Annotated in this window: 113 protein-coding genes and 2 pseudogenes (1 of these 115 running past the window's edge); 54 read left to right on the top strand and 61 right to left on the bottom strand. The window is 63.0% G+C overall.

Translation table 11 applies throughout. The features are described 5' to 3' along the window. The 10 genes and pseudogenes from EN869_RS10135 to EN869_RS10090 all read left to right on the top strand — a co-directional run. A pseudogene (locus EN869_RS10135) lies at positions 1-190 on the top strand (FMN reductase); the annotation flags it as partial. A 97-nt stretch (positions 191-287) separates the two neighbouring features. Then, complete coding sequence (ssuD, locus tag EN869_RS10130; protein ID WP_127225497.1) at positions 288-1,460, top strand: FMNH2-dependent alkanesulfonate monooxygenase; 1,173 nt, start codon at positions 288-290, stop codon at positions 1,458-1,460. Then, entirely contained in the window at positions 1,457-2,875 is a 1,419-nt protein-coding gene (locus tag EN869_RS10125; RefSeq protein WP_127225498.1) for an FAD/NAD(P)-binding protein, read from the top strand. The genes ssuD and EN869_RS10125 overlap by 4 nt, the downstream gene beginning before the upstream one ends. A gap of 166 nt (positions 2,876-3,041) precedes the next feature. Continuing rightward, a complete protein-coding gene (sfnG, locus tag EN869_RS10120; protein ID WP_127225499.1) occupies positions 3,042-4,145 on the top strand; it encodes a dimethylsulfone monooxygenase SfnG in 1,104 nt (367 codons plus the stop codon). A gap of 113 nt (positions 4,146-4,258) precedes the next feature. Then, positions 4,259-5,182 (top strand): ABC transporter ATP-binding protein, encoded by a 924-nt coding sequence (locus EN869_RS10115; protein WP_127225500.1) that lies wholly within the window; start codon positions 4,259-4,261, stop codon positions 5,180-5,182. Further along, complete coding sequence (locus EN869_RS10110; RefSeq protein ID WP_167498488.1) at positions 5,182-6,078, top strand: branched-chain amino acid ABC transporter permease; 897 nt, start codon at positions 5,182-5,184, stop codon at positions 6,076-6,078. The genes EN869_RS10115 and EN869_RS10110 overlap by 1 nt, the downstream gene beginning before the upstream one ends. A gap of 2 nt (positions 6,079-6,080) precedes the next feature. After that, the gene (locus EN869_RS10105) at positions 6,081-7,136 is read left to right on the top strand and encodes a branched-chain amino acid ABC transporter permease (protein ID WP_127225502.1); all 1,056 of its coding nucleotides are present in this window, start codon (positions 6,081-6,083) and stop codon (positions 7,134-7,136) included. Positions 7,137-7,227: 91 nt separating this feature from the next. Next, complete coding sequence (locus tag EN869_RS10100) at positions 7,228-8,568, top strand: ABC transporter substrate-binding protein (protein ID WP_127225503.1); 1,341 nt, start codon at positions 7,228-7,230, stop codon at positions 8,566-8,568. Positions 8,569-8,640: 72 nt separating this feature from the next. Further along, entirely contained in the window at positions 8,641-9,432 is a 792-nt protein-coding gene (locus EN869_RS10095) for an ABC transporter ATP-binding protein (RefSeq protein ID WP_127225504.1), read from the top strand. 24 nt (positions 9,433-9,456) lie between these two features. Next, on the top strand, positions 9,457-10,704 hold the full coding sequence (locus tag EN869_RS10090; RefSeq protein ID WP_127225505.1) for an SfnB family sulfur acquisition oxidoreductase: 1,248 nt from the start codon (positions 9,457-9,459) through the stop codon (positions 10,702-10,704). 550 nt (positions 10,705-11,254) lie between these two features. On the opposite strand, the gene EN869_RS10080 is transcribed toward EN869_RS10090, so the two are convergent. Continuing rightward, positions 11,255-12,358 carry a glycine cleavage T C-terminal barrel domain-containing protein gene (locus EN869_RS10080; protein WP_127225506.1) on the bottom strand — a complete coding sequence of 368 codons (1,104 nt, stop codon included), beginning with the start codon at positions 12,356-12,358 and terminating at the stop codon, positions 11,255-11,257. 199 nt (positions 12,359-12,557) lie between these two features. Here EN869_RS10080 and EN869_RS10075 point away from each other — a divergent pair, with 199 nt between their 5' ends. From EN869_RS10075 to EN869_RS10065, 3 genes are all read left to right on the top strand, one after another. Beyond that, the gene (locus tag EN869_RS10075; RefSeq protein WP_127225507.1) at positions 12,558-13,454 is read left to right on the top strand and encodes a LysR substrate-binding domain-containing protein; all 897 of its coding nucleotides are present in this window, start codon (positions 12,558-12,560) and stop codon (positions 13,452-13,454) included. A gap of 504 nt (positions 13,455-13,958) precedes the next feature. Continuing rightward, a complete protein-coding gene (locus tag EN869_RS10070; protein WP_127225508.1) occupies positions 13,959-15,878 on the top strand; it encodes an APC family permease in 1,920 nt (639 codons plus the stop codon). Between the two features lie 28 nt (positions 15,879-15,906). Beyond that, positions 15,907-16,593: a sigma-70 family RNA polymerase sigma factor gene (locus EN869_RS10065; RefSeq protein ID WP_348630814.1), complete on the top strand. Its 687-nt coding sequence runs from the start codon at positions 15,907-15,909 to the stop codon at positions 16,591-16,593. Positions 16,594-16,688: 95 nt separating this feature from the next. Here EN869_RS10065 and EN869_RS34360 read toward each other — a convergent pair whose 3' ends face one another. The 12 genes from EN869_RS34360 to EN869_RS10010 form a co-directional block, all read right to left on the bottom strand. Beyond that, positions 16,689-16,856, bottom strand: coding sequence for a hypothetical protein (locus EN869_RS34360; protein ID WP_167498467.1), 168 nt, complete (start codon positions 16,854-16,856; stop codon positions 16,689-16,691). Between the two features lie 126 nt (positions 16,857-16,982). Continuing rightward, the gene (locus tag EN869_RS10060; protein ID WP_127225509.1) at positions 16,983-17,162 is read right to left on the bottom strand and encodes a hypothetical protein; all 180 of its coding nucleotides are present in this window, start codon (positions 17,160-17,162) and stop codon (positions 16,983-16,985) included. 142 nt (positions 17,163-17,304) lie between these two features. Further along, complete coding sequence (locus tag EN869_RS10055; RefSeq protein ID WP_127225510.1) at positions 17,305-17,523, bottom strand: hypothetical protein; 219 nt, start codon at positions 17,521-17,523, stop codon at positions 17,305-17,307. 60 nt (positions 17,524-17,583) lie between these two features. Continuing rightward, positions 17,584-18,405: a class I SAM-dependent methyltransferase gene (locus EN869_RS10050; protein WP_245519971.1), complete on the bottom strand. Its 822-nt coding sequence runs from the start codon at positions 18,403-18,405 to the stop codon at positions 17,584-17,586. Between the two features lie 89 nt (positions 18,406-18,494). After that, on the bottom strand, positions 18,495-19,487 hold the full coding sequence (locus tag EN869_RS10045; RefSeq protein WP_127225512.1) for a GNAT family N-acetyltransferase: 993 nt from the start codon (positions 19,485-19,487) through the stop codon (positions 18,495-18,497). Next, entirely contained in the window at positions 19,487-20,548 is a 1,062-nt protein-coding gene (locus EN869_RS10040) for a glycosyltransferase (RefSeq protein WP_127225513.1), read from the bottom strand. Before EN869_RS10040 ends, EN869_RS10045 begins: the two co-directional genes overlap by 1 nt. Before the next feature lie 18 nt (positions 20,549-20,566). After that, entirely contained in the window at positions 20,567-21,502 is a 936-nt protein-coding gene (locus tag EN869_RS10035) for a beta-xylosidase (RefSeq protein ID WP_127225514.1), read from the bottom strand. Continuing rightward, a complete protein-coding gene (locus EN869_RS10030; protein ID WP_127225515.1) occupies positions 21,495-22,256 on the bottom strand; it encodes a TIGR04290 family methyltransferase in 762 nt (253 codons plus the stop codon). The genes EN869_RS10035 and EN869_RS10030 overlap by 8 nt, the downstream gene beginning before the upstream one ends. Before the next feature lie 2 nt (positions 22,257-22,258). Further along, positions 22,259-23,062 (bottom strand): sugar phosphate nucleotidyltransferase, encoded by an 804-nt coding sequence (locus tag EN869_RS10025; protein ID WP_127225516.1) that lies wholly within the window; start codon positions 23,060-23,062, stop codon positions 22,259-22,261. Beyond that, positions 23,062-24,162, bottom strand: coding sequence for a glycosyltransferase (locus EN869_RS10020; RefSeq protein ID WP_127225517.1), 1,101 nt, complete (start codon positions 24,160-24,162; stop codon positions 23,062-23,064). Before EN869_RS10020 ends, EN869_RS10025 begins: the two co-directional genes overlap by 1 nt. Before the next feature lie 15 nt (positions 24,163-24,177). Continuing rightward, positions 24,178-24,774 carry a histidine phosphatase family protein gene (locus EN869_RS10015; protein ID WP_127225518.1) on the bottom strand — a complete coding sequence of 199 codons (597 nt, stop codon included), beginning with the start codon at positions 24,772-24,774 and terminating at the stop codon, positions 24,178-24,180. Beyond that, positions 24,771-25,874: an inositol-3-phosphate synthase gene (locus EN869_RS10010; RefSeq protein WP_127225519.1), complete on the bottom strand. Its 1,104-nt coding sequence runs from the start codon at positions 25,872-25,874 to the stop codon at positions 24,771-24,773. Before EN869_RS10010 ends, EN869_RS10015 begins: the two co-directional genes overlap by 4 nt. 157 nt (positions 25,875-26,031) lie before the next feature. On the opposite strand from EN869_RS10010, the gene EN869_RS10005 reads away from it, so the two are divergent. After that, positions 26,032-27,765 carry a hypothetical protein gene (locus tag EN869_RS10005; RefSeq protein WP_127225520.1) on the top strand — a complete coding sequence of 578 codons (1,734 nt, stop codon included), beginning with the start codon at positions 26,032-26,034 and terminating at the stop codon, positions 27,763-27,765. 18 nt (positions 27,766-27,783) lie between these two features. Here EN869_RS10005 and EN869_RS10000 read toward each other — a convergent pair whose 3' ends face one another. From EN869_RS10000 to EN869_RS09960, 9 genes are all read right to left on the bottom strand, one after another. Further along, complete coding sequence (locus EN869_RS10000; RefSeq protein WP_126079198.1) at positions 27,784-27,969, bottom strand: hypothetical protein; 186 nt, start codon at positions 27,967-27,969, stop codon at positions 27,784-27,786. Between the two features lie 80 nt (positions 27,970-28,049). Beyond that, the gene (locus EN869_RS09995; protein ID WP_127225521.1) at positions 28,050-29,084 is read right to left on the bottom strand and encodes a UDP-glucuronic acid decarboxylase family protein; all 1,035 of its coding nucleotides are present in this window, start codon (positions 29,082-29,084) and stop codon (positions 28,050-28,052) included. 23 nt (positions 29,085-29,107) lie between these two features. Continuing rightward, positions 29,108-30,217, bottom strand: coding sequence for a glycosyltransferase (locus EN869_RS09990; RefSeq protein WP_127225522.1), 1,110 nt, complete (start codon positions 30,215-30,217; stop codon positions 29,108-29,110). Next, positions 30,214-31,308 (bottom strand): glycosyltransferase, encoded by a 1,095-nt coding sequence (locus EN869_RS09985; protein ID WP_127225523.1) that lies wholly within the window; start codon positions 31,306-31,308, stop codon positions 30,214-30,216. Before EN869_RS09985 ends, EN869_RS09990 begins: the two co-directional genes overlap by 4 nt. Then, complete coding sequence (locus tag EN869_RS09980) at positions 31,305-32,432, bottom strand: glycosyltransferase (RefSeq protein WP_127225524.1); 1,128 nt, start codon at positions 32,430-32,432, stop codon at positions 31,305-31,307. Before EN869_RS09980 ends, EN869_RS09985 begins: the two co-directional genes overlap by 4 nt. A gap of 2 nt (positions 32,433-32,434) precedes the next feature. Beyond that, positions 32,435-33,535 carry a glycosyltransferase family 4 protein gene (locus EN869_RS09975; RefSeq protein WP_127225525.1) on the bottom strand — a complete coding sequence of 367 codons (1,101 nt, stop codon included), beginning with the start codon at positions 33,533-33,535 and terminating at the stop codon, positions 32,435-32,437. After that, positions 33,520-34,812, bottom strand: coding sequence for a TIGR04295 family B12-binding domain-containing radical SAM protein (locus tag EN869_RS09970; RefSeq protein ID WP_127225526.1), 1,293 nt, complete (start codon positions 34,810-34,812; stop codon positions 33,520-33,522). Before EN869_RS09970 ends, EN869_RS09975 begins: the two co-directional genes overlap by 16 nt. After that, on the bottom strand, positions 34,809-35,882 hold the full coding sequence (locus EN869_RS09965; protein WP_127225527.1) for an NAD-dependent epimerase/dehydratase family protein: 1,074 nt from the start codon (positions 35,880-35,882) through the stop codon (positions 34,809-34,811). Before EN869_RS09965 ends, EN869_RS09970 begins: the two co-directional genes overlap by 4 nt. Further along, positions 35,879-36,985 carry an SDR family NAD(P)-dependent oxidoreductase gene (locus EN869_RS09960; protein WP_127225528.1) on the bottom strand — a complete coding sequence of 369 codons (1,107 nt, stop codon included), beginning with the start codon at positions 36,983-36,985 and terminating at the stop codon, positions 35,879-35,881. Before EN869_RS09960 ends, EN869_RS09965 begins: the two co-directional genes overlap by 4 nt. A gap of 192 nt (positions 36,986-37,177) precedes the next feature. Between EN869_RS09960 and EN869_RS09955 the strand changes: the two genes are divergently transcribed. Further along, on the top strand, positions 37,178-37,450 hold the full coding sequence (locus EN869_RS09955) for a hypothetical protein (RefSeq protein ID WP_127225529.1): 273 nt from the start codon (positions 37,178-37,180) through the stop codon (positions 37,448-37,450). A gap of 167 nt (positions 37,451-37,617) precedes the next feature. Beyond that, entirely contained in the window at positions 37,618-37,824 is a 207-nt protein-coding gene (locus EN869_RS09950) for a hypothetical protein (protein ID WP_127225530.1), read from the top strand. Between the two features lie 263 nt (positions 37,825-38,087). On the opposite strand, the gene EN869_RS09945 is transcribed toward EN869_RS09950, so the two are convergent. Continuing rightward, complete coding sequence (locus tag EN869_RS09945; RefSeq protein ID WP_127225531.1) at positions 38,088-38,405, bottom strand: hypothetical protein; 318 nt, start codon at positions 38,403-38,405, stop codon at positions 38,088-38,090. A 206-nt stretch (positions 38,406-38,611) separates the two neighbouring features. Between EN869_RS09945 and EN869_RS09940 the strand changes: the two genes are divergently transcribed. Both EN869_RS09940 and EN869_RS09935 read left to right on the top strand, forming a co-directional pair. Next, positions 38,612-39,106, top strand: a complete 495-nt coding sequence (locus EN869_RS09940) for a hypothetical protein (RefSeq protein ID WP_127225532.1) — start codon at positions 38,612-38,614, stop codon at positions 39,104-39,106. A 299-nt stretch (positions 39,107-39,405) separates the two neighbouring features. Further along, positions 39,406-39,768 carry a response regulator gene (locus EN869_RS09935; RefSeq protein WP_127225533.1) on the top strand — a complete coding sequence of 121 codons (363 nt, stop codon included), beginning with the start codon at positions 39,406-39,408 and terminating at the stop codon, positions 39,766-39,768. A 25-nt stretch (positions 39,769-39,793) separates the two neighbouring features. Here the strand turns inward: EN869_RS09935 and EN869_RS09930 are convergent, their stop codons facing one another. The 4 genes from EN869_RS09930 to EN869_RS09910 form a co-directional block, all read right to left on the bottom strand. Further along, positions 39,794-39,940 (bottom strand): HWE histidine kinase domain-containing protein, encoded by a 147-nt coding sequence (locus EN869_RS09930; RefSeq protein ID WP_245489413.1) that lies wholly within the window; start codon positions 39,938-39,940, stop codon positions 39,794-39,796. 325 nt (positions 39,941-40,265) lie between these two features. Next, positions 40,266-40,460: a hypothetical protein gene (locus EN869_RS09920; RefSeq protein WP_127225536.1), complete on the bottom strand. Its 195-nt coding sequence runs from the start codon at positions 40,458-40,460 to the stop codon at positions 40,266-40,268. A gap of 72 nt (positions 40,461-40,532) precedes the next feature. Next, entirely contained in the window at positions 40,533-40,937 is a 405-nt protein-coding gene (locus EN869_RS09915; RefSeq protein ID WP_127225979.1) for a chemotaxis protein CheB, read from the bottom strand. 54 nt (positions 40,938-40,991) lie between these two features. Further along, entirely contained in the window at positions 40,992-42,047 is a 1,056-nt protein-coding gene (locus tag EN869_RS09910) for a chemotaxis protein CheB (RefSeq protein WP_127225537.1), read from the bottom strand. A 337-nt stretch (positions 42,048-42,384) separates the two neighbouring features. Here EN869_RS09910 and EN869_RS09905 point away from each other — a divergent pair, with 337 nt between their 5' ends. Then, positions 42,385-42,816 (top strand): hypothetical protein, encoded by a 432-nt coding sequence (locus EN869_RS09905; protein WP_127225538.1) that lies wholly within the window; start codon positions 42,385-42,387, stop codon positions 42,814-42,816. Between the two features lie 53 nt (positions 42,817-42,869). Here the strand turns inward: EN869_RS09905 and EN869_RS09900 are convergent, their stop codons facing one another. Further along, positions 42,870-43,439 (bottom strand): response regulator, encoded by a 570-nt coding sequence (locus EN869_RS09900; protein ID WP_245489412.1) that lies wholly within the window; start codon positions 43,437-43,439, stop codon positions 42,870-42,872. Between the two features lie 242 nt (positions 43,440-43,681). Here EN869_RS09900 and EN869_RS09895 point away from each other — a divergent pair, with 242 nt between their 5' ends. Together EN869_RS09895 and EN869_RS09890 are read left to right on the top strand one after the other, a co-directional pair. Then, positions 43,682-43,882 carry a hypothetical protein gene (locus EN869_RS09895; RefSeq protein ID WP_127225540.1) on the top strand — a complete coding sequence of 67 codons (201 nt, stop codon included), beginning with the start codon at positions 43,682-43,684 and terminating at the stop codon, positions 43,880-43,882. Between the two features lie 9 nt (positions 43,883-43,891). Then, positions 43,892-44,494, top strand: a complete 603-nt coding sequence (locus EN869_RS09890) for a diguanylate cyclase (RefSeq protein ID WP_127225541.1) — start codon at positions 43,892-43,894, stop codon at positions 44,492-44,494. Between the two features lie 14 nt (positions 44,495-44,508). Here EN869_RS09890 and EN869_RS34355 read toward each other — a convergent pair whose 3' ends face one another. Continuing rightward, complete coding sequence (locus EN869_RS34355; protein ID WP_167498469.1) at positions 44,509-44,646, bottom strand: hypothetical protein; 138 nt, start codon at positions 44,644-44,646, stop codon at positions 44,509-44,511. Between the two features lie 8 nt (positions 44,647-44,654). Then, the gene (locus EN869_RS09885) at positions 44,655-44,858 is read right to left on the bottom strand and encodes a DUF2934 domain-containing protein (protein WP_127225542.1); all 204 of its coding nucleotides are present in this window, start codon (positions 44,856-44,858) and stop codon (positions 44,655-44,657) included. Between the two features lie 155 nt (positions 44,859-45,013). On the opposite strand from EN869_RS09885, the gene EN869_RS09880 reads away from it, so the two are divergent. Both EN869_RS09880 and EN869_RS34750 read left to right on the top strand, forming a co-directional pair. Beyond that, positions 45,014-45,325: a hypothetical protein gene (locus tag EN869_RS09880; protein WP_127225543.1), complete on the top strand. Its 312-nt coding sequence runs from the start codon at positions 45,014-45,016 to the stop codon at positions 45,323-45,325. A gap of 331 nt (positions 45,326-45,656) precedes the next feature. After that, positions 45,657-45,824 (top strand): hypothetical protein, encoded by a 168-nt coding sequence (locus EN869_RS34750; RefSeq protein ID WP_189384626.1) that lies wholly within the window; start codon positions 45,657-45,659, stop codon positions 45,822-45,824. A gap of 87 nt (positions 45,825-45,911) precedes the next feature. Here the strand turns inward: EN869_RS34750 and EN869_RS09875 are convergent, their stop codons facing one another. From EN869_RS09875 to EN869_RS09860, 4 genes are all read right to left on the bottom strand, one after another. Further along, positions 45,912-46,220, bottom strand: coding sequence for a hypothetical protein (locus EN869_RS09875; RefSeq protein WP_127225545.1), 309 nt, complete (start codon positions 46,218-46,220; stop codon positions 45,912-45,914). A gap of 167 nt (positions 46,221-46,387) precedes the next feature. Further along, the gene (locus EN869_RS09870) at positions 46,388-46,591 is read right to left on the bottom strand and encodes a hypothetical protein (RefSeq protein ID WP_127225546.1); all 204 of its coding nucleotides are present in this window, start codon (positions 46,589-46,591) and stop codon (positions 46,388-46,390) included. A gap of 53 nt (positions 46,592-46,644) precedes the next feature. Next, positions 46,645-48,636 carry a protein-L-isoaspartate(D-aspartate) O-methyltransferase gene (locus tag EN869_RS09865; RefSeq protein ID WP_127225547.1) on the bottom strand — a complete coding sequence of 664 codons (1,992 nt, stop codon included), beginning with the start codon at positions 48,634-48,636 and terminating at the stop codon, positions 46,645-46,647. A 16-nt stretch (positions 48,637-48,652) separates the two neighbouring features. Continuing rightward, positions 48,653-50,413, bottom strand: a complete 1,761-nt coding sequence (locus tag EN869_RS09860; protein WP_127225548.1) for a thiamine pyrophosphate-dependent enzyme — start codon at positions 50,411-50,413, stop codon at positions 48,653-48,655. A 231-nt stretch (positions 50,414-50,644) separates the two neighbouring features. Here EN869_RS09860 and EN869_RS09855 point away from each other — a divergent pair, with 231 nt between their 5' ends. The 3 genes from EN869_RS09855 (at position 50,645) to EN869_RS09845 (ending at position 53,820) form a co-directional block, all read left to right on the top strand. Next, entirely contained in the window at positions 50,645-50,833 is a 189-nt protein-coding gene (locus tag EN869_RS09855) for a hypothetical protein (RefSeq protein ID WP_127225549.1), read from the top strand. A 348-nt stretch (positions 50,834-51,181) separates the two neighbouring features. After that, positions 51,182-53,296 carry a catalase gene (locus tag EN869_RS09850; RefSeq protein ID WP_127225550.1) on the top strand — a complete coding sequence of 705 codons (2,115 nt, stop codon included), beginning with the start codon at positions 51,182-51,184 and terminating at the stop codon, positions 53,294-53,296. A 260-nt stretch (positions 53,297-53,556) separates the two neighbouring features. Continuing rightward, complete coding sequence (locus EN869_RS09845) at positions 53,557-53,820, top strand: hypothetical protein (RefSeq protein ID WP_127225551.1); 264 nt, start codon at positions 53,557-53,559, stop codon at positions 53,818-53,820. A gap of 27 nt (positions 53,821-53,847) precedes the next feature. Here the strand turns inward: EN869_RS09845 and EN869_RS09840 are convergent, their stop codons facing one another. From EN869_RS09840 to EN869_RS09830, 3 genes are read right to left on the bottom strand one after another with little or no spacing between them, the layout of a single operon-like run. Beyond that, positions 53,848-54,060, bottom strand: a complete 213-nt coding sequence (locus EN869_RS09840) for a hypothetical protein (protein WP_127225552.1) — start codon at positions 54,058-54,060, stop codon at positions 53,848-53,850. A 49-nt stretch (positions 54,061-54,109) separates the two neighbouring features. Further along, entirely contained in the window at positions 54,110-54,709 is a 600-nt protein-coding gene (locus EN869_RS09835) for a hypothetical protein (RefSeq protein ID WP_127225553.1), read from the bottom strand. Positions 54,710-54,723: 14 nt separating this feature from the next. Beyond that, positions 54,724-55,452: a DUF4142 domain-containing protein gene (locus tag EN869_RS09830; protein WP_127225554.1), complete on the bottom strand. Its 729-nt coding sequence runs from the start codon at positions 55,450-55,452 to the stop codon at positions 54,724-54,726. Positions 55,453-55,706: 254 nt separating this feature from the next. Here EN869_RS09830 and EN869_RS09825 point away from each other — a divergent pair, with 254 nt between their 5' ends. The 3 genes from EN869_RS09825 to EN869_RS09815 all read left to right on the top strand — a co-directional run bounded on the left by EN869_RS09825 (position 55,707) and on the right by EN869_RS09815 (position 58,038). After that, entirely contained in the window at positions 55,707-56,126 is a 420-nt protein-coding gene (locus EN869_RS09825; RefSeq protein ID WP_127225555.1) for a hypothetical protein, read from the top strand. Next, positions 56,126-56,728 (top strand): isochorismatase family cysteine hydrolase, encoded by a 603-nt coding sequence (locus tag EN869_RS09820; RefSeq protein ID WP_127225556.1) that lies wholly within the window; start codon positions 56,126-56,128, stop codon positions 56,726-56,728. Before EN869_RS09825 ends, EN869_RS09820 begins: the two co-directional genes overlap by 1 nt. A 398-nt stretch (positions 56,729-57,126) precedes the next feature. Continuing rightward, the gene (locus EN869_RS09815; protein WP_127225557.1) at positions 57,127-58,038 is read left to right on the top strand and encodes a hypothetical protein; all 912 of its coding nucleotides are present in this window, start codon (positions 57,127-57,129) and stop codon (positions 58,036-58,038) included. Between the two features lie 48 nt (positions 58,039-58,086). On the opposite strand, the gene EN869_RS09810 is transcribed toward EN869_RS09815, so the two are convergent. Both EN869_RS09810 and EN869_RS09805 read right to left on the bottom strand, forming a co-directional pair. Further along, positions 58,087-59,169, bottom strand: a complete 1,083-nt coding sequence (locus EN869_RS09810) for an HWE histidine kinase domain-containing protein (protein ID WP_127225558.1) — start codon at positions 59,167-59,169, stop codon at positions 58,087-58,089. Further along, on the bottom strand, positions 59,169-59,912 hold the full coding sequence (locus EN869_RS09805; RefSeq protein ID WP_127225559.1) for a Crp/Fnr family transcriptional regulator: 744 nt from the start codon (positions 59,910-59,912) through the stop codon (positions 59,169-59,171). The genes EN869_RS09810 and EN869_RS09805 overlap by 1 nt, the downstream gene beginning before the upstream one ends. 109 nt (positions 59,913-60,021) lie before the next feature. Here EN869_RS09805 and EN869_RS09800 point away from each other — a divergent pair, with 109 nt between their 5' ends. Further along, on the top strand, positions 60,022-60,408 hold the full coding sequence (locus EN869_RS09800; RefSeq protein WP_245489410.1) for a response regulator: 387 nt from the start codon (positions 60,022-60,024) through the stop codon (positions 60,406-60,408). A gap of 7 nt (positions 60,409-60,415) precedes the next feature. Here EN869_RS09800 and EN869_RS09795 read toward each other — a convergent pair whose 3' ends face one another. After that, positions 60,416-60,634, bottom strand: coding sequence for a hypothetical protein (locus EN869_RS09795; RefSeq protein WP_127225560.1), 219 nt, complete (start codon positions 60,632-60,634; stop codon positions 60,416-60,418). Between the two features lie 774 nt (positions 60,635-61,408). Continuing rightward, the gene (locus EN869_RS09790) at positions 61,409-61,855 is read right to left on the bottom strand and encodes a gamma-glutamylcyclotransferase family protein (protein ID WP_245489409.1); all 447 of its coding nucleotides are present in this window, start codon (positions 61,853-61,855) and stop codon (positions 61,409-61,411) included. Between the two features lie 276 nt (positions 61,856-62,131). Here EN869_RS09790 and EN869_RS34350 point away from each other — a divergent pair, with 276 nt between their 5' ends. The 3 genes from EN869_RS34350 to EN869_RS09780 all read left to right on the top strand — a co-directional run bounded on the left by EN869_RS34350 (position 62,132) and on the right by EN869_RS09780 (position 63,959). Next, a complete protein-coding gene (locus tag EN869_RS34350; RefSeq protein WP_167498470.1) occupies positions 62,132-62,293 on the top strand; it encodes a hypothetical protein in 162 nt (53 codons plus the stop codon). A gap of 117 nt (positions 62,294-62,410) precedes the next feature. After that, complete coding sequence (locus EN869_RS09785) at positions 62,411-63,217, top strand: nucleotidyltransferase (protein WP_127225562.1); 807 nt, start codon at positions 62,411-62,413, stop codon at positions 63,215-63,217. After that, positions 63,210-63,959 (top strand): metallophosphoesterase, encoded by a 750-nt coding sequence (locus EN869_RS09780; RefSeq protein ID WP_127225563.1) that lies wholly within the window; start codon positions 63,210-63,212, stop codon positions 63,957-63,959. Before EN869_RS09785 ends, EN869_RS09780 begins: the two co-directional genes overlap by 8 nt. A gap of 12 nt (positions 63,960-63,971) precedes the next feature. Here the strand turns inward: EN869_RS09780 and EN869_RS09775 are convergent, their stop codons facing one another. Next, entirely contained in the window at positions 63,972-64,253 is a 282-nt protein-coding gene (locus tag EN869_RS09775; protein ID WP_127225564.1) for a hypothetical protein, read from the bottom strand. A 143-nt stretch (positions 64,254-64,396) separates the two neighbouring features. Here EN869_RS09775 and EN869_RS09770 point away from each other — a divergent pair, with 143 nt between their 5' ends. Next, positions 64,397-65,608: an FAD-binding oxidoreductase gene (locus EN869_RS09770; RefSeq protein WP_127225565.1), complete on the top strand. Its 1,212-nt coding sequence runs from the start codon at positions 64,397-64,399 to the stop codon at positions 65,606-65,608. Between the two features lie 43 nt (positions 65,609-65,651). On the opposite strand, the pseudogene EN869_RS09765 reads toward EN869_RS09770, so the two are convergent. From EN869_RS09765 to EN869_RS09755, 3 genes and pseudogenes are all read right to left on the bottom strand, one after another. Then, positions 65,652-66,313, bottom strand: a pseudogene (locus EN869_RS09765) (hypothetical protein). Next, positions 66,307-66,738: a GFA family protein gene (locus EN869_RS09760; RefSeq protein ID WP_127225566.1), complete on the bottom strand. Its 432-nt coding sequence runs from the start codon at positions 66,736-66,738 to the stop codon at positions 66,307-66,309. The pseudogene EN869_RS09765 and the gene EN869_RS09760 overlap by 7 nt, the downstream one beginning before the upstream one ends. Positions 66,739-66,784: 46 nt before the next feature. Beyond that, the gene (locus tag EN869_RS09755) at positions 66,785-67,228 is read right to left on the bottom strand and encodes a PPC domain-containing DNA-binding protein (RefSeq protein WP_127225567.1); all 444 of its coding nucleotides are present in this window, start codon (positions 67,226-67,228) and stop codon (positions 66,785-66,787) included. A 204-nt stretch (positions 67,229-67,432) separates the two neighbouring features. Between EN869_RS09755 and EN869_RS09750 the strand changes: the two genes are divergently transcribed. The 5 genes from EN869_RS09750 to EN869_RS34345 are packed head-to-tail and all read left to right on the top strand — an operon-like array spanning position 67,433 to position 71,786. Then, complete coding sequence (locus EN869_RS09750) at positions 67,433-68,059, top strand: (2Fe-2S)-binding protein (protein WP_127225568.1); 627 nt, start codon at positions 67,433-67,435, stop codon at positions 68,057-68,059. Between the two features lies 1 nt (position 68,060). Continuing rightward, positions 68,061-69,083 carry a xanthine dehydrogenase family protein subunit M gene (locus EN869_RS09745; protein WP_127225569.1) on the top strand — a complete coding sequence of 341 codons (1,023 nt, stop codon included), beginning with the start codon at positions 68,061-68,063 and terminating at the stop codon, positions 69,081-69,083. A 2-nt stretch (positions 69,084-69,085) separates the two neighbouring features. Then, the gene (locus tag EN869_RS09740) at positions 69,086-71,365 is read left to right on the top strand and encodes a xanthine dehydrogenase family protein molybdopterin-binding subunit (protein WP_127225570.1); all 2,280 of its coding nucleotides are present in this window, start codon (positions 69,086-69,088) and stop codon (positions 71,363-71,365) included. A 48-nt stretch (positions 71,366-71,413) separates the two neighbouring features. Beyond that, positions 71,414-71,638 carry a hypothetical protein gene (locus EN869_RS09735; protein ID WP_127225571.1) on the top strand — a complete coding sequence of 75 codons (225 nt, stop codon included), beginning with the start codon at positions 71,414-71,416 and terminating at the stop codon, positions 71,636-71,638. A gap of 7 nt (positions 71,639-71,645) precedes the next feature. Beyond that, the gene (locus EN869_RS34345; protein WP_167498471.1) at positions 71,646-71,786 is read left to right on the top strand and encodes a hypothetical protein; all 141 of its coding nucleotides are present in this window, start codon (positions 71,646-71,648) and stop codon (positions 71,784-71,786) included. A gap of 117 nt (positions 71,787-71,903) precedes the next feature. Here EN869_RS34345 and EN869_RS09725 read toward each other — a convergent pair whose 3' ends face one another. Together EN869_RS09725 and EN869_RS09720 are read right to left on the bottom strand one after the other, a co-directional pair. Then, positions 71,904-72,527: an NAD(P)H-dependent oxidoreductase gene (locus tag EN869_RS09725; RefSeq protein ID WP_127225982.1), complete on the bottom strand. Its 624-nt coding sequence runs from the start codon at positions 72,525-72,527 to the stop codon at positions 71,904-71,906. Between the two features lie 479 nt (positions 72,528-73,006). After that, positions 73,007-73,570 carry a DUF1003 domain-containing protein gene (locus EN869_RS09720; protein ID WP_127225572.1) on the bottom strand — a complete coding sequence of 188 codons (564 nt, stop codon included), beginning with the start codon at positions 73,568-73,570 and terminating at the stop codon, positions 73,007-73,009. A 222-nt stretch (positions 73,571-73,792) separates the two neighbouring features. Between EN869_RS09720 and EN869_RS09715 the strand changes: the two genes are divergently transcribed. Continuing rightward, a complete protein-coding gene (locus tag EN869_RS09715; RefSeq protein ID WP_245489408.1) occupies positions 73,793-74,383 on the top strand; it encodes a hypothetical protein in 591 nt (196 codons plus the stop codon). Positions 74,384-74,398: 15 nt separating this feature from the next. Here EN869_RS09715 and EN869_RS09710 read toward each other — a convergent pair whose 3' ends face one another. From EN869_RS09710 to EN869_RS09675, 8 genes are all read right to left on the bottom strand, one after another. Then, the gene (locus tag EN869_RS09710; RefSeq protein WP_127225574.1) at positions 74,399-75,916 is read right to left on the bottom strand and encodes a PAS domain S-box protein; all 1,518 of its coding nucleotides are present in this window, start codon (positions 75,914-75,916) and stop codon (positions 74,399-74,401) included. Between the two features lie 419 nt (positions 75,917-76,335). Then, positions 76,336-77,436, bottom strand: coding sequence for a pyrroloquinoline quinone biosynthesis protein PqqE (pqqE, locus tag EN869_RS09705; RefSeq protein ID WP_127225575.1), 1,101 nt, complete (start codon positions 77,434-77,436; stop codon positions 76,336-76,338). Continuing rightward, entirely contained in the window at positions 77,433-77,729 is a 297-nt protein-coding gene (gene pqqD / locus EN869_RS09700) for a pyrroloquinoline quinone biosynthesis peptide chaperone PqqD (protein ID WP_127225576.1), read from the bottom strand. The genes pqqE and pqqD overlap by 4 nt, the downstream gene beginning before the upstream one ends. Continuing rightward, on the bottom strand, positions 77,726-78,484 hold the full coding sequence (gene pqqC, locus EN869_RS09695; protein WP_127225577.1) for a pyrroloquinoline-quinone synthase PqqC: 759 nt from the start codon (positions 78,482-78,484) through the stop codon (positions 77,726-77,728). Before pqqC ends, pqqD begins: the two co-directional genes overlap by 4 nt. Beyond that, positions 78,481-79,419 (bottom strand): pyrroloquinoline quinone biosynthesis protein PqqB, encoded by a 939-nt coding sequence (pqqB, locus tag EN869_RS09690; RefSeq protein WP_127225983.1) that lies wholly within the window; start codon positions 79,417-79,419, stop codon positions 78,481-78,483. The genes pqqC and pqqB overlap by 4 nt, the downstream gene beginning before the upstream one ends. 123 nt (positions 79,420-79,542) lie before the next feature. Then, a complete protein-coding gene (locus EN869_RS09685; RefSeq protein WP_108702850.1) occupies positions 79,543-79,638 on the bottom strand; it encodes a pyrroloquinoline quinone precursor peptide PqqA in 96 nt (31 codons plus the stop codon). A 60-nt stretch (positions 79,639-79,698) separates the two neighbouring features. After that, positions 79,699-80,217, bottom strand: coding sequence for a ferritin-like domain-containing protein (locus tag EN869_RS09680; protein ID WP_095820222.1), 519 nt, complete (start codon positions 80,215-80,217; stop codon positions 79,699-79,701). Between the two features lie 202 nt (positions 80,218-80,419). Continuing rightward, positions 80,420-80,749 carry a low affinity iron permease family protein gene (locus EN869_RS09675; RefSeq protein WP_127225578.1) on the bottom strand — a complete coding sequence of 110 codons (330 nt, stop codon included), beginning with the start codon at positions 80,747-80,749 and terminating at the stop codon, positions 80,420-80,422. A 237-nt stretch (positions 80,750-80,986) separates the two neighbouring features. On the opposite strand from EN869_RS09675, the gene EN869_RS09670 reads away from it, so the two are divergent. Next, a complete protein-coding gene (locus tag EN869_RS09670) occupies positions 80,987-81,313 on the top strand; it encodes a DUF768 domain-containing protein (RefSeq protein ID WP_127225579.1) in 327 nt (108 codons plus the stop codon). Between the two features lies 1 nt (position 81,314). Here the strand turns inward: EN869_RS09670 and EN869_RS09665 are convergent, their stop codons facing one another. Both EN869_RS09665 and EN869_RS09660 read right to left on the bottom strand, forming a co-directional pair. Continuing rightward, positions 81,315-81,509, bottom strand: coding sequence for a hypothetical protein (locus tag EN869_RS09665; protein WP_127225580.1), 195 nt, complete (start codon positions 81,507-81,509; stop codon positions 81,315-81,317). Positions 81,510-81,588: 79 nt separating this feature from the next. Continuing rightward, entirely contained in the window at positions 81,589-82,074 is a 486-nt protein-coding gene (locus EN869_RS09660) for an alpha/beta hydrolase (protein WP_245489407.1), read from the bottom strand. 340 nt (positions 82,075-82,414) lie between these two features. Between EN869_RS09660 and EN869_RS09655 the strand changes: the two genes are divergently transcribed. From EN869_RS09655 to EN869_RS09595, 13 genes are all read left to right on the top strand, one after another. Next, positions 82,415-83,299 (top strand): alpha/beta hydrolase, encoded by an 885-nt coding sequence (locus EN869_RS09655; RefSeq protein WP_245489406.1) that lies wholly within the window; start codon positions 82,415-82,417, stop codon positions 83,297-83,299. Between the two features lie 244 nt (positions 83,300-83,543). Next, complete coding sequence (locus tag EN869_RS09650) at positions 83,544-83,978, top strand: hypothetical protein (RefSeq protein ID WP_127225582.1); 435 nt, start codon at positions 83,544-83,546, stop codon at positions 83,976-83,978. Beyond that, entirely contained in the window at positions 83,975-85,195 is a 1,221-nt protein-coding gene (locus EN869_RS09645; RefSeq protein WP_127225583.1) for a divalent metal cation transporter, read from the top strand. Before EN869_RS09650 ends, EN869_RS09645 begins: the two co-directional genes overlap by 4 nt. Next, entirely contained in the window at positions 85,195-85,554 is a 360-nt protein-coding gene (locus EN869_RS09640) for a hypothetical protein (RefSeq protein WP_127225584.1), read from the top strand. The genes EN869_RS09645 and EN869_RS09640 overlap by 1 nt, the downstream gene beginning before the upstream one ends. A 2-nt stretch (positions 85,555-85,556) precedes the next feature. Continuing rightward, positions 85,557-85,886 carry a hypothetical protein gene (locus EN869_RS09635; RefSeq protein ID WP_127225585.1) on the top strand — a complete coding sequence of 110 codons (330 nt, stop codon included), beginning with the start codon at positions 85,557-85,559 and terminating at the stop codon, positions 85,884-85,886. Positions 85,887-86,048: 162 nt separating this feature from the next. Then, positions 86,049-86,654 (top strand): hypothetical protein, encoded by a 606-nt coding sequence (locus tag EN869_RS09630; RefSeq protein ID WP_189341228.1) that lies wholly within the window; start codon positions 86,049-86,051, stop codon positions 86,652-86,654. Beyond that, on the top strand, positions 86,651-87,043 hold the full coding sequence (locus tag EN869_RS09625; RefSeq protein WP_127225586.1) for a phage holin family protein: 393 nt from the start codon (positions 86,651-86,653) through the stop codon (positions 87,041-87,043). The genes EN869_RS09630 and EN869_RS09625 overlap by 4 nt, the downstream gene beginning before the upstream one ends. 56 nt (positions 87,044-87,099) lie before the next feature. Beyond that, positions 87,100-87,906: a hypothetical protein gene (locus EN869_RS09620; protein WP_245489404.1), complete on the top strand. Its 807-nt coding sequence runs from the start codon at positions 87,100-87,102 to the stop codon at positions 87,904-87,906. 72 nt (positions 87,907-87,978) lie between these two features. After that, positions 87,979-88,488 carry a DUF892 family protein gene (locus tag EN869_RS09615; protein WP_127225588.1) on the top strand — a complete coding sequence of 170 codons (510 nt, stop codon included), beginning with the start codon at positions 87,979-87,981 and terminating at the stop codon, positions 88,486-88,488. 202 nt (positions 88,489-88,690) lie between these two features. Beyond that, a complete protein-coding gene (locus EN869_RS09610; RefSeq protein ID WP_245489403.1) occupies positions 88,691-89,797 on the top strand; it encodes a branched-chain amino acid ABC transporter substrate-binding protein in 1,107 nt (368 codons plus the stop codon). After that, positions 89,785-90,744, top strand: coding sequence for a PQQ-dependent catabolism-associated beta-propeller protein (locus tag EN869_RS09605; protein WP_127225589.1), 960 nt, complete (start codon positions 89,785-89,787; stop codon positions 90,742-90,744). Before EN869_RS09610 ends, EN869_RS09605 begins: the two co-directional genes overlap by 13 nt. Beyond that, positions 90,741-91,466 (top strand): ATP-binding cassette domain-containing protein, encoded by a 726-nt coding sequence (locus tag EN869_RS09600; protein WP_127225590.1) that lies wholly within the window; start codon positions 90,741-90,743, stop codon positions 91,464-91,466. The genes EN869_RS09605 and EN869_RS09600 overlap by 4 nt, the downstream gene beginning before the upstream one ends. Continuing rightward, entirely contained in the window at positions 91,463-92,269 is an 807-nt protein-coding gene (locus EN869_RS09595; protein ID WP_127225591.1) for an ABC transporter permease, read from the top strand. The genes EN869_RS09600 and EN869_RS09595 overlap by 4 nt, the downstream gene beginning before the upstream one ends. Here EN869_RS09595 and EN869_RS09590 read toward each other — a convergent pair whose 3' ends face one another. The 4 genes in view from EN869_RS09590 to EN869_RS09575 are tightly spaced (at most 1 nt apart) and all read right to left on the bottom strand, a layout consistent with a single transcriptional unit that may run on beyond the window. Further along, on the bottom strand, positions 92,270-92,686 hold the full coding sequence (locus EN869_RS09590; protein WP_127225592.1) for a c-type cytochrome: 417 nt from the start codon (positions 92,684-92,686) through the stop codon (positions 92,270-92,272). It lies immediately after the preceding gene. Next, the gene (locus EN869_RS09585; protein WP_127225593.1) at positions 92,667-93,545 is read right to left on the bottom strand and encodes a cytochrome c oxidase assembly protein; all 879 of its coding nucleotides are present in this window, start codon (positions 93,543-93,545) and stop codon (positions 92,667-92,669) included. The genes EN869_RS09590 and EN869_RS09585 overlap by 20 nt, the downstream gene beginning before the upstream one ends. Continuing rightward, positions 93,542-93,883: a hypothetical protein gene (locus EN869_RS09580; RefSeq protein ID WP_127225594.1), complete on the bottom strand. Its 342-nt coding sequence runs from the start codon at positions 93,881-93,883 to the stop codon at positions 93,542-93,544. The genes EN869_RS09585 and EN869_RS09580 overlap by 4 nt, the downstream gene beginning before the upstream one ends. Before the next feature lies 1 nt (position 93,884). Then, positions 93,885-93,949: the 3' end of a cytochrome c oxidase subunit 3 gene (locus EN869_RS09575; protein ID WP_127225595.1), read on the bottom strand. 541 nt of this gene lie beyond the right edge of the window; the window shows 65 of its 606 coding nt (coding positions 542-606); its start codon lies beyond the right edge, outside the window; the stop codon is at positions 93,885-93,887.

Genomic DNA, 93,949 nt, shown 5'->3' with positions numbered 1-93,949 from the left:
TCAGTTGCGGCCGCTGTTCGGCTTCTTCGAGGCCCTTGCCTTGCCGACGGCCGTCTATGCGACGGACAAGGATTTCGCCGACGGCGTGCTGGTGTCCGAGGCGATCCGCAAACGCGCCGCGCAGGCGATCGAGGAGGCGGGTTACGCGCTTCTGCGCCGCGCGGCCAGTCGACAGGTCGCGGCCGAATAGCCCAATTCCTCAGGAGAAATCGATAGACGCGGGAGATGGCTTTGGTCACCATGCCCTTTGGTCAGATTTCAATTTGGTCTCATTGAGAAGAACGGACATGGCTGCCGAAATCCCCGATCGCATCAAGGTGCTGTGGTTCCTGCCGACGCATGGCGACAGCCGCTATCTCGGCACGTCGGAAGGCGGCAGGGCGGTCGATCTCGACTATCTCACCCAGGTGGCGCAGGCGGCCGATACGCTCGGCTATTACGGCGTGCTGTTGCCGACCGGCCGCTCCTGCGAGGATTCCTGGGTTATCGCCTCGGCGCTGGCGCCGCTGACGAAGCGGCTACGCTTCCTCGTCGCGGTGCGGCCGGGCCTGCAGTCGCCGACGCTTGCCGCGCGCATGACCGCGACGCTCGATCGCATCTCGAACGGTCGGCTGCTGATCAACGTGGTCACCGGCGGCGACCCGCTGGAGAACAAGGGCGACGGCATCTTCCTGTCGCACGCCGAGCGCTATGAGGTGACGCAGGAATTCCTGCAGGTCTACAAGCGATTGCTGAGCGGCGAGACGGTCGAGCATCATGGCAAGCATTTCCGCATCGAGGATGGCCGCCTGCTGTTCCCGCCGGTGCAGACGCCCTATCCGCCACTCTATTTCGGCGGCTCGTCGGATGCCGGTTCGACGGTTGCGGCGCAGGAGATCGACAAGTACCTGACCTGGGGCGAGCCGCCGGCCGATGTCGAGCGCAAGCTCGACGGCGTGCGCGAGCTTGCCGAAAAAGCCGGCCGCAAGCTCTCCTTCGGCATCCGCCTGCACGTCATCGCCCGCGAAACCACCAAGGAAGCCTGGGCGGCGGCTGACAGGCTGATCAGCCGCCTCGACGACGCGACCATCGCCTCGGCGCAGAAAGTCTTTGCGCGCATGGACTCGGTCGGCCAGGCGCGCATGAGCGCGCTGCATGGCGGCGACCGCTCGAAGCTCGAGATCGCGCCGAACCTGTGGGCCGGCGTCGGCCTTGTGCGCGGGGGCGCCGGCACGGCGCTGGTCGGCGATCCCGACACCATTGCCGAGCGCATCGACGAATACCGGCGTCTTGGCATCGATACCTTCATCCTCTCGGGCTACCCGCATCTCGAGGAAGCCTACCGCTTCGGCGAGCTGGTCCTGCCGCATTTGCCGACCGAGCATCCGGTCAAGGCCGCCGGGTCGTCCGTCAACACGGGTCCGTTCGGCGAGACCATCGCCGGCGACCATCGTCCGAAATCGCTCGCCAGCGCCTCGTGAAGGCGCTGCCGCCCCGGCCACAAAGCCATGTCGTCATCCTCGGCGGCGGCTTCAGCGGCGCGGCCTTGGCCTGGCATCTGGCGCGTCAGTCCACGCGGCCATTGATCACCGTCATCGAGCCGCGCCCGTTCCTCGGCGGCGGGCTCGCCTATTCCAGCGAGGAGCCGTCGCACCGCGTCAATGTGCCGGCGTCCCGGATGAGCCTGCCGCCGGACGAGCCGGAGCATTTTTCGCGCTGGCTGGCGCATGACGGCGAGGCCGAGCGCGATCCGGTTGCGGTGTGGCGCAACGGCGATATCTTTCCGAGGCGCCGTGTCTTTGGCCGCTATATTGCCGAGCATCTGGCGCCCTATGTCGAGACCGGAGCGATCTGCCATGTTCGAGACCACGCCAGTGCCGTGAAGTGCGACGGCGATGGTTGGATCGTGACCACTTCCAATCAACAGATCGCCGCCGACATGGTGGTCCTCGCCATGACGCACCCGTCGCCCGGTGTTCCGGCCGCGCTTGCGCCGATCGCCGATGCGGAGGGCTTTGTCGCGGATGTCTATTCCGGGAACGCGCTCGGCTCCATCGCTCCGGAAGCGTCGGTGCTGATCGTGGGCTCCGGCCTGACCTCGGCCGACACTGTCGCCGAGCTCGACCGCCGCGGCCATCGCGGGCGCATCCTTGCCGTGTCGCGTCATGGATTGCGCCCGCGCGGGCATCCTCTGGTGCGCGGCGAGCCGTTCGGCGATTTTACGTCGGGGCCCGCCACGACCTCCCTTGCTTTGCTTGAGCGGGTTCGTTCGACGCTGGCGGCGGCGGAGACCGGCGGCGTCAACTGGCAGTCGGTCTTCGATCAGTTGCGGCTGCAAGGCCCGCTGCTGTGGTCCGCCCTCAGTCCGGATGAGCGCACCCGGCTGGTGCGCCGGCTGCGCGCGTTCTGGGACGTGCACCGGTTCAGAATCGCGCCGCAGGTCGAGGCGGTGCTGGATCGCCGCCGCGCCGAGGGCACGTTCGACAATATCGCCGCGAGCCTTGTGGCCTCAAACGACGATGGAGACGGCCTGGCCGTCACTTTGCGCCGCCGCGGCCAAAGGCAATTCGAGACTATGCATTTCGACGCGGTGATCAACACCACAGGACCGGCGCATGGCAAGGCGCTGCACGCCAATCCGGCGCTAGGCTCACTTGCCGATGCCGGCCTGATCCGGATCGACCGCCACGGACTCGGGATAGAGACCGCTCCGGACAGCCGTGCCGTCGGTCCGAAGGGTGAGCCCCTCGGCCGCCTGTTTGTCGCTGGCCCGCTGGCGCGCGGCACCTTCGGCGAATTGATGGGCCTGCCGGAAGTGGCCCGTCACGCGCAGACGGTCGCCTCGCAGATAGAAGCCCAGCTCTGCGTCCAGTCGGCGATCGAGGTCGCCCGGTGAAAATCAGCGACGAATGCGGGCGCGCAAAATTGGTATTTCCGTTCGGACAGCATCGCGAAAACGGAAAATCCTACTTTGTATATATAATCAGTAGACTAATAAATTAGCGACAGCTTCCGGCCACGGCCGGATCGATCGTTGGGACAGGCCAAACCGGGAGATCTCCATGCCGCAGAATGATCGCGACGCAGTCAAATTCGCCTATTGGGTGCCCAACGTCTCGGGCGGGCTGGTCATCTCGAACATCGAGCAGAGGACCAATCATTCGCCCGAGTACAACCGCAAGCTGGCGCAGATCGCCGAGCAGGCCGGCTTCGACTACGCGCTGAGCCAGATCCGCTTCACCGCCGGCTATGGCGCCGACGAGCAGCATGAGTCGGTATCGTTCAGCCACGACCTGCTCGCCGCCACCAAGACGCTGAAGGTCATCGCCGCGATCCTGCCCGGACCGTGGAACCCGGCGCTGGCGGCAAAGCAGCTCGCCACCATCAGCTACCTCACCGATGGTCGCGTCGCCATCAACCTCGTCTCCGGCTGGTTCCGCGGCGAGTTCCACGCCATCGGCGAGCATTGGCTCGACCATGACGAGCGATATCGCCGCTCGGAAGAGTTCATCCGCGCGCTGCGCGGCATCTGGACCGAGGACAGCTTTACCTTCCGCGGCGATTTCTACCGCTTCAACCAGTATTCGCTGAAGCCGAAGCCGCTGAAGCCGCTGCCCGAGATCTTCCAGGGCGGCTCGTCGCGGGCCGCGCGCGACATGGCTTCGCGTGTGTCCGACTGGTACTTCACCAATGGCAACACGCCGACCGAAATCGCCAAGCAGGTCGACGACATCCAGGCAAAGGCCAAGGCCAACAACCACTCGGTCAAGGTCGGCGTCAACGCCTTCGCCATAGTGCGCGAGACGGAGGAAGAGGCAAAGGCCGTGCTTGCCGAGATCATCGCCAAGGCCAATCCGGAAGCCGTCAATGCCTTCGGCCATGAGGTCAAAAATGCCGGCAAGGCCTCGCCGGAAGGCGAGGGCAACTGGGCGAAGTCGTCCTTCGATGATCTCGTGCAGTACAATGACGGCTTCCGCTCCAACCTGATCGGCACGCCGCGCCAGGTCGCGGAACGCATCGTCGACCTCAAGCGGGCAGGCGCCGATCTCATCCTGCTCGGCTTCCTGCATTTCCAGGAAGAGGTCGAGTATTTCGGCAAGCATGTCATCCCGCTCGTGCGCGAGCTGGAAAACGCGGAAGCTGCGGCGGCGCTGGCCGCCGAATAACAAAGCAAGCCGCTGGCCGGAGATCGTCCGGCCAGCCGACGATCATGACCGCACGCTCAATTGAGCGCGCGGCCGGGACCGTGCGCGCCTTCGCTGCAGTTGGGGACGATGGAATGCCGATATCCAGCCATGCCTTCGGGGCGATCGAGGCTTCGGCCTATGCGCCGGAAATCCATGCGCAGGGGCTGCCCGCAAGCAAGCCGCAGGCGCTTGAGGGCAAGCCTGAACAACCTGTCGCCGAAGGCGCCGCGCCGCTTCTTTCGCTCGAAGGCATAGGCCTGGCCTTCGGCGGCGTGGTGGCGTTGGCGGACGTCGACCTGTCCGTCGCCCCCGGCGAGATACGGGCGATCATCGGCCCGAACGGCGCCGGCAAAAGCTCGCTGATCAACGTCATCAGCGGTGTCTATCGGGCCGATCGCGGCCGTGTCCACCTCAATGGCGCGCGCTACGCCCAGGTTCCGACACAGCAGCTGGCGCGCCTTGGAGTCGCCCGTACCTTCCAGAACCTCGCTTTGTTCAAAGGCCTCAACGTCCTCGACAATGTGGCATCCGGCATTGCCTACAGGACCAGATCGAATTTCGCCGGCCAGATTCTGGGGATTGGCCGATCGCGTCGCGAGCAGGCCGACCAGCGCGGCCGCGCCGACCAGATCCTCGAATTCCTGCAGCTGACCGGCGTGCGCGACCGGTTGGCCGGCACGCTGCCTTACGGCCTGCAGAAGCGGGTCGAGCTTGCCCGCGCGCTGGTCGCCGAACCGCGCCTGTTGCTGCTCGACGAGCCGATGGCCGGCATGACCGCGACCGAGAAGAACGAGATGGCGGCCTATATACGCGCCGCGCGCGACCGTTTCGCCACCACGGTGGTGCTGATCGAGCACGATGTCGGCGTCGTCATGGGGCTCTCCGACCGCATCGCCGTGCTCGACTACGGCCGCAAGATCGCCGACGGCGCGCCCGACGAGATCAGAAACGACCAGCGCGTCATCGATGCCTATCTCGGTGTCGCCTCCGACAATGAGGACGGAGCGGGCATATGATCGGCGATTTCGACTACCAGTTCTTCCTCGAGGTCCTGACCGGCGGTCTGCTGTCGGGCGTCATGTACTCGCTGGTCGCGATCGGCTTCGTGCTGATCTACAAGACATCCGGCGTGCTCAACTTCGCCCAAGGGGCGCTGCTGCTGTTCGCGGCTCTGACCTTCGTCAGCCTGGTCGAGCGCGGCGTTCCCTTCGCGCTGGCTTTGGCCGTCACCTTCGCCATCATGGTGGCGCTCGGCATCGGCATCGAGCGCGCGGTGCTGAGGCCGCTCACCAACAAGCCGCCGATCACGCTGTTCATGGCGACGCTCGGTCTCTCCTATATCATCGAGGGCGCCGCCCAGCTCATCTGGGGCACGCAAGTGCACGGCCTCGAGCTCGGCATCGAGGACGTGCCGCTGGACGTCGGCGGTGTGCTGATCAGTCAGTTCGATATCTTCGCCGCCGCGGTGGCCGCGGCCATGGTGCTCTTGTTGTCGCTGTTCTTCCGCTACACCCGCATCGGCTTAAGCTTCCGCGCTGTCGCCGACGACCAGTTCGCCGCCCTTGCCGTTGGGCTTAAGCTGCCCTTGATCTGGGCCAGCGTGTGGGCCGCGGCCGGCCTCGTTGCGCTGGTGGCAGGGCTGCTGTGGGGCGCGCGGCTCGGCGTCCAGTTCTCGCTCTCGCTGGTGGTGCTCAAGGCGCTTCCGGTGCTGGTGCTGGGCGGCTTCGATTCCATCCTCGGCGCCATTGTCGGCGGGCTCCTGATCGGCGCCAGCGAAAAGCTCGCCGAGGTCTATATCGGCGACTATTTCGGCGGCGGCATCGAAAGCTGGTTCGCCTATGTCGTGGCGCTCGTTTTCCTCCTGATCCGTCCGTCCGGCCTGTTCGGCCAGAAGCTTGTCGAAAGGGTCTGAGCATGAGCGCGATTGCAACCGAATTGTCGGCGGCCGAATTGACCAAGGGCGCGGGCCTGCCGAAATGGCTGGCGCCGCTCCTCATCATCGCGATCGCCTATATCGTCGTGCCGCTGACCGGCGGCTCCTATCTGTTCGAGGCGATCCTGCTGCCCTTCCTGGTGCTCAGCCTGGCGGGCGTGGGGCTCAACATCCTCACCGGCTATGCCGGCCAGGTATCGCTCGGCAGTGCCGCGTTCATGGCGGCGGGCGCCTTCGCCGCCTATAATTTCAACCTGCGCGTCGAAGGCCTGCCGCTTGTCGCCAGTATCATTATCTCCGGCCTTGTCGCCGCCGCCATCGGTATCGTCTTCGGCCTGCCGAGCCTGCGCCTGCGCGGCTTCTACCTGGCGGTCTCGACGCTTGCCGCGCAGTTCTTCGTGCAATGGGCGCTGACCAAGTTCAGCTGGTTTTCCAACGACTCGGCCTCGGGCGTAATCGACGCGCCGAAGCTATCCATAGCGGGCCTCGAGTTCGACGGCGCGGTCGGCCGATACCTCTTCGCGCTTACCGTCGTTGTCGTCCTCACCTTTCTCGCTCACCGGCTGGTTTCGTCGCAGACCGGGCGCAACTTCATCGCCATCCGCGACAATGAGACGGCGGCGCGCATCATCGGCATTCCGGTGCTGAGGACGAAGCTTTTGGCGTTCGCCATCTCGTCCTTCATCATCGGCGTCGCCGGCGTCATCTGGGCGTTCGCCTATCTCAGGACCGTCGAGCCGGCCGGCTTCGATCTCGACCGCTCGTTCCAGATCCTGTTCATCATCATCATTGGCGGGCTCGCTTCGATCCGAGGCGCTTTCCTGGGTGCCGCGCTCATCGTCGTCTTTCCCCTGGCGCTGTCGCGCCTCGGCAATTTCCTGCTCGGGGACGTGTTCGATTCCGGCGTGCTCGACATGAGCCAGCGCATCGTCCTCGGCGCCCTCATCATCCTCTTTCTGATCCTGGAACCGGACGGGCTGGTCGCCCTGTGGGACAGGGTCCGGAGACGGCTGCTGCTCGCCTGGCAATCGAGCTGAGCCGGTCTGGGAGCAACGCTCTCCAACCAACGCAGACAATCGGAAAATGAACCAGGGCAATTCAAAGGCCCCTACAGGAGTACCTCGAACCATGACCTTCCTCAGCACAGTCAAGGCGCTCGCGCTGTCGGCGGCGCTTGCCGTGTCGGTGGCCTTGCCGGCCGCCCACGCCGACGAGCAGTATTTCCCGCTGCAGAGCTATCGCGTCGGGCCCTACGCGGCCGGCGGCACCGGCTTCTTCGGCGGCTTCATCGACTATCTCAATCTGATCAACACACGCGACGGCGGCGTCAACGGCGTCAAGCTGACCTGGGACGAGTGCGAGACCCAGTATGAGGTCGAACGCGGCGTCGAATGCTACGAGCGCCAGAAGAGCCACGCCGGCGCGGCTGCCTGGAACCCGCTCTCGGTCGGTATTGCCTATGCCATGATCGATCGCATCACCGCCGACAAGGTGCCGCTGATCACGGTCAATCACGGCCGCACCGATTCCACCGACGGGCGCGTGTTCCCTTACGTGTTCCCGCTATTGCTCAACCCCTACAGCGAAACCTCCGGCATCGTGAACTACATCGCGGCCAAGGAAGGCGGCATCGACAAGCTGAAGGGCAAGAAGATCGTCGTGCTCTATCACGGCTCGCCCTACGGCAAGGAGACGATCCCGATCTATGAATTGCTGGCGCAGAAATACGGCTTCACCGTGCAGCAGATCGAGGTGCCGCATCCCGGCAACGAGCAGCAGTCGCAGTGGCTGACGATCCGCCGCGCCAAGCCCGATTTTGTCGTGCTGCGCGGCTGGGGCGTGATGAACCCGGTGGCGCTGAAGACGGCGGTCAAGGTCGGCTATCCGGTCGACCACATCATCGGCAATGTCTGGTCGAATTCGGAAGAGGATGTCATCCCGGCCGGCGAAGCGGCCAAGGGCTACACCGCGATCACCACGCAGGCGTCGGGCAACACCTATCCGGTGGTGCAGGAGATCGTGAAGACCGTCTACGGCGCCGGCAAGGGCAACCTTGAGGACAAGTCGCGCATCGGCTCGGTCTACCACAATCTCGGCATCGTCAACGGCATCCTCAATGTCGAGGCGATCCGCATCGCGCAGGAGAAATTCGGTCATCGCACGCTGACCGGCGACGAGGTGCGCTGGGGTTTTGAGCACCTCAAGCTCGATCCGGCCAAGGTCGAGGCGCTCGGCGCCAAGGACCTGTTCCACTCCATCAATGTCAGCTGGGACAACCACGAGGGCGAAGGCTACGTGACCTTCCAGCAGTGGGACGGCAAGAAGTGGAACGTCGTCTCCGACTGGATCGCGCCCGACTGGGCATTGCTCAGGCCAATCATCGAGAAGTCGGCGGAAGCCTACGCGACCGAGAAGGGCATCAAGCTGCGCACCGCGGCGGATGCCGATGCGGTAGCCGCCACCAACTGATCCGGTCGAGCGGGCGCCGGACCGAGCTCCGGCGCCCCCCATCCTTCTGCAAGAAAGCGGGAAAGACACGAGATGCCGGGCAATGACGCCATCCTTGTCGTGGACAATGTCCATGCCACCTACAACCACGCCATCACCGCGCTGCACGGCGTCAGCTTCGAGCTTCGGCGCGGCGAGATCCTGGCGTTGCTCGGCGCCAATGGCGCCGGCAAGAGCACGACGCTGAAGGCGGTCTCCAACCTGCTTCCGGCCGAACGCGGCCAGATCAATGCCGGCACGATCCTGTTCGACGGCAGCGAGGTCACCTGCCGCAGGCCGGGCGACCTCGTGCGCGCCGGGCTCGTCCAGGTGCTGGAGGGGCGTCACTGCTTCAAGAGCCTCACCGTCGAGGAGAATCTGGTTTCCGGGGGCATTGGCCGCAGCGGCCGGCGTGGCGAGATCAGCCAGGATCTTGAGCGTATCTACGATTTCTTTCCCCGCCTCAGGGAAAAGCGCCGCACGCTTGCCGGCCTGACCTCGGGCGGCGAGCAGCAGATGACCGCGATCGGCCGGGCGCTGATGTCGCGGCCGCGCCTGCTGGTTCTCGACGAGCCGTCGATGGGGCTTGCGCCGCTGATCGTTCAAGACATCTTCCTGGCGCTGAAGAAACTCAATCAGGAGACGGGCCTGTCGATCCTGGTCGCCGAGCAGAATTCGGCCGTGGCGCTCAAATATGCCGATCACGCCACGGTGCTCGAAAACGGTGTCTCCGTTCTCTCCGGCGCCGCCGCCAGCCTTCGTCAGCGCGAGGATGTCCGGGCCTTCTACCTCGGGCAAAAGGCACCGCCCGCCGCGCCGCCCAGCCACCTCCATGCTGTCGTCTGAATCGAAAATCCGAAGGAGACTGAAATGACTGTGTCCAACGTCAAGACCGACAAGGCCGCGGCCGCCGTGCCGCCGGTAGCCAGACCCGCCGAGCCCGCGCACATCATCAAGGACGACGCCGAGGCGATTGCCGTCGCGCAGCGGCTGGCGGCCGAGTTTGTCAAGGATTCTTCCAAGCGCGACCGTGACCGGATCTGGCCGGTGGCCGAACTCGACCAGTTCTCGCAGAGCGGCCTGTGGTCGATCAACGTGCCCAAGGCGTTCGGTGGCCCGGAAGTGTCCTACGCGACTTTAGCCAAGGTGATCGAGATCATCTCGGCTGCCGATTCCTCGATCGGCCAGATCGCGCAGAACCATCTCGGCGTCGTCGCGGCCATCCGCACGGTCTCCGACAAGGACCAGCAGGCGCTGCTGTTCGCCGAAGTGCTGAAAGGCACGCGCTTCGGCAATGCCTTTTCCGAATTCGGCTCCAAGCGCGCGGCCGATTTCGAGACCAAGTTCACCGACGCTGGCGATCATGTCATCGTCAACGGCCAGAAATTTTATTCCTCCGGTGCGCTGCTCGCCCATCTGGTGCCGATCGTGGCGCTCGATGACGAGGGCCGCGCCTGGTATGCGATCGCCGATCGTGGCGCGCCCGGCCTGACGGTCATCGACGACTGGTCGAGCTTCGGACAACGCACGACGCTGTCGGGCACCGTCATCATCGACAACGTCAAGGTGCCGAAGACACACCTGGTGCCGGGCTACAAAGGCTACGACAAGCCGACCGCCGACGGCGCGATCTTCCAGATCATCCAGGTCGCGGTCGACACCGGCATCGCGCAGGCCGCGATCGAGGAGACGGTCTCGTTCGTCCGGACCAGGAGCCGCGCCTGGATCGACAGCGGCGTCGACAATGCCTGGGACGATCCCTACACGATCCAGGCCATCGGCGACCTGACGCTGCGCCTGCACGCCGCTCAGGCGCTGCTGGAAAAGGCCGGCCATGCCATCGACCGGGCCGTTGCCGAACCCACTGCGGAAACCGTGGCGCATGCCCAGATCGTCACCGCCGAGGCCAAGATCCTGTCAACCGAGATCGCAATCGCGGCGACGAACAAACTGTTCGAGCTGGCCGGCACGCGCTCGACGCTTGCCGAGCACAATCTCGACCGGCATTGGCGCAACGCCCGCACCCACACGCTGCACGATCCGGTGCGCTGGAAATACGCCATCCTCGGCAAGTATTTCCTCAACGGCGAGAAGCCGCCGCTGCACGCCTGGAGCTGAGCTCCGTTCCGCCGAGGCCGACAGGCCTCGGCCATGTCTTGGCCAAGCCGGCGGCCCTGAGGCCCCCTAGACGGGCGCGAGGTGTTCGCTAACGGCGGATTTGCACAGCTTCGAGCCTGGGGGCGCGAGGCGTCGTTGGGACAAAGCTGAGAGGCCTCGCGCCAGATCTTCACAGGCGAGACCTCAACGCCTACTCGGCTGCGCATGATCCGCGTGGACGTCGAGCCTGCGGCTACAGTTTCGGCATCGAGCCGGATATTGATGGTGTTGAGGACCGCGCCGGCCATCGCGACGGCGAAGTGTGCCTCGAACATTTCAGCCGTGTTGGGAGCAAGGACCGAAACGACGTCTCTTGGCCTAACGCCCAAGCGGATCAAACCCGCCGCCAGAGCCTCGCAGCGCCGGCGCACCTCCAGCCAGGTGAAGCGACGTTCCTCATCGATGATTGCCAGGCGATCAGGATAAAGATCAGCCGTACGGTAGAGGAATGAGATCGGGGTCAACGGCACGTGGTTGGGGGCCTGAGGTCGGAGATAAGGCGCCTCGTCAATCATAGGAAAGGAAGCTCCACCAGCCGCGCGGCCATCGAACCGTTCGCGCGATTGACGGTGACTGTCGCTCCGGCGTTCACCTCGGCCGATATCAAGGCATATCCGATGTTGGCCTTCATTCGGGGCGACCATGTGCAATGCGTCATCACGCCAACCTTGGTGCCGTCGAAGGTGATGTCCTCACGCTTGGCGCCAAACGGCACCGGCATTGAGGCATCGAAGATGAGACCCAGTTGATGCCGCTTCGGTCCCTCGGCTTCAATCTTTCGAAGTGCTCCGATCCCAACAACATCGTCGGGAACGCCGAGATCGACATACTTGCCGAGCCGAACTTCGAAAGGATTGGTTTCGTCGTCGGTGTCGCCTCCCACCGACACGAGTCCGCTCTCGGTGCGTTCCGCAGTTGCCGGGGCGCCAGGGCCGATACCCCAGGGTCTGCCTGCTTCCTTGAAGATGTTCCAGAGCTTTGTGCCCTGCGTCCCATCCCTCAGATAGATCTCAAATCCGCCTTGTTTGGACCATCCCGATCGCTGCACCGCTATCGGAATGCCTTCGATCTCGGTTTCCTTGAACCAGAAGTACTTTAACGCGCGCACCCAATCGCCCAGGACATGGGCTACGACATCCTCGGCCTTAGGTCCCTGCAATGCCATGGGCGAGACGTCGGGTTCGGTTATCTCGACGTTCAGCCCGCGTTCCGCCGCAATGGCACTGGCCCAAAGCCAGATGTCGCTGTCCGCAATCGAAAACCAATAGAGGTCGTCGGAGAGCTTCAACAAGATCGGGTCATTGATGATCGTGCCGCGATGGTTGCAAAGCGGCACATATTTTCCTTGGCCAATTTTGCAGGTCGAGAGATCGCGCGGCGAAAGGATTTGTGCCAACCGTCCAGCGTCCGGTCCCTTGAGCTGCACCTGGCGTTCCACACCGACATCCCATTGCGAGACGCCGTTGATCAGCCGCCAGTATTCTCCCTCTGGGTCGCCGAACGAAGTCGGCATGATCATGCGGTTGTAGACATTCGCAGCCACCATGCCTTCCGCGACGGCGGCTTCAAAGAAGGGCGATGGACGGACGCGGGCAGTTGGGAAGAACGAGAACATTGGATCCCTCGGGCTGCATTATCGGCGGTACCTGGCGCCTTCCTCATCGAGGACGGCTCTGAGCTTCGGGAAGTGGGGGCTTCCCTTCATCCCGCCGGCACAGGTGAGCTTTGAATGTCTCGGCAGCGCGTGTTGCGTCAAACAACCGTTTCGCAGACAATGACCATGTTTCTGTTATACATAGGTTGGGGATGACCTCATGCAGCTCAATCTGCCGCCACTCATTTGGCTGCGCGCCTTCGAAGCCGCCGCGCGCCACCTCAGCTTCACCGATGCCGCCAAGGAGCTGAATCTCACTCAGGCTGCCATCTCCAAGCACGTCAAATCGCTCGAGCTCAGCCTGCGGCATCAGCTGTTCATCCGCCACCCCCGCAGCCTGCAACTGACCAAGACCGGGGAGGCCTATCTACCGAAGGTGCGCGACGCATTCGAGCGTCTGGCGATCGGTACCCGGGAGGTGTTCGGCGGACGCCGAGCGAAGGAGCTGACCGTGCGATGCGCGGTGTCGTTTGCGGTCAATTGGCTGGCGCCCCGTCTCCCGGAATTTCTGGACCGTAATCGCGACAAGAATGTCAGGATAATCTCAAGCGTCTGGAACGATGCCTTCGATACGGACGTCTTCGATCTCGACATTCAGTACGGCACCGGCGGCTGGAGCAACGTGCGGAGTCACCGTCTGACATGGGAGACCATTACGCCTCTCTGCGCCCCTGGCCTCGTCGATACGCGACCACTGAAGCGGCCAGACGATCTGCGGGAACACCGGTTACTGCATGTGCTCGGCTATCAGGAAGGGTGGGGGATCTGGCTGAATGCCGCCAAGGCAAAGACTGTCGACCCCGGGCAAGGCTTGCAACTCGACACCTCTCTAACGGCGTTCGAGATCGCGGCAGAAGGTGGCGGCGTGGCACTCGGGCGGTTGTCGGTTGCCAATCGAGAACGGAAATCCGGCAGACTGTTCGCGCCATTCGATCTCGAAGTTCCGATCGAGGAGGCCTTTCACCTGTTGGAGCCCCTCGGAAGAGACCTGCATCCTGACGCCGCGCTTTTCGTCGATTGGCTGCTGGAAGCCGCGGCTCGCGATCGCGCTAACTAACTATTTGAAATCATTCAGTTATCAAATTTCTGGCGGAGAGAGCGTCTTTCGATTTTATGCCTATAACATTGAAATTGTTGATTTTTTCTGCTCATTGTTACGCAGTTTGTTACACAGAAAACGTTCAGTGTGGATATGTTACAAACAGAATTCCCACCCTCACGACCGATTGATGGGCGATAAACTTTCCTGCGCAACCTCGGTGAACAGAGGTGACGGTGCATCCAAGCGTAAGAAATTCCGCTTTGTTTCCAAGCTTTTGACTGCCAATCCCAGGCAGCAAAGCCAACAAAAATACCACGAAATATTCTGCGGAACGCTTCGGTTCACGAATCGTTTGGCGCGTTAAGGCGACTTGGACTGTTCCGGTCGCGAGGGGAGTCGTTGGGGCGAGCCGATCCCGGGTTTCTCCGCTGAAGCGTCAAACGCCTCCAGCCGCGCGCTCGAATCGTCGAGGAACATTCTTCTCTCCGCGCTCTTCGGGAGACGTTTCGGGATCGCGACATGTCGATATTTGGATGGATTCTCGGCCGCCGGCTGGCCAATCAGGAACAGTCGCAGCGCAAGATCGGCGTTTTCGAAGGCGTGCCGGCCATGGGCCTCGATGGGCTGGGTTCGTCGGCTTACGGTCCGGAAGCGGCACTCACCGTCCTGATCCCGCTCGGCGCGGCCGGCCTCGGCTATATCGGCCCGATCATGGGCGCCATAGTCGGCCTGCTTGCCGTCCTTTATCTTTCTTACCGCCAGACCATTGCGGCCTATCCCAGCAATGGCGGCGCCTACATCGTTTCGCGCGAAAACCTTGGCCGTAATGCCAGCCTGCTCGCCGCCTCTGCGCTGATGGTCGATTATGTGCTCAACGTCGCCGTCGGCATCTCCGCAGGCGTCGGCGCGCTGGTTTCCGCGCTGCCCTCGCTGCACGCCTACACGCTTTGGCTTTGCCTCGGCATCCTGCTCCTGGTGACCGTCGTCAACCTGCGCGGCACACTTGATGCCGGCCGGCTGTTCGCCTTGCCCACCTATCTCTTCGTAGCGAGCTTTCTGGCGATCCTTGCGATCGGCGTCTGGAAGGCGAGCCTTTCAGGCGGTCAGCCGTCGCCGGCAATCCCGCCGCCGCCGCTGCCACAGCCGACCGCGAGCGTGAGCCTGCTGCTTTTGATGCACGCCTTCGCCAGCGGCTGCACTGCGATGACCGGCGTCGAGGCGGTCAGCAACGGTATGACCGCCTTCAAGGATCCGCCCGTCAGGCACGGCCGCCGCACGCTGGCGGCGATCTGTCTGATCCTGGGGCTTCTGCTTGGCGGTATCGCCTTCCTTTCGGCACGCTATCGCATTGGCGCGATGGACCAGGAGAAGGACGGCTATCAGAGCGTTCTTTCGCAGCTTGCGCATACCGTGGTCGGCGACGGTATTTTCTACTACGTCGCCATCGGAAGCCTGCTCTGCGTGCTCGCGCTTTCAGCCAACACCAGCTTCGTCGACTTTCCCCGCCTTTGCCGCATGGTGGCTGAAGACGGCTATCTTCCCAAGCCCTTCGCAATGGTCGGCCGCCGGCTGGTTTTCTCTGTCGGCATACTTTACCTCGGCTTCACCACGGGGCTGCTGGTGGTGGTGTTTGGCGGCATCACCGACCGTCTGATCCCGCTCTTCGCCATCGGCGCCTTTCTGACTTTCACGCTGTCGCAAACCGGCATGGTGCTGCATTGGGTGAGGGCGCTGCGGACGGGCCCGAAGCGGGCCGGCAATCGTATGCATCTGGCCATCAATGCGCTCGGCGGCGCCATCACCGGCTTGGCGCTCGTCGTGATCGTCATCGCCAAATTCAGGGAAGGGGCCTGGATAACGGTAATCATCATTCCTCTGGTGATCGTCCTCCTGCGGCTGGTGCGGCGCTATTACGACCATCTCGAGGCCGGTTTGCGCGAGCCTGGAAAGCTCAATCTCGGCAACACTCAACCGCCTGTCGTTCTCGTCGTGACCCAGCAGTGGAACAGGATGGCCGACAAGGCACTCAGCTTTGCCTTTCAATTGTCGAAAGATGTCATTGCGGTCCATGTGGCGCGCCTGTCGGGTGAAGAGAGCGACGAAGAGCGCGCAATTCGCGGGAGGTGGTCGAAGGATGTGGAAGCGCCGGCGAGGGCGGCTGGCCTGCGCCCGCCCCGCCTGGTTCTCCTCAATGCCGACTACCGGCTGATGTACGAGCCATTGCTGAAGGAGATCAGGGTGCTGCGAGACGAGTTCGGTGGCCGCACCATTGCGGTGCTGCTCCCGGAGGTCGTGCCGCCCAACTGGTGGCAGTATATCCTGCATACCCATCGCGCCCGCCGACTGCACGCCAAACTGCTCGAGCTCGGCGGATCGGACATCGTGATCATTTCCGTGCCTTGGTACATCGAGGAACCGAGGATCGAAGCGACCCATTGAATGTTGCCGCTCCCCTCGGTCGAGCCGCTTGGTCAAAAGTTTCGGCCGCGCGATGGAAAACAGGAACGTTCCCTTTTCTCAGGCATTTTCCCTAGTCTGCATCTCGTCCACTCCTGTTGCTGGGCCTGGAAAATTGTCACCCAGAGAGCATAATTTGTCGAACCCTGGCGCCGGTGAGATCTCCGTCGTCGATCTTATTCCTGCCTTGCGGGCTTTTGCGCGAACGTTCTGTCGGGTGCCCGACGACGCCGACGATCTCGTGCAGGAGACATTGACCAAGGGGCTTGCCAACCTGGACAAGTTCGAGCCGGGCACGCGCCTGAAGTCCTGGCTCTTCACGATCATGCGCAACACGCATTACACGCGCATCAAAGCCGCGGCCAGGGAGGCCCCCGGGCTGCTTGACTGCGCCTCCAGCCGGCCGATTTCTGAACCGTCGCAGGATTGGTCTGTCCAAAGCAAGGAAGTGCATCAAGCCATCCAGAAACTGCCGTCCCATCAGCGTGAGGTTCTGGTGCTGATCGGCGTGCTGGGCGTAAGCTACGAAGAGACCGCTGAGATATGCGGTTGCGCGGTCGGCACCGTCAAAAGCCGTCTCAATCGTGCCCGTGCCGGTGTTCTGGAGTTCCTCGGGGAGAGCTCGCCGCAGGCGCTGATCGAGCGACGGCGCCAATTTTCGGACGACCATTGGGATACCGAAGGCGCGAGACGCTAGAGCAATTCCGGGAAAAGCATGAGCGGTTTTTTTGTCCGGAATTGCGAAAAAGGAGATAGGGCGTTTCCGTGAAACGGTGAAACGCTCTAGCCAGCCTACCGGCGCTGAGTTGCTATCATGACTTTAGCCTCTCTCATCAACGAGGCCCAATTCAGGCCGAGCAGCGAAATAAGTTCAAGCGCCTGCGTTTCGGTGATGCCCGTCGTTGCGACCAGACGCCGAACGAGTTCGTCCACTTCCGGAGTTCTGCCATCCTGCGCCATCGGGATGACTCCTAACCGGCTACAACGATTCACTTATGTTAATGTTCCACGGATCATGCTGGCACAGCGACAGCAGGCATTGCCAATGCCTTCTCGGAGGAAGGGACGCATCCTTGCTGGAGGTCTTCAACCGCCCTCGGCCGTCATATTGCGCTTTTCGATCAGTGCGTTCTGCAGTTCGAGTGCAAGCCTGGTCAGCCGGTCAGGGACCTTCTCCCGCTCGATGGCGGTCAACAGGGATGCGATCTCCTGGTCCAAGCTCTGGATCGCCTGGGCGCAAAGATCGCGCTGGCTCCTGCGAGACATCGCATTCTCTTAACAATAGAGACCCCTTCAGATCTCACTGAGACATACCCCACCGGCCTTTGCAAGGCGCCCGCCGCAAGTTGCGGTGGTCCCGGATAGCTGTCTTCGGATTGCGTGGCAAAGGCGATCCTCGGGCCTGCACTTATTCCCTCGGAAGACGGTTCGCCGCGTGGTCCTGGTACTGATCGGATTTGATCCGATTGCCGTCCAAACCGCGTTGCTCCGTATGCTGCTTCTTGTCCCGATTGGACAGGACCTCGTTCTCGCCGACCATGTCCTTGTCGAGCGTCGTCTTCGCCCCGGTTCCAGAGCTCTTGCCCTGGCTGCCCCGGCCCATATGCTTCTTGCCGCCGGTCGCCATTGTTCGTCTCCCTGGTCTGCCTGCGTGAAACTGTTCGGCGACCGAACTGCCGCCCGCGCGTTATGTTCCGCCGCGACGGCGGATAAGGAAGGCCGTGCCGTCCCAACTGCCGAAAGGCATTTCGCCGTCGACCAAGACGTCCATCCTACAGGCACTGGCAAGACGGTTGATATCGCGGGAATCGATGTCCGGTGACGCCCGATAGGAATAGTTGAGGATTGCCGCCATCCCTCCCGGCCGCAGCACGCGCGCGATCTCGCCGAGATGCCGCTCGGCAACGCCGGCAAGCACCAGGTAAGGAAAACTGTCGAGAGCAAACACGTCGTCGAAGCTTTGATCGGCAAAGTCATCGAGATCTAAGCCAGAGGTCAGGCGGAATTCCACATTGGCGACGCCGGCGCATCGCCGGCGCGCGATGGCGATCATCCCAGGCGAGATATCGATGCCGACGATGGATCCCGCCATGGCGCCAAGCGCATGTTCGAGGCGCCCGATGCCGCAGCCGATGTCCAACATGTGTTTGCGGGCACCGAGCATGCCTTGCCGTTCCAGCCACAAGGCAATCTCGCCGGTTGTGGCCGAGAGCCTGTCCTCGTCGCCCAACGACGACAGTTGCACGCTGGCCGCCGGGGAGATGGCCGCCGCCCGATCGAATCCGCCAGCCAGCCGCTCCACCGTCACGGCAGCCGGCGCGCCGTCCGGCAGATCATGCGACACGCAGGCAGCAGCCCTGCGGACGGCGTTAAAGGCGTCGGCCTTGTCACGAAGCATCGTGGCGATCTCTTCCAACCAGTACTGCCGGGGGACATGGCTCGGGCGCATCTCCAGGGCGATATCCGCCAATTGCGTCGCGCTGGTCGTCTTATTGATATGGACGGCCAATCTGGCCAGCGCGTTGTCGACGGAGAGACCATCGGCCATGCAATCCTCCAGCAGGCGCCTGGCAATCGCACTGGTTTGCCTCGCGGCGGTCACGGCGGCGCGCTCCGCATCCAGACCTTCTGCGCTGTCCAGCGGTCTTTTGCGCCCCAGCCATATTTGTAGCTTTCGCGTCCGCGCAGGAAATCGAACTCCCTCGCGCCCTCGCTGACGGCCCCGGCGATGGCATGACCGATCAGGATTGCGCCGGGGCTCTCGTCGGCATAGGCCGGATCGAACCCGCCGAGATAAGCATAGGCCCGATCGCGATGATGAAATCCATAATAGGCGCCTACGACGGCATCGCCGATCTGGATCGTCAGGCATCGCGCCATGCCGCTATCGGCAAGCCGCGGCAGTGCCCTGCGATGAAACTCCACAGCCATGTCGGACAGCACGCCGCCGCCATGGCCGGCCCAGCGTGCGCCATGCAGCCGGATGAGCCTGTCGAGAAATCTCTGCAGATCGGACTCGCTGCGGTTGACGATAACGGCGCCTCTTCGTCGGGCAGCCCGCTCGGCGCGGCGCAACTGACGCCGCCGCCTCGCAGGAACCGAGTCGGCCAGAGTTCGATCGCAATCGAGCGGCAGCACGGGACAGGCGACGTGTGCCATCGCTCGGTGCTTTTCAACATTCGGCAGGTCGAGACTCATCGCTAAGGCATCGGGCGCCAGGTCAGGCAGGATCCACTGCGACCATCTGAGCGAGAGCACCGCGTCGGCAATGGCGGCGCCAACCTTCGCCTCCAGTTCCGGCGCGCACAATATGTCGAGGTAGTCGCTTAGCGAAATGCCGATGGGGAGCAGGCGCCGACCGTGATCATGCCTTTCGACATAGAGCGGTGCCAGGCCGACGAGGGCGTCTGCACTCCACACTGCAATGGCCACAAGGTCCCCCGGCGCGAATGTCTGCCACCACGGAATGAGCCAGGCAGGAGACTGGAATGGCGTGGCCGAGATGCTCTGCCGCCAGAGCTGCCACCAATGCGGCTCCAGATCCTCGAATGCGCTCGTATCACTAATGATCTCGGTGCGCAGACCGCCCATCAGCCGGTTCCCAGCAAGGCGCGGCGGGTGCCAAGCTTTGCCAGCGCTTCGTAAACATCCATGTAGGATATGATCATGCGCTCAAGCGAGAAGCGGCGGCGCGCCTCGGCCCGGCATGCCTCGTGGTCCAGGGTTCCGGAAGCGACAATGGCCTTTGCCATCTCGCCGACGTCATTGACGAGGAATCCGGTCTTGCCGTGCTGGACGACATCGGGAAGCGCGCCATTCGGGAAAGCAATGACCGGCGTGCCGCAGGCGAGCGCCTCCATTGCGACAAGTGAGCTTGTTTCGGGGGCAAGGCTGGGAATGACAAGGCAGCAGGCAGTGTTGAGCAGCCGCCGCTTGGCCAGAAAGCCCAATGGTCCAAGAAAGCGCCGCTGCCGATCGAGCCGAGGGCGGACCTCGTCGGCGAAATAGCGCAGATGGGTCTCGTATGGATAGACCTGGCCGGCGATCGCCAGAGGCATGGCAGCGCGCTTGGCGGCCTCTATCGCGAGATGGATGCCCTTTTCGGGACAGATGCGGCTGAGCACCAGGGCGAAATTGCGCCGCGACCGGGGCTGGTTCAGCGCCTCGATATCAACACCGTTTGGAATAGGCTTCGCAAGCCGCGACCCTGCCGGCGCCGTCCTGTGCTGCGCCAGCGAGACTGCATGCAGCCACAAGTCCTCGCGTGACGGCGCCAGCACCGAGGGTGGGTACCAACCGAGTGGCAGGTGCAAAGTCACCAGGGTTGGGCCGTCGGAGGGCAGATAGGCGTCGAAATCGATCCCGTGGAGGTGAACGACGTCGATCGGCCAGCGCGCCCGGGCGGCCGCGATCGCATCGCGATGCGCTTGGTGAGCCCGGTTCTTCGCCTCCTCGTCGAGCACGCCTGTTTCGGCTTGCGTCTCCACCAGGACGCCGGCCGTGCTTGAGCCGTGGCAGGCGACGACAACCGAACGGTGGCCTCTTTCAACCAGCGCCCGATCCAGCGCCGACAGCACCTGCTCGGCGCCGCCGACCGCATCTGGCCCGACGGGCGCGAGGGAGTAGGCGACGTTGAGGACAGTCAGTGCCATCGCTGATCGAGCCAGGCCTCACCATGCCGCCGACACACGTTGCGCTGCTGCCATGTCGTCGCCAATCGCGGGAGCGTAGCGCCGGATCATCGCCGCGCAGAACTCGGCGAATTCCTCAGGGACTTGGGGCGGGCTGGTGTGATGCGGCTGCAGGCCCCGATGCTCCGGGGTGAAGCAGAAGGTGACGGTGACGTTAAAGTCGGCCAGCGCTTCCATCTGGTGGTCGAACCAGTCGAGCGCATTCGGCCGAAAACTGTCGGCCCAGGACAGGCCGGTGCGCAGGTGGGTGACACCCAGACGCTGTATCCAGGCAACAGCGTCGTGCAGCCGGTGGTCCTGGTAATGGAACCACTGCACCAGGCCCATTTGCGGAGTGTGGCGCAGGAACTCCTCGAGCGCTGGCTTGGGCGTGCCGTCCTCGCGCAGCAGGCCCATGTAGAAATGCCTGTAGTAGGACGAACCTTCCGCCTCCCGATGGCGCGTCGTCGCCTCCCACGAACGCGGCAGGTCATAGAGGCTGTACCACTGGACGCGCGGCGCAAGTCCGAGCAAAAGCTCCGCCGTCCGACGTAAGCCCCAGACTTGTACCTCCTCGGCGCCGAAGGTCGACACGCCCACTTCGCTGACCCACACCGGAATGTCGGCGACCGTCGCGATCTCTCCGAGCTTATGCGGCCACTCGTGGATTTGCCAAAGGTTCCAATCCAGCGGGAAGCCATGCACCGCGACCGCGTCGACATGGTCGAGCACGCCGAATTCCTTCATCCGGACCATGAAGCCGGCATCGATCGGCGAAATGCCGCCCAGCACCCTTGTAATGGCAGGATTCTCCCGGCCGATCGCATCGGCCGCCAGCATCGCCATTGTGGCAAAACGGCTCCAGTCCGGATCGAGCTCCGGGTCCCAGTGTGATTTGTTGTTGGGCTCGTTCCAGATCATGGCAGCTTCAATCATTGGTCTCTCCTTTCGAAGGATAGACGGCGGCGCTGCCGGTCGATTCGCCGGACGCGCGACAGAAATAGACCTCGTCTTCCGGGCGGAGCAGGATGTCGAAACCAGCGCTGCGCAGCATCGCTTCGGTGCAGGCACGGTTCGGAATCCACCAGTTGGTGGGGTCATCCGCATAGCGATGCTCGATGAAATGCAGTTTCGGAAATTCGGGCTGATCGAAGAGGTCGCGTGTCCAGAAATGGTAGTTCTGCTCAAGCGACAGGACCTTACCGCTGCCCCGCTGCATCGACTGGAAGATCATCAGGTCGCTCGCGACATGCGCGCGGATCAGGTCGAGCGCCAACAGCGGGTGGCGCAGGTGGTAAAGCACGCCCATGAACAGCACGATGTCGAAGCGCTCGCCGAGTGATGCGACGTCGTAGACCGACAGTTCCCTGAACTCGATGTCGCAGTCGGCGATCTCGGCGGCGAAGCGGGCCTGGGCGAGATAGGCTTGGTCGAAGTCGATTCCGAGAACGCGATCGGCGCCGCGTTTCTTCATTTCGATCGAGTAGAAGCCGGCGTTGCAGCCGATATCGAGCACCGACTTGCCCGAAAGATCAGTTGGAATGGCATCTGCGAATTTGCGCCATTTGATCAGCGGGTAGTTGCCGAGGAAATGATCGGGGGCAGTCTCCACGCCCGCTAGCTCCATATTGTGAAACCACGGCCCCAATGCGTCGATGCGCCGACGTATTTCCGTGCTGGAGTGCAGCATGGCTAAGCTCCTTCGCCTGGAACGGTTGGCACGCCCGAACGGTCCCGCGATGCGAATATCGGTAGGGTCCCATCGTCGACGGCATCGTTGCCTTCGAGCAGCCTGAGCGCCGTGCGATAGCCGTTGAAAGTACCGACATCCACATAGGCCGTCCCAGCCTTGACGCCGTAAGCTTCGCCTCCGCTGGCGAGATAAGCGTTGACCAGTGTGCCGAAATACTCGTCGAAGCCGTCGCGCTGGCGCCACAGCGCCGCCAGTTGATGGAAGATACGGCCCGGCATCTTGAAGGCGCCCCAGACCCAGTTTGTTGCGGCGTCAGCTTGCTTGACCTGGATCTGCTCGACCCGCCCGTTCCCATCGAGGACGACGGCGTCGAACAGTTCTGGGCGATCGACCGGAAACATCAGGAAGGACAGCCGGTCGTCGGCCAGGCGGCAGAAGCCGTCTTCAGGAAACCAGATCGTATCCGGCAGGCCGATCAGGACCGTTTCCTCCGGCGTCACAAGCGGTGCCGCGCGGAAGATCGCGTCACAGAGTCCAACCGGAGAAGGCTGCGCCACGAAGATCGCTGCGGCATTGTCATAGCCGGCGGCATAATATTCGAGGATGTCCGACTTGCCCGAACCGATGATGAAGCAGATGCGGTCGACACCGTTGCGGACCATCCTCCGCACCAGATATTCGCTCACCGCGCATGGACGCTCGATCTGACCGTCGAGCCGGCTGCCGACCGGCAGCAGCTCCTTGGAAAAGCCAAGCGGTTGAATGCGGCTGCCGCGGCCTGCGGCAGGCACGATGCCCAACATCAGACGACTTCCTCCATTGTGCTCCTCGACAGGGATGCAAAAGCGTCGTTCAGGATGCGGTCGAGTTCGGCGGCGCGATGCGCTGAGGTATGCTCGTCGAGGACGCGCTCCCGGGCGCGGCGGCCGAGAGTCGCGATCTCGTTCTCCGGCAGGTCAAGCGCCGCAACGACGTCGCCGGTGCCATGCGCCAACAGAATCTCGCTGCCGGGCGTGAAGAAGGTGTCGAGGCCGGCCCAGTCGTCGGAGATGATCGCGGTGCCGCACGCAGCCGCCTCGAACAGACGGCCTGACGGGCACCAGCCCTGTCGCGCCATCGCCTCGCGGGTGACATTGAGCGTCAGGCGCGAGGAGGAAAAGAAGGCCGGGTGGTCGGCGGGAGGCAGGTGCCTGACGAAATAGATGTTGCTGCTCCAGGGGAAGTCCTGCGGGTACTGCGCCCCGCCGATGACGAAACGGCGGTTCGGCAGTCGGGCCGCTGGATCGACGAGCAGCCTTTCCACGGCCGCCTGCCGGTCCTCGGCATAGGTCCCGAGATAAGACAGGTCGGCGGCGAACTCGGACCTAGGCTGCGCCGGCCGGTGCCGGTCAGGATCGACATGGCCGTAAAGCGGCAGGACATGACGCGCGCCAAGAATGCTCTTCAGTGTGTCGATCGCCGGCCCTCCGGTATAGCTCAGGACCAGGTCGAAATCGCGCAGTCCCTTCGGCTCGAAATAGGCCGGGTAATCACCTCGCTCGATGCTTGCCAGCGTCACCGGCGTGTCGAGATCGTAAAACACCTTCAGGCCCCGGCAGCTGTCATTCGCGATCCGCGAGGCCTCGACGGCATCGGGACAATAGGAGGTGACGATGACGACGTCGGCTTTCCGTATCGCGGTCTCGGCCTCCCGGCGGATATCCTCCCAAGCCGGATAGAGAACGACATCGCCGCCGCTCAGCCGGTCGATGTCCCTGGCGCCGGCATAATAAGGCGTATCGCGCTCGAAGAAGCTGATCGACCAGCCAAGCGGTGCCAGCGCGCCGATCAGTCCACGCCAGAGCGTGGCATGCCCATTGCCCCACGAGGATGTGACGGTGAGGCCGAAAATGACCATGCGCATCGGTTACCGCTCCCGTCAGGCGAATTCATTCAAGCGGATCAGCTTGGAACCCCAGTCGCCGTGGACGACTGTTGTGATGGAGGCCGGCGCGATATCGAAGCGGAAGCAGTCGCCGAGCGGCAGGCCGAGGATTGCGCAGACAGCCGCCTTGATCACATCGGCATGGCTTACAAGCGCGATGCACTGACCCTGTCCATTCTCGCGCAGCGCGTCCATCAGGCCGATCATCCTGTGCTGCACATCCAGCATCGTCTCGCCGCTCGGCGTGCGGGCGCTCTGGCGCTGATCGTTCCAAAGCCGCCAGCTTGCGTCGCCGTTCAGTTCTTCGAAGGTCTTTCCGGACCACTCGCCGAAGTCGATCTCGTCGAGTTCGTTGCAGATCGCGATCTTCTCAATCTCGCAAGCGAGGGCGATCGGCTTCGCTGTTTCCAGCGTGCGTTCGCGCGGGCTGCTCAAGATCGCGGCGAGCGGCTCTCGCGCCATCCGCCGCGCCAGATGCAGCGCCTGCGCCTGGCCGGCTTCGCCGAGGCGAACGCCCTTGAGCCGCCCGGCCAGATACGAGCCGACATGATCATGCGCCGCGTGGCGGATGAGAAAGAACGTCGTGGTCATTCGGCGGCGTCCAGCATCTGCTCGTCATTACCGGCGATGAAGGCGAGCGTGCGCAGGCGAGCCTCCGCGTCGGTGAACTGCTCCGGCGGCGACTTCATGAAGTAGCTGCTGGGGCCGGTGAGCGCGCCGGCAATGCCGCGGTCAAGCGCGAGCTTTGCGCAGCGGACGGCGTCGATGACGACGCCGGCCGAATTGGGCGAATCCCAGACCTCCAGCTTCAGCTCGGCATTGAGCGGCACGCCGCCGAAGGTGGTGCCCTCGACCCGGATATAGGCCCATTTGCGGTCGGTCAGCCACGGGACATGGTCACTGGGGCCGACATGAATGTTGCCAGCCTCGAGCGGGACGTCGATCTGGCTGGTGACGGACTGCGTCTTCGAAATCTTCTTCGATTCCAGGCGCTCGCGCTCGAGCATGTTGAGGAAGTCGGTGTTGCCGCCGAAATTGAGCTGGTAGGTGCGATCGATGCGCACGCCGCGCTCGCGGAAGAGATTGGCGAGCAGCCGGTGCACGATGGTTGCGCCGACCTGGCTCTTGATGTCGTCGCCGACTAGGGGAAGGCTGCGTTCCGCGAAGCGCCGGCGCCATTCCGGCCTCGAAGCGATGAACACGGGGATGCAATTGACGAAGGCGCAGCCGGCATCGAGTGCGCATTCTGCATAGAAATGCGCAGCCGCTTCTGAGCCGACCGGAAGATAGCATATGAGCACCTCGGTCGCGCTTGCCTTGAGCCGCGCGGTTACGTCTGCGACCGGTTCATCCGACTCTTCGATCGTATCGCGGAGATATTTGCCGATGCCGTCGAGCGTCGGGCCGCGCTCGACACGGACGCCGGTCGGCGCGACATCAGCGAAACGGAAGGTGTTGTTGGGCGCGGTGTAGATCGCTTCCGCCACATCGCGCCCAACCTTGTTTTCCGCGACATCGAAGGCGCAGACCACCTCGATATCATCGACATGGTAGCCGCCGAGATCGGCATGCATCAGTCCGGGGATCGGCTCGTTGCCATTGGCGTGGCGGTAGTAGGAGAGACCTTGCACAAGGGATGATGCGCAGTTGCCTACGCCGACGATGCCGATACGAACTTTCTTCGATGTCACGAAACCACTGCCTCTTTTAAGTTGGAGGTAAGTTCCTCGCCGCCGAACCGGGAGCGGCCTCGAATGTTCCTTCGCGCCACGAAAAATTGGTGAGCCTGATTGCGGATCAAAGAGGCGCCGCTTCGCGTTGGCGGCCAGACAGCCAGGCAGGAGTCGTATGATCGTCTTCGGCGACCACAAGCGAACGCATAGCGCAGAACAGCTCCGGGAGGCTGTCTTGGCCGCAGCTCGAGCGATTGGCGATCTGCCTGCCGGCCTCGAACGTCACGCCGCTGTGGTCGATCTCTTCGTAACCGCCTCTGAACTTCTGCAGGGCCTTGCCGATGAGGAATTCGACACCGCAGGCATAGACAGCAGTTCGTCGGGGCAGAACCTTTGTTCGGAAATCCTCGTCGAGTTGTCGCGGGAAGTGCTGCGCTCCTGGCAACAAGGATTTGCCAGAAGCGGAGCGCTCGATGCGTCGCTGCTTGCGAAGCTTGCCGCCATCGACTGCGGCAGCGCGATAACCACCGGCCCGGCTGAAGGATATGCGTTGTACGCCCTCTACCCGGAAACCTATCTGCTTGCGGCGCAGCGGTCCGGCCTCGACGCAAACACATGCGTCATCGGGATCCGGAGCATCGGTCTCGGCCTCGCCGCGATGGTCGCCGCCGCCCTGCATGCGCCGCCGCCTATCAGCGTGCGGCCCATCGGCCATCCGTTTTGTCGGCACATAAGCGCCGCGCCCGAACTCCTGGACACTTGGCGCGACAGGCCGCAAGCCGAATTTGCTATCGTCGATGAAGGTCCGGGCCTCTCCGGCAGCTCCTTTCATGCTGTCATTGCCTGGCTGCGCCGGCAGGGCATCGACCAGGAGCGCATTCATCTCTTCCCGAGCCACCGCGGCGGGCCGGGCGCGCAAGCTGCCGTCGAAACCGTCGCTGCCTTGTCGCAATGCCAAAGCCATGTCGCGAAATTCGAAGATGCGTTCGACGGCGCGATCGCCCCCCGGCTGCGGGACTGGATAGGACATCTGCTTGGCAAGGCCGATGTTGAGCTTCATGAGATTTCAGGCGGGGCATGGCGCGAATGTCTCTCTGTGCCGACGGGCGCCTGGCCGCCTGCATTCCCGGCGTTCGAGCGGCGCAAATTCATGGCTTCGTCCGCCGGCGAGCGCTGGCTGGTCAAGTTCGCGGGCCTTGGCGAGACAGGACAGCGCAAGCTGCGCACGGCCAAGGCACTCCACGAAGCGGGCTTTGGCGCTCAGCCTGCCGGCCTCTGCCACGGTTTCCTGGTCGAGCACTGGCCCGATGCCGACAGGCTGGACCGGGCAGGATCGGCAAGGGATTTGCTGATTGAATGGCTTGGGCATTACCTCGGCTGGCGCGCTGCCAGGCTGCAGACTGACGAGGCAGGCGCGTCGTTGGACCAGCTTGCAGGCATGGCGGTGCAAAACTGCGAGGAAGCGCTGGGGGAGACGTCGGGGCACGCCTTGCAAACATGGTTTGCCCGTCAGCCATCATCGGGTCCAACGCGCCGGGTCGAGATCGACGGACGGCTGCACCCTTGGGAGTTTCTGGTCCTTCCCGATGGAACTTTGCTCAAGACGGACGCGGTCGATCATTGTCGCTCGCACGATCTTATCGGCTGTCAGGGCATAGAATGGGACATTGCCGGCGCGCGGGTGGAGTATGACCTGTGCGCCGCCGAGCTTTCGAATCTGGTGGGCTGCATCGAGCGGGTCACATCAATCGACCGGGCTTTGGTCGACTATTTGGAGCCTTGCTATCTCGCGTTTCAACTCGGCCTCTGGACGATTGCTGGGCAATCGCCCGAGGAGCAAGAGCAGATGCGTGCGACGCGCCTAGTCGAACGTTACAAAGCCGGGCTTGTCCGGTTTCTGGGCTGTTGAAGGCCAAGCCCGCAGGCGTCAGTCCAGCCTGCGCAGCATGTCGGCTTCCTGCTCCAGGATGCTTGCCACTTCCTCCCGTCGCAAATGCGTCATCATCAGACTGACGCAGCACTCGAGATAAGTGATGGAAGCTCTTCGCAGGAACGCGGCGGTTTCCGCCGCCGCCATCTGGTCGATGTCGTTGACTGATCGCTTCGGCTTCACAGCTCGTCCTCCATCGCGGTTGTCATTCCCAACCGCAATATCGATTGGTTGTTCCGCCCAGGTGAAAAGATGCCGCAGCTTCAGAGCTGCAGGTTCTGCAGCTTTCCCCCACCCGGTCTGTCGATTGCAGCGACGGGGTCGATCGCGAGATCGTCCATCCCTGAAAAGTAGACGATCGTCTGCATCAGGCCTTGCCTGAGAGGCACCTGGGGCGACCAGCCGAGAAGTGCCTTTGCGCGGCCTATGTCGGGGCGCCGGCGGCGCGGGTCGTCCTCAGGCAGAGGCAGGAACTTCACGGGCGATCTGGTGCCGGTCAGTTCGCGTACCAGTCTTGCCAGTTCGAGGACCGAAAACTCCCCGGGATTGCCGAGATTGACCGGTTGGCGCGGATTGCGATCGACATCCATCAGCCGTCGCAATCCCTCGACCAGATCTGTGACATAGCAGAAGGAGCGGGTCTGCCGGCCGTCGCCGAATATGGTCAGCGGCCGCTTCTCGATTGCTTGCATGACCAGGTTGGAGACGATGCGGCCATCGGCGGGGTCCATCCTGGGCCCATAGGTGTTGAAGATTCGGGCGACGCGAATATCGGCCATCTCCGCGCGCAGATAGTCGAAGCAGAGCGTTTCGGCGGCGCGCTTGCCCTCATCGTAACAGGCTCGCGGTCCCGTGCAGTTGACGTGACCGACATAGTCCTCGCGCTGCGGATGCCGTTCCGGGTCGCCATAGACTTCGCTTGTCGATGCCTGCAGGAAGCGGGCGCCGTTGCTGGCGGCGAGCTCCAAAAGATTGAGAGTCCCGATCACACAGGTCCGCGTCGTGTGGATCGGGTCGGCTTGATAGCGAGGCGGCGATGCTGCGCAGGCCAGGTTGAAAACGCGATCGACAGGTTCAGCGAGTTCCAGCGGGGTGCAAACGTCCTGCTCGATCAGCCGAAAGCGCGCCTGGCCAACCAGCGGACTGATATTCTCCATTCTGCCGGTGAGGAAATTGTCGACGCAGATCACTCGATAGCCGTCATGCAGCAGCGCCTCGCACAAATGCGAGCCGAGGAAACCGGCACCGCCGGCAACAAGCGCCGTCCGTGTTTGTTCAGCCCTTTTTGATCGCCGCATTTCGATGGTCTCCTGTCTGCCGCTCATGCTGCACTTTCAACGCCCAGATCGACCGCCGGACGCGTCCCGACAGACGGCGTCAGCGCCGAAACGAATTCACGTGCCCTTGCCATGGCGGTATGTCTAGAAAGCACCGCCTCGCGCGCCAGTCTGGCCATGTTGAGCCTTGCCCGATCGGACTTGGCGCTGAGGATCTTTTCTACATCTCCAGCATTGGACGCCGTCTCGATCGCCGGGACCGGGAAGAAATCGTCGAGTCCAGGCCAGCGGTCGCTTATGATGGGAGTGCCGCAGGCAGCGGCCTCGAAAAGCCGCACGCTGGGCGACCATCCTGCCGCGATCATCGAAGCCCGCGTAAGGTTCAATGTGTAGCGCTGGCGGCTGTAGAAGGCGGCATGTTCGGAAGGTGGCAGGTGCTCGATCCGCTCCACATTGTCCGGCCAGGCGATGTCGGAGGGATATTGCGAGCCGGCCACGACGAAGCGGCGGTCCGGCAGGCGCCGCGCAGGCTCTAGAAGCAGCGCTTCCAATGAGGGCTGCCGATCTGCGCTATAGGTGCCAAGATAGCCAAGGTCCCATTCGACGGCGTGTCTGGTGCGACGATGTCGCGTTGGATCGACTGAGCAATAGAGCGCCTCCGCCCGGCTGGCGCCGAACTCGGACTTCAGCCGCTCCAGCATCGGTCCCCCGGTGAAGGAGAAATAGACGTCGAAATAGGGAATCTGCCGGCGGGCAAGATAGTCGCAATCGTCCTCGGCAACCCGCGCCAGCGTCACCGGCGTGTCGATGTCGTAGAAGCAGAACTGCCCCGTGCACAGCGAAGCAAGGTCGTCGATGATCGCCCTGCCTTCCGGCACGAAGGAGCCTATCACCACGGCGTCGGCGCGCTGCAGATCCTCCCGGTGGTTGCGGCGCAGCTCCGAGACTGTCTCGTAATAGCGCAAGCCGCAGAAATCGGGGTCGCGCAGGTCCCGGTGGTGCGCGTACCAGGGGACGTCGCGTTCGAGGAAGGTGACGCGATGGCCGAGCTCGTTGAGCGCACGCAGCAGTCCCCTGAAAGTCGTCGCATGGCCGTTGCCCCAGGACGAAGATAGGGAAAGTCCGAGGAAAACGATGTCGAGCGGTTTCGTCATTCCGCAGCCTCCATTGCGCGGCGCTCGAAATGCGCCTTGAAGATGTCGTCCACCAGCCGAGCCCTCAGCGTGTAGGTATGCTCCGCCAGAACGCGCCGCAGCGCTGCCGCGCCGATCGCCTGCGCGCGTTCCGGCGTCAGCGTGCGCATGATCTCGGCAACATCGGCGCCGTCGCGAGCGACCAGAATTTCTTCGCCGGGGGTCAGGAACAACTCGATGCCGAGCCAGGCGTCGGTCAGAAGGCACGCGCCGGCCCCGGCTGCTTCGAAGACGCGTGTCGCGGGCGAAAACCCGTTGGCCGCCATGCTGTCGCGGCTGATGTTGAGCACGGCCTTCGGCGTGACGTTGAAGGCGTTGTGATCGCTGGTGCCGACATGCCCCAGCCACGAAACGTTCGCCGGCAGCGGCTTGTCGCCCCAGCCGGAGCCGCCAAGCAGGAAGCGCTGGCCGCCGAGCCTACGGGCCGGGTCGAGGAAGAAGGCATCGACGCGCGCCTCGCGGTCGGGGAGCCGGTTGCCGAGGAAGGCCAGGTCGCAGGCTAAGCGCGGATTTGCGGCGACGGGATGATGCGTCTCAGGATCGAGCGCGTTGTAGATCGGCACGCATTCCGCGGCGCCGAGCGCACGATAATCCCAGACGACCGGGTCGCCGCCGCCATAAGTCAGCACGATGCCGATCCTCTTCAGCGCCTCATGCAACCGGTGGTCGGCGTCGTTGCGCAACTCGCCTAGGGTCGCCGGCGCGTCGACATCCCAGAAGACGGTCAGCGCGTCTGGGCGGGCATTGTCGAGAACCGCATGCAGCAGCGCGTCGTCTTCGAAGCCGACGCCGCTTGCCTTGACCACGACGTCCGCCTGCGCGGCGCGCGATGCAACCTGCATCAGCGCGTGCGGGGTCGGCTCATAGACAACGACGCTGCACCAGTCCGGCGCCTCGATGTCACGATGCTTCTGCCGGTCATAGACGTCGGGCTCATAGAAGACGATGTCATAGCCGCGCTGCGACAGCGCCTTGAGCAGGCCCCGATAATAGGTGGCCGCGCCGTTCCAGTAGGACGACAGAAGGCTCGATCCGTAAAAGGCTATTTTCATGCGGCGGCCTCCGTTGCAGGTTTGATTTCAGTCGCGCCGCGATTGCCGCATGCGGCGAGGATGGCGAACAATTCGTCGGCGCGGTGCCGGCATGTGTGCCGCGCCAGGATGGTCTCCAAGCCCGATGCGGCCAGCGCTTCCGCAAGCTCGCGATCGTTCACGACGTCGCGGAGGTGACCTCTCATCTCGGCGCCGCTTCGGGCGAAGAGGAAATCCGTTCCGGCGCGGAACAGCCCCTCGACATCCGCCCATGGCGCAGACACAAGCGGAATGCCGCAGGCCAGCGCCTCGAACATGCGAATGGTGGGAATGCCCGGCAGGCTCTCCCGATAGGGCCTGCGCGGGATGTGCATGGTGACGCGATGCCGGGCGAAGGCCTTCGGCACATCGGCATTGGCGATCCAGCCTTCATAGCGCAGGCCGGCATCCGCGAGCGCGGTGATTGCATCCGCCGGATAGCGCACGCCGTGCACGGTTCCCAACAGTCCAAGCGCTCTTGCCGGCTCGATCAGGAACTCGGCGATTTCGGCGCTGCGCTCGTCGTCGCCCCAATTGCCGATCCAGACGAGATCAGACTCACGGTCGATCTCGGGCAACGGCTTGAACAGCCGGTCGTCCGCCGCCTCATGCCAGGTGAAGACCCGTCTGCCCCAGCCGGCGCGGAGATAGCTTTCCCGCAGCACTTCGCCGAAGACCAGCACCCCGTCATAATGCTCGAGCTGAAGCGCCGCGATCGCCTCAGTCGCCGATACGGCCCGGTGATGGGTGTCATGGAACAGGAGTGTGAAATTGCAGTAGGCTCGCGCCCGTCCGATACGCGCGACAAGATCTTTATCCGTCCATTCGTGGACGATCACGACATCCGCGCCGGCGAGCCACGCTTCGTGCTCAAAGCCGGGGTCGTAGGCGGCCACCATTAGCTCCGGAAAATCCTTGCGAAAGCGCTCGACGGCGAAGGGGCCTTGCTCGGCGATCAGGTTCGATCGGCTCCAGCCATCGGCGGGCTCCAGCGCGGCCACCCCATGGCCGCGCGCGACGAGTTCGCGCATGATGCCGCGCTGGAAATGCGCGTTGCCGTGGTTCCAGTCGGAAACCGCCGAATGGGTGTAGAACAGAAAACGCATGATCAACACCCCGCCGCGGTCAGCGCCGCCTGGTTGTAGATGTCACGCATCATCCTCACCTGTTTGCCCAGCGAGAAGTTGCGTGCCTGCCGCGCGGCGCGCCTGCCGAGCTTGCGCCGCAAGCTTTCGTCGCGGGACAGGTTCTCGATGCAGCCGGCCAGGGCATGTGGATCGCGCGGATGGAAGAACATGGCCGCGCCATCCCAGATCTCGCGGTAGGTCGCGATATCGGCGAGCACCAGCGGCGTGGCCGAAAGCGCGGCCTCCAAGGCGGCCAGCCCAAAAGGCTCGTAGATGGAAGTTGAAACGAAGATGCCGGCTCGCCTCATCAGGCGACGAACCTCGCGGTGGTCGATTGAACCGAGCGAGACGCAGTTGTCGAAACGGGCGCGCTGTCCGTCGGGGCCGGCGAGCGGACCGGCGGCCTGAACGGGCCAATCGCAGAGCGCGGCAGCGGCGTCGAGCGATGCCGCATCCTTGCCCTCGTCCCACCAGCGTGCGGCAGCGAAGACAAAAGGCTCGCGCCGCCCCGGCCTCGGACCTGGCAGGGCGCCATTATGCACGACGCCCAACCCTGCGATCGCGCCGTAGCAGGCTTGGAGCATCTCGGCATGGCTTCGGCTCGGAGCGACGACGACGTCGGCGCGATCGAATCCGGCCCTGTTGCGATCTCGCTGCCAGGACCAATCGTCCGCCGGCGCCTGCCCGCGCACCGCGTGCAGCCACGTCGCCACGCATGAATGCGAGACCGCGACGATAGGACATGCGAGATCAAGCCCGGCCGCTTGCGTCGGCGCATTGAGATGGACGAGATCGATCGCATAGGTCTCGGCAAGGGTCTGCAACTCGCCAGGCAAACGGCGGAGATCGTCTTCGTCGCGCGTCAACCAGTCCGGCGGGCATTTCAGCCAAACCAGCGTGGCGAAAGACCGCGCCTCTCGTGCTTGCTCCGGAGAAGGTTCGGGTCCTAGCCCGGCAAGCACGATGCTGTCGCCGCCGGCCGCCAGCTCGCGCGCCAGGTCGAGGCAATAGCGCCACACCCCGCCGACGGCGTCGGTCGTCATCAGGATGCGCCGCGGACAATGGATCAGTGATTGCAGCATGAGGACTCCAACTCAGCCAGCGCATGCGGGCGCTGGTCCTGGATGTCGCTGAAGGAGCGGAAGGAGGCGAGGTAGTGCTCATGCGCGCGCTCCCAGGCGAGGTCATCGGGTTCGCCCCAGAGTTCGCGGTAGCTTGGAGAGCTCGGATAGGGATAGAGCGGCACGGGCTCGTTCGCCCAGACGCCGTGATCGATGAGGTGCTTGCGCCAATAATCCACCAGCGCCGGATCGTCTTCGACGACGCCGATCAGATTGGCTTGGACGAAAGGCACGTTGCGGCGGGCGTCGATGAGAAGCGCAGCGAGATCCTCTGTGTCCAGCCGGCAGCGCTTGGCAAGCATCGCGCGGCCCTCGACGGTCAGGCTCTCGAGGCCGGCTTCGATCGAGACGCAGCCGGCCGCGCCGAGCAGTTCCAGCGGTTCCGGCTTCCACAGGTCGATGCGTGTCTGGACGCCGAACTGGACGTCGCGATCGACCAGCGCTTCCAGCAGCGCCTTCTGCGGCAGGAAGATCTCGTCGATGAAATAGATGTAGCCGACCCCTTGCGCGATCAGCCCGTCGATCTCGGCCACGACGGCGTCGTGTTTCCTGCGCCGATAGGCATCGCGAAAATCGATCTTGGCGCAAAAGCTGCAATTGTAGGGGCAGCCGCGCGAGGCCTCTACCTCGGCGCCGGCGCCCTTCTGGACGGTATCGAACCTGTGGTGGTGATGGCCATGCGCCGCGATCCAATCGGACGGCCAGGTGAGCTCCGGATGATCGACGAACGGGCTGGCATGAACGCCGCCGTTGCAGGTCAGACCCCCGCCTTGGAGGCGGGCCGTATGCGCAACCTTGCTCCAGTCGCCTTGCCGTCCGAGCTCTGCCACGACCTCCTCGCATTCACCGCGCACGACGACATCGACGCCGAGCTTGCGCAAGGTCGGGGCCGGCGTCGCCGAGCCATGCGGTCCAACCGCCACGGTTCGACCACCGCGTCCGGCGAGATGGCCGAGAAATTCCCCGGGAACGCGCAGCTCCGGCGGCGCGCAGCGCCAGAACAGATAGGTCGGCGCGGTGGTCACCACCGTCATGTCCGGCGCGAAGGCAGCGACGCGTTCGGCGAGCGCCGCGTTGTCGAGGGTCTGCAATTGTCCATCCAGCATCAGCACGTCGTGCCCGTCGGCTTCCAGCATTGCCTTCGAATAGCCGAGCTCCAGCGGCAGATGCGGCTGACGGCAGCCGAAATAGATGCTGTGCTCATACGTCCAGAACGGATTGACCAAGGCGACTTTCATGCGACGTACCTCGTGGCTTCTGGAGGCGATTGGAGCCGATGCCGCAGCAGCCAGCTGGCGAGGTCGCAGACGCCCTCGCGCCATGGGACATGCGCCTGCCAGCCGATCGCTGCTTGCAGCTTGCGCGTGTCGGCGACGAAGAAGGGCTGATCGCCGACGCGCTCGCTGTCGTGGCGGATCGCGATGTCGCTGCCGGTCATGTCGGCGATCTCCGCCAGCAGCACGCGCAGGCTGATCGCGTTGCGTGGGCCGCCGCCCAGATTGAACGCCTGGCCCTTGAGGTCCTCGATCCTGGCGAGCACGCCGCGATAGGCAGTCACGGCATCGGACACATGCAAGATGTCACGCACCTGCCTGCCGTCGCCGTAAACCGTAATCGGCCGGCCCGACAGCGCGCTGAGAACAAAATGCGCGACCCAGCCCTGGTCCTCGGTGCCGAACTGGCGCGGCCCGTAGATGCAGCTCATACGCAGTACCGCCGTCGGCAAGCCATAGGACTTGGAATAGTCGAGCACATACTGATCGGCCGCACCCTTCGAGCAGCCGTATGGCGTGCAGAAATCAAGGCCGACCTTCTCATCGACGCCGCTCGTACGCACCTCGTCGTCGAACGGTGCATAGTGATCGTCGGCTTGCCGCACCGTGATCTGGGGCAGGCTGCCATAGACCTTGTTGGTGCTGGCGAAGACCACGGGAATTCCGGTGCCGCGGGCCACTTCCAGCACGTTGAACGTGCCCTTGAGGTTGATGTCGAAGTCTTCAGCAGGATCGGTCAGGCTAGTCGTCACCGCTGTCTGAGCGGCCAGATGGAAAATCGCTTTGGCCGGCGCCAACGCTGTGGCCAACGCGCTCAGATCGCGTATGTCGACGATTTCGGCGACCAGCCGATCGCCGTGCTTCTGCGCCAGCCAGTCGAGATTCTGATCGACGCCTGGCCGGCTGAGATTGTCGACGACCAGCACCCTCTCGCCATCGGACAACAGGCTGTCGGCCAGGTTGGAGCCAATGAAACCGCTGCCGCCGATAACGGCCACGGGCGCCTTGCGAGCATGACGGTGCGTCTGGGTCATGAGACCAATCCCCGCTCTTCCAGCTCGCGCCGCATGTCGGCGCCGCGGTCGACGACGACGCTGTTGCGAACCCAGGCGGCGAATTCGCCGAGCGAATTTTCCAGACGATGCTTGGGTTCGAAGCCAAGCAGTTCGCGCGCCTTGGCAATGTCGGCGAAGCAGTTGCGGATGTCGCCCGAGCGCGCCTTGCCCAGGATTTCAGGCGGGCGCTTGGGGATGCCCATCGCCTTGGCAAGAAGACGGGCCACTTCGCTGATCGAATAAGCGTGGCCACTGCCGATATTGATGGCATGCCCGGCGGCCTGGCGTTGCTCAAGCGCCAGCCGGAACGCGGCGGCGACATCGCGCACATGCACGAAGTCGCGCTTCTGTTCGCCGTCCTCGAAGATCGTCGGCTGCTTGCCGCTGGCGAGGCGCGAGGCGAAGTTGGCGAGAACGCCGGTATAGGGATTGGAAAGCGCCTGTCCGGCGCCGAAGACGTTGAAGAGGCGCAGCGCCACGGCGTCGATGCCATAGGCCTGGCCGAAGATCAGCACGGCGCGCTCCTGCGCGTATTTGGTCAGCGCATAGATCGAGGCGAGATCCGGCCGCTTCTCCTCGTCGGTCGGAACCGGCGACAGGGTTTCGCCTGATGCCGATCTGAGATCCCACAGGCCGTCCCGAATGTCGGTGGCTTTGCGTCGCGCATTGTCGATCCGCTCGCCGTCCGCAGTTCGGTAGAGGCCTTCGCCATAGATGCTCATGGAGGACGCCACGATGATCCGTTCAACCGGCTTCTTGATGAGTGCCTCGAGCAGCACCGCGGTGCCGAGATCGTTGGTGCCGACATAGCGGGCGATCTCGTACATGGACTGGCCGACGCCGACCTCGGCCGCCAGGTGGATGACCGCGTCGACATCCGAAACCGCCTCGGCGACCGCATTCCGATCGCGCACGTCGCCCTTGATCAGCTCGGCTCCGCTCGGAAGATTGATGGCTTCGGCGCCGTGCACCTGATCGACAAGCGCGTCGAGCAGGCGCACCTGATAGCCATGGTTAGTGAGCTCCTGGGCGACGTGGCGGCCGATGAAGCCGCAACCTCCCGTAACCAATACGCGTTTCACGATGACTCCCTTGCGGATTTTGCTTCGGCGCCCCGAACTGCGCGGCAAAAGGTTTGTTCCCTGCTTCAACAAAGTTCCCGCCGCAGCTTGGACAAGGGCTGTGCAATCTGCAGCTGCGCAGTCCGCTGGAACATTGGCTGTTGGCTGCTGTTAGGACCGCTCACCAATCCTCGCTGCGAGAAAGGGAAATCCATGTCCGAGGCCAAGACGACCACCAATCACGACGAGATCCGGAAATGGGTGGAAGAACGGGACGGCCGGCCGGCCGTCGTGCGTACGAAAGGCGAGGGCGGCATCCTGCGCATCGATTTCGGAGAACCCGAAGACACGCTGGAACCGATCGAGTGGGACGAATTCTTCCGCATTTTCGACGAGAACGATCTCGCCTTCCTGCATCAGGATGAAGCTGGCAAAGGCGGAACGAGCCGCTTCAACAAATTCGTCGAGCGCAACCAGAAGAACTAGCTCGAGAAGCTGGTGTCATCGTGCGGTTGGGGGGAGGCCCTGCAACTGCATGCTGTTCGGCCAACGTGCCGCCTAGGTGACATCGGCGCGACGACCTGCATCCTGCTCTTCCACGCAAAGGAACCGCGCGGGCGCTCGGCTGTTGGATCGGCAAAGGAGCAATCGCGATGGGACTCTTTGCCGACCTGAACAAGAAGCTGACCGAAAACCTCTATGCCCATGGAAGCTATCTGAGCGATCCGAGCGCCGACCTGCCGCGACGGGTGGAGGAAACGGTCGATCTGCTGATGCCGTTCGTGAAGCCCGAAGCGCGGGAAACGGTGAAACTCCAGATCCTTGGCATCATTCACGAGCATATCTTTGACGAGGATTGACCCCCCCCGCGGCCGCTTGCTCATCCGGCGACATCACCCCCGAGGGGCAATCCTCAATTCAAACGCCGCCGAGACCCGCCCTGCTTTTCGGCGTCGCGCAGCAGCCGCACGATGGCGTCCACGGGAGACGGGTCCGTTGTGGACCGTGCTTTCCACCGCCACAGATGGCGAAACAAACTTTTCAAGCTCCGCATCGCAAAACCTCCTTGCGTTATCGAACGCGCTTTCGAACCCGGAACGAGGAGTGATGTTCCCTTTCGCGGTTAGCGGAAGGCTGCGGCAAACAGAAAGGCGACTGCGGCCACGACGACCAGCGCCACGATGACCAGGACCGGCCCGTTCCTGCGCGGCTCAAGGCCTGGGGCGTTCTCCGGAGGTCGCATCGCGTTGGCAAAACTCGCCTGGTTGGTGAAGTTCGGTTTGTGCGGCGCGGCCGGCGCAGCGGAGGTCGGGACATCGCCCGCCTCGGCGTCCGCTTCCTGCGGTGCTGCCGCCGGGTCGAAGCCCGGGGTCTTGTCCTGCGCCCTGCCGGCCTGGATTTCGCCGCGCGCTTCGGCTGGTGTGCGTTGGTTGGGTGGCATTCGGCGTCTCCTTTGTTCCCCAAACCTGCATCCGGCCCCGCTGTTCCAACCGGTCGTCAAAGGACCAATGGAATTAATGCAGCCTTCGCACTCATCGCGGGCGCTGCGCGAGCGTTGGCCCCGGTTTCGGAATTCGATTCCTGAATTCGGACGGAACTTTCGGGATCAGGGGAGCTTTTTATCGATGCCAGGACACAGAGGCAGCAATGCAAGTTCTCGACACGACGATCCATGCAAATCCCAAAGGCGTGACAGTCGACTTTGTTGGCGAGGGCGGGGAAAACATCGCTGTCACCATGGTCGTGTCCGACCCGTTGCTCGGCGATGCCGCGCTTGTCGATCGCGCCAGGGAGATGATGCTTCAGTGCGCGGCGTTCGGCTACCCGGCTGAAGGGGACCGACCGGACGGAAAGGTGGACGCAGGCCGGCCGGGCACCGAGAGGCCGACCGATACTAGCCAGGGTCCGTATACATTCGAATATCGCGAGGATGGCAGTGTGAGACGGCTTGAGGGCGTCGAGTTGCCCGACCTGGAAGCTGTCCGGCACGAAGCGCTGCGCTCCGCGATCGATCTGCTCGACGATGCGGCAGAATCCCGCCAGGACGGCTGGGCGGTTCGGGTTCGTGGCAGCGACGGCAGCGTCGTCGTGTCTGTCGATTTCGAAGAAGCAAGGCAGGAAAGGGCAACCGCTGCGATGTGAGGGAAGGCGGGGTCTGTGAAAGGTATGATGATGCGCTCCCTCATGTCACTGCATGCGCTTGCAAGCTCACGAGGCGATGGGCTCAGACCTGAATTTCTTCGCCTTTTCGAGGCGCGCGCCGCGTTGGCGGACCCGGACGTGATCGAGCTTTCCCTCGACAGGGAGCAGGCCGGTCCAAACCCCCTCGGCAGCGCCGCAACCAATCCGCGGGAACACACCCTGCGCTTCCCCCGGGGACATGATGAGACCTGTCGCGAGCCTCGGCCGAGGAGGGGCATTACACGCTGACGGAGGTGGAAATGCGTGCGCCCTTGGCGCTGATTATCGAAGACGAATATTTGATCGCGTCGGACGTGGCGAATGGCCTGAAGGAGCGCGGCTTCGAGGCGGCCTGCGTGGCGTCCGAGCGAGCAGCCGCGGCTTGGCTGGACGATCACAAGCCGGACGTTGCCATCATCGATATCCAGCTGCTTGACGGCCAGCGAGGCGTTGCCGCGGCCCGCCTCAAGGAGGCGGGCGTGCCCTTCGTCATCCATTCAGGCTACGATCCGGAGTTCCAGTCGCCGATCTTTCACGGCGCGCCCTACCTGCCCAAGCCGGCGCCGATCCGGCATCTTGTCGAACTGGCGAGCCAGCTGGTTGGGAATCGCGCCGAACAATAGACGAGGCAGCGAGCCAAAACCCATTTCAGCCTGGCGCGGCGTCGCCTTTGCGGAACCGCGTGCGCACCATGCGCGACGTCAGCGCGGTGATCGTGGCCAGGATGTTCTTCACGCGGTGCTGCAACTCGTGTAGCAGCCTTTCCTGGCTGCCCTCGGCCTCCTTGTGGCTCAAAACGTCGACCAGGGGCGGCGATGGCGTCGATGTCGGTGGCGAAGATCTGCAGATTGGGCGAGGCGGCGCCGCGCGGCGCGCTCTCCTTCAGGAGCTGGCGATCGAATAGGCCTCTTCGCCCGTGGCGTAGCCCGGCACCCATACGCGGATCGTCTCGTCGGGCTTGCGGCTCTCGAACAGCCGGGGAATGACCAGCCTTTCCAGGACTCGAAGGCGTGCTCGTCGCGGAAGAAGCTGGTGACGCCGATCAAGAGGCCTGGTACAGAAGGTCCACCTGCTGCGGCTCGTCGCGCAGCCGCTCGTAGAACGCGGTCGGGTCATCGATCTACGGTACCTGCATGCGGCGCTGGATGCGCCGCAGGATCGAGTTGTCCTTGTAACCGCTGAAATCGTGGCCGGTCCGCACGCGCAGCAGCGCCGCGATGCGTGAAAGCTGTTCGGCGACATCGCGCTTGCGGCGGTCGCGTTCGCTTTCGGTATGATTGGAGTGGCGGAAATAGCCGACCACCTTGCCCGCCATTTCCTCCGCGAGAAGCACTCTGGACGGCGCTGCGCATCATGCCGTCATATTCGGCACTTTCTTGCGCCAAGGTCAGGCCGCCGCGTTTCCTTGATGGTCCTGAGCCCGATCGTGCCGTCGCTGCCCGTCCCGGACAGGATGATGCCCGCCGCAGACTTCGACTGCTCCTCCGCCAGATGAGGTGAAGAAATCGTCGACCGGCGTGCGCCTGACGCGCGTCGCGGCCATCCTGGCCACCTGAAAGCGCTGGTCACGCAGCGTCACCGACACACCGGGAGGCGTGACGTAGATCTTGTCGGACTCGATCTCCATGCCTTCGGCCGCGGTTTGGGTTTCGATCGCAGTGGAGCGCCGGATGATGCTGGTGAGCACGCTTTCATGCTCGGCGTCGAGGTGCTGAATGACCACATAGGCAAAGCCGCTATCTGCCGGCACCTGTGGAAGAACCTTTGCAGGGCTGCGATGCCGCCCGCCGATGCGCCAATGCCGATAATTGGGAAGGGAGCGGCCGGCTTTGCGGCTTCGCGCGCGCTAGCCCTCGCTCTCTGTGTGCTTGCCTTCTTCGCCGCCCGCGCCATTGCCGCTTAACCGTGCTCGCCTGCTCTCAAGGATGCGCTCGATAACGGCGGCATCCGCTTCATATTCCTTCGCCCGCGCGCCGAACTGACTGGCAAGCTCGGCGCGATGCCGCATCTTCTCCCGCTCGGCCATGCGCCGGGCAAATTCCGCCCGCTGCTGATGTGCGCGCAGCAGGCTCCACAGCATCTCGTCCGTCTCGATCGCCTGCGCCTCCATGACCGCGTCGGCGGTGAAAGCGTGCCCGGTATGGCACCGATAGCGCAGCATGTCACCGTCTTCGATCTCCCATAGCGGTCCATGGCATTCCGGACATGTAAACACCGACAACTCGCCAAATCGATCCGCTTCTTTCATGGTCGAATGCTCCTGCGCGGCGATCGCCGCTTCCAATCTGACCGTTGGTGGTGCCGCGAAGGTTTCGCCGGCCGGCTCCGCCGCCAGCCTTGCCAGCAAGGCGCCGAGCTCCGCGGAGGGCACGCAGTGGTCGATCTCGACATAACGCAGCGCGCTTTCCACCATGGACGGCACCGGCGCGTCGTTAGGATGCTGGACGACCGCCACCCCGCCGACGGCCTTGACGGCCCTTAATCCGACGGTGCCGTCGGAGAGCGAGCCCGACAGCAGCACGCCGATGACACTGGCGCCGTAGCTCAGCGCCGCCGAACGGAACAGCGGATCGATGGCCGGCCGGGCAAGGTTTTCGCGTGGACCGCGCCGCAGCATCATATGGCCATCGTGAAGGAGAAGATGGAAACCGGGAGGCGCCACATAGATGCAGCCCCTCCTGAACGTTTCCCCATTCCTGGCCGGCTGCGCTGCAAGCGTGCCGGCGCGGTCGAGGATCTGCGGCAGATAACTGACCTGGCCGACATGCACCGCGACGAACACGGCGGCCGGTAGATCGGCGGGCAGATCGCCGACGATCCGCTTCAACGGTTCGATCCCGCCGGCCGACGCGCCGATGACGATGATGTTGTGGTTGTTCGATGGGGCCAGGTACCGGGCCATTCCGCGACGAGCCTCCAGATTGGGCTGTAAGAACCGTTCCGTTCCGGATATGGCGCCATCGCGGTTCAGCGACCGGTCAGGTCTTTAACAATGCAATCTGCGCGGATGTTCCATTACTGCTGATTCAGCGCCTGTCTGTCGTTACCGAAGAGGGGTGGAACATAGGAGATCGCTGGCAGTTCGGGTTCGCCTCAGACGCCGTGCCAGGCGTCTGTTGAAGACGGGTGGGCAACACCTGATCGGCCCGCGCCTGTCCCTCGCAGGCGTGGGCTTCAGGTCCGGCATGACTTGCCGCGCCGCGATGCGGATGTGCCACCAAGAACCACAGGAGACAGCTATGAAGCATCAGACCTCTTACGAACTTCAATCAGTGGCGATCGTCGACCGGCTTGGATTGATTCCCCTTGCAACGAGAACGCAACGGATCGAGCGGTGGGCGGAACTTCTCGACCGCAATCCGCAGCGCTGTCTCTCGGCGCTGACTGGCACCGAATATGTCGATCCCGGGGTTCGCGAACGGGTGCGGGCGGACGGATCGGCGCTCGCGATTGCGTTCGACGATCCGCTGCTGCGCGCGGCCGGGTTGCGGTCGGACACCTATGGCGAGGCGAAGCGCTTCTTCGAACTCTCCGATTGGCAATTGCATGATGTCGTCTGCAGCTGCCATACCGGCGCGACGATGCAGGCAAGCTGGGCCGCCGCCCGGGTCCGCCGGATCATTAGAGGCAACCCGATCCTCGGCTGGCTCAGAAGCCGTTTCACGCATTGAGACAGACCGGTCGCCCGGCGAACGCAGGTCGCCGGCGGCTCGGCTGCCGATGGTCAGTGCAGAAGAGAGGCTCCGCGCAACTGCGCCATCCTGCGCATGATCGTGTTCAGCCAGTCGGCGATGGACGAATCCGCGGGCCTGTTGTCGATATCCTCAAGCGCCCTCTCAAGAGTATGCTCCACAAGACGATCGGAAGCGCCGGGATCGTCCAGCAGCAGGCGCGCGGTGAGCCGGAGCTTGGGCAGCAGCGCGACGACGTCTTCCGCCGTGGATGGCGGACGCGCAATGGGCTGGGTACAGGGCTCCGGGGGGAACAGCGCATCGATCACGGTGGCACGGTTCGACGACTTGCTCAGGCGGCTTGCAAAACGCAAATGCTCGGGGATGGCGATCTCGTCATATCCGCTGAAGAACACGAAGGGCACGTTGCGCCGCATCAGTTCGTCCGCAACCGGGAAAACCTTGCGGCCATGCAGGTCGATGTCCAGAATCGCGGCCTCGGCTGCTTTCGCGTGCCGTCCGGCCTGCTCCACCGTCGCCACCGGCCCGAGAATGATGGCCCCCATGTCGGCGAAGAAGGTCGCCAGATCGCTGGCGAGCAGCCACTCGTCTTCCGCGATCAAGAGGCGAAGTCCCCTGAGGTTTCGCACACGCAAGCTCCGTCAACTCGCATTCGCAGCCGCAGACCCTGCTGCGCCGATACCGGCGCGCATGACGATGAGGTCGCAGGGAAGCCAGATGCTAGAACGCAGCGAAAGGTGAACCGTTCCGGCTGTTCGCTGCATGCGCTTCGATCCGATCCGGCAGGTATGGAACCATTCCGCCGGCCTGCGGTTCGGCATGAGGCGGAGCTCGGCTCGGAACCATGAACATGATATCGCACGGCGAAGCTTCCAGGAACGACAACGAGCGTGAGAATGCCGAACGTGTCCGCGACCTGACGCAGAGAGCGGGAATTGCAAGCGGATTGGCGCTGGCGCTGATCCTGAAATACGGCAACGATCCGGAGGTGCTTTATCGCGAGGCGGCAAAGCTGAAGCGCGACACGAACAATGGCGGCAGGTAGGAATCAGTCGTGCTTGCCGATCCGATGGTCCTCATCCTGATGTATTTCATCTTGCCGGTGTGGCTGATCGCGGGCTTTGCCGACTGGCTCTGCCACCGCGCCACTCACATCGAATCCACGACAGGTGCGAAGGAATCGCTGATCCATTTGCTGATGTTCGCAGAGGTGGGGATCCCGCTGCTTGCAGCGATGTTCCTCGAGGTGAACGCCTTGGTCATCGCCGTAATGATCGTCGCCTTCTTCGTTCATGAAGCGACGGCGATGTGGGATGTGCGCTACGCGACCACGGCGCGGACGGTCGGCCCGATCGAGCAGCATGTCCACAGCTTCCTGGAGATGATCCCGCTGATGGGGCTGGTCATCGTCGTGGCGCTGCATTGGCGCCAGTTCCTGGCCCTGTTCGGCGCCGGACCGGAAACGGCTCGCTTCGACCTGACCTGGAAACATCAGCAACTGCCGGTGGCATATATTGCCGTCGTGATGATCGTTATCGTGCTCTTCGAACTGCTGCCCTATGTGGAGGAGTTCTTCAGAGGCCTGCGCGCCAACTCGGGCCGGCTCGTTCCTGCCAAAGCAAGGCGCCATGAGCCCGGCGATACCGCCACGCGGTGAAGGCAACCATCTTCTCAGCCGTTCTGGTCGATAGCGTGCGGCGAGGGCTGCTGGGCGCCACCGGCCGGACGCCCGTCCTTCTGGCCAGCCCAAACCCAGAGCGCGACCAGGACGATCACCAGAACACCTAGCGCAATTGTGATATGACGCATCAACGGCCTCAGCCGCCTGGCCTGTTGGCGGCCGGATCCGAGCCGACGCTAATCGCGGGATCGGGCGCCACCGGACCGCGCTCGGCCTCCGAGCCTTCCGACTCGATCTCCTGGACAGCCTGATCCCAGTGTTCCTGCTGGCGCCCCTCGGGACGGCCTTCCCGCTCCCATATCTCGTGAGCGCGTTGCCTGATGCGTTCTTCCCTGTCCATGACGAGCCTCCTTTCGCGCCACATGTGGCGCTGCCCGCGCCTAAGTGATTGCCGGCAGATTTGTTCCTTCGAAGCCTGGCTGCCGTGTGCTGTGCCGGTTCGGGAACGTCGCCTTCGCGCCGGTGTTACTTCTCCATGAGAAATGGAGACCAACCATGAACAATCAGAACCGCCGCGAGACAGGTGCCACAAAATATCCGGCGAACTCCGATCCGGATCCGAGCGACCAATTTTCGCAGGACGCCGCCGGCAACGAAAGACCTCACGTCGATCCGGGCCTCAGCCGCAAACAGGGCGAGGTCGAGGACAAGACCCATCAGTCGGAAGGCCGCAATCCGCCGCGGCAGCCGACGCCAAGCCCCGCGACCGAAAAGAGTTCAGGCGCTGGCCCGGCAGTCGCGGAGCATTCCAAGGACGCCAAGGCGCCCAGGAGCGGCCGTCAGCCCGGCGCCTATGTGAAGGAATGACGGCGGCGCCGACGTCGTGGAACATACCTATGACTTCTAAGTTCGGGGACTGCTGCCGCCGGCGATCCGGCGGCGGATTGTGAGGCTCTGGAGCCTCCGCAACCACGACGGATCGGCTATGAACACGACAGCGTCAAGCAAACATCAGCGAGAACGGGCAGCGGGCGATAGGCCACGTTCGCTCCGCCGGCGGGGATGGCTCGCTTTGACGTCAAGTGTCCTGGTGAGCTTGCTTTGTGTTCCGGCATCGGCTCACCAGGCGCCGGCAGGCTGGCAGTATGACCCTTCCTGCTGCGCCGGGGTGGATTGCAACCAGGCGCCGCCTTCGGATGTGAAAGAGACGAAATACGGTTACCAGCTCTCGACCGGCGAGCTGATCCCCTATAGCGACCATCGCATCAAGCGATCGCGTGACGAATATTTCCACGAATGCAAGCCGGGCGGCGACAACAGATCCCAGCGCTCTTTCTGCCTTTACGTTCCGGACCGCGGGATGTGATCTGTAACGGCTCGACCGAAAGGCAGAAAGATAAAAAGCCCGCCCTCGCAAAGGCGGGCCCTCGAGGCCGTGCAAGAGGCCGATAGCTTACTTGTTGCAGTTCTGCATGTTGGACGTCGTATTGCCGCTGGCTGTGTTGTTGTCGATGTCATTGCCGGCGGCGTCCTTGCACCGGTCGTTTGCGCCGTTGGACTTAGTGCTGTTCGTGCTGTTGGTGGCGTTTGGATCGACCGTGCCGTTGCTGTTGCCCGTACCCGTTGCGCCGCCCGTGCCAGTGGTGCCTGTGGTAGCGCCGGTGCCGTTGGTGCCGTCCCCGTTGCCCGAGCCGCTCGTTTGCGCCATCGCGGAAGTCGCCAGGACAACTGCAAGAACGGATGCGGAAAGAAGTTTGATCATGGATGGATCTCCTGTTGATCGCCTGATTGCGATATAGTTCAACAAGAAATCAAACCGGATGTTCCGCTAAAACTTGTCGAAAACGCCCAACCGTTTATAAATTTCGTCTCTAGCAAAGAAGATACGCAATACAGTTTTGTAAGAATGGTTGCGAAGGTCTAGGAAGCTTATTTATTCGTTCGAATTTTCTGGCGGGGATTGATGCCACCTGCGTCGGTGGTGTCGTTCTCGACATCACCTTCGATTGTGTTCTCGCCATGCTCCAGCTCGTCGCCTTCCTTGATGGTACCCTTGGAGGTTCCAATGCCGGGATCATTGCTCATATCGGCATCGCTCGGTTTTTTCGATTTCGGGTGTTGGTTTCCGCTCATGGTCGTTCCTCGTTATGCCCTTCGAACCGGAAGCGGCGCAGAATGTTCCGGCGTCAGACGCCGAACGGATAAGTTTCCGGCATGCCTTCCGCGGCGTGTTCGGCTCCGAGCGGCGTGACCGCGCTGGTTTCATCGAACCAGACGAAGGCATCGAACTGACGCGCCAGCGAAGCGTCGGCATAGTGGCTGCGCAGTTCGGTTTCCGGCCGGTAGATCACGCCGATGAAGCGCTCCAGGCGGCTCTCGGTCAGCCGGTCGCGCAGCTTCGGGTCGCGTGCGAGGTCAAGCAGGAATCGCTCGATGCCTGCGTCGTGGCAGAGCCGCTCGTAGCTGTCCTCGCGCGATGGCCGCACCGACTTGACTTCCATCTCGCCGTCCCAGTCGGTCGCCGCGGCGACCGTGCCGGTGTGGGTGCCAAAGCCGATGAGCGCCGCGGCATCGCCGAACCGCTGCCGGCAGAGCTGGCCGATATTCACTTCCTCGCGCGAGACTCCCATTTCGGTGTAACGCGCATCGCCGATGTGGGAATTGTGTGCCCACACGATGGCTTTCGCGTTCGGGCTTTGCGCATCGAGCACATGGCCCAGCGTCTCGAACATATGCGTGTCACGCAGGTTCCAGGATTGCGGTCCGCCGTAATACATGGCGCGGTAATACTGCTCCGCCGAAGCGATGAGCCGGGCATTCTGCGCGGCGTCGAACAGTTCCTCGCCGTCCCGGCCGGCATGATCGAGTTGTCTCGCCAGCATGTCGCGGCACTGCTCGAGGACCGCTTTCTCGCATTCGCGGTAGCCCTTGGTCAGCGCGGCACGACCGTAGGTCGACGGTTCGGTCTGCCATGGCGTCAGGCAGCCATAGCGCTCCCGCGCAACCCTTGCCGCTTCCGGGTCGACGCGGTCAAGATACTCCAGGACGGCGGCGATCGAACCGCGCATGTTGTAGATGTCAAGGCCATAAAAGCCTGCTTGCGGCTGCAGTGCCTTGACCTTGTCATTGTGCTCGCGCAGCCATTCCACGAATGCCGCGACCTCGGTGTTGCGCCACATCCAGGTTGGAAAGCGCTGGAACGGCTGGTCGGCGCCAGGCGAGGCGCCTCGGCCGCGGACATAGCGGTCGATGGCCGCTGCATCGGGCCAGTCGGCCTCGACCGCGACGATGGTGAAGCCGTGCCTCTCGATCAGCCTTTTGGTGATTGCCGCGCGCGCCCGGTAGAATTCGGAGGTGCCGTGGCTGGATTCGCCGAGCAGGACGATCCGCCGGTCCGCGAAACGGTCGAACGGTTCGGCAAATGCAGGGTCGTCGAAGTCGGAAAGCGGCTCGGCGGCCGCCGCGATCATCTCCGGCAGGCTGCGCGTGCGCGCCTGCGGGGTCGTGCGGACAGTCGCTGGGCGGCTTTCCTCCCGCCAGCCCTGTTCGCCGATCAACGGGACGAAGCGCACCCCGCCGAAATCCTCCTCGCTGTAGGTCGATGCGCCGGTGCGTGTCACCTTGAGCAGCCGCTGCTCGTCGGGATCGTCGCCCACCGGGATGACCAACCTGCCGCCGACATCCAACTGCTGCTGCAATGCCAGCGGCGCCCCCGGCCCGCTCGCGGCCACCACGATGGCGTCGAAAGGTGCGGCTTCGGGCCAGCCTCTGGTGCCGTCGCCGATCCGCACTTCGATGTTGCCGTAGCCTAGTTTTTGAAAGCGTCGCCGTGCGTCCTCGGCCAGTGTCGCATGGCGTTCGATCGTGTAGACGTGGTCGACGATGCGGCTCATCACGGCGGCGGCATAGCCCGATCCTGTGCCGACCTCGAGCACATGATCGCCTGGGCCGATTTCCGCCATCTCCAGCATGAAGGCAACGATATAAGGCTGCGATATCGTCTGTCCTTCCGCGATCGGCAGCGGTCCGTCCTCGTAGGCGAATTCCTCGTAGCCTGGGTTCACGAAGACTTCACGCGGAACCTCTCGCATCGCTGCCAGGATTTCCCGATCATGGATGCCGCGCCGGCTGAGATGCACATCGACCATCCGACGACGCTCGCGGGAAAGATCGAGCATGTGAATGTCCTCCGTCCTATTCGCTAGCCTCCATCATCGTCTTGGCAGGATCGCGGGCGACGTTTTCCTCAATAAGGTCGCGACCCGGAGTCTGCGGCAGCGCCTTGCGAAAATTCTTGGCGTAGTCGAGCGGCATTTTCGGCGGCATCATCGGCTCATAGGCGTCGACGAGCGCCTCGATGATCACCGGCCCACTGGTGGCGAAAGCCTGGTCGAGCACGCGCTCGACCTCCTCCGCCCGCTCGATGCTGAAGCCTTTTCCGCCCATCGCCTCGGCGGCCTTGGCGAAATCGATCGGCTGCAGCTCGCAGCCGAATTGCGGGTTGCCAAGGAACATCATCTGCTCCCAGGCGATCTGATTCAGCATGTTGTTCTTGATGACCAGCACTTTCAGCGGGATACCGTAGCGCACCGCCGTGGAAAACTCGCCGAGCTGCATGGCTAGACCGCCATCGCCGACGATCGCCGCGACTGGACGGCCGGGAAAGGCAATGCCAGCGGCGATGGCATAGCTCAAACCGCAGGACATGGAGGCGAGCGCGCCGGAAACGCCGAAAGCCTGTCCCGCGCGGAGATCGACATGGCGCGCGGCAAGTTCCGTGTTCTGGCCGGAATCGGTCGCCAGCACCGTATTCTCGGCGAGGCGCTCGCCGAAGGCGCGCGCGACGCGCTGCGGCTTGAGCGGATGGGCCAAGCCATCTTCGGACTGCCGCATCATCTCGCGCCATTTCTGCATCGAGTTCTGCGCGGTCGCCAGAAATGCGCCGTCGCCCTTCTGCTGCAGCCGCTTGTTCAGGGCGCGCAAGGTCTCGGCCGCGTCGCCGACCAGACCGGCCTCGACCGGGAAGCGCAGGCCGATGCGCTGCGCATCGCAATCGATCTGCACGCCACGCGCTTTGCCAGGCTGCGGATAATATTCGATGTAAGGGAAGGTCGAGCCGACGATGAGGATGGCGTCGCACGTCTCCATCGCCTCCTGCGAAGGCAAGGTGCCCAGAATGCCGATGCCGCCCGTGGTGTAGGGATGATCGTCCGGCAGCACGGCTTTGCCAAGCAACGCCTTGGCGATCGGCGCCTGCAACAGCCGCGCCGTTTCCTCGAGTTCAGCCGCCGCGCCGATCGCTCCGCGCCCCGCAAGGATCGCCACGCGCCCGGCGTCGTTGAGAATGGCCGCTGCCTTGTCCAACTCCGCATCCTGCGCGACGCAGTGGGGGGCGAACATGTCCTGCGGTGTGTGCGCCGGGCGGTTGCGCTTGGATCGCTTGGCCGCGTCGGCGGGCTGCTCCTGGATATCGCTGGCGATCGAAAGATGCGCGACGCCCTTGCGGGCGAGCGCCGTGCGGCAGGCGAGGCTCGCCACGTTCTCCATATGCGCAGCGTCCGAGACCTGGACGTTGTAGACGCTGACGTCGTTGAAGACGCGAGTAAGATCGACATCCTGCTGCGTGAAAGTCTCGATCAGGTCATGGAACTGCATGCCGGTGATCGCCAGCACCGGCGCCTGGTCGAGCCTTGCGTCGTAGAGGCCGGTGAGAAGATGGGTGCCGCCGGGTCCGGACGTTGCGAGGCACACGCCGAGCCTGCCTGTCCATTTCGCGTAGGCGCAAGCCATGAACGCGGCCGACTCCTCGTGCCGCACTTGAACGAAAGAAATTTTGTCCTGGTTCTTGCGCAGCGCCTCCATGACGCCGTTGATGCCGTCGCCGGGCAATCCGAACACGACTTCGACGTTCCAGGCGATCAGGGTGTCGACAAGGATTTCGGCTGCATTGGGCATGGCGAGGCTCCGCTGTTGCCCCCCGAACCAGCAAGGTTGCCGTTGGTTCCCTTGCCGGTCGAGGTGGGTTGATGGCCTCAGAACAAACCGGTTGCACCACATTGGGCGGCCGCTTGGCACCGACGTGGAACAGCTTTCAACAGAACCCATCGTTCTGGCAGACCGCCGGCGGGGAACCTTATCTCCGCCAATAAGTTAATAGCTGGCGTTAACTTATGTTAGGACAAGGCAGTGACACGGAAGGCTGATGAAGTGCTCAGCCCAGAAGAGTTGTCTTCACGCACCAGGAGGGTGGAGCGCGAGATAACCCTGGCTTTGGATGCGTTTGCAGAACAGGACGCGCCTTCCCGAATGGTCGAACTGGCGCGAAAGCTCGACACCGCGATCGCGTTGCGTGCGCGCAAGTCCCGTCCGAATTGACTTTCAACCGACGACATCGCGCCGACCCGGAACAATTGGGGCCGGCATCTGTTCACCTGTGAAACTTTCCATGGGCGATCGGATGAAGAGCCTTATTCAAAGCCTGATAGCCGAATTCCTGCCGCGCTGGTGGCGCCGAAAATCTCGCATCCCGGCACCGAGAGACATGCTCGCCCGTGCATCCTCGCGGGCAACGCCGGACCATTCCCAGGCAAGCGGGCCCGGGGAAGGATCGGACGCCGTTCCAAGATAGCTCACGCCGGGACATGCCCCGCTGTACCGGCTGGAACATTCGCCCCGATTGCTCGTTCGGCAACATCATTTCAGCGAGCACAAGGGACACCGACAATGCCGAAGAAAGCTTCCCCGGCCGACACTACAGCCGTGGCTGAGATTCACGACCAGGAACTTGTCCGCGGCAATGGCGGCGAACTGCATCAGGTGGCCGAAGGCGAGGTCGAGGTGCAGACGACGGCGCTTGGCACGCCGATTGCGGATGACCACAACACGTTGAAGATCGGCGAACGCGGTCCCACGCTGATCGAGGATTTTCATTTCCGCGAAAAGATCTTCCATTTCGATCATGAGCGCATCCCCGAGCGCGTGGTCCATGCGCGCGGCTACGGAGTCCATGGCTTCTTCGAGACCTACGAGTCACTCGCCAAGTACACCAAAGCCGATATCTTCCAGCGGCCCGGCGAAAAGACACCCGCCTTCGTCCGTTTCTCGACGGTCGCCGGCAGCAAAGGGTCTTTCGACCTGGCGCGGGATGTGCGGGGTTTCGCCGTGAAACTCTACACCAAGGAGGGCAATTGGGACCTCGTCGGCAACAACATTCCGGTCTTCTTCATCCAGGATGCGATCAGGTTTCCGGATATGGTCCATGCGGTGAAGGAGGAGCCGGACCGGGCATTTCCGCAGGCCCAATCCGCGCACGACAATTTCTGGGATTTTATCTCGCTGACTCCGGAATCGATGCACATGATAATGTGGATCATGTCCGACCGCGCCATTCCCCGGTCGTTCCGGTTCATGCAGGGCTTCGGCGTGCACACGTTCCGTCTCGTCAACGCCAAGGATGAATCGACCTTCGTCAAATTCATCTGGAAGCCGAAGCTGGGCATGCAGTCGGTGGTCTGGAACGAGGCCGTGAAGATCAACGGCGCCGATCCCGATTTCCACCGCCGCGACCTCTGGAACGCCGTCCAGTCAGGAGATTTTCCGGAGTGGGAGCTGTGCGTGCAGCTCTTCGACCAGGATTTCGCCGACAGTTTCGACTTCGATATCCTCGATCCTACCAAGATCATTCCCGAGGAGGTCATCGAGCCGTTGCCGGTCGGCCGCCTTGTTCTCGATCGCATGCCGCAGAACTTCTTCGCCGAAACCGAGCAGGTCGCCTTCATGACGCAGAACGTGCCGCCGGGCATCGACTTCTCCAACGATCCCCTGCTGCAGGGACGCAACTTCTCCTATCTCGACACGCAGCTCAAACGCTTGGGCAGCCCCAACTTCACCCATCTTCCCATTAATGCGCCGAAATGCCCGTTCCATCATTTCCAGCAGGATGGTCACATGGCGATGCGCAACCCGGCCGGCCGCGCCAACTATCAGCCGAACTCCTGGGGCGAGGGCCCGCGTGAGTCGCCTAGCCAAGGCTTCCGGTCCTTTGCCGATGCGGAGGAGGGGCAGAAGGTCCGGCTAAGGGCGGAGAGCTTCGCCGATCACTACAGCCAGGCCCGCCAATTCTTCATCAGCCAGACCGAGCCCGAGCAGCGTCACATCGCGATGGCTTTGACATTCGAACTGAGCAAGGTCGAGACGCCGGTCATCCGCGAGCGGATGATCTCCCATCTGCTTAACATCGACGAGACGCTGGCGACCACAGTTGCCGACAAGCTCGGCATCAAGACAATGCCGGCGCCTGCCGACGCGGCTGTGCCGACACGCGATGACCTCGAGCCGTCGCCCGCGCTCAGCATCATCAACAACGGGCCGGACAGCTTCAAGGGTCGCAAGATCGGCGTGCTCGTCAGCGACGGCATCGATTCCGGCCTTCTGCAAGCGATAAGGGATGCGGCGCAAGCGGAAGGCGCCAAGGTGGAAATCGTGGCGCGCCGGGTGGGCGGTGTCGAAGCCGGCGATGGCAGCTGGATCGAAGCCAACCACATGATCGACGGCGGACCGTCGGTTCTTTTCGATACGGTCGTGCTGCTCGTTTCCCAGGAAGGCGCCGAGATGCTGTCCAGGGATGCTGCGGCAAAGGACTTCGTGTCCGACGCCTTTGCGCACCTGAAGTTCATTGGCTTCGTCGCGGGCGCCGGACCTCTGCTGGCAAGCGCCGGCGTGGCGGCCGACGCGGACGAGGGGCTCATCGAGCTCACAGGCGGCGGTTCCGCGCGCTCGTTCGTCGAGGCTTGCCGCAAGCTGCGGCTGTGGGCGAGGGAAGATGCCGTCAAACTCTGAGGTGTTCATCCGACCCGTTACCAGCGCAGGAATTTTACCGGAACATTTGGAGCGCCTGCCGGTTCGGGAGATGATCGCCCTCCCTCCAGCGATCCAGGGTCCCATCAAGGCCCAAGGCCCGTTGCCGCATGCAGGCAGCGGGCCTTCTTCATATGCGGATGTTCCGTTGCGGCGAGCCTCCCGATACCGGGCTCGACGGGAACAAGCGGGATGTCTTCCGGGTTTTTTTCGAGAGAGGGAACCGTCAACAGGAGGCCGCGATGAGCGAGGCTATGACGACCTCAAATCACGAAGTGATTCGAGCCTGGATCGAGGCGCGCGAGGGCAGGCCTGCCGTCGTCGCGGCGCAGGGCAAGGCCGCGACGCTGCGGGTCGATTTCGGCGAGGGCGATGAGGATCTTAGGCCGATCGAATGGGAAGATTTCTTCAAATTCCTGGACGACAACAACCTGGCGTTCGTCCACCAGGACATGACCGCAGAGGGCATCACCAGCCGCTTCAACAAATTCGTCCCGCGCGAGTAGCGATCAGGGAACTGAGGACATCGCCAGTTATTGAACGCCCGGCATCTTGCTGGCATCCTGAGGGTTCTTCGTGATGCCGGCTGCTGGCGAGGTGTCCTGCGGCGCATTCCCGCCCTGGTTTTGTTCGGGCGTGCGTTTCCATGGCGCCGAAGATGAGCCGCTGTCGACTTCAATGAAGGCCCAGTAGCAAAGCGCCATGACCACCAGCAACAGTAGCAGCGGCAAAAGCACCCGTCTCATGCCGAACTCCTGACGGGCTTTGCCGTTGCACCGCTGGCGCCGACCACGCTCATGCTTGCCGCCGCCGCTCGGCCTCGCGCTCGACATCGTCAGCCGAATAATCGCCGGCAGCCGGATCGAATTCTGCCCACCCGTCCGCTTGGTATTCGCTGCGGCGGTCGGCGATGTTGACCGACGCGGAGCTGCGGAGAACTTCACGGGCTTCCGAGGCGAGGTCGTCCTCGACGCGAGCCGTCACCAGCGTGCCGCCGCGGCGGACGCCTTCGGCATAGACATGCGCGTCTTGCTCCGGCACGCCGGCGTCGGTCAGGCTGCCGATAATGCGCCCGGCCGCGCCGCCGACAATCGCCCCGGCGACGGCGCCCGCGGCTGTCGCCGCCAGCCAGCCGGCCGCGACTACCGGCCCGACGCCCGGTATGGCCATGGCGCCAAGGCCTGTTGCCAGGCCGCCGGCGCCGCCCACGACCGCGCCGATGCCGGCGCCGCTGGCGGCATCCTCGGCTGCTGCAGATTGCGTGTTCCGGTACCAGCCGCGGGCATTGTTGGCCATGATGCTGATGTCGGATGACGGAACGCCGATGGACTCCAGCTCGCCCACGGCGTCAGCGGCGTCGTCATAGTCATCGAACAGGGCGGTGATCGTTTGCATGTCGGTTCTCCTGTCTATTGTTGGCCGGCAAACACGTTGCCCTGGTAGTCGAGCGCTACGGCAATGCCCTTGCCGTCCTTGGTCGCCTGGCCGCGCCAGATTCCCTGTTCGTCCTTGGCGAGCGCGGAGACGTCCGCATAGCCGGCATCCTGGATGCGCTCTTTCGCCTGCGCTTCCGTGAAGCTGTTCGCGCCGGGGACCGGAGCGGGTGGTTTGGGCGTCGATGCCGATTTGACCGCCGGCATGCTCGCGCTGGCGGCGGCGATCTTCTCGATCATGTCCTGATGCATCTTCAGCGTCGGCAGCGTCTCCGTCGCGAAGGATTTAAGGGCCGGATTGTCTCCATCCTTGGCGTAAGCCTCGAACAGGCCAACCGCGTCCGCATGCGCCTTGCGCTGCATCTCGACGTAAGGCTGGTCCACCGAGGCTGTCGTGCCCTGCAGCCGTTCCAGATCGCTCTTATGCTCGGCATCGGATTGCGTCGACACCTGCAGCTTCTGCTCGCCGGCGATCTTCTGCAATTTGGCGTTCGCGGCGCCGTGATCGGCGATCATCCGCTTGGCGAAATCCTTGATCTGCTGATCCTTCGCATTGTCCTGCGCAATCTTGCTCGAATCCACTTCGAACATCCCACCGATTGCAGCCTTGTTGACGAAGGTCTGCGCGTCCTCGGCCGCGAAGGCAGGAAGGGCAAGCATCAGCGCGGCGGTCGCCGATGGGATAAGGAATATCCGCATGCTCATGGGGCAAGGCTCCTTTGTCTTGGTGGCACCGAACCACCATTCCGGCCCTTTGTTCCCCAAGGACTTCGTTTCCTTGGCCCGATAGAATCGCCCGGCCGGCCGGGCGGATTTGGGTTGAATCCGCTCGGCACGAAGGTGCCTGGACGGCAAATCAGGCAGCGTCGGCCACTACGTGGCTCTGGCTCAGGCGAAATTGGAGAGCGAGGGTCGGCTTATCCTCGTCCACGATCTCGCCCTTCTTGACGATGCCGGTAATGGCAACAAACCTTGTAGTGGGCGAAACGTTCAAAGAAATTTTGCCGAGGAACGGCCAAAAAACATCATTTGTTATTGTGTCTTGTCAAATCGAGGCCGGCCAGCGCGAGCGCTTTTCGAAAAGCACGGCAAGCGCTTACCTTGATGGAACGGAGGACTTTAATCGGAGTTTAGCGGCAGACAACGCGATGGAGAAATCCAACATGGAATACACTGCCGAAAATCTTTGTCCTGAAATCGCCGAACGCGAACGATGCGCGGCCCTCGCCGAGGCGCAAGCGAGGGAGTTCGAACGCATCAAGATGTATCCGGTCGCACGCGCAATGCGTGCCCTGGCATGTCGCATCAAAGAGTCCAGCCTGACACAGGAATTCGACACGCGAACTGCATCTGGCAATATCGAGCGCGCCGCGGTGTGATGGCCTTGAGCGCGCTCTCACCGATCTCGGCGAAAGCCGTCCACATTTGCGTGGATATGCAGCAGATGTTCATGCCGCCCATGCCTTGGGCGGTCGAATGGCTGCCCGTGATCCTGCCACAAGTTCAGAGGCTGGTCCGCAAGCGACCCGAAGCCACCATCTTCACCAGGTTCATCCCCGCGCGGAATCCGGGCGAGGGCCACGGCCGATGGAGACAATATTATGAGCATTGGGCGGACATGACAATCGCAAGGGCGGGCAAGGAGGTGGTCGAACTTCTCCCCGAGCTTGCCGTCCATGTCCCACCGGCGCGCGTGTTCGACAAGCCGATCTATTCCCCGTGGCTGAGCGGCGAAATGGCTGGCGTGCTTCAGTCCGAAGGCGTCGAGGAAGTGATCGTCAGCGGCGGTGAAGCCGATATGTGCGTTTTGGCGACTCTGCTCGGATCTATCGATCTGGGCTATCGAACGATCCTCGCGGAGGACGCTATCTGCAGCGCCTCCGATGAGGCCTATGAGAACATCCTGAAGCTCTTCACCAAGCGGTACTCCCACCATGTCGAGGTAGCGCCGGTTGAGGCCATCCTCGAATGCTGGCGATAGTAGGGGAGGCGGCGCCCGAATAGCTGGCTCCTGTCTTTCGGAACATCTCGCCGCAATCTCAGTTCGGTTGGTGGCGGCGCGTTCTGCGTCCCGAATGCGCCGTCTTGGGCGTCAGGAGTCCCATCGAAAGGCTCGCCCGTTCATCCCCTTTGCGGGCGAGCCTTCCGTGGGTCCAAGGTTGGCGGGCCGTAATGGCGCTCGCGTCATGTCCTGAGTTTAAACAGCTGATTGAAAGAAGTAGTTCGGACGGAACGAAAGCGAGATCCAGGAATTAAATCCAAGCATTCGAACACTACTTATAGGAGGACGAAATGGGACGAGGTATTCTGCTCTGGCTGCTCGGCGTTCCAATTCCGATCATCATCCTTTTGATGCTTTTTGCACGTTAGGAGCCGACGATGACCTTTTCCACGGCGGACCAACCCGCAACGATTGAGACATCATCCTCCGCCGTCAATTGGGGACCGATCGTGGCCGGCGCTTTCGCGGCAGCCACTTTAACCGTCATCCTCATGCTTGTCGGTTCCGGACTCGGTTTGGCGATGATGCCGCCATGGGGAAGCCCGTCCCTGACGACGTTTGCGGTGTCGACCGCGGTTTGGCTCGTCATCGTGCAGTGGCTGTCGTCCGCATTGGGCGGCTACGTCGCCGGGCGGCTTCGCACGAAGTGGGTCAACGTCCACACCGACGAGGTGTATTTCCGCGACACCGCGCATGGATTCCTGGCCTGGGCTCTGGCCACGCTGCTGGTGGCTACGGTCCTCGGCTCGGCGGTGTCCGGAATTGCCGGGACAGGCGCCCAGGCGACGACCGGCTTGCTAAGCGGCGCTGCAGCCGGTGCGGCTTCGCAAGCGTCGTCGGCGCGAACGCCGTCCGCCAATGATCTCGCCGGCTATTTCGTGGACGCGCTCTTCCGGCCGGCAGGCAACGCAGCTGCTCCCGCACCTGCGGCGACGACGCCCCAGAACAACGCGGACACCGTAGCGCAGGCAGCACGCATACTGACAATCAGCGCTGCGAACGGCGAAATGAGCCCGGAAGACAAGGCGTATCTTGCCCAACTCGTGGCATCCCGCACGGGCCTCCCTCAGGCTGAGGCGCAGAAGCGGGTCGACCAGGTTCTGGCGCAGGTCGAGGATGCCAAGAACAAAGCCAAGGCCGCCGCCGACAAAGCTCGCAAGGCGAGCGCTACCGCTGCACTGGTTGGCGCGCTGTCGCTGGTGATCGGCGCGTTCATCGCTGCAGTCGCCGGAGTGCTTGGGGGCCGCCAAAGAGACGAGGACGAGGCGGGCTATTTGCGGAGCAACTGACACTCACTGCGACGTTTAATTGCGCCGCAATTGCCCATTCCCGGTCGCTTACCGCTGCCGAGGGATAAGGGCGCGAAGCGGGATGGCAGCCGTGAAATTGAGACCGCTCGGAGCGAACCGCAACTCCACCGTCGCTCCGAGCTCATAAGGTAAGGTCCGCTCGAGCACCTCGAATCCGAAGCCGCGCCGTTCGGTCTGTTTCAGATCGTCAACACCGCTCTCAGCCCATACGAAGCGAAGCAGATCTTCCTCCAAACGCCATTCGATATCGATGCGGCCACTCCGGCTCGAGCTTGCAAGCGCGCCGTATTTCAACGCGTTCGTTGCCAATTCGTGGATAGCCAGGCCGATCGTCTCGGCGGCCTTGGGGGCGAGCGCCAACGGCGGGCCCTCGATCGTCAGGTTGTCGCCCTCGCGGCCCCCGGCGGCGAGCAATTCGTCGGCGGCTATCGATGCCAGGTTGATCTCGATCGACGGGTGGCGTGTGATCGCCACCTGCACGCGGGCGAAAGCGTTGATGCGACCTTCCAGGTGAGCCGCGGCTTCCTCCAAGGATTCGCTTTTCTCCATCGTACGCCGCACGATCGACCGGATCACGGCCAGCGTGTTGCGCGTATGATGCTGCAATCCGGCGAAGCGAGCCTGCTGCTGTTCCTCGGCTTGTTTCTGGCGCGTGATGTCCTGGCCGACGCCACCGATATGAGCGACCTTTCCCGCCGCATCGCGCATCGGAAAGCCGGAATCGCGCAGCCAGCGTATCTCGTTGTCGGCCGGCCGGCATATTCGGTATTCGAAGGTTGCGCGTTCGCCGTCGCGTATGCACTCGATCTGGCCCAGCACATGCTCGCGATCCTCGGGCACGATAAGGTCGATCCAGGTGGCGAAGTTGTCGCCGGCCAAGGCCTTTTGGCGGCTCATCCCGTAAATGGCGCCGAAGGCGGGCGCCAGAAATTCCCACTGCAGCGTGTCTGCATTGCGGACCCAGAGCACGTCGGAAGTGGCGTCCGCGAAACCGCGCAGGACCTCTTCGCTTTCGCTCAGGTGGTCCTCGGCACGCGCGCGCCCGTGCAGTGCTGCTTTGACATCTGCCAGACCGGGTTCAAGCGGCTTGTTGGGCGGGCCCTTGGACATCACTCCTCGTTGGCATCGAGATGCCTGCCCTCGCGATCGAGATGCAGATAATTGGGATTGAACAGCGCGACGTCCTGCAATGCCTGGAGATTGGGAATGGTCAGTGTCCTGTCCTTCAGCACAATGAGGTTCGAACCGCGCAGCTCCTGCAGCGTACGATTGACGTGAACCGTCGACATGCCCAGCGTTTCGCCCAGTTCCGTCTGCGTCAACGGAAATTCGCAACTGCTGTCGCTTGTGCAGCCGGCGGCCTCCAGCCGGATGAACAGCTCGCACAACAGATGCGCCATCCGCTCGAGCGCATCGCGCTGGCCGAGGTTGACCGTCCACTCGCGCTGGATCGCCGCCGCGACCAGCGTCTCCCACCACAGCGCCTGAGTGATGCGCGGGTGCCCGATCATCATCTCGTCGAAGGCAGCGCGCGAAATCTCCGAGACCGAGACCGGCGTGATCGCGCCGATCGAATGGTCCATTTCCTTGAGGATGAAGACGTTGAGATCGCACAGATCGCCGGGGAGGAAGAAAGCAATGATCTGCCGGCGTCCGTCTTCGAGGGTCTTATAGCGGCAGGCCCAGCCCTCGTTGATGAGATTGATGAATTCAGGCTTCTCGCCTTCGTGGATGATGTCTTCTCGCGCGGCGAAGCGCCGGACACGGTGCGCCGCAATTCTGACCAGCATCTCCTTATCGGCCTGCGAAAGCCGCGTGAATTTCTCAAGCTTGCGGATCAGAGGTCGCCTCATCCCAGTCCTCTTGACCCGGTGATACACATAATGATGCGGCAGCGACCTTACCTATGTTAATGTAGGACTGCGTAAGACGTTTCAAATGGCTGCCTTCGGGAGGCTTGCCATGGACGAGAAAGTCGCCGGCGCTCGTGTTTTGGTGATGGAAGACGAGTATTTTCTGGCTGAAGATATCACAAAAGCCGTCTCGGGGCTTGGTCTGACGGTCATCGGTCCCTTCGCGACCAGCGATCAGGCCCTGAATTCCCTTGACCTGGATTGCGTCGATGCCGCCATACTTGACCTCGATCTGGCTGGCGCCATCGACTTTGCCGTGGCGGACGCACTCGTGGACAGGCGGATTCCATTCGTGTTCGCGACCGGCTACGACGCCGCCACCATTCCCCCGCGCTTTGCTGAGATTCGCAGGTTCGAAAAACCTTGCGACGCAACGGAACTGGCGCGCCACCTTCTGGAGATGACGCGCAAGCCGCTGCCAATCGATAGTGGTTGATACCAGACTAGACGGTCATCAAATCGAAGCTCACGGCATGGCCGTGCTTGACCGCCGATCGCGCGATCATGTTGCTCAATTGAGGGCTTTCAACCGAACAATCTGGCATGACGGTCAAGATGGCCCTCGTGGCCGCGGCCACAGACACCGGAGATCGGTGAGGGGAACGCGTTTCCATATAGTGGTCGATAAGTTCGTTCAGACGAACAGGATGATATTTGATCACGCCGCAACCTCCCTAAGCCGAGCTTTGTTTCTTGCCGAAGATGATTGCGCCGGTTCCGCGGTCGCGCATTAACGCATGTGAGGCAGGTGGAGATTCTTTCGGGTGGGTGGCCACGGAGCGATGCGAGAGAAAAAGCCTACCGCGCAGCTGGGGCCGCTGAAGCTCAATAGCGGGTGGCCGTTCACGAGGAACACAAAACCGCCAGCGCTTTTTTTGGCCACTGCGGTTCCCTTAGGATTTCCAGATCTAAGCTTTTGAACGGTGGCGCGACGGCTGCCTGCCGTCCCGCATCGCCAGAGCTCTGATGAATGCAATCGCCCCCACATCGCAGCCATGCCTTGATGGTCCGTTGGAACTGATGACTGCCCTGGCCTGCTGTAGGGTGATGCCGTATTTGTCCGCAAAGATTTGCGGGTCGTAGGCGTCCTTCCAATCCCCGATAGGCTTCATCGCAAGTCCTCTCTGCTGCAGCCACACCAACGTTGCGCCGGCCGGAAAGTTCAACCTCACGTGCAGCCGAACCAAAGTTGATGACCGCTTGGACTTAGATACAGAGGACGCGGCCGGCGGCCGGGTAGCGCTGCCGGCGAAGAGCGATGCGCCGTGGACGCTTAAGGCGTGGCGAGCAATTGCCAGGCGGAAATAGCGCCACCTCAGGTCTGGTCGCCGAGGAAAATCCTTGGATCTTTTGCGGCGGCGACGAAAGCCTGGCGCGCCACACGTGGCGCCTTTCCTGTGCTCTCACCTAGGCTGGGCCCGGCCTGCATTCCTGTGTCACGCAGGACGTCGCGGACCGGGCGTTTGCCTTGCAGGCGACAGAATCCCCTCGGTGAAACGTCGATCCTCATAGCGATCGAGCAATCCGGAGTGGATGGGATCAGCAAGGCTGCGAGACTTCATGTAGGCATGCGCCAGCGTGCCTGGCCCGTCCGCGAAAGGTTCGATCTCAATCAGAATGCGAAAGTTCCCGGGCTTGCCGATTGACTCGATGCGATCGAGCTTCGCCAGAGCGCCTTCATCCAAGGTATAAAGCTCGCCGCTGACATGAAGACCGCTTCCGGGCTCGTTGAACATCATCGGGGCGAAGCGTGACCCTGCGATCAGCATCGGATATCGCTTTTTGGTCCGGTAGGGACCGATAAATCGCGCACCGGACAGGCCTTCATCGTGGAGCGGAAAGCCTCTTTTCAAAGTGCCGAACACGAACACGTTCTCAGCCAATGGTCGCTTCGACATTCTCAATAACGGGTTTTGACGGTGGGACTCGGCTTGATCTTGCTTTGATTTCCAACCCTTGCGCCGCCACTATGTTCCAGCGCCGCAGAACACGGCGTCAGGGTTCCGAGCTTGGTCAATACGGCTTGCCGATCCAACCCAAGCCGCCGAAAACCCCGTAACGCCGTTCCGACTGCGGAACATTTGACCCTTTCACCGGTTAGCGCACCACCGGCGCCTCTGCTTGCGGGAGCATAGCCTTCGATCCGGGAAGGAAGATCAATGTCAGGCACCGTCTTGTGGTTCATCGTCGTCGCGGGCGGTCCGCTCATTCTCTTGCTCGTGATCGTCTACGTTCTCCTCACCCGCCGTCGCCGCGGACCGGCGGAGCGGCGCGAGAGCGACCGCGCAACCGAACGCCTGTACCGAGAGGAAGGCGACTAGCGCCTCCGTTCTGGCGAAGCTCGTCACAAAAAGCGTGACGTAGAGCGCGGAACAACGCCGGATTACCGCTGTTTATCGAAACATGGGAATGACGATCGAAAGCCGGAGCAACGGTTGATGGCCAATGACGAGTTGCCGGGAGTGCTGGCGACGCTGCCGGTTATCGATGCAAAGGCGGAGCCGACGCTGAAGAGCGCGGAGGCGGAAGCGTTCTACACGCATGCGATCCGCGAGCTCGCAGCCACCGACATTCCGTTTCTGGTTGCCGGGACCTACGCCGTCAGCGCCTATACGGGCGTCGTGCGCCAGACCAAGGACCTCGACATCTTCTGCAAGCCCGGCGACTGCCCACGCATCCTCACCCATTTCAAGGATATCGGCTACGCTGTCGAGATCGAGGACGACCGCTGGCTGGGCAAGGTCTTCGAGGGCCCGCATTTCTTCGACGTGATCTTTGCTTCCGCCAATGGGACCATGCAGGTCGAGGATCAGTGGCTGGAGCATGCCCGCCAGGTCGAGCTGCTTGGCAGCCGGGTCAGGATCATCGGTCCGACCGAGCTTATCTGGTCGAAATGCTTCATCCAGGACAGGGGCCGGCATGACGGCGCCGACATCGCCCATATGATTCTAAAAGCGCATGAGGAGATCGACTGGCAAAGATTGCTGTCCTATCTCGACACCCACTGGGAGGTGCTCCTGATGCAGTTACTGAATTTCAGATGGATCTATCCCAGCGAGCGTGACCACATCCCCGACTGGCTGCTTGACAATCTGCTCGACCGGCTCGCCAGGCAGCGGCAACTGCCTGCGCCGCGGATGAAGATCTGCCGCGGCCGGCTTTTGTCGCAGGTCGACTACGAAATCGACGTCAAGGAATGGGGCTTCGCAGGCGTCGGCGGCGTTGGAGAATTCCGCGATGGCTGAACAGAACAAGACGGACCGCAAAACGAACGGCAACGGCAAGGTCAAGATCGCCGCGATGGGCGATCTGCATGTTCAGGAAGATGCGCAACCTTCCTACCGCGACCTGTTCGGCGAGGTTTCTCGCGAAGCAGACGTCCTGGTGCTCACCGGAGACCTCACCAACCTCGGCAAGCCGAAGGAGGCCGAGCTTCTCGCAGAGGATTTGCGCGCCTGCTCGATTCCGGTGGTCGCGGTGCTCGGCAACCACGATTACGAATCCGGCTGCGTCGACCAGGTCGCGGCGACACTCCGTCACGCCGGTGTCCATCTCCTGGACGGGCAAGCGACGGAGCTCATGGATGTCGGCTTTGTCGGGGTCAAGGGTTTTGTCGGCGGCTTCGGCCCGAGAATGCTTGGCTCTTTCGGCGAGCCGGCGATCAAGGCCATGGTGGCCGAGAGCGTCAGCGAGGCCATGCGGCTCGAGAACGCCATGCGGCAGGTCCGCGCCAAGCGCACGCTGGTGGTGCTGCACTATGCGCCGATCGCGGAGACGGTCGCCGGCGAGCCGCCGGAAATCTTCCCATTCCTCGGATCATCCCGGCTTGCGGAAACGATCGACCGGTTCAAGGTGAGCGCGGTCGTGCACGGCCATGCCCATCGAGGCACCTTCGAAGGCCAGACCCCCGGCGGCGCCAAAGTCTACAATGTCGCCATGCACATTACGAAGCCGAGCGGCCGTCCCTACGCGCTGCTGGAAATCTGAACGGGCCGCTCTTTACAGTTCGTCGAAGCGGCTGCCTTCCTTGGAAGGGTCCTTCGATAGGACGCGTTCTTCTTCGTCATCAGGCAAGGCTTCATCGCTGTCCTGGTAGGGGTTGTCGTCATCTTCTTCCTGAAGGTCGCCTTCGGCTTCGGCATCATCCTGCGGGTCACCGTTCACCGCAACGCTGTCGGGCAGGATTCTGCCGCCCTCCAGAGCATCCCAGTCCTGCTGTTCGATGGTCGGCGCTTCGGTTTCGTCGGTCTTTGCCGGCCGCTGTTTGTCGCGCGGGTCCATAGCGTTCTCCATTGCTGAGCTTCGAGTGAAGAACCTTTCGCCGAAGCGGTTGTTCCGCTTCATATCCAATCAGGGAGGGTTGGCGCGGTTGCCCGGGAACAGCACGGCGCCCTGTGACTTATCGTGCGGAACCGGGAACTTTCATGCCTCGCCAGCTCGATCTCAGAAGCGGCACGCCTGTCTGGTCTGCCTATCGCTCACCCACGGTGCCGGCGGAACGCCTGACCCGAGATGCAAAGACCGACGTCCTGATCGTCGGCATGGGCATCAGCGGCGCGATGATGGCCGAAGCCTTGACCCGCGACGGCCACGCCGTCATTTGCATCGACAGGCGTGGGCCGTTGAAGGGCTCGACGGCCGCGACGACGGCGCTCGTCGAGTTCGAGATCGATCAACCGCTGACAAGGCTGTCCAGGATGATTGGAGGCGATGCCGCTCGGCAGGCCTGGCGGCGCTCGCGGCTGTCGCTGCTCAACCTGCGCGGGCGCATCGCGGAACTTGATATCCGCTGCCGGTCGTCGGAAACGCCGTCGCTTTATCTGGCCGGTGATCGGCTCGATGCGTCGGAACTGCGCCGCGAGACGGAAGCGCGTCGGGGAGCAGGCATTGAAGCGTCCTTCCTGGCACGAAAGAAGCTGAGAGAAGATTTCGGGATAGACCGCGCCGCAGCGATTCTGAGCCATGGCAATCTGGCGCTCGACCCACGCAAATTGACGTCCGGACTGCTTATGAGGGCGTTGCAACGCAAAGCGCGTTTCTATGCGCTGGCGGAAGTGATCGCGATCGAGGACAATCGCCTCGGCGTGACGGTGGTGACGCGCCACGGTCCGAGGATCCATGCTCGCCATCTTGTCCTTGCGACCGGCTACGAGCTGCTCGACATCGTTCCAAGGACCGGCCATCGCATCATCTCGACATGGGCGATTGCCACCCGGCCGCAGCCGGAAAACCTCTGGCCGCTCGCCGCCCTGATCTGGGAAGCTTCGGACCCTTATCTCTATCTCAGGGCGACATCCGATGGTCGCGTAATCTGCGGGGGCGAAGACGAGGAGTTCACGGACGAGGAACGGCGCGACGCCCTGACCGAGCAAAAGACGGACCGACTTGAGGAGAAGCTCGGCAAAATTTTCCCGCGACTCGACACGGCTGCGGAATTCGCCTGGACCGGCTCGTTCGGAGCCACCGACACCGGACTTCCGATTATCGGCAGCGTGCCCGGGCACCCGCGCGTTCATGCGGTGATGGGCTATGGCGGAAATGGAATCACGTTTTCACAGATCGCTTCGGAGATCGTTTGCGCATCCATCGCAGGGAGGGGGGACGCAGATGCAAATCTCTTCGCGTTCAAGACATGAGCCGCCGGGATGCCATGGCCGTGACCGGACTGGCCACCCCGGGCTACGCGATCTGCTCGAACGTGCACTGCTGCGGCGCCTTGTCCGCCCGCGCAGTAACGTCGTGCCATGCCGGAAGCGTCCCCCGGTACATGGTCGAAACGAACCTCGACGACCAGTTCCGGCTTCACCGGCTCCCATTCTCCGCTGCGCTCCGTGCTCCAGCGGCTCAGGCCGCCCGGTGCCTTGCCGGTGAAGCCCAGCCCACCTCGCAACGCCTCGAGCTTCGCCGTGAGCGCCGCGCGGTCTTCATTGGCGATGGTCGATGTGAAGCCGACATGATCGAGCTGCCCCTTATCGTTGTAGAGACCGAGCAGCAGCGATCCAACCTGTCGTTTGCCGTTCAGATAGCGGAAGCCACCGACCACGCATCGGCTGTGCGCAGCCGCTTGACCTTGACCATCGCGCGCTCGCCCGGCCGATATGGCTCGTTGAGCATCTTGGCGACGACACCATCGGTCGAGCCGTGGCCGGCGCCTTGCAGCCATTGCCTGGCGGTGACGCCCTGAGATCGACGGCCTTCCCGTCCTTGAAGGCAAGGCAGCGGAAGCCATCCCATTTCGGCTCGTATTGCCAGGGACCATTTCCCAACACTTCCGCCGTTCGCGCTTCCATCGGCGGCGTCTCCAACGGCAACGGGAAGTCGCTCCGGTGCGCCGCTACCATCGTTCTTCCGTGTCATGATGCGGCAGGTCGATGCCGCAGCAGACCCACCCGAGCCGCTGCGAAGAACCGTAATTGTGTCGTGGCTCAAGCCCGGACGGATCGTCAAAGGTCCCGATATGCATCGCGACTTCGTACGGGTTCGCGTCATAGGCAAGGGTAAGCGGCGTGCCGCAGGACCGGCAGAAGCTTCTCCGGGCGATCGGCGAGGAGCGGCGGTAGGCTGGTTCCGTGGTCAGCCATGAGAGATCGGCAACAGGCGCCCAACCAAGCACGGCGAAGGCGCTGCCAGTCGCCCGCCTACACATATCGCAATGGCAGTAATGCACGAGCGGCTCGCTCGTCAGGCGATAACGGATATTGCCGCACAGGCATCCGCCGTATCGCTCGACCGCGGCGTTTCGCGTAAAGACGTCCGGTTCTTCCATCAAGCTTGAACGCTTGATCGAGAATGCGGTTTCAGCAGCGCAGATTTCACGCGTCGAGATCGATCAGGGCGATGCCGAGTCCCGGTCGTTTCGTGCGCCGCAAATGGACGGGCGATTCCGTCACCGTGACCTCGAGTGTCGGCTTCACGACGCCTTCCAGTAGGTGCCCGCCACGGGTGGATCCGTCGCTCAGGCCCAGCACCGCATGCAGATGCAGGCTTGGCTTGCCGCTGTCGTCGACGGCAATGTCGCCGATCGCGCTCAGCACCTCGCACTGCTCGTCGACCGGAATGCTGCGGTAGGATTTCGAGCCGAAATCGAACCACCCAACCGCTGCTCTTTCGAAAGCGCCGATCGCCGTCAGCGAGGCGCCGGTGATTCCCTTCTGCCCCGCGAAAGCGGTGAGGGACGCAAAGGCTTCCTCGCCCGGATCGAGCACGACCACGAATATTCTCTGTCCCGAGGTTTCAGTGACCAGCTTCGATTTCATGATGCCCTTCGCATGCGGCGGCGGTTCGTGCGCAAAACTCACGGGCGGCACGCATGTTCCAACCCGCGGCGAAACCTGGAGCCGATCCATTTCCGGATGGCGAAGTCACGCTTCGGTGAAGTGGCGAAGTCTTTGGCTGGCAATTTGGAACATTGGCTCTGTTGAGAGGTTAGCGCACGACATCAGCTAGCCAGGAGCGAGCCCATGTCACAGCCCTCAGCCCCGTTCAACGATGGTCTCAGCCTCAGCCGAAGAAAGTTCATGGCAGGCACGGTCTCGGCGGCCGCGGCTGCGCCGTTGCTGGCTTCACGGGCCGAGGCCGCGACGCCGGTCACAGCCGAGCCGAAACTGAGGCAGCCGGTCGTGACGTCGCTCAGGATCAACAAGCAGGCCTATGAACTTTCGCTCGATACCAGGACCAGCCTGCTTGACGCCCTGCGCGACCATATCGGACTCACCGGCACCAAAAAGGGCTGCGACCACGGCCAGTGCGGCGCCTGCACAGTGCTGGTCGAAGGCAAGCGCTTGCTGTCTTGTCTGAGCTTCGCCGTGATGAACGATGGCAAGGACATCATGACGGTGGAAGGGCTCGCCTCAAGCGACGGCAGGCTGCATCCGATGCAGCAGGCCTTTATCGATCATGATGCCTTTCAGTGCGGCTACTGCACACCGGGCCAGATCATGTCGGCAATCGGCTGCGTCAATGAAGGTCATGCCGAATCCGAGAACGACATCCGCGAATATATGAGCGGCAACATCTGCCGCTGCGCTGCCTATCCCAATATCGTCGCCGCCATCCTGCAGGCACGCGAAGAGACGAAGGGAGCCTGACATGCGGCCCTTTGTCTATGAACAGCCTGCCGACATCTCCGCGGCGGTCGCGATCGCGTCCCGGTTCGCGACCAACGACGATCAACCCACGCGAGCAAATGCGCAGTTCATCGCCGGGGGGACCAACCTTGCCGACTACATGAAGCTCGGCGTCGCCGAGCCCAATCGCCTGCTTGATCTCAACCGGCTCAAGGAGTCTGGACTGCGGCAAATCCGGGTAACCGATGACGGCATCCGCTTCGGCGCCCTGGTGCGCATGGGCGAGGCTGCGGATCACCGCGAGGTCGAGGAGCGCTATCCCGTCATTGCCGACAGTTTGCGTTTGGCGGCAAGCGGCCAGATCCGCAACATGGCAAGCCTGGCCGGAAACATCCTGCAACGCACGCGCTGCGAATATTTCCGCGAGACGTCCTGGGCTTGCAACAAGCGTATGCCTGGCTCCGGCTGCGCGGCGATGCTAGGCTTCAACCGGCAGCATGCGGTTCTGGGGGCCAGCGAAGCCTGCATCGCCACCTACCATGGCGACTTCGCTCAGGCGTTGATCGCGCTCGATGCCGTGGTTCATGCCGAGGGATCGCGCGGGGCGCGCAGAATACCGTTCGCCAAATTGCATCGGCGGCCCGGCGACACCCCTCATATCGAAACTGATCTCGCCGCCGACGAGATCATCACCGCCATCGAGGTGCCGGCTCTGCCGTGGGGCCGGCGCTCGCTCTATCTGAAGATCCGTGACCGCGAATCCTATGCCTTTGCGCTGGCTTCGGCGGCCGTCGCGCTTGACCTCGATGGCGAGACTGTGCGCGAGGCGCGCATTGCGCTCGGCGGTGTGGCGACAGTGCCTTGGCGTGCCAGCACGGCCGAACAAAGCCTGCAAGGCAAGAAGCTCGATGAGACATCGGCAGAAGCGGCGGCCGACGCCGCCTTCGCTGAAGCCCAACCGCGCCAGCGCAATGCGTTCAAGGTCGAACTCGGCAAGCGAACGCTGGTGCGCGCGCTGCTTGAAACCCGTGACATGAAGGTGTGACCATGGACGCTGCTGCTCCGAGACCCAAGGAAAATCAGGGCGAACCGCTGCCGCGCGTCGATGCGCGGTTGAAAGTCACCGGGCAGGCGCATTACCCCGCCGATCTGCCCACCGCCAACATCGCCTATGGCGCGCTGGCCACCAGCAGCATTGCCAAGGGCAAGGTGACGAAGCTTCGTCTCGACGATGCTCGTGCGGTACCCGGCCTGCTCGACATCGTCACCTATGGCGACATGGACAAGGTCGACAAACCGAAATTCGGCAATACCGGCGCGACGTCTATCGGACCGCTGCATGACCGGACGATCTTCCATGACGGGCAGATCATAGCGCTTGCGGTCGCCGAGACTTTCGAGGCGGCCGAGGAAGCGGCACAGCTGATCCGCGCCGAGTACGATGAAGAGAAGCCGACTGCGACTTTCGACAGCCCCGGGACTGCGACCATCCCTGCCGCCGGAAAAAGCCCACTGTTCAAGGAAGATGTGAAGGCAGGCGATTTCGATGCGGCCTATGCCGATGCCGCGGTCAAGATCGACCAGCGCTACTCGACGCCCACCCAGCATCATAACCCGATCGAGCTGTTTTCAACGACCGCCTTCTGGGAAGGCGAACAGTTGACCGTTCACGAGCCCTCGCAGAACGTGACCGGTTGGAAGGTGGAGCTTGCCAGGCAGTTGAAGATTGATCCCGGGAAGGTGCGTATCGTCAGCCCGTTCATCGGCGGCGCGTTCGGCTCGAAGGGGCCGATGACTCCGCGCACCGCTATCGTGGCCGTGGCCGCTAAGCGCCTCGGTCGTCCGGTGCGCTGCGTGACCAGCCGCATGCAGGCTTTCGGCACGCAGACCTACCGGGCCGAAACCCGGCACCACATCCGCATTGGAGCGGGCAAGGACGGCCGCATCACCGCTTTCGCCCACGAAGGCTGGGAGGTGACGTCTCGCCCGGACGCCTATGTCGTGGGCGGCACGTCGGCCACCGGCCGCATGTATGACTATGGCTCTGTGCTGACCCATGTCTCGCTGGTACAGGCTGACCGCAACACGCCGGGCTACATGCGTTCACCGCCCGAGACGCCTTATGTCTATGCGCTTGAAAACGCCATGGACGAGATGGCGGTGGCGCTCGGCATGGACCCGGTCGAGTTCCGCCGCATCAACGAACCGAAGGCGGAGCCGATCGGCAAGAAGCCGTTCTCCAGCCGTTCGCTGACCCAGTGTTACGACCAGGCGGCGGACGCCTTCGGCTGGGTCAGGCGCGATCCGAAGGTCGGCGCGATGCGCGACGGCGACTGGCTGGTCGGCATGGGCTGCGCGACGGCGATCTACCCGACTGCCGTCGCGCCATGCGCGGCGCGCGTGCGCCTGACGGTCGACGGCGACGTGCGGCTGCAATGCGGTTCGCACGAGATCGGCACCGGCGTGCGAACGGTGGCCGGTCAGATGGCGTCCGAGCGGCTCGGCGTCAGCATCGAGAGGATCAGCGTCGAAATGGGCGACAGCAGCCTGCCTCCGGCTCCCGTTTCGGGCGGGTCGATCTCCACGGCCAGCGTGTGTTCGGCGGTGCTCAAGGCCTGCGATGCCATCCGCGCCAAGCTGTTTGCCGCCGCGTCCGCAGAAGGCGGTCCGCTGGCCGGCTCCCATAATGAGGAATTCGAACTTGCCGGCGGAAAGATCGTCGCGAACAGCGGCGCGTCGGCAAAGGTAGAGGACGTGCTGAAAGCAATGCAGGTCGGTGCGATCGAGGAATATGCCGAGTTCGCACCCAAGGGTGCGACGCCCGAGGCGCTGAAGAAACTCTATGCCGGCACGCCGGAATTCCACGGCGGCGACCAGGACGAGGATTCGGTGAAATACGCCTTCGGCGCCGAGTTCGTCGAAGTCCGCATCAACCGCTACACCAGGGAAATCCGCGTGCCGCGCATTGTCGGCGCGTTCGCTGCCGGCCGCATCATGAACACGCGCACGGCGCGCAGCCAGTTGATGGGCGGCATGATCTGGGGCATCGGTCAGGCGCTGCATGAGGCGACCGAGGTCGATAGGCGCTACGCGCGCTATGTGAACCGCGACCTGCAGGACTACCTTGTGCCGGTTAACGCCGACATCAAGGACCTGCAGGTGATCCTGGTTCCGGAGGTCGACCATGCGGTCAACCCGGCTGGCGTCAAAGGCCTTGGCGAACTCGGCAATGTCGGCACGGCCGCTGCCGTTGCCAACGCGGTCTACCACGCCACCGGCACGCGTATCCGCGATCTGCCGATAAGGATCGAGCAGTTGCTCGTTTGAGCATGCTTGAGTGAAAGCGCACAGCTATTTTCACCAGCGGCGAAACCCATGTCTCACCTTGGCATGTGGATGCTACCCATCGCGGGCATTCCTCTGATCCACATTCCGCTGCATGCGCCGCACCTGATCAGCGGCATCGTCGTCATCGCCGGCATGATCGGGTTCTGGCGGACTGCCAGCCCAGCCAACCGGCTGCGCCGGGTCGTGGCCATAGGCTCTACCGGCACTTCGTCGACATCATCTGGGTGTTCATGTTCCCCGTTCTTTATCTGATCAACCGATGAGCGAACTGCGCAAACTCACCTTTGGTTATCTCGGGCTGCTCGCGCTGCTGGCGCTGACAGTCGGCTCATTTTCGTCGATCTCGGCGGCTTCAACGTTGCCCTTAACCTGGCGATCGCCGCCGCAAAGGCGATCCTGATCGCCATGCTGTTCATGCACCTGACAGGCATGTTGCCACGGCTCGCTGTCGCGGCCACCAGGCTTTGGCTCGTCATCCTGTTCGGGCTGACCCTAATCGGGCGATAAGCGAGTGATATCAATCGCCGGCAGGGACACCGACATAGTTCTGTGTCTTGAAGAGCCCGGCCAGATGGGCAGCGTTGGAGGCCGCCATTTTGATCATGCTGACGACTTTCTCCGGTGTCCCGGGAAGGTCGACGAAGTTGACGTCACCCATCGCTTCTCCGACCCAGTACACGCCGCCATTGGCGGGAACGGTGAATCCGACATCGTTGAGCGCCTGATAGCATTCGGCGTGGCAGTGATGTGCGCCATCCTCATTGCCCACGATCGCGACCAGCGCGACCTTGCCGGCGGCCGGCATGCGTCCGCTGTCGTCGGTCTCGGACAGGAAAGCGTCCATCCGCTCCATCACGCGCTTGGCAACGCTAGACGGCTGCCCCATCCAGATTGGCAGGCCAAGGATGAAGATGTCGGCGGCCAGGATCTGTTTGCGCAGCTTCGGCCAGTCGTCGCCTTCGCCCATATCGGAGAGCACGCCCGGCTTGATGTTGTGGGCGAGCGCACGCGCCGTTTCGCATTCGACGTCATGTGTCGCCAAGGCCTTGGTCAGCTCGGCAAGCATTCGATCGGTGGAGGACTGATCGTCGTCCCGAGGCATCTTAAGTGTGCAATTCAAGGCGAAAGCGGTGAGCGGCATCGAATCTTCGCGGCTGAATATGGTGATCAACGCGGAGGGCAGACACTGGTTGCCTCTCGCCGCAAGATCGGCTTGACCACAGCGCCTTTGCGACCCCATGCCCCCTGTCGGGGGCGCGGTTTCGGTTCCGGTCAAAGAGTCCGAATCTGTCTCTGCTAAGCAATTGAAATACGAAGGAAAGTCAGAAAAATGGGTCTTTATCCCACGAAATCGCTGCATACCATTGTTTTGACCCGTCGCCATCAAGGGCTACAATGAACTTTTTGAAAACAAACACCTTTTTGGAAGGTCAGCCGGCGGACCAAGCGGATTTTGGCAGTTTGTTACGCGGATTAAGGTCGCTTCGATCTGGAAGCGCTTCAAAAGGCGAGCGACTTTTCCAAATTCCCGACGTTGAAGCCGATGTGGTCGAACATGCTCCTATCCTCTGATTGACCCGCCTTAGTAGCGCTTCAGTTTCAAGTGCCGCTGGGAAGCTGTCACTTGGGCGGCTGACGGTCGGACACTTCTTCGATCTTGTCCAAAACCGCCTCCGGCGCCACATCGCGCTTGAGTTCTTTGATCTCGTGATCTGCGTCGGTATCAATGTTCAGACGCTTGGCAATCTCCTCCACCAGCTTGATAAGCTTGGTGGTTTCGTGCTCGTTGAGCAGGCTGACCTGCAGATCGAGGTCTGCCCTGGAATTGTCCTCCGCGGCCATTCGGTTCTGATTGATGAGCACGAAGGTCGAGAGAAAGATGGCCTCGACTGAGGCGAACATGGCCAAGATGACCAGTGACGGATCCCAAGGTCTGATGAAGCTCAGCATCCCTAGATTGAGGGCGATCCAGGTTCCGAAGAAGACAAGGTGTAAGTAGACGAACACCATGCTTCCGGCGAAGCCGCTGATCGCTGCGGCCGCGCGCTCCTCCAGCGATGCGGCCGTGGCTTCTCGTTTCCGCCTCTCGATCAGCGCCTCAATGTTTCGCGCCAGGGCAGGGGCAAGGCCTTCTGGTGCCGGTTTGGTTGGCGTGAAGTGACCGTTGCTTTTCGATGCTGGCATCCGTCCAATCCAGTCTCTTCCCTTTAGCCAGCCTAACTCGCTGATACACAATTCGCTCCATTGAGGGTTCTCAGATGGCAAATCGTGGCAGAATGCTCTTGTCTGCGATCACTGGCGCCGCAGTGCACTGGTTGCCTCGTGAATCAGCGTTGTGCTTAGCCCAGCGAGGCCTATTTATCGGATATGCCCGGGCGCCGAAAAACCGAACCGACCGCCGAATTGATGGCTGAGTGGCCGCTGTCTCCGACGGCGACCCTCGGATCGTCCGTGCGGGCGAGGGGCATTTTCCTAGAGATCCGCGCTCGCTTGCCTGCGCAGCTTCGGAAACTCCTCCACATCGAATCCCGGGTGCTCACCTTGCGCCTGCCGGAGGACTCGGATGCCGATGTTGAAGCGGCAGCGGCCATCGTGTCCAAAGCCATGCGCGACATCGAGGATCTGCCGGTCATCCCGCGTGAGGTCGAGGATATCTTGACGATCTCGTCCGGCGAACGGCACCGCTGGCTGAAGGACGGTCGGCTACGGAGCGCGGGGACCAGAACGGTCACGCTTCGCGGCCGGGCCAGGAAGATCACCTTTCACGTTTTCGATCCGCGCCACATCGAGGATGTGCTCGACCGCGACCTGGTCACCATCTGGCGCGAAGAGGACGCCGTGTCGGCCGCCGAATCCCGCCGGCGAGCCACCGCAAAGGCGGCAATCAAGCGTGCCCAGAAGAGGGTGCCTCAGGATGCCAGGAATGGCCGAGACGAAAGCTCGGAGTCCAAACTGCGTGGTTGGGAAGATTTTGAGAGCGATGGGCTGCTGCGATGACAAGCGGCTCGGGCGTCAGGCCGAGAATCTTTCACTATCGATCGTGATCGCAAGGACAATTCCGGTGGGGTCCCAATCTCGCACGACTCCGCCAAGCTCACTCGCGGCGGCGCGGACCAAGCGGCTCCCGAAACCTTCGTCTTCGGTTGCTACCGGAGATGGTCCTCCTACCTCTCTCCACTGGACAGTCACCTTACCGTCCCTATTAGAGCAAGCGATCTCTATCGAGCCGGCGGCAGTCGAGAGGCTGCCATGTTTGGCAGCGTTGGTGGCGAATTCGTGTAGCAAGAGAGAAAGCGGCGTGATCATCGCTGGAGGCACCGGCATATCGATGCCACTGATCGCGAAGCGGGGATGCTCGTCAGTTCCGTGCCGGTATGGCGCGAGGATTGCGGCGATCAATGCATGTAGGCTCGTCGCGACCTGAACAGACGGGCCAGTCGAGGGGAGCATCGTCAGCGCATGCGCCCGCGCGAGGGCGCCGAGTCGGTCAGAAACGGTGGAGGCGAGCGCGGCCGGAGTTTCAGCGGCTGGCGCGCTCAAATTGACGATGGTCCTTGCGATGGCAAAAAGGTTCTTCACGCGGTGGTCCATCTCGCGAAGCAGCAGCTCCCGCTGCTCCTGGGCGCGCAGCCGCTCCGAAATGTCACGGCCGATCTTGGAGACACCGATAATTGCGCCGGACGCGTCCGCGATTGGGGAAGCGGTCAAAGAGATGGGAATGCTGCTGCCATCCTTGCGCAGGCGAACGGTCTCGAAATGCTCGGCATGCTCTCCATTGCGAATGCGCACCAGAATCTCCCGCTCCTCGTTCTGGCGATCGGGCGGTATCAGCAACATGAGCGAACGTCCGACCATTTCCTTGCGGCCGTAGCCATAGAGACGCTCGGCGCCGCTGTTCCAGTCCGTGACGATGCCGTCCCTATCGGTCGCGATGATTGCATCATCCGAGGATTCGACGAGCGCGCTCAGTCGCGTCGCACTGGTTTCCGCTCGCTCCCGTTCGATCGCAAACCCGAGCTGACGGGCAATAGTCAACGCAAGTTCGCGCTCACGATCGGCGAAGCGATGGCGTGCTGGATAGTAGACCATGAACTTGCCGATGAGCTCGCGGGAGCTGGCAAGCGGGATAAATGCCAGCGCTTCGATTCCCTCGCCAAGGACCGTGTCGATGATCTGCCGAGATTCACCGCTGAGACGAATATCCTCCACAAAGATAGGCTCGGCATCGCGCTCCCCGCGCGTCCACGGCGTGTGACCGTTAACTGCCTCGCGGTATTCTTTAGAGAGTGAGCGCCAAGCGACGAAGCTCATGACACCGTGGCTGTCAAATCTCAGGATCGAGGCGCGTGACGATCCGAGGGCGTCGCATATGGCGTCCAGCGCCGCATCGTAGATCTCGCCAAGGCTATTGGCTCGGTAGAGTCGGTCGGTGAGACGAAAGAGGACGGCTTGCTCGCGGACAACATCGCCGTCGGCTGGCTCACGCTGGCCTCGCCCCATGGCCGCATCACTCATGGCCCCGTGCTGCATTGGCTCTATCCCACGGACGGCTCTATTGAAGTTCGACCAAGTCCTCGACTATCCACCTATCGCAGCACCGCGTCCAGGGCCCATGTCCTGCCAACTAAGACCCCGACCATGCCAGACAATATGCGCCTTGTGCAGTTTCGCAATAGGGACTTCGGGCGTGACGATTGTTAGGACCGCCGGTCGCTGTCGCTTGCTTGCCGGTCCCTGGAGACTGACTTCGACATCCGATGAGACGCTGAGGCAAGACAGCTCAAGCCTGGCGATCGAGTACAGGAACAAATCGGATTTGACCGGGTTCAAGAACATGCCCGGAGATCGACGCCAGAAGCTGACCGAATTGCTGCGCCGCCAATTTGCGAGCGAGGCGGTGCGCGGCGGCATACCGTCGTCACCAGAACGAGCAGGTCGCCCAAATCAATTCACGATCTCATCCGGCGATACATGAAAGCATCGTCTCCGGCGGTATTGCTGCGCCGCGTTTTGTCGACCAAGGCGGCCATACGGCCGTGTGCTGTCGACTTGATGCAGGCTGGATCTGTAGCGGCGGCATCGCCGACAATCGCCAATGCCTGACACCGGCAGCCGCCCCAATCGATCTCGCGGCGCTCGCAGCTTCGGCACGGCTCCCGCATCCACTTGGTGCCGCGGAAGGCGTTGAAAGCCGGTGAATCGATCCAGATTTCGGCAAGGCTGCGGTCTCCGAAGCGCTCGAAGCGCAGCGACGGGATCGTCTGGGCGGCATGGCACGGCAACACGGTGCCGTCGGGAGCCACCATGAATGCATCGCGCGCCCAGCCGCCCATGCATGGCTTGGGATAGATGGCGAAATAGTCGGGCGTGACGAGATCGATGTTCATAATGCCGGCTAACTGTTCCTGGGCAGCCGCGACGATGTCGGCCTGCCGGTCGACGGCGGCACGGTCGGGCATCAGCAAATCGCGATTGGCGAGCGCCCAGCCGGCGTATTGGACATTGGCGATCTCGAGCCGCTCCGCGCCCAAGGAGAGGGCGAGGTCGATGAACTCCTGCACTTCCTTAATGTTGTGGCGATGGATGGGCGCATTGATGGTGAGAGGCAGCCCGGCCGCTCTAGCGCGGCGTGCCGTCTTCAACTTCTTCTCGTGGCTGCCCTGGTGGTTGCCGACACGGTCGGTGGTCGCCGGACGGGCGCCCTGGAAGCTCAGTTGAAGGTGGTTGAGACCGGCTTCGGCGAAGGCGTCGATGCGTCCTTCGGCAATGCCGACGCCGGCGGTGATGAGGTTGGTGTAGACGCCACGTGCCGAGCACCCTGCGATCAACTGCTCGAGGTCGCGGCGCAGCGTCGGTTCGCCTCCGGAAAGATGCACCTGCAGGACACCGAGATCGGCGGCCTGCGAGAAGAGATCTAGCCAGGTCTGCGTGTCAAGCTCGCGGTTGGCCTTCAGCAGTTCGAGCGGATTGGAGCAATAGGGGCACTGCAGCGGGCAGCGATGCGTCAGTTCCGCCAGCATGCCGATCGGAGGAAGAATGGGCTCGCTCATAGCTTCACCAAAAGCTTGTCCGACCATTCCTGCAGGAAAGCGATGACATCGTCCGCCACGTCCTGCCGATCCGCGTCGTAGTCGGCTACAAGATCGGCGATGATGCGCTCGACGGTGGATTGCCCGTCGCAGCGACGCAGTATGTCGAGGCTGATCTCGTTCGGCCAGAATACCTTCTCCGGCGAAAGCACGGCGAAGGCCCGTCGCACGGGGTCGTACTGGATTCGCACATGCCTGGGCAGCGATGGCGCCGACCGCAACGACACGATGGCTCTTTCGCGCAGCGCCGTCATAAGGCCGCCTCCGGGCGGAAGGCGCCGGGCGGTATGTTTCCGGGCGCTGCATAGGCATGCTGGAGCGCATCGAGCATGACCCAGAGTATGTCGCATTTGAACACCAGCGCATCGATCGCCTGCTGCTGGCGTTCGGCCGTGTCCGCATGGGCCAGCACATAGGCGAGCGCGAAGTCGGCGTCGCGCAATGCCTGTTCGGGCCGCCGGCTGAAATAAGTCAGCGTATCCTCGGTGATGTAATCATATCTGGCCAGCATCGCCGGCACCCGCTCGCCGATGATGGTCGGCGAGAACATCTCGGTCAGCGATGACGCGACCGCTTCCAGCAACGTGCGGTTGGTGCAGAAAGAAAGGTAGGCGCCGACGGCGAAACGGGTCGCCGGCAGCGCCAGCCTTTCGCTCTTGACGGATTCGGCATCGAGCCCGAGCGAGGTCGCCAGATGCAGCCAGCGCGCGATGCCGCCGGTCCAACCGTCCTCGCCGTCATGGTCCTCGATGCGCTTGCGCCAGGCGGCGCGGAACGCCGGATCCGTCGCACGTGCGACGATCATAGCGTCCTTGCGCGGAATCACGGCCTGGTAGCAATAGCGGTTCAGCGCCCAGGCCTGCATCTCGGCCTTCGACAGGGCGCCTGCGGTCATTCTGTGATGGAAAGGATGGCAGTTGTGATAGCGCTCTTCGCCGATCCGCCGCAGCACGGCCTCAAGCTCGCTCTTCGACAGTCCGTCTCGCGCCGCGTCGTGGAAATCGCTCAAAATTCCATCTCCATGCCATCGGCGGCGACTTCCCAGTCAGCCGCCTTGACCGCCGCATGCGCGGCGGAACTCTCGTCCAGAACAGGATTGGTGTTGTTGACGTGGATGAAGATACGGCGACCGATCTTCACATCGGCCAGACCGGCGATCGAACCCGCTTCTCCCGACATTGCGATATGCCCCATGCGTGCACCGGTTTTCTGGCCGACCCCGGCCGTGATCATCTCGTCGTCCGTGTAGACGGTACCGTCGAACAGAAGGCAGGCGGCTCCGGCGAGGCGCTCGCGAAGTGCGGCATCGATACGCGCGCAGCCCGGAACGTAGAAGACGGCGCCGCGACCGTCGGCCCCGCTGATGCGGACGCCGATGGTGTCGCCCGTGCCGGAGCTGAAATCGGCGTCCGGATCGCCTCGTTGCTCGAGATAGAGCGCGACCTTGCCAGGCACCGGAAAGCTGCTGACGACCACGCCGGTCGCGTGGCCGTCCGCGCCGCAGATCGCCATCTCTTGCGTCGGCGCCAGCAGGCGCCGTGGCACGATTGCCGGATCGAGGACATTGAAAATCGAATTAGCCTTCAGCGTCGCCAGCACCTGCGCAGTGGCATAGATCGCGAAAGGTTGTCGCTCACGCAGGCTGAGCAGGCCGGCGACATGGTCCACGTCGGCATTGGTCAGCACCACAGCGCGGATGGGCGTCGAACGCAGCGGTGCGTCGGCCGCGGGCTGCAGCTCGGGCGTTTGCGCAATCTGCTGGCGGATGTCGGGCGATGCGTTGAACAGAACCCAGCCTGTCCCGTCAGCCGACGCGGCAACGGATGATTGGGTTCGCGACTGCACGCCGGGCATGCAGGTGCGAGCCGCGCGGCTCAGGCGGTAATTGCAGTTCCATTGCGGAAAGCCGCCTCCCGCCGCAGATCCGATGATCTTCACGCGCATGGCAATGCATGCCCAGCGGGCCAACTGACCCGTCCACTTTTGCGGCTGCGGTCGATTTGCGTCCGCGTCTCCTGATATAGCAAAGAATTGCATGCCCCGTTGAGGGGGCATGCAATTCACGGGCTACTTTTTCGGCCGGATTTCAGCAGGGAGGTATCGCGAAATCTCGAAGCCCGCAGCCACCTGACACATGGTTGGTTTTTTCCAGGTCTTTTTCATCGAGTTCTCCTTTCTGCAACCACAAGGACCGACGGCCGCCGCTCGGACCAAGTGGTTCACTTAGGCCGCCTGCAAAGCACGTTGATTGGCGTCGTTCTCACCAAGAGCGTTGAGCGCCTCGTCGGTTGCCGACTCTTCCTTCAAAGTCTGCCGGAGCAGCGGAAGTGCATCCTTGAGACCGAGCTGTTCGGCCCATGCGATCAGCGTGCCGTAGCGCGCGATTTCATAGTGCTCGACCGCCTGGGCAGCGCCAACCAGCCCTGCGTCAAGCGCCGGCTCGTCCTTGTACTCTTCGAGGATTTCCGAGCCCTCCTCGATGATGCCGTCAATGGCCGGGCAGGTCTTGCCCCTGGCCGGCTTGCCGAGCATGTCGAACACTTGCTCCAGGCGATCCACCTGGTCTTCAGTTTCCTTGAGGTGCTTTTCGAAAGCGGCGCCTATCTTTTCGGACTGCGCTGCTTTCGCCAGCTTTGGCAAAGCCTTCAGGATCTTCTTTTCCGCGTAGTAGAGGTCTTTTAGTCCGTCCAGGAACAAGCTTTCCAGGCCGTTCGAGGTCGCGGTCGAAGCTTTCTTCGGCATTTTTTGGATCCTCCTTGGGTGTAGGGATGTGCCTGCGGCACTCTCCCTAATCCGCTCGACGACCCGAAGTTCCGACAAGATCGCGGTGTTGCGTCAGCGCGGTCGCGGTGGCCGACGCAAACGGGCTCGTCACGCCAAGGGTTTCATCATCGCTAGCATCGTGCTATCCCAACGCAATCCGATTAAGGTCTGGCGAGAGACGTCAACTTCCCCCTTGTCCGACCTCGCGCATTCGCTCGATTTCCTCCGGCTCCTTGTCGTCCATTTCGGCGATCTCGTTGCGAGCCTTATCGTTCGCCTTGATCAACTCATCGAGTTTCGCCTGCAGGGCTTGGGTGTCGCGATGCTCGGCCCTTTGAATAAACAGCGTCATTGCCCAGGTGATCAGCGTCGCGGCGCCGTGCCAGTCAAGTGTCTCCCGCTCGAAGAGAAACCAAGCAACAGTGTAGCCGCCCAAAATCAAAAAGGCCGCCGGTCGGGACGTCAGCGTGCCAACCTTGGTCAGCGCTTCTCGAAGCTGCAATGTCGCCATGCCTGCGAACGACTGAGGGCAGTGCGGGTTCCCGCTGGATTTGTCTGGTTGAAACTTTGCTCGAGGCGGGACCGTCTCGTTCGTGTGAAGCGCTATTGTCGTGGCAAGCCATGAAGTGCCTCGCCGGGATGTTCAAACTCCCAACCGTCCAGCGATCCGTTCACTCCCCTCAATTTAGGATTTACGGGAACATCGGCGTCATCGTCCGGTTATCTCGCGTCGAGGAGGAGATGCTCCATGAACGCGACAAAGGAATTCCTGCGCAGCTGGCTGGAAGAGAATGTCGGCAACTTGCCAACCGACACAGAGATCAGCGTTCCGATGCTGGCGCAGCAATTCGAGCAGGATGCCGACGCCGCCGGCTACGGTCGCGAGGTGCGCGAGCAGGAGGTCGGCAACATTGAAGACGCCATCCAACGTGCACTGGACAAAACCGGCGAGGAAAACAGAGGGTCGGAATCCAGTCCCGATGAAGAGAATTCGCTGGCGCCTGTCATCGATGCCCTCGAAGCTGTCGAGCCTGAACAGGATAATATCGAGGGAGCCGGCAAGCCGGCTGACTAGTCTAGCGGTTCTCCTTGGTTAGCGTCGAAATTACCGCGTCCAGAACCGACTTTGGGCAGGTCTCTCCTTCGCGCAGCGCTTCGAACAAAGAGGTTACCACGCTTTCCAGCGTTCCGCCGTAATCCTTCGATATTTTCGACGCTGCCTGCGTGAGCGCTTCGAATTCCAAAAGACTAAGTGGAGAGTGGCGCGTCATGGTTCCTCTGTCGCGAGACGGACGCAGGAGGCAACCGGACGCTTGCCGCACTCGTAGAAGTGCAGCGGTTCAGCCTCAATCACATTTGTTGCAGAGAAGCTGTTGCTTCTCCCGGCTGCGGAGCGGTAACGAGGCTGATCCCGCCGCCCACGGAACAAAGGCCGGCCACAGAGGTTTGGCCCTGCTTCCAATTCCAACCTGCCCGGAAGCCAGCAGACATCCGACCAAAGCGGAGAACGTCCTCAATGACGAAATCGCGCCAAAACGACGATCCTGTGCGATCCACTCCAAGCAGTGGCAGGATCGGCGAGCAAGCAGGAGTGGACAGGGACTCGCCGCAAGAAGATCCGGTTGAAGGCTCCCGCAAGGTTGTGGATCGCGTGCTCGCCCGGCAAAAGCCGTCGGGCGGGGCTGATAAGAAGGAGGCCGAGCAGAGTCTGCCCGCTGGGCGTGGGCTCATGCCGAAGCCGGGCCTGTCGAAGGCAAGTACGCGATATCTGGCGGCGGCTCTGTCGAAGATGCCGCTTGTCGTGAAGTCTTCCGCCGAGGCGCCATTGCCGTGCAACAGCAGAAGCGGTTGCCCACTGCCCGCCTCCAGGAAATGCAGCTTCGTTCCCTGGAGATGGATGAAGCGCTCAATGCCGAGTTTCGCGACTGCGGCATCGATGAGGTCGGCCTGGGCAGCCGCGGTCCAGGGCCTGCGCGACCAAACCGAGGAAGAGACCGATCTGCCTCAGAAAGGGTCGGCCTGATAGGAAGCAGCGCACCACTGCAAAAGTCGCCTGCTTTCGAACCCCGCCTAAATTCCAACCATGACGGCAAAGTCCAGGAAGAACCTGCTTCTGTTGCTTGCGGCGGCAACGGTTGGCTTATCCCTGTACAATGGTCAGCTTGCACGACGGGCGTTGGCCGTACGTCCGCTCGGGCGCTTCATCCATCTCCAGGGAACGAAGCTGCATTTCCTGGAGGCGGGCAGTGGGCAACCGCTTCTGCTGTTGCACGGCAATGGCGCCTCGGCGGAAGACTTCACGACAAGCGGCATCTTCGACAGAGCCGCCGCCAGATATCGCGTACTTGCCTTCGACAGGCCCGGCTTCGGCATGAGCCCACGCCCAGCGGGCAGACCCTGGACCGCGGCTGCCCAGGCCGACCTCATCGATGCCGCAGTCGCGAAACTCGGCATTGAGCGCTACATGGTTGTCGGCCATTCCTGGGGGGCAGCGGTGGCGATCGAAATGGCGCGCCGGCATCCCCGGTCGGTTGCCGGCGTCGTTGTCGTCGCCGGCTATCATTACCCGTCGCCGAGACTGGCCCTTGCCGTCTCCGCGCTGCCGGCGATTCCGCTGATCGGGACGGTGCTGCGCCACGCTGTGCTGCCTTCGCTGGTCAGGCTGAACTGGCGGTGGGCGATGAAGAAGATTTTTCATCCGGCAACGATCGCGATCCCTTTCGCGACTACGACAAGAGGATTGGCGAGCCGGCCCTCGCAGCTGCGATCCATCTCCGCTGAATCCTTCCTGATGCTGGCATCGGCACTTTTACCAAATCGCCGATACGCCGATATCGCTGTCCCTTTCGGTATAGTTGCCGGCGCCGGCGATCAGCTGTTCGATGCCAAGGCCGAAGCGCTGCGGCTGCAAGGCGAGATAAGCCAGGCGCTGGTCGATATCGTGCCGGACGCCGGGCACATGGTGCATCAAAGCAGGCCTGAGGCGGTCTTAGCCATGATCGACAAGATTGCGGCACTTGCCGGCGTTGATGACAGGGCGGAGCCAAGCGGCTCCGTTTGATTAGGGTCCGTGGTCCACAGACAATGTCATCGCCGAGATTCGGCTCGCTCCCAACGAGGACCAGCCATGCGCCCTGCAGCAGGCAATCGGCGGTGTTGCATGCCTATGCCAGCGGCAACTTTGCAAAGCTAGGCAGGGCATGGACACGGGCCAGCCTCGATTGCGCGAATCCCGAGCGCAGAGGAACTTTCCCGTGCCTGCGGCTTTATCATCGTGATTTTCAAGCGATTGCAACGAGGGGAAGATGTTGCGCACCGTTGCCCGGCCGTCTCGGGCCTTCCTGCCCCTGCTGGCGCTGGCGGTTGCCTCCTGCTCCTCGTCTGATACCGTCGACCAGCAATCGAAGCTTGCAGCCTCGACGGCGCAGGCGGCGGTGCTGGTGAGTGATGCCTGGCTCGCTGGCGCCGCGCCCTCACGCTACGCATCATCCGCCTTGCAATCGTTTGCCGAGACACTCGCCGACGCCGGCCGGCAAGTGGAATCGGCGTCTCCGTCCGACCGGGCAAAGCGGGACGCGCTGGCAGAGACTCTCAGCCGGCTGTCGAACGCGGCAAAGCGGGCCAAGCACGCGGTCGAGGCCGAACAGCACGCCGAGGCCAGCCAGGCGCAACAGGAGCTTCGCGCCGCGCAAGGCGATCTCGCCACCGCCTATCGACAGTATTTCTCGCCCGGCCGATGAAGAAGCTGTTGGAGATATCGCTCGGTGTCGTCACCAGCGTCGGCGGATTCCTGGAGGTCGGGTCGATGGCGACGGCAGCACAGGCCGGCGCGCTGTTCGGCTTCCAGCTCATCTGGGCGGTCGTGCTCGGCACGATCTGCATCATCTTCCTGGTCGAGATGGCCGGTCGCTTCGCTGCGGTCAGCCATCACACCATCGCCGACGGCATCCGCGAACGGTTCGGCTTCAATGCGTTCATCTGGCCGCTGCTTGCAGTCTTGCTGGTCAACTTCCTGGTGCTTTCCGCCGAGATCGGCGGTGTTGCCATTGCTGCCGAGCTTGCCACTGGGATCAGCTTCCAGTGGTGGGCCTTGCCGGTGGCTTTCCTGGCGTGGCTGCTGCTGTGGAAAGGCACGTTCGGCCTCATCGAGAAAGGGGTGTCGATGCTCGGCCTCGTCACGCTCTGCTTCGTCGTCGCGGCGGTGATGCTTCGGCCTGAATGGAAAGAAGTGGCTGTCGGCGCCGTGCCCAGCCTGCCGCACCACGACACGGCGAAATACTGGTTTATGACCGTCAGCATTCTCGGCGCCTCGATCTCGCCCTACCTTTTCATGTTCTATTCCTCGGGCGCGATCGAGGATGAGTGGGACAAGAGCTATCTTGGTACCAATCGAGCAATCGCCGGTCTCGGCATGAGTTTCGGTGGCACGATCTCCGTCGGCGTTCTGATCGTGGCCGCGCTCGTGCTGGGCGCTCATGGCGTTAACGAGGTGGACGACTACAACCAGCTTCCGCTGATGCTGATCCCGATATTCGGCTTCTGGGGTTTCGTCCTTTTCGTTGCTTCTCTGGCCATCGCCTGCTTCGGCGCCGCCCTGGAAGTGGCTCTGCAGCAGGCGTATCTTCTCGCGCAGGGGTTCGGCTGGAACTGGGGTGAAGATCTCAAGCCGCGCGACGATCCTGGCTTCAGCCTCGTCTACACGCTGACGCTCTTCCTCGCCGCCGTTCCGATAGCGCTCGGCCTCGACCCGTTGAAGCTCACCATCTTCTCGATGGCCCTGACCGCGGCCAGCCTGCCGCTGACGGTCGTGCCGTTCCTTTTCCTGCTGAATGACGAACGCTATGTCGGCCAGCACCGCAACGGCGTGTTTTCGAACGCGGCCGTGATCTTCGTCATCGCGCTCGGCTTCGTGCTGGCGGTGGTGACCATTCCGCTGCAGATATTCGGAGGCACATGATGCAGCTTCTGCGCGACATACTGGACAAGCAGGTCGTCGATCGCGAGCAGGTCAAGATCGGCAAGGTGGATAGCATTGTCGCCGAGCTCGGCCCCGGCAAGCCTCCCAGGGTCACTGCCGTTGAACTCGGCTCGATCGCGCTGGCGCGACGGCTTGGCTCGGCGCCCGCACGCTGGACAGCGAAACTCGCGGCAAGGCTCAGCGGCAGGCGGCAGGCACGGCCGCACCGGATCGCATGGAACAAGGTGCACGACATCGGCGTCGATATCGAGTTCGACATCGACGTGCGCCGGACCAGGATCTTCGCCTGGCAGGACTGGCTGCGCGAACATGTGGTCGGTCGAATCCCGGGAGCGTGAGCATGGCGACCGTGCACCTCGATCACCTTGCCGGCAGGCGCGTGTTCTCCGAGCACGGCAGGAGCATCGGCTATATCGAGGAAATCATCGCCGAGCGGGACGGCAGCGACCTTGTCGTTACCGAATTCCATGTCGGGATCTTCGCTGCGTTCGAGCGCTTGTCCGCCTCAACCATCGGCACGGCGCTGCTCGATTTCTTCGCGTTGCGGCGCCGTGAAGGCCTTTATCGCATTCCCTGGAACAAGCTCGATATTTCAGATCCGACCCGCCCCAGACTGCTCTGCCCCGACGAGGAGCTTGCCGCTTTCAAGGCGCAGCCCGAGGGTAAATGACGATTTGCTAAAAAGCTGCCCGTGCGGGGGAACATAGCAGCCTGCGCGAAGTTGGGACTGGCATGGAGGAGGCTGCGCCATGAACAGTGTTATCTATCTCATCGGCCTGATCGTCGTCGTGCTCGCGGTGCTTTCCTTCCTCGGTTTTCACTAGGAGGCACCATGCAGCGCGAGAACGATCGGGGCCGCGAGCCCGCCGACTTTGCTAGGGCAAAGGACGAAGTTTCCGACAGGATCCAGGAAGAAACGCAAAGGGCCGGCGAAGCGCTCCACGATGCCCGCGACGAGGTCGCCCGCAGGGCTGGGGCATATGCGGCCGAAGCCCAGCAGGCCGCCACGGAAAAAGCCGAGCAGACGCAGCGCGATATCGGATCGAGCCTGTCTGCTTTCGGCGGCGCCCTGCGCGCCGCGAGCGATCACCTGGCCGAGAGCGATCAGAGCGCGGCCTCGCAATTCATGCAGGAGGCGGCGAGCGGGCTGGAAAGGCTGTCCTCCTCGTTGAAGGAAAAGCCGTTCGGGCAGGTGCTCGAAGACGTCCAGTCTTTTGGCCGTCAGAATCCTGGAACGCTCCTTGCCGGTTCGGTTCTGGCGGGGCTTGCGCTTGGCCGATTCATCAAGGCTTCGCCGCGCGGCACGACGCAGGGCGCGGCCACGCCTGGATATCCCAGCCAAACCGGCACGGAAACGAGCGCCGGCCGGGATAAATCTCCAGCCAACTGGGGTTCCGACGGCGGCATGCCAGGGAAGGCAGCGGAGTTGAAGAAATGAGCACCCAGGATAATCCAAGTCTCGGCACATTGGTCGCCGATCTGGCGCAACAGGTAAGCAGGCTCGTTCAAACGGAGGCCAGGCTCCTAAGGGCGGAAATCTCGGAGAGCGCGACCAAGGCCGGCGCAGGCGCCGTCGAGGTGCTGGGCGGCGCGGTATGCCTGCTCGCCGCGCTTTTGGTGTTGCTGCAGGCGCTTGTCATCGCCCTGGCTCGGCTTGGCCTGGGCGCCGGGTGGTCCGCCTTGCTCGTCGGCGTAGTGGTTGCCGTTCTGGGCGTGATCCTGTTGCGGACGGGCATGGCAAGCATGGCGCCGGCTGAGCTCGCGCCGGACCGCACACAGGAGCAGCTCAAGCGTGACGTGAACGTGATCAAGGAACAAGCGCGATGACAGACAAATCCGCAGCCGAGCTCGAACGCGAGGCGGAAGCCACGCGCGCAAGAGTGGTGGCGACCGCCGACTCCATTCGCGACAAGATGACCCCCGGCCAGCTCTTCGACGAGTTCACGGGGCTTTTCAGGAATGGCACAGGCTCCGACATGCTCCACAACCTGAAGGTCCAGGTTCGGGACAATCCGTTGCCCCTGACCGTGATCGGCGCGGGCCTGGCCTGGCTGATGTTGGGCAGCGGCGCTTCGACCGCGTCGGCTGGTGCCGATGGCGTGACGCGGCGCGGTCCCGGGCTCGATCACGGAGCATTCGGTGCGGGAATGGGTTCCAGGGTCTCGGATGCGGCCGACTCTGTTGGCGAAGCGGCCAGCGGAGCCACCGCAACTGTCTCGGGAATGGCAAGCGAAGCAGCCGGTACAGTGTCGGACATGGCAAGCAGCGCTGTGGACACACTCGCAAGCTCGGCGGCAGCCACGGCCGATATGGCGACAAGCGCCGGCCGGTCCGCGCACAATCTGCTTCAGGACCAGCCTCTCGCTGCGGCGGCTGTCGGCCTCGCCATCGGAGCTGCGATCGGCGCCATGCTGCCTCACACGGAAGTCGAGGATGAGCGATTGGGTGCCTATCGCGAGAGACTTCGGGAAAGCGCCGAAGAGACTTTGAAAGAAGGCCTCGACGCCGCAAAGCAGGTCGCGGCCGAAGCCTACCAGACCGCGAGCGACGAGGCCGGGCGGCAGGCGTCGGGCGAAGGGACGCTGGCCGATAAGGTTAGCGATGTCGTCAAAGCCACGGCCGACAAGACCGACGAGTCGGTGCGCCAGAAGCTCTCCGATTCCGATCCGTTCTCCTCGCGGAAATCGTAATCGGAACTCACGTTCAAGGAACAATGCACGCCGCCGGCGGTTCGGGCGGCGTCAGATCGACGGAGACATTAAATGGCTGAATCGCGCGAATGGCTTGTCCAATGGTTGAGGGACGCTCACGCCATGGAGGAGCAGGCAGAGACAATGCTGTCGGGACAATTGAGCCGGATTGAGAGTTACCCTCAGCTCAGTGAGCGAATTCGCACTCATCTGGAAGAGACGAAAGAGCAGGCAAGGCGGCTGAAGCGGTGCCTGGACGGCCTCGACGAAGGATCGTCCATGCTGAAGGATGCCGGCGGCAAGCTGACCGCCACGGCGCAATCGATCAGCGGTGTGTTTGCCGGCGACGAAGTCATGAAGGGCTCGCTGGCGAGCTACACTTTCGAACATATGGAAATCGCCTCCTACACGATCCTCATCGCCGCGGCCAATGCCGCAGGCGAGGCCGAGATTTCCCGCGTGTGCGAACAGAACCTGCGTGAGGAGGAAGCAATGGCCGAGTGGTTGAAGAGCAACCTACCGCAGGTCACGGAACAGTTCCTGGCGCGGGCGGATACAGACAGCGACAGCGCGAAACGCTGACTTTGGAAGCAGGAACAATCGGAGGTTCCACGAGTCCAGGAACATTCCTTGCTGAAAATCATTAGGTCGCTGCGGTCCTGGAGTTCCCGTGGCGATTTCGAACATCCAACTTGGCTTGCTCGACCTGAGCCTGATGCGGCTGGCGTTGGCGTTTGTCGGTCTGCTCGCCATCGCCTTCCCCGCGCTTGCCGAGCCGCAGACGATGGTGATCGGCTATCTCGGCGAACAGCGCAAACTGCCTCTACCCCTGGGGCCGTTGGACGAGGCCGTGACCGATGATGGCCTGCAGGGCGCCAGGCTGGGGATCGCTGACGACGCCGGCACGGGCCGCTTTCTCGGCCAGCAATTTCGTCTGCAAGAAAGGGTTCTAAGGCCGGGCGAAGCACCTGCCGAAGCTGTCAACGCATTCGCAGCCGCCGGCATCAGCTTCGTCGTTGCCGATCTCGATGCCGCGCAATTGCTGCAGGCGAGCGCAGCGCCTGGTGCCGAGCAGATGACGCTCTTCAACAGCCGCGACCCCGATGACGGCCTGCGTCAGGAGGACTGCCGAAGAAACGTTCTGCACACCATTCCGAGCCGCGCCATGCTGGCCGACGCCCTGGCGCAATACCTGGTCTGGAAAGGCTGGCAGCACTGGTTCCTGCTGACTGGTCCGCATCCCGGCGACCTGGCCATGGCGGCGGCCTTTCGGCGGGCAGCGACGCGTTTCGGGGCGCAGATCACCATCGACAAACCTTGGACGTTCCGGCCCGCCAACGGTCGCGTCGACACTGGACATGTCACGCTGCAGACCGAGATCCCTGCCGCAACGCAGGTCGGCGACTACGATGTTTTGGTCGTCGCCGATGAAGCCGATGAATTCGGCGCCTATCTCGAAGGGCGCACCGCCTTGCCGAGGACGGTGGCCGGGACGCAAGGGCTGGTCGCGACCGGCTGGACCGCAGTGGACGAAGAATGGGGCGCCACGCAACTCCAGGACCGCTTTCACAAGCAGGCCGGACGCTGGATGCTGCCCAGCGACTACGCTGCCTGGCTGGCGGTCAGAAGCATCGGCGAGGCGGCAACGCGGCTGCACAGCCTCGATCCGACTGCCATCGCAAAGTATCTGCGCAGCGACGATTTCCTGCTCGCCGGCTTCAAGGGGCAAGGGCTGAGTTTCCGTCCGTGGGACGGGCAGATGCGCCAGCCCATTCTGATCGCAGGCCCGCGGCTGCTCGTTTCCAGTTCGCCGCAACCGGGTTTTCTGCATCAGCGCACGCCGCTCGATACTCTGGGCGTCGACCTGGAGGAGAGCACATGCAAACTCTGATTGCGCTCGGGCTGGCGTTGGTCCTTGTTCCTCCCGCGGCGGCCGAGACGATTTACGTCTCCAACGAGCAGGACAACACCGTTGCGGTCGTCGACGGTGCGACCATGACACTGCAGGCGGCGATCGATGTCGGTCGGCGCCCGCGCGGAATGGCGCTTTCGGTCGACAAGAAGGTGCTCTTCGTTGCCGAAGGCGACGACAACCGCATCGACGTGGTCGATCTCGCCAAGCGGCAGGTCGTCGGTCAACTGCCTTCGGGCGCCGATCCGGAATTCTTTGTCGTGCACCCGGACGGCAAGCGGCTCTTCGTCGCCAATGAGAACGACAACCAGGTCTCGGTGGTGGATATAGCTGGCGCCAAAATCATCGGCACAGTCGATGTCGGCGTCGAGCCGGAAGGCATGGCGGTCAGCGGCGATGGCCGAACCGTCGCCTGCACGTCGGAGACGACGAGCATGATTCATCTCATCGACGCCGCTACGCTCGAACTCATCGACAATCTGCTCGTCGACACGCGCCCGCGCGCTGCGGCTTTCTCGGTGGATGGCAAGCAATTATGGGTGTCGTCCGAAATCCGAGGCTCCGTCACGGTCTTCGACACAGCGACACGCGCTCAAACGGGTAAGACCGAGTTCGAGGTGCCGGGGATTCGGCGTGAGGGCGTGCAAGCGGTCGGCATCGAGATGTCACGCGATGGCGCGACTGCCTATGTCGCGCTCGGCCCGGCCAACAGGATTGCCGAGGTCGACACGAAGACATTCACGGTCAGGCGCCTCTATCTCGTCGGCCAGCGACCCTGGCATGTCGCGCTCTCTGACGACCAGAAGCAACTGATCAGCGCCAACGGCAACTCCGGCGACATCTCCTTCATCGACCTGGAGAACCAGGAGGTCGTGAAATCGCTGCCGGGGGGGCGCGGTCCATGGGGCGTCGTGATTGGCCCATGAACGCCCTGGCCGTCGAGAATCTGAGCCACAGTTTCGGAAACCGGCAGGTTCTCCAGAATGTCTCGTTCACTGTCGCTGAAGGCAGAATGTGTATCCTGCTTGGCCGTAACGGCGCCGGTAAGACGACGTTGTTCTCGCTGGTGACCGGTCTCTATTACGCGCGCACCGGGCTGGTGCGCGTCTTCGATATGGCGATGCAGGCGAACCCCTCCGCCGCGCTCGCGCAAATGGGCGTCGTCTTCCAGTTGCCGACGCTCGATCTCGATCTGACGGCGGGCGAGAACCTGCGCTACCACGCCGCGCTGCACGGACTTCCGACGGAACTGAGCAAGGCGCGCTCACGGGAGGAATTGAGCCGCCTCGAAGTGCTGGACCGGATCCATGATCGGACCCGAGCGCTATCCGGCGGCCAGCGCCGGCGTGTGGAGATTGCGCGGGCGCTGATGCACGGCCCGCGTCTGCTGCTGCTCGACGAGCCGACCACCGGGCTGGATGTGCCGGGACGTCGCGCGCTCGGGCGCCATGTAAGGGCGCTTTGCCGCGAGCGTGGCATTGCCGTGCTGTGGGCGACGCATTTTCTTGAAGAGGTGGCGGCCGACGATGATGTCGTGGTGCTGGATCGGGGGAGGGTATGCTGGGCTGGCCGTGCGGATCGCATAGCGCCCGAGGTCAGCGCAGGGAGCATCGCTGAAGCATTCGCCTTGCTGACGGGGTCGCCATGAAGGTGCGTCACGCGTTAAGGGCGCTCGACGGCATCTTGCGGCGGGAAATGATGCGCTCGCTCCGGCAGCGCGCGCGCCTCTTCTCCGCAATGGTGAGGCCGCTGGTCTGGCTGGCGATTTTCGCGGCCGGCTTCCGCTCCGTTCTCGGCCTGTCGATCACGCCGCCTTACCAGACCTATGTTCTCTACGAGGTCTATGTGGTGCCTGGACTGGCGGCCATGATGCTGCTGTTTCATGCCATGGCGAGCTCGTTGGCCATGGTTTATGATCGCGAGATGGGCAGCATGCGCCTGTTGCTGACGGCTCCGCTGCCGCGTTGGTATCTGCTTGCCGCTCGCCTGCTGGCCAGCGTGGTTGTCGGCCTGCCGCTCGTCTATCTGTTTCTTTTCGTGGCGCGCTTCTGGGACGTGCGGCCGCCGGCCCTGGGCTATGTCGCCGTGTTCCCGGCGCTCGTGCTGTCGGGCTTGATGCTCGGCGCGTTCGGTCTGTTGGTCTCCTCGATGTCCACTCAGATGGAAAACTTCGCCGGCGTGATGAATTTCGTCATCTTCCCGATGTTCTTCGCCTCGACAGCGCTCTATCCGATCTGGCGCCTCGCTGAAGCCGGCCGGGTGCTGGCGACGATCGCCGCCTGGAATCCATTCAGCTCGGCGGTCGAGTTGATCCGCTTTGCGCTCTACCTGCGGTTCGACATGGTTTCCATGCTCGTTGTTGTCGCCTGTCTCGTGGCATTCTTCCTGGCGGCGGTGGCCGGCTACGATCCCGGTCGCGGCCTGTGGTCCCGGCGTAGCGGCGAGGGCTGATCATCTGAGGGCATAGAGATAGGCCGCGATGTCGCGCGCCTGCTGCTCGGTGATCCTTGTCGAGGGCATGGCGGTGTGCGGATTGATTTCCCGCGCCGAGCGGATCCAGCGGACCAGGTTCTCCGGGTTGTTGGCAAGCACACCGCCGATGTAGACGCGACCGGCGAGGCTGCCGTCGAGTCGGGGCCCGACCTGACCTTGCGCCCCAGGCACGCCGGGAATCGTATGGCATCCGGAGCAGCCATTCCCGGTCATGATCGGAATGGCGCGCGCGCCCATGCCCCCGGTTGCCACGTCCGACTCGTTTTGGACACGTCCAAGCCGGTCGATCCACAGGCTTGCCGCCGCGATCGCGATGGCCAGAAGCACGACCCCGACGATGACACCGCCAAGCGGCCTAGCCAGGTCGGAGCGCATGGGCCGCCTCCCTCGTTCCGCTGTTCCTTATCCAGAGGCCGGCAAGCAGCAAGGCGGCTCCGCCATAGATCAGCCCGGCCGGCACCCACATCACCAGCCCGGCGAGTTGCTGATCCTCGACCGGGCTCAGGCGCCAGAGCGCAGCGCCGGAGGCATTCTCCGGATACCAGAGTCTTGGCGAGACCAACAGCAGCACGCCGAGCAAGCCGGTGTGAAGCGAGGTGAAGAACAGATGCATGACGGAGATACCATAGGTCTGCTGGCGCCCGGAGCGCGGCAGAAGCACCGACCAGAACAGCAGGGCGGTGCCGAGGAAACTCGCGTGCTGCGCATAGTGCAGCGCGCCCTTCTGCAGCGCTGCCTCGAACAGGATCGGAATATGCCAGATCCAGATCGCTATCCCATGGAGGATCGTCGCGCTGAGCGGGCGAGCGGCGAAGGTCCAGGCCCCCTGCAGCATCCTGCCATGGGTGAGCTTTCCCGCTCCTCGGCGGAGTGTGGCGGGCAATCCCCACATCAAGGCCGCGCCGGGCCAGGCGGCGACAAGGAGCGGCGCCGCCACGGCCATCAGCAACTCGTGCTCGATCATATGGGCAGAAAACACCCGCTCGCCTAGCGCATGGATCGGGCTCACCAGCGCAACGGTCAGCACGCTCCACCCGGCCGCGAACAACAGAGCTTGGCGAAGCCGTTCGGGACGGCCTCTGCCGCTGCGACGCCATAAACGGCCCGCGCCGATCCCATAGATCAGTGCTATCGCCGCCAACGGAAGCGTGATGGGAAACGCCAACGTCCATCCGGCCTCCGGCGCACCGGCGCCGTAGCAGATCGAGGTCGAGAAGAGGGCGTCGAAGCTCATCGCAAGCACTCGTCGAGGATGAGGGCGGCGCTGCCCTGCATGATGATGACGAGGGCGAACAGCAATGCGGCGAGGATGCCCAGATCGGCGACGAAACGCTCGGTGCTGCGCGTGCGCTCCGGCTTGAAGGCCGCGCCGCCTTGTCGCTTCGCCCGCCATGACAGCGTGCCGCCGAGCAGGGAAAACACCGCCAGCAAAAGCGCCACCGGGAGCACCACCTGCACCTGGCGATTGCACTGCCAATGAACGAGGGCGTAGTTCAACTGCGTTGAGATTGCCCAGGCCAGAGGCCCCGACAACAAACCTCCCCAGGACGTGCCCAGCCGCAGCGCGCGCATCTCAGCCTAACCTCGGTAGCCAGTAGATGAGCAGGTAGATCGGAATCCATGTCAGGACCACGAAGT

It is taken from the genome of Mesorhizobium sp. M2D.F.Ca.ET.226.01.1.1, from assembly GCF_004022705.2.
Classification (GTDB): domain Bacteria; phylum Pseudomonadota; class Alphaproteobacteria; order Rhizobiales; family Rhizobiaceae; genus Mesorhizobium.
This window is presented reverse-complemented; position numbering and strand designations above follow the sequence as displayed.

Coding starts and splice junctions, on each gene's coding strand:
- EN869_RS09595 (WP_127225591.1), top strand. CDS start 91,463: ATGAAGGTGCGTCACGCGTTAAGGGCGCTCGACGGCATCTTGCGGCGG.
- EN869_RS09820 (WP_127225556.1), top strand. CDS start 56,126: ATGGCCTTGAGCGCGCTCTCACCGATCTCGGCGAAAGCCGTCCACATT.
- EN869_RS09635 (WP_127225585.1), top strand. CDS start 85,557: ATGGCGACCGTGCACCTCGATCACCTTGCCGGCAGGCGCGTGTTCTCC.
- EN869_RS10015 (WP_127225518.1), bottom strand. CDS start 24,774: ATGACCACGACGTTCTTTCTCATCCGCCACGCGGCGCATGATCATGTC.
- EN869_RS09720 (WP_127225572.1), bottom strand. CDS start 73,570: ATGCCAGCATCGAAAAGCAACGGTCACTTCACGCCAACCAAACCGGCA.
- EN869_RS10115 (WP_127225500.1), top strand. CDS start 4,259: ATGCCGATATCCAGCCATGCCTTCGGGGCGATCGAGGCTTCGGCCTAT.
- EN869_RS09725 (WP_127225982.1), bottom strand. CDS start 72,527: ATGCCGCTCACCGCTTTCGCCTTGAATTGCACACTTAAGATGCCTCGG.
- EN869_RS09830 (WP_127225554.1), bottom strand. CDS start 55,452: ATGAGCATGCGGATATTCCTTATCCCATCGGCGACCGCCGCGCTGATG.
- pqqB (WP_127225983.1), bottom strand. CDS start 79,419: ATGCGCGTGAAGATCATCGGATCTGCGGCGGGAGGCGGCTTTCCGCAA.
- EN869_RS09650 (WP_127225582.1), top strand. CDS start 83,544: ATGTTGCGCACCGTTGCCCGGCCGTCTCGGGCCTTCCTGCCCCTGCTG.
- EN869_RS09615 (WP_127225588.1), top strand. CDS start 87,979: ATGGCTGAATCGCGCGAATGGCTTGTCCAATGGTTGAGGGACGCTCAC.
- EN869_RS09640 (WP_127225584.1), top strand. CDS start 85,195: ATGCAGCTTCTGCGCGACATACTGGACAAGCAGGTCGTCGATCGCGAG.
- EN869_RS09825 (WP_127225555.1), top strand. CDS start 55,707: ATGGCAACAAACCTTGTAGTGGGCGAAACGTTCAAAGAAATTTTGCCG.
- EN869_RS09630 (WP_189341228.1), top strand. CDS start 86,049: ATGCAGCGCGAGAACGATCGGGGCCGCGAGCCCGCCGACTTTGCTAGG.
- EN869_RS10040 (WP_127225513.1), bottom strand. CDS start 20,548: ATGGCACTGACTGTCCTCAACGTCGCCTACTCCCTCGCGCCCGTCGGG.
- EN869_RS10100 (WP_127225503.1), top strand. CDS start 7,228: ATGACCTTCCTCAGCACAGTCAAGGCGCTCGCGCTGTCGGCGGCGCTT.
- EN869_RS09950 (WP_127225530.1), top strand. CDS start 37,618: ATGGGACTCTTTGCCGACCTGAACAAGAAGCTGACCGAAAACCTCTAT.
- ssuD (WP_127225497.1), top strand. CDS start 288: ATGGCTGCCGAAATCCCCGATCGCATCAAGGTGCTGTGGTTCCTGCCG.
- EN869_RS34355 (WP_167498469.1), bottom strand. CDS start 44,646: ATGCGTCATATCACAATTGCGCTAGGTGTTCTGGTGATCGTCCTGGTC.
- EN869_RS09995 (WP_127225521.1), bottom strand. CDS start 29,084: ATGCGGCGATCAAAAAGGGCTGAACAAACACGGACGGCGCTTGTTGCC.
- EN869_RS09740 (WP_127225570.1), top strand. CDS start 69,086: ATGGACGCTGCTGCTCCGAGACCCAAGGAAAATCAGGGCGAACCGCTG.
- EN869_RS10005 (WP_127225520.1), top strand. CDS start 26,032: ATGATCGTCTTCGGCGACCACAAGCGAACGCATAGCGCAGAACAGCTC.
- EN869_RS09945 (WP_127225531.1), bottom strand. CDS start 38,405: ATGCCACCCAACCAACGCACACCAGCCGAAGCGCGCGGCGAAATCCAG.
- EN869_RS10045 (WP_127225512.1), bottom strand. CDS start 19,487: ATGGGCGGTCTGCGCACCGAGATCATTAGTGATACGAGCGCATTCGAG.
- EN869_RS09680 (WP_095820222.1), bottom strand. CDS start 80,217: ATGCCGAAGAAAGCTTCGACCGCGACCTCGAACGGCCTGGAAAGCTTG.
- EN869_RS10060 (WP_127225509.1), bottom strand. CDS start 17,162: ATGTCTCGCAGGAGCCAGCGCGATCTTTGCGCCCAGGCGATCCAGAGC.
- EN869_RS10030 (WP_127225515.1), bottom strand. CDS start 22,256: ATGCTGCACTCCAGCACGGAAATACGTCGGCGCATCGACGCATTGGGG.
- EN869_RS09970 (WP_127225526.1), bottom strand. CDS start 34,812: ATGAAAGTCGCCTTGGTCAATCCGTTCTGGACGTATGAGCACAGCATC.
- EN869_RS09750 (WP_127225568.1), top strand. CDS start 67,433: ATGTCACAGCCCTCAGCCCCGTTCAACGATGGTCTCAGCCTCAGCCGA.
- EN869_RS09800 (WP_245489410.1), top strand. CDS start 60,022: ATGGACGAGAAAGTCGCCGGCGCTCGTGTTTTGGTGATGGAAGACGAG.
- EN869_RS09670 (WP_127225579.1), top strand. CDS start 80,987: ATGAACGCGACAAAGGAATTCCTGCGCAGCTGGCTGGAAGAGAATGTC.
- EN869_RS09600 (WP_127225590.1), top strand. CDS start 90,741: ATGAACGCCCTGGCCGTCGAGAATCTGAGCCACAGTTTCGGAAACCGG.
- EN869_RS09885 (WP_127225542.1), bottom strand. CDS start 44,858: ATGGACAGGGAAGAACGCATCAGGCAACGCGCTCACGAGATATGGGAG.
- EN869_RS10035 (WP_127225514.1), bottom strand. CDS start 21,502: ATGATTGAAGCTGCCATGATCTGGAACGAGCCCAACAACAAATCACAC.
- EN869_RS09850 (WP_127225550.1), top strand. CDS start 51,182: ATGCCGAAGAAAGCTTCCCCGGCCGACACTACAGCCGTGGCTGAGATT.
- EN869_RS09835 (WP_127225553.1), bottom strand. CDS start 54,709: ATGCAAACGATCACCGCCCTGTTCGATGACTATGACGACGCCGCTGAC.
- EN869_RS10080 (WP_127225506.1), bottom strand. CDS start 12,358: ATGTTCTCGTTCTTCCCAACTGCCCGCGTCCGTCCATCGCCCTTCTTT.
- EN869_RS09810 (WP_127225558.1), bottom strand. CDS start 59,169: ATGTCCAAGGGCCCGCCCAACAAGCCGCTTGAACCCGGTCTGGCAGAT.
- pqqE (WP_127225575.1), bottom strand. CDS start 77,436: ATGAGCGAGCCCATTCTTCCTCCGATCGGCATGCTGGCGGAACTGACG.
- EN869_RS09865 (WP_127225547.1), bottom strand. CDS start 48,636: ATGCTCGATCTTTCCCGCGAGCGTCGTCGGATGGTCGATGTGCATCTC.
- EN869_RS09665 (WP_127225580.1), bottom strand. CDS start 81,509: ATGACGCGCCACTCTCCACTTAGTCTTTTGGAATTCGAAGCGCTCACG.
- EN869_RS09625 (WP_127225586.1), top strand. CDS start 86,651: ATGAGCACCCAGGATAATCCAAGTCTCGGCACATTGGTCGCCGATCTG.
- sfnG (WP_127225499.1), top strand. CDS start 3,042: ATGCCGCAGAATGATCGCGACGCAGTCAAATTCGCCTATTGGGTGCCC.
- EN869_RS09805 (WP_127225559.1), bottom strand. CDS start 59,912: ATGAGGCGACCTCTGATCCGCAAGCTTGAGAAATTCACGCGGCTTTCG.
- EN869_RS09755 (WP_127225567.1), bottom strand. CDS start 67,228: ATGAAATCGAAGCTGGTCACTGAAACCTCGGGACAGAGAATATTCGTG.
- EN869_RS09990 (WP_127225522.1), bottom strand. CDS start 30,217: ATGACGAAACCGCTCGACATCGTTTTCCTCGGACTTTCCCTATCTTCG.
- EN869_RS10090 (WP_127225505.1), top strand. CDS start 9,457: ATGACTGTGTCCAACGTCAAGACCGACAAGGCCGCGGCCGCCGTGCCG.
- pqqD (WP_127225576.1), bottom strand. CDS start 77,729: ATGACGGCGCTGCGCGAAAGAGCCATCGTGTCGTTGCGGTCGGCGCCA.
- EN869_RS09920 (WP_127225536.1), bottom strand. CDS start 40,460: ATGGCGGGCAAGGTGGTCGGCTATTTCCGCCACTCCAATCATACCGAA.
- EN869_RS10020 (WP_127225517.1), bottom strand. CDS start 24,162: ATGCGCATGGTCATTTTCGGCCTCACCGTCACATCCTCGTGGGGCAAT.
- EN869_RS09710 (WP_127225574.1), bottom strand. CDS start 75,916: ATGCAGCACGGGGCCATGAGTGATGCGGCCATGGGGCGAGGCCAGCGT.
- EN869_RS34360 (WP_167498467.1), bottom strand. CDS start 16,856: ATGGCGCAGGATGGCAGAACTCCGGAAGTGGACGAACTCGTTCGGCGT.
- EN869_RS09760 (WP_127225566.1), bottom strand. CDS start 66,738: ATGGAAGAACCGGACGTCTTTACGCGAAACGCCGCGGTCGAGCGATAC.
- EN869_RS09870 (WP_127225546.1), bottom strand. CDS start 46,591: ATGAGCGGAAACCAACACCCGAAATCGAAAAAACCGAGCGATGCCGAT.
- EN869_RS09685 (WP_108702850.1), bottom strand. CDS start 79,638: ATGAAAAAGACCTGGAAAAAACCAACCATGTGTCAGGTGGCTGCGGGC.
- EN869_RS09895 (WP_127225540.1), top strand. CDS start 43,682: ATGAACATGATATCGCACGGCGAAGCTTCCAGGAACGACAACGAGCGT.
- EN869_RS09910 (WP_127225537.1), bottom strand. CDS start 42,047: ATGGCCCGGTACCTGGCCCCATCGAACAACCACAACATCATCGTCATC.
- EN869_RS09780 (WP_127225563.1), top strand. CDS start 63,210: ATGGCTGAACAGAACAAGACGGACCGCAAAACGAACGGCAACGGCAAG.
- EN869_RS34345 (WP_167498471.1), top strand. CDS start 71,646: ATGAGCGAACTGCGCAAACTCACCTTTGGTTATCTCGGGCTGCTCGCG.
- EN869_RS09860 (WP_127225548.1), bottom strand. CDS start 50,413: ATGCCCAATGCAGCCGAAATCCTTGTCGACACCCTGATCGCCTGGAAC.
- EN869_RS10070 (WP_127225508.1), top strand. CDS start 13,959: ATGTCGATATTTGGATGGATTCTCGGCCGCCGGCTGGCCAATCAGGAA.
- EN869_RS09610 (WP_245489403.1), top strand. CDS start 88,691: ATGGTGATCGGCTATCTCGGCGAACAGCGCAAACTGCCTCTACCCCTG.
- EN869_RS34350 (WP_167498470.1), top strand. CDS start 62,132: ATGTCAGGCACCGTCTTGTGGTTCATCGTCGTCGCGGGCGGTCCGCTC.
- EN869_RS09675 (WP_127225578.1), bottom strand. CDS start 80,749: ATGGCGACATTGCAGCTTCGAGAAGCGCTGACCAAGGTTGGCACGCTG.
- EN869_RS09935 (WP_127225533.1), top strand. CDS start 39,406: ATGCGTGCGCCCTTGGCGCTGATTATCGAAGACGAATATTTGATCGCG.
- EN869_RS09770 (WP_127225565.1), top strand. CDS start 64,397: ATGCCTCGCCAGCTCGATCTCAGAAGCGGCACGCCTGTCTGGTCTGCC.
- EN869_RS09940 (WP_127225532.1), top strand. CDS start 38,612: ATGCAAGTTCTCGACACGACGATCCATGCAAATCCCAAAGGCGTGACA.
- EN869_RS10025 (WP_127225516.1), bottom strand. CDS start 23,062: ATGTTGGGCATCGTGCCTGCCGCAGGCCGCGGCAGCCGCATTCAACCG.
- EN869_RS09585 (WP_127225593.1), bottom strand. CDS start 93,545: ATGAGCTTCGACGCCCTCTTCTCGACCTCGATCTGCTACGGCGCCGGT.
- EN869_RS09975 (WP_127225525.1), bottom strand. CDS start 33,535: ATGCTGCAATCACTGATCCATTGTCCGCGGCGCATCCTGATGACGACC.
- EN869_RS09840 (WP_127225552.1), bottom strand. CDS start 54,060: ATGAGACGGGTGCTTTTGCCGCTGCTACTGTTGCTGGTGGTCATGGCG.
- EN869_RS09735 (WP_127225571.1), top strand. CDS start 71,414: ATGTCTCACCTTGGCATGTGGATGCTACCCATCGCGGGCATTCCTCTG.
- EN869_RS09590 (WP_127225592.1), bottom strand. CDS start 92,686: ATGCGCTCCGACCTGGCTAGGCCGCTTGGCGGTGTCATCGTCGGGGTC.
- EN869_RS10105 (WP_127225502.1), top strand. CDS start 6,081: ATGAGCGCGATTGCAACCGAATTGTCGGCGGCCGAATTGACCAAGGGC.
- EN869_RS09715 (WP_245489408.1), top strand. CDS start 73,793: ATGGCTGAGTGGCCGCTGTCTCCGACGGCGACCCTCGGATCGTCCGTG.
- EN869_RS09965 (WP_127225527.1), bottom strand. CDS start 35,882: ATGACCCAGACGCACCGTCATGCTCGCAAGGCGCCCGTGGCCGTTATC.
- EN869_RS09785 (WP_127225562.1), top strand. CDS start 62,411: ATGGCCAATGACGAGTTGCCGGGAGTGCTGGCGACGCTGCCGGTTATC.
- EN869_RS10055 (WP_127225510.1), bottom strand. CDS start 17,523: ATGGCGACCGGCGGCAAGAAGCATATGGGCCGGGGCAGCCAGGGCAAG.
- EN869_RS09745 (WP_127225569.1), top strand. CDS start 68,061: ATGCGGCCCTTTGTCTATGAACAGCCTGCCGACATCTCCGCGGCGGTC.
- EN869_RS10075 (WP_127225507.1), top strand. CDS start 12,558: ATGCAGCTCAATCTGCCGCCACTCATTTGGCTGCGCGCCTTCGAAGCC.
- EN869_RS09605 (WP_127225589.1), top strand. CDS start 89,785: ATGCAAACTCTGATTGCGCTCGGGCTGGCGTTGGTCCTTGTTCCTCCC.
- EN869_RS09775 (WP_127225564.1), bottom strand. CDS start 64,253: ATGGACCCGCGCGACAAACAGCGGCCGGCAAAGACCGACGAAACCGAA.
- EN869_RS09905 (WP_127225538.1), top strand. CDS start 42,385: ATGAAGCATCAGACCTCTTACGAACTTCAATCAGTGGCGATCGTCGAC.
- EN869_RS09875 (WP_127225545.1), bottom strand. CDS start 46,220: ATGATCAAACTTCTTTCCGCATCCGTTCTTGCAGTTGTCCTGGCGACT.
- EN869_RS09845 (WP_127225551.1), top strand. CDS start 53,557: ATGAGCGAGGCTATGACGACCTCAAATCACGAAGTGATTCGAGCCTGG.
- EN869_RS09880 (WP_127225543.1), top strand. CDS start 45,014: ATGAACAATCAGAACCGCCGCGAGACAGGTGCCACAAAATATCCGGCG.
- EN869_RS09980 (WP_127225524.1), bottom strand. CDS start 32,432: ATGCGTTTTCTGTTCTACACCCATTCGGCGGTTTCCGACTGGAACCAC.
- EN869_RS09580 (WP_127225594.1), bottom strand. CDS start 93,883: ATGCGCGCGCTGCGGCTGGGCACGTCCTGGGGAGGTTTGTTGTCGGGG.
- EN869_RS09815 (WP_127225557.1), top strand. CDS start 57,127: ATGACCTTTTCCACGGCGGACCAACCCGCAACGATTGAGACATCATCC.
- EN869_RS10095 (WP_127225504.1), top strand. CDS start 8,641: ATGCCGGGCAATGACGCCATCCTTGTCGTGGACAATGTCCATGCCACC.
- EN869_RS09985 (WP_127225523.1), bottom strand. CDS start 31,308: ATGAAAATAGCCTTTTACGGATCGAGCCTTCTGTCGTCCTACTGGAAC.
- EN869_RS09955 (WP_127225529.1), top strand. CDS start 37,178: ATGTCCGAGGCCAAGACGACCACCAATCACGACGAGATCCGGAAATGG.
- EN869_RS09645 (WP_127225583.1), top strand. CDS start 83,975: ATGAAGAAGCTGTTGGAGATATCGCTCGGTGTCGTCACCAGCGTCGGC.